The organism is Streptomyces sp. NPDC053673 (genome assembly GCF_055585225.1).
In genome coordinates this window covers 1-110,982 of record NZ_JBVJKN010000011.1, presented here as the reverse complement: position 1 = coordinate 110,982, position 110,982 = coordinate 1, and the positions used below count along the sequence as shown (strand labels likewise).

Below are 110,982 nucleotides of genomic sequence, written 5' to 3'. Positions count from 1 at the left end.
CTGGACGGACGTGTGGCGAGATGCGCGAGGAGCGCGTCGGTGACGACCTCGCCGACGGGCCGCCACCACCCCGACGGCAGTGTGACCGACGAGCTGTAGCGAATCGCCCCGTCACCGGCTGCAGACGAGGATGCCTCCCAGGCATGTGATCGCGTACGCGCCGTGGCGGGCGATGTGGTCGGCGACGAGGATGCGTGCCCGTTCGATCGTCGCGTCGAACGGGACATCGTGCTGATCCGCCCAGGCTCGATACGAAGCCATGTGTGCGATGACGGGGTCGGGGACGGGGACGGTGATGGTCCCTGGCAGCTCGACGACCTCCACGCGGCTGAACTCCTCACCGAGGAAGGTCGGGGCCTTCTCCAGAGAGAAGCGGGCACTGAGCGAGATCCGGGCCGGGCCTCGGTCGATGCCGAGGACATCGCCGGCGGCCCGCTGCCAGAGGTCGTCGAGTTCGGCCTTGTCGCGGTCGCTGTTGGTGGAGGCGACCACCAGCCCGCTGCGGGCGACGACCCGGGCCAGCTCCCTGACAGCCTGGGGAATGTCGGGCACGTGGTACAGCATGTGGAGCGCGAGAGCGGCGTCGACGCTGCCCGCCGCCAGCGGAAGCCGCGTGGCGTCCGCCACGGCAACCGGGCCAGGGACGCCGGCAAGGATGCCGGGAGCGATGTCGAGGCCGAGCAGGGACAGGTCCGGGCGGTCCTGACGGAGCCGTTGGATGAACTTGCCGTTGCCGCAGCCGATGTCGACAACGCGCCCGCGTACGTCGCCCAGCCGCTCGGCGACGAGGCCGGGCAGGTCGTACCGGGGCGTCTGCCACTGGTAGAGCGACTGCCGGGCGGCCAGGTCCCGGTCTCCGTTGTAGGCGCTGCCCGCCAGGCGGGTCCGGTCGGTGACAGCAGCGTCGTGGGCGGCGGACAGGTCGGTCACGTCGGCAACTCCGGTGGGTGGGCGGCGGGCAGGGATGCACGGACGACCGTGTGCTGGAGCCGGTCACGCAGGTGCACTGCCTGCGCGGCTCCACCGTACTGCGGCCCTTCCAGCTCCCGCCCGAGAACGGTGAGCCGGCGCACGATACTGGCCGACATGCGCTCCGGCGAGGACTGGAGCACGAAGCCGAGCATCTCCTCCGTGCCATCCAGGTCGCCCAGGAGCATGTGCCCGCGGGCGAGATCGAGGTGCGCGGCGAACAGGTCACCGACCGACTGATCATCTCCGTCCGCGCTGCGATAGAGACGAATCGCCGTCTCCGCGCTGACGATGGCCCGCTGGACGTGGTCCTGCCCGCCCACGGCCAAGAGGGTCGTTCCGGCGTACGCGAACTGCTTGGCCGCGGGGAAGTCGAAGACTCCCAGCACCTCGTCCCCACCCGAGATCGCCTCGCGCGATCGTTCGGCATCCGACAGGGCAGCGAGCGCACCTGTCGTGTCGCCGACTATCGCCAACGCCCGCGCCTCCAGACTCGCCAGCCGTGCACCGATGCTGCCGCTCGCCCTGTGCCGACGGCCGGCCTGCGCCAGCCGGGCCGCCTGCTCGTACCGCCCTGTCCAGTACGCGATCAACGACTCCACGGCCCGTACCCAGGCCAGCATCCCCTCGTGCCCCGCCGCCTCGGCACAGGCCCGTGCGGTGCGGGCGTGGGTGGCGGCGGAGTCGTAGTCACCGAGGTCGAGGCAGACGTGTGCGGACAGGCCACAAAGGCGAGAGGCGGAGAGGTAGAGGTCGGTGGTCTGCCGGGGATGCTGGCGCCCGCGCAGCAGCTCGAACACCCCGTCCCGTAACCGCTTGATCTCGACGTATTGCTCCATCAGCGGGTGGCTGACATACGTACGGGCGAGCCGGCCGACGTCGGCCTCCAGTTGCTCGACGACGAACTCGTCGGCGTTGCGCTGCGCGATGAAGCGGGCGAACTCGGCCGACCGCACCGCGTCCTCAGCAAGCGAGTCTCCACGGACGTGAGTGTCTTCGGGCGGCAGCACCGGCGGTGCGATCTCGACCTCGGCGGCGTCGGTGCCGTCCCGCTGCCCCTTGCTGATGGCAACGGCTTGGTCGAGGACGGCGCAATCGACACCGAAGACCTGCGCGAGGTGCTTCCGGGCGTAGGGAACGGGAACTCGCGCTTCGCGCTCGTACCGCCCGATCTCCTTGCCGGTCTTCGCAGAACGCCCCTCCAGGGCGTTGTACTCGTCGGCAACCCTCTGCTGGCTCCAGCCGCGCGCGGTACGCAGCCGGACGAGCAAGGCGCCGATCCCGGTGTCGCCCATGCCGTCCCCCAGGAACACGTGACCTCTGGCCCCCATAGTGGCCCCCGTCTTGGCCCCCGTGCTGGCTCCCGACCCAAATGAGTTAAGTCGCTTTGCTGTTGACCATGGCAAGCAGACTCACCAACGAGGCGACCGACGCCGCCCCAGATCTCCTTCCGGGCACGAGTCGGTACCGCACCACGCTGCTCCCCCGCCGCCGGACCACGCCGCGTACCGCTCGCGACTTCGTCGCCACCACGCTGACCGAATGGGGTGAGACGAGCCGCCTCGACGACATGCGACTGTGCACCTCGGAGCTCGTCACCAACGCCGTGCTGCACGGGGCGCCCGTGGGCCGACTGGTCCTGGTACGGGTCGAGTCCCTCGACGCGGAGCTGCGGATCGAAGTCCACGACAGCAGCGAGAACAGGCCGACACTGCGGATTCCCGAGGAATCCGCCGTCGACGGCCGCGGTCTGCTGATCGTCGCCGCGACCGCTGACAGCTGGGGCGTGCAGGAGCGGATGGGCCCCGGAAAGTGCGTCTGGGCCGCATTCGACCGCGCCAACAGCGGGGCCGCGCCCATGCCGCCCCACACCACCGGCCCCCAGGGAGACACCTCGTGACCACACACCCCGTCTCGCCGAACACCGTTCTCGCCAACGCCCTCCACCACGCCGAGGACGTCCTGACCCCGCGCATCCTGGCTACCCCGCCCGAGCGGATCGTGCTGGTCGTCGGCACCCAGATCAACGGCGCCCCGCACATCGGCACCTCGCTTGTGCAGTCCCTGGCCTTCGCCATGGCCGCCCGCCTGCGCGACCGCTTCGGTCTCCCCACCGAGGTGCTCTTCAGCGCCCTCGACAACGCCCCGTACGAGCTCGCCACCGCCCCGGCCAGCGGCAACCGCTACCAGCGCGCCTACGCCCAGGCCCTCGGCGAGCAGACCCTGCACGACCTCGTCACCGCCCTCTACCAGCCCCTCTTCACTGCCCTGTCCAGGCGCCTGGGCATCCCTCACCGCATCGAGACGTACACCCAGCAGCAGGCCGGCGAGCACTACCGCCGCACCTGGCTCCGCCTCCTCCCCCGCATCGACGCCGCCCGCTGGTGGCTCGCCCCCTCCACCGGCACCCCACACCTCCGCGTCCCCTGCCCACACCCCGACTGCGGCTGGGCGGAGAAGCACGCCGAGCGCACCCGGGTCCACCTCATCGACCCCGAATCGGCGAAAGTCTCCGCCATCTGCCTCCACCACGGCCCGTACGAGACCACCATCACGCCCACCGCCGGCGGCTACCTCGACCTGGCCACCCTCTACCGCAACCTGGTCAAGGAACTCGCCCTGACCAGCCCCCAGGGCACCCTGCACGTCATGGTCAAGGGCGGCGACTGGGTCTTCGGCTCCCACCTCGTCGACGAGGCCCTCCAGGCCGTGGGCCTCACCCGGGCCCAGCTCCCGGCCCGCCTGTTCTGCCCCCAGGTCGTCACCGACCCCGGCGCCAAGCTGTCGAAATCCCTCATACGAGAAGGCCGTGCCCCCTTGCCCGAGGGCGCCGCCCCCTGGATGCTCGACACCCGGCAGTGGCCCGGCACCGTCAGCGAGTACGCCGACCGGCTGCTCGCCATGACCGAGACCCTGCTCTCCGACCCCCGCCACTTCTTCCGCTCGTACTCGGCCGCCGAGATCGGCCGCATGATCACCGCACCGTCCCCCAGGAGCGTTCCCTTCCGATGACCGACCGCACCGCCCGCGTCCGCGAGCTCAACCTCTACCGCCAGTACTTCGAGCTCGTCGCTGCGGGCATCAAGACCATCGAGGTGCGGGTCAAGTACCCGCACCTCGCGAACCTCGCCGCCGGCGACACCATCCGCTTCCGCATCAAGGACACCGACGAGACCTGCGACGTCCAGGTCCTCCGCGTCACCGAATACCCCGACTTCGAGGCCCTCCTCGACGGCGAGGGCCCGTCCAACGTCAACCCGACCGCCACCCGCAACCAGCAACTCGCCAACATCCGCACCATCTACGGCCCGGAGAAGGAAGCCCTCGGAGCCCTCGCCATCGAGATGAAGCGCATGGCCTGACCGATTCCCGCTCTTACAAGATCGGACACCCGGAGCCATCCTCGACCGGAACGGCAGCAGCCCATCGAAGCCGCCCCGGCGGCACCACCCAGGAGGGGATGCGGTGACCAGTTCAGTTCGCTGGACGGATCGTCTGTCCACCGGCACGAAAGCGACTCAGGACGACGTGGTGCGCTGGTACCAGAGCACACGCGAAGGCAAGGCGTACGTGCCCACGATGATCTGGGGCACGCTCCAGACCGAGGCGTACGCCACCGTGATCCTCGGCCAGGTCGTCGACTTCCTCGGCATCCCGAACGACGTGCCGGCGGGCGTCGCCAAGCGCATGCAGCGACAGCAGGTGCTGTACGACGGCGAGCACCACTACGACGTCGTCCTCGGGGAGCAGGCTCTCTACACGAACATCGGTGGACCCGAAGTCATGCAAGAACAGATCGAGCGCCTCCTGCGAGAACTCGGCCTGGCCTCGCTCACCCTCGGGATCCTTCCCTCCACCGCACAGGTGGACCTGTTCCCCGTCCACGCGTTCAACATCTACGGCGATGGCGACCGGGCCCACGTCGAGCTCGTCTCCTCCTCCGTGGACATCACGGAACAGAGCGAACTCGACCTCTACAACAAAGCCTTCGCCGCGCTGAGCAGCGCGGCATCGTTCGGCGAAGCCGCCGAGGAGCTCCTGAAGAAGGCCCACTCCTTCTGGACCAACACCCCGCTCCGACAGTAGGCCCTTCAACACACCAGCGGCCGCAGCGCACCCGTTTCCAGACCGTCCCGCCCCTCACATGCCCGACAACCCGTCCGACGAAGGGAACCCGGTGACCCAGCAGGCCGACGGCCAACCGAAGGCTCTCAAGCCAGCGCTCGAATCCATGACGCTGCTGGTCGCTGCCGTCATCGTCCACGACAAGGTCACCAACCGGGTCGTTCTCCTCCAGCGTGGCCAGAACGCCAAGTTCGCCCAGGGCATGTGGGACCTCCCCGTCGGCAAGAGCGAGCCGGGCGAGCCCATCACCGAAACCGCCGTCCGCGAGCTCTACGAGGAGACCGGCCTCACCGTGAAGCCCGAGTCCCTCAAGGTCGCCCACATCATCCACGGCGCCTGGGGCGTCGAGGCCCCCAACGGCTTCCTCACCGTCGTCTTCGTCGCCCACGAGTGGGCAGGCGAGCCCGAGAACCGCGAACCGCTCAAGCACGCCCAAGTCGGCTGGGTCCCCACCGACGCCATCCCCGAGAACTTCGTGGACACCACGTCAAGCGCCCTCCACCGGTACCTCACCGGAGGCCCGGAGGTCTCCCTGTGCGGCTGGCGATAGAAGCGCCAGGTACGGACACGTCGTCGCCCTACGGCTTCGGGAGTACGGCAGGCGGGGGCAGGTCGAGGGCACGAGCGAGAGCCGTGCAAACAGGGCCGGCGTAGTCAGTCAAGTGCAGGGCTGCCCAGCCGACGGCAAGGTGATGGAAGGCGGCCAGGTCACATTCCGCATCGGCGAGCAGGCGACGCAGATCGGTGATGGGCAGCTCGATCACAGGGCTGTCCTGCTGCTCAGCGTCAATGGTCAGCCGCACCACGTCGCCTATCCGTTCGGCGAGCGGGGAGGGGTCATGACCGAAGGAGGCCCAGCCGTCGTCATCGATGACCCCAAGCCAGTCACGTCGTTCGTCCAGCCCGTTGCAGCAGCCCGGCGACAGGACGATGCCGGTTGCTGTATCAGTCACCCGCAGGCCGCCGGCGGCGAAAAGGTTGTCCATGGTGAGGAGCCCGTGCAGGAAGTTCCCTAGCGGATCGGTAGGCCGTTGTGGTCGCTCCTCACCCTCCAGGTCGACGTTGTTGCACTCGGCAATACGCATGACAGCCGTGCCGACTTCGGCAGGGCTGAGCGCACCGCCGAGCGGAAGGAAGCCGTAAGCCCCGCACTCGGCCACCGGCCAGAGGTCGAAGCCATCGGTGGCACAGGTCTCCAGAACGGGCTGCAGGACGATCACCCGGAGAGTGTGCGGCATCCCTGCGGGCCGGCGCATTCGAATACCGAAGAGTGCCCGCCCCAGTCCGCACACAGTCCGCAGGACACCCGATCAGGACCGTCGCACCCCATCGCCACCCATCAGCAAAAGGCCAGGTCAGCGACCTGCGGCACCCATCGCCGCAGGTCATCGACCCGGCCCATTACTAGGAGACCAAGAAGGCCTGACCTCGGCTTTCGGACAGCCCGACGCGCGCCTTCGCGGGTCGCGCATCGCCTGTCCGCCATCCGTCCGCACCCGGTCCTCCGCCCGCCGAGCACGGCGAACGTGAAGGGCCGGGTGCGGTCGTTCTCCATGGGTACGGCCCGTCCGGAGCACGTCGCTGTCACAGCGGGCGTGGCTAGTCTTGGTGACTCGCTGACGAGGGGAGAGCGAGTCGTGATCAAGGCGGTGCGCGGGATCGTGCTTCCGGAGCGGGAAGAGCGGACGTACGTGATCGACGGCGACCGTCTCCGCTGCGACGTCCCGCCCTCCGGCGCCGAACTCGTCGTCGACGGCGGCTTCCTGCTGCCCGGACTCGTCGACGTACACACGCATCCCGGTGCGGAGGCGACCGACTCGCCCTTCGACGACTCCGTGCTGCGCAAGCATCTGCTGCAGCACCGGGACGCCGGTGTGCTGCTGGTGCGTACGCCCGGGACCACGGCGCGGATGCCGGCGTGGGTGGACGGGGACGGGGAGCTGCCGCGGGTGCGGTCGGCGGGGCGGTGGCTGGCGACGCCGGGGCGGTTCTTCCCGGGGTTCGGGCGCGACATCCGTGAGGACGAACTGCCGGTCGCGGCAGTGGAGGAGGCCACGGCGTCGTCCGGCTGGTGCAAGGTCATCGGCGACTGGCGGTGGGACGAGCCGGCCGTACCGCTCGACATCCTCACGGCGGCCGTGGCGGCCGTGCACGCCGCCGGCGGCAAGGTCGCGGTGCACTGCCAGACCGCCGAGGGCGCGCGCAACGCCGTGCTCGCCGGGGCCGACAGCCTGGAGCACGGCATGCATCTCGATCCGGGCCTGCTCGACCGGATGGCCGTGCAGGGAACGGCATTTGTGCCCACGCTCGGTGCCTTCGGCTCGAAGGCCGACGCGTGGTACGCGCAGGAGCGCAGCGCCCGCCTCGACAACCTGATCACCGGCTGGGAGGGCCTCCTCGCGAACGTCCGCTCCGCGTACGAGGCCGGGGTCACCGTTCTCGCCGGCACCGACAGTTTCCCGTGCGGGACGGTCGCCGCGGAGGCGGCCTGGCTGGCCCGCGCCGGCATGCCGGCCGAGGCGGCACTGGGCGCGGCCTCGTGGGCGGCCCGCAGCTGGCTGGGTCTGCCGGGTCTGACGGACGGTGCGCCCGCCGATCTCGTCGCGTACGACTCCGACCCGGCTCTGAGCCCCGACGTGCTGGGCCGTCCCTCCCGGATCATCCTCCGTGGCCGGGTGGTGCGCTGACACCCCGCCGGCCGGGCTCGGATCGGCCGGGGTTCAGGCCGCCGGTGTGTGCAGCAGCGGGCTCTTGTTGCGCAGCAGCCACTGCCGGTAGGGCGCGGCGCGCAGCGCAGCCTCCCGGTACGCCGCCGCCAGATCCGCGTAGATCCGGTCGTACGTCTCCGCTCCCGCGCCAGGTCCGGGGCCGGGCACGGGCACCGGCACGGGTCCAAGTCCGGGAACGGGTACAGATCCGAGTCCGAAAACGGGTACGGGTCCGGGACGCCAATACAGCAGGAGCCGTACCGCCAGCGGGTCGTCCCGCAGCGGGCGTATCGCCATGTCCTCGCGCGGTCCCGCCGTCGGCTGGCAGGGCGCGACCGCCTCGCCGACCACGATCAGGGACGCGGCGGTGTGGTAGTCCGCGTGCAGCACCGGCGGGTCGATGCCGGCGGCGTCGAGCACCCGGCGCAGACCGTCCCACTCCCCGTCGACCGTCGGGTCGACCATCCACCGGTCTCCGGCCAGGTCCGCGAGATCGACGACGGGCGCCGCGGCGGCCGGGTGATCGCGGGCCATCGAGATGAACTGCGGTTCCCGCTCGACGAGTACGCGCCGCTCCAGACCTTCGGGTACGAGCAGCGGGCAGCCCTCCACCTCGTGGACGAACGCCACGTCGAGCTGACCGGCGGCGACCATCCGCAGCAGCGCGTTCGCCGAGACGTCCATGTGGAGCGAGAGGTCCGTTCCGTCGGGCAGCCGCCGGCGCAGCCGCCGCAGCCAGCCGGCGAGGGCGCGGCTCGCGGTGGAGCCGATCCGCAGGCACCGCCCGTCCGCGCGCGCGACGGCCGCTTTGGTCTCCGTGATCAGCGCGGACATCTCGGCGACGAGAGGGCGCGCCCGGCTCAGTACGGAACGGCCGAGCGGGGTGGGCCGGCAGCCGGTGCGTTCCCGCGAGAACAGCTCCGCGCCGAGGGCGTTCTCTATGCGTTGCAGCTGGGTCGTCAAGGAGGGCTGGCTCATTCCCAACTGCCGGGCGGCCTTGTGCAAACTGCCCGCGTCGGCGATCGCGCACAGCGCGCGCAGGTGCCTCACCTCCAGCTCCATGCTTCGAGCGTAGGACGGTACCTTGTGTCACACCAGACACCCGCGTCGCAGTAATTTCCTTGCATTCAAAGGCAGTTGGGGCTGGTCATTGGCGTGATGTTGTCGTGCTATCGACGGTTGGCATCATCCGCGGCGGGGATGGGCTCCCCGAAACTCTCCTCTACCGAACCCCACTCGGACGAGGAGAACCCCCCATGAGACACCCCGAGCGACGCCCCAAGGCGTTACTCTCCGCAGCCCTCGGTCTGGGCCTCGCCGCCGCACTGACCGCCGCCGTCCCCGCCGCCGCAAGCACCGCTGTCCCCGCCACCGCCACCGCCACCGCGAGCACTGCCGTCCCCACCGGCAAGGCAGCGTCGGCCGTCGCGTACGCCGGTTCGGCGCAGGACGCCAAGGCGACCAAGGCGTTCTTCGACGCCGTCATGAAGTCGGTCGCCGAGAAGCGCGCCAAGAACCCGGGCGCCCTGGCCGTCACCGTCGTCTACAGCGCGAGCAACGCGCCGAGCTTCCGCTCGCAGATATCCAGCAGCACGCAGATATGGAACAGCTCCGTCTCCAATGTGCGGCTGCAGGAGGGCAGCAACCCCGACTTCCGGTACTACGAGGGCAACGACCCGCGCGGCTCGTACGCCAGCACCGACGGGCATGGCCGCGGCTACATCTTCCTCGACTACCGGCAGAACCAGCAGTACAACTCCACACGCGTCACCGCCCACGAGACCGGCCATGTGCTCGGCCTCCCCGACCACTACTCCGGCCCCTGCAGCGAACTGATGTCGGGCGGCGGCCCCGGCACGTCCTGCCAGAACGCCTACCCCAACGCGGCCGAGCGTTCGCGCGTCAACCAGCTCTGGGCGAACGGCCTCGCCGCCGCAATCGCCAAGGTTTCCTGACCGCAGGCCCCCACGGCGCCCCGTGCCCGGGTACTCGTACCCGGGCACGGGGCGTTTCCGTCCGGCTTCGAACCGGCCACGGCCGTCAAGGAGTTCGATGCGGAGCTCGACGAGGAGCTCGACGAGGAGCTCGGTGAGGAGTTGGTTGCGGAGGATGACAATCCGGGCGTGGAAGCGGGCCGGCTGGGGTTGAATCCCCTGTGACCGTGCAACAGGCCGGAGTCATTACACCGGGAGGACCGGATGACCGAACGCCCAGAGACGCTGTACGAGGCCGTGGGTGGCGCCGAGGCCCTCCAGCGGCTGTCCACCACCTTCTACGAGGCCGTTCTCGCCGATCCCCTCCTCGCTCCGGTCTTCGCACACTTCACGCCCACGCATGTGGAGCACGTCGCCGTCTGGGTCGCCGAGGTCTTCGACGGCCCGGCCCGGTTCACCGGGGAGCTCGGCGGCCACCAGGCCCTGCTCCGTGCCCATCTCGGGCTGTCGATCACCGAGGAGCAGCGGCTGCGCTGGATGGAGCTGATGACCGCGGCGGTGGACAAGGAACTCCCGGACGACGAACTGCTGCGGCGCCGCGTCGTCGAGTACTTCGACTGGGGCACCAAGATCGCCCGCGAAGTCTCGGCCTCTCCGGTGGGCGAGGACCTCGGCGCCCCCGGCCCGACGCCCCGCTGGCGCTGGGAGGGCCACACGTGACGTCAGGGCGCCGGGCACTGCAGCCCCCGGACCACGGGGAGCCGCTCGCCCGGGTCCGTCGCGACCCTGGCGATCGCGCCGCGTACCGAGTGGGCGCACCGAGGCCGCGTGGTGAGACGCGAACTCGCCCGGCCAGGGCCGAGGTGCGGGTCAGGCGCTCTCCAGCAGCCTCCGCCCGAACTCCGCGCCCGCCGGCAACTGCCGCCGGATGCGCCCGAGCGCCTCGTCGAAGTCACCGCCGGCGATACCCGACTCGTACGCCGCGCCGCCGAAGTGCAGGGTGAGGTTCAGATCCACCCGCTCCGGCCGGCCGTCCGCCCCTCGCTCACCGAGTGCCAGCAGGCAGCTGAGCGTGGCTCGCTGCACCGTCCCGTCCAGCGCGACAGGCAGCGGCAGGTCCCATTCCAGTACGCAGCCGGAGAGGGCTTCGCCCGATCCCGCCGCGCTCAGGGCGGCGAAACCGGGACCCTCGTACTCAATTCCCCTGATGCGGGTGCGCACTTCCTGCCCACTCGCCGCAACCGCGATGGCTATCGCTTCCGCACCCCGGCGGTCCCGGTACCAGCCGGTCCACACATCCGTCGACTCCGATGACATGGCGCGGACTGTAGCGGTATGACTGGCTCCGCCGTACAGCCGGTCGCCCTTAGAGCTGTCCGGCCCGGATTACGCCCGGACAGGCCCTAGGCGGGTGAACCCGCGGCCGGCTCTCCGTCCGCGTCCTCGTGGTGCCCTGCGTGCCCCGCTCCCTCCGCGCTCTCGGCGCCTTCGGCGCTCAGCGCACAGCTGGGGTTGTGGCACGGCCCGGGCGCCCATTCGGGAACGAAAGCCCCGAGGACCTTGCGTCGTTTGATGACGGAACCGACAGGCTGTCCGCAGGCCGGGCAGACGAACTCGCCCTGCGGGCGGCGGACGGTCCGACGTCCTTCGCTGCCCATGTGTCAAGGATAAGTCGGCATGCCCAGGACGAACAGCGCTCGCGCCCGCCCGCTACCGCTTCCTGCCGTACTGCCGCACGACCACGCCGTTGCTGAAGCTTCGCACCCAGTCCAGCGCGAAGTCGGTGACAGCGAAGTCCGTGCCGAACATTGGCATGCCCGCGCCGTACACCTGCGGATACGTCTTGATCACGAGCTCGTCGATCTCGTCGAGCAGCTCACCGGCGATCTGCGAGCCACCGCACAGGTAGATGTCGAGCCCGCTGTCCTGTGCCTTGAGCGCACGGACCTTGCCGACCAGATCGTCGGAGATGATCTCGACGTTCGGATCGGGGGACTCTTCGAGGGTGCGCGACGCAACGTACTCGCGCAGCTGGGCGTACGGGCTGGTGATGTTGGCGTCCAGCGCGAGCTGGTAGCTGGCACGCCCCTGGATCAAGGTGTCGAAGCGCTTGTTCTCGGCATCCTGGATGCCCAGCGCCTCGCGGCCCAGCACCGAAACGGTCTCCGGGTACTCGGTCTTCAGGAACTCCAGGTATTCCGTGCCCACGAAGCTGAACATGGACGAGGCATCGCCGCTCGGGTCTCCGATGAAGCCGTCGATGGAGCAGCCGATGAAGTACGTGAGCTTGCGCAAACCGGTCCTCTGTTTCTTTCGGGGTCAGTTGTTTCTGTCGAGGTCAGTCGCCTCCGCGGTTCGGCCCGGCCGAACCACTGCATCTATAGTGCTCCATGTGTAGTGGTTAAGCAAGCGGCGCCTTTTTCGGAAGGCATGTTGAGAACACACGCCGAGGAGGAACGAGAGGACATGGCCAGGAACCCGGAGCGCAGGATCGCCCTCGTGGACGCCGCCATCGAGGTGCTCGCCCGTGAAGGGGCCCGTGGCCTCACCTTCCGCGCGGTCGACAGCCAGGCCGGCGTGCCCGCGGGAACGGCGTCCAACTACTTCGCGAGCCGCGACGACCTGTTCACCCAGGCCGGCGCCCGGATTCATGTACGGATGACACCGGAGCCGGCCCAGGTCGACGAGGCGATGCGGCCCGCGCCGACCCGTGCGCTCTACGTGGAGCTGATGCAGTGGCTGGTGCGGCGCATGACCGAGGAACGGACCGGCTACCTCGCCATGCTGGAGCTACGCCTGGAGGCCACCCGCCGCCCGGCGCTGCAGGCGGAGCTGAACCGGGCGATCCGCGCCGACCTGGACGCGAACCGGCGCTTCCATCTCGATTCCGGGCTCCCCGGCGACGCGGACACCTTCCTTGCCCTCTACCTGGCCATGACGGGCCTGCTGCTGGAGCACTTCACCCTGCCTGATGTGCTCGCCGACCAGGACGTGGACGCCCTGGTGGAGACCGTCGTCACGCGGATCGTCCCTGAGAAGTGACCCGTCCGGCGACGGGCTCCCGCCACATGGGCCACATGTGCGGGCCGCCGGGCAGCTCGACCGTACGGTCCGTGAAGGCGAAGCCGAGCCGCTCGTACAGCCTGCTGCTGCGGGGGTTGCTCGCCTCCAGATACGCGGGCACACCCTCGCGGTCGCAGCGCTCCAGCGCAGGTGCGAGAAGTGCGCTCCCGAGCCCCTGGCCCTGCCGCTCCGGGGAGACCGCGATCAGCAGCAGATACTCGTGCGCCCGGCCCTGCGGATGGGCCTCGCCGGTCAGCCGCCCGACGAGCTCGGCCCGCTCGTTGTCCGGGTCGGCGATCTCGCGCATCCGGGCCGGGGTGTCGTCCTCCTCCTCGGGCGGGTCGGCCGGCACCTGCAGCCAGAGCGCCGCGGCCGTGCCGTCCTCCGTCATGTCGACCCGGCCCTCCGTGAGCGCGGCATCGAGGAACACTCCGAGGAATGTGCCGTGCACCTTGCGGCGATGAGCCTCGTCGGGGAAGACCCAGCTGCTCACCGGGTCGTGCATGAACGCCTCGTCGAGCAGCCGTACCACCGATTCGCGGTCGCCCTCCCCCGCCTGCCGTATCCGTACGCCCACGCCCGGACCCCTTTCCGTGATCGTCAACTGGCCGCTGCGATCCTAGAGTTGGGTTCCGGGTTTCGCACGTGGCGCCGCGTCCGCTCTCAGCGGGTGCGGCGTGTGACGAACTCCGCCAGGGAGAGCAGATCCCCCGCCGCCCTGAGATCGGGGACGGCGCGGGACAACTGCTGGACGGCCCGCGCCATCCGGTCGGCCGCCTGGAGCTGCGCCCAGTCCCGGCCGCCGGCCCGGTCCGCCACCTCGGCGGCACGGCGGACCGCCTCGTCGTCCATCGCCCGCCCGTAGAGCTCGGCCAGCTCCGCCCCTGCCGCGGTGCCCGAGCTGAGCGCCGCCACCACCGGCAGCGACTTCTTGTGCGCGATCAGACCGGCTCCGGCCGGTCTGCCCGTACGGCCGGGGTCGCCCCAGATCCCGATCAGATCGTCGATGAGCTGGAAGGCCAGCCCCGCCTCCCGTCCGAAGGCGTCCATGGCCGCGACCTCTTCCTCGCCCGCGCCCGCGTACAGCGCGCCGAGGGCGCAGGCGCAGCCGAGCAGCGCACCGGTCTTCGCCGTCGCCATGGCGAGGCATTCGTCGAGCGAGACCTTGTACGGGCCGGACTGCTCGACGGCGCAGTCCGCCTGCCGGCCGGCGCAGAGCTCGATCACGCAGGCGGCGAGCCGGGCCGAGGCGACCGGGGACACGGGGTGCCTGTCCTCGGCGAGCAGCCGCAGCGCGAGGGCGAGCACGGCGTCGCCCGCGATGATGGCGTCCGGGGTGCCGAACACCGTCCAGGCGGTGGGCCGGTGCCTGCGGGTCCGGTCCACGTCGATGACGTCGTCGTGCAGCAGCGTGAAGTTGTGGACGAGTTCCACGGCGGCCGCGGCGCGCACGGCGTGCTGCGGATCCCCGCCGAGCGCCCGGGTGGCTGCGAGCACCAGGGCGGGCCGGATCGCCTTCCCCGCCGATCCCGCGGCCGGCGTGCCGTCTGCGTGCTCCCAGCCGAAGTGGTACATCGCGACACGGCGCAGGGAACCGGGCAGCGACTCCACGGTGTCGCGCAGCCGGGGATTGACGGCGATGCGGGTGCGCTCCAGGAGTGCCGCGGCCTCGTGCCCCTCGGTGGCGGCGGCGTCCGTGCTGGTCATGGTCACGGTCACGTCCTCTGTGAAGGGGGTGGGGCGGGGCGGCGCCGTGCCACCCCGGCCGGGTCAAGCGCGCCAGGGCCCGTCAGCGCCAGCGGCTGACTTCGACGTTCTCCAGCACGCCGAGTGCGTCGGGCACGAGGATCGCCGCCGAGTAGTAGGCCGTGACCAGGTAGGAGATGATCGCCTGCTCGTCGATGCCCATGAAGCGGACCGACAGGCTCGGCTCGATCTCATCGGGGATCCCTGTCTGCTGCAGGCCGATGACGCCCTGTTCGTCCTCGCCCGTACGCATGCACAGGATCGAGGTGGTCCTGGCGTCCGAGACCGGGATCTTGTTGCAGGGGAAGATCGGAACTCCGCGCCAGGCCGGGATCTTGTTCCCGCCGATGTCCACGCTCTCCGGGACGAGGCCGCGCTTGTTGCACTCGCGGCCGAACGCGGCGATGGCGCGCGGGTGGGCGAGGAAGAGCTTGGAGCCGCGCCGCCGGGACAGCAGCTCGTCCATGTCGTCGGGGCTGGGCACGCCGTCATGGGGCTGCAGCCGCTGCCCGTAGTCGCAGTTGGCCAGGAGCCCGAACTCCCGGTTGTTGACGAGCTCGTCCTCCTGGCGCTCGCGCAGCGCCTCGACCGTCAGCCGCAACTGCTGCTCGGTCTGGTTCATCGGCTGGTTGTAGAGGTCCGCGACGCGGCTGTGGACCTTCAGCACGGTCTGGGCGACGCTCAGTTCGTACTCGCGCGGGGCTGCTTCGTAGTCCACGTACGTGTGCGGCACGACGGCTTCGCCGACATGGCCCGCGGAGAGGTCGATGGCGGCCTCGCCGTATTGGTTGGTCCGCTGCTGGGGGATCGACAGCGCGGAGCGGAGATGGGCTCCGAGGGACTCCGCGCGGTCCGCGAGCGTGAGCACGTCCTGCCGGGAGAGCTCCAGCGCGATGCATGCGGTGGCGGCCCGGGCCGTGAACTCCCATACGGCGTCCCCGTCGGCCAGGGAGCGGTCGCCGAAGTAGGACCCGTCGGCGAGGACCCCGAGCACCGCCTCGTCGCCGTACGGGCCGGTGCCGATCTGCTCCACCCGGCCGTGCGCCAGAAGGAACACCCGGTCCGCCGTCTCGCCCTTCGTGGCCAGCACGTCGCCGGGCGCGAACCTCACCTGCCGGCATCGTTGGGCCAGTTCGCCGAGCACGGCCTCGTCGTCGAACCCCCGCAGCGGTGGCAGCTCGCCGAGTTCGGCCGGAATGACCTCGACCCGGCTCCCGGTCTGGATGAAGGTGACACGCCCGTCGCCCACGGAATAGCTGAGCCGACGGTTCACCCGGTACGTACCACCCTGCACCTGGGTCCAGGGCAGCATCCGCAGCAGCCACCTGGAGGTGATCTCCTGCATCTGGGGCGCCGACTTGGTGGTGGTCGCCAGGTTCCGCGCGGCTGCCGTGCCGAGACTCTGCTGCGGCGGCGCCTGCTCCTCGCGTACCTCGCCATCAACCGAACCAACCGACATGGGATCCCTCGCAATCATGGGTTGACCTGCGAGGAAAAGCCTTCCAGCACGGAGAGTCGCCACGCCATTACACAAATGAGTGGGACTAGTCGCGAACGTGCGGGGCATGACACGCGCTTTCCACCCGGCCGGCCCACCACCCTGAGCACCACGGCATCGACCACCGGGACCGCTGTCCGGATCGGCTCGCACACCGTACGAACGGATCGGCCGGGCAACGGTGTTGGGTACAAGGTCGGTACGAGCCATTCCGCTCGGCCACGGTCCAAGCACCACCACACCCCACGAAGGAGTCGTTCATGTCCCCACCCATGTCCGCGAGCAGTTTCCTCGACGCCCTGCGCGACGAGGGGCTCACGGTCGTCCAGGTCGGCGACTGGCGCACCCACAACCGCAATCACAAGGGCCCTTGGGGACCGGTGCACGGCGTGATGATCCACCACACCGTCACCGAGGGCACTGCCGACACCGTCCGCATCTGCCGCGACGGCTACCCGACCCTGCCCGGCCCGCTCTGTCACGGAGTCATCGCCAAGGACGGCAAGGTCCATCTGGTCGGCTACGGCAGAGCCAACCACGCAGGGCTCGGCGACGACGACGTACTGCGCGCCGTGATCGCGGAGAAGCTGCTGCCGCCGGACGACGAGGCGAACACCGACGGGAACCGGCACTTCTACGGTTTCGAGTGCGAGAACCTCGGTGACGGCAAGGACCCGTGGCCCGCCGCCCAGCTGGAGGCCATCGAGAAGGCCGCGGCGGCCGTCTGCCGCCGCCACGGCTGGACGGCACGGTCGGTCATCGGCCATCTGGAGTGGCAGCCGGGCAAGGTCGATCCGAGGGGCTTCACCATGAACGCGATGCGGACCCGCATCGCGGAACGGCTCAAGTGAGTGTGAGCAGGCGGGCGGGGAGGCCGGACTCTTCGCGGACCGCGTCCTCCCCGCACCGGACGACCCGGTGCAGGGCGGCGCCCGGCGTCCTCGTGACGACGTCGTCGAGGCGTCCGTCCACGAAGAGCGCGGCCGCGCCGTCGTCGAGCGCCCAGCCGTCCGGCAGCACGCCGCCGGCGACGGCCGAGAGGTACTCAGGCCTGCGCTCGGCCTCGCTGTCATAGTGCGGGCACATGCTGCCGGGCAGCAGCCCGAGCCCGTCGTGCAGCGGCCGGACGGCCCCGAAGGAGTCGGTCAGGCAGGCGTCGAACCAACAGGCGGCGCCTGCGCTGATCCCGCAGAGCAGAACACCTCGGCGGTATGCCTCGCGCAGGATGTCGTCCACACCGTGCAGCCGCCACACGGCCAGCATGTTGGCGGTGTTCCCGCCGCCGGTGTACACGACGTCCTGGCCGAGGAGGAAGGTCCGCAGATCCTCGCGGTCGCGCCGGAACAGCGGAAGATGGGTGGGCTCGCAGTCCTGCCGCTCGAAGGCGGCGCTGAAGCCCTGAATGTAGCCTTCCGCATCTCCGCTCGCGGTGGGCAGGAAGCAGACTTTCGGCCGGGCGCGCCGAGCGTGGGCGAGGACGAAGTCGTCGAGCAGCATGTCGGGGTCCTCGGAGAACCCGCCGCCGAGCAGCACGATCTTTCCGGTGGCAGTCATCAGCCCGCAGCGTAGTGCCGCCGCCCCGCGGCCGCGGGGCGGCGAGAGGCGGCAAGATGCGGCGAGTGGCGGCGAAGATGGTGGGATGAACGCGTTCGACCTCGCCACCCTGCGGCCCCGGCTCCCCTCCCCCTTGGAGGCGGTCGAGGACGAGCGCTTCGCACGGCACGGCGTCCGGCTGCTGCTCAAGCGGGACGATCTGATCCACCCGGATCTGCCGGGCAACAAATGGCGCAAGCTGGCGCCGAATCTGCTCGCCGCCGCCGGGCGTACGGTCCTGACCTTCGGCGGGGCCTACTCCAACCATCTGCGCGCCACCGCCGCCGCCGGCCGGCTGCTGGGCTTCCGCACCATCGGTGTCGTACGGGGTGACGAACTCGCCGGCCGGCCCCTCAACCCGTCACTCGCCGCATGCGCCGCCGACGGGATGCGGCTGCACTTCGTGGACCGCGGGACGTACCGCCGCAAGGCCGACCCGGAGGTACTGGCGGGCCTGCTCGACCGCTTCGCGGAGCACGAGGAGTGTTACGTCGTCCCGGAGGGCGGCAGCAACGCGCTTGCCGCCCGCGGTTGTACGGAGCTCGGACGCGAGCTGCGCGGCGTGGCCGATGTGGTGGCTGTGGCGTGCGGGACCGGCGGGACGCTCGCCGGGCTCGCAGCCGGGCTCGCACCGGGCCAGAGGGCGCTGGGCATGCCCGTGCTGAGGGGCGGCTTCCTGGGCGAGGAGATACGCGCCCTTCAGCAGGACGCCTTCGGCGGACCGGCGGGCGACTGGTGGCTCGACGAGCGTTTCCACTTCGGCGGCTACGCCCGTACCGGCCACGGGCTCGACGCCTTCGCCGACGATTTCGAGGCGCGGCACGGGCTGCCCGTCGAACGTCTCTATGTCGCCAAGATGCTGTACGGACTTGTCACCCTCACCGAGGAGGGCGCCTTCACACCCGGAACGGTCGTCGCGGCCGTGATCACGGGAAGCCCCGCAACCCCCGGAAACTTGGGTAGCCCGGAAAGTCCCGCCGGCCCGGGCAGCCCGGCACGCCCTCAGTCCGAGCCCTCCCGATAGGCCGCCGCCTCCTCCAGGTCGAGCCCGCGCAGCAGCGTCCGCATCATCTCGTCGTCGATGCGCCGCTCGTCGCGCAGCCGCACGAAGACCTCCCGCTCCGACTGGATCACTTCGCGGGCGAGCCGCCGGTAGGTGTGGTCCACGGACTCTCCGGTGATGGGGTTTCCCGCCCCCAGCCGCTCCCAGGGTGAGTTCCTTCGGCGTTCGAGGACCGTGCGCAGCCGGTCGGCGAGCGGTCCCGGCAGGGCGTTGCGCTCGTCGGCGAGCAGCTCCTCCAGGCGCTCCTCGGCCGCCCGGGACGCCTCGCTCTGAGCCTGTGCCTCCTCCAGAGTGAGGGCCTGGGGATCGCGCTGCGGCAGCTTCAGGACGCGGATCAGCAGCGGCAGGGTCAGCCCCTGCACCACCAGTGTCCCGATCACGGTGGTGAAGGTGAGGAAGAGCACCAGGTTACGGTCGGGGAAGGGCTCCCCGCCGGGCACGGTGAGGGGAATGGAGAAGGCGATCGCCAGGGAGACCACTCCGCGCATTCCGGCCCAGCCGACGATCATGGGTGCCTTCCAGGTCACGCCCGGCTCCCGTTCCCTGATCCGGCTCGACAGCGCCCGCGGCAGGAAGGTGGCGGGGAAGACCCAGATGTACCGCACCACGACGACGGCGACGAAGACGCCGACGGCGTACCCGGCGGCCTCCCAGACCCCGTACGCGCCGAGCCCTTGGACGACGAACGGGAGCTGCAGCCCGATCAGCGCGAAGACCGACGACTCCAGGAGGAAGGCGACCATCTTCCAGACGGCCGCCTCCTGAAGCCGGGTGGCGAAGTCGACCTGCCAGGCGCGGTGCCCGAGGAAGAGGGCGACGACCACGACGGCCAGCACGCCGGATGCCCCGACCTGCTCGGCGGCGGCGTAGGCGATGAAGGGGATGAGCAGGGAGAGGGTGTTCTGGAGCAGGGCTTCCTTCAGGTGCGTGCGCAGCCAGTGGATCGGCACCATCAGGACCAGCCCGACGCCGATGCCGCCGACCGCCGCGAGCAGGAACTCACGGATGCCTCCGGCCCAGCTCAGGCCCTCGCCGAGCGCCGCAGCCACGGCCACCCTGTACGCGGTGATGGCCGTGGCGTCGTTCACCAGGGACTCGCCCTGGAGGATCGTGGTGATGCGGTTCGGCAGACCGAGGCGGCGGGCGATCGCGGTGGCGGCCACGGCATCGGGCGGGGCCACGACCGCCCCGAGGACGAGTGCCGCAGTCAGCGGAAGGCCGGGCACCAGCAGATAGGCGAGCCAGCCGACGGCGACCGTCGCGAAGAGCACATAGCCGACGGAGAGGAGGGCGATCGGCCTGATGTTGGCCCTCAGATCGAGATACGAGCTCTCCACGGCGGCCGAGTGCAGCAGCGGGGGGAGGATCAGCGGCAGCACGATGTGCGGGTCGAGGGTGTAGTCCGGGACCCCGGGCACGTACGAGGCGATCAGCCCCATCGCGACGAGCAACAGCGGGGCCGGCACCGGCGTCCTGCGGGCCGCCGCTGCGATCACGGCGCTCGCCGCGATCAGCGCCACCAGTGGCAATGCGTCCATTTCCCCGACCTCACGTCCGTCGCCCGCGTCGTAATCTGGCAATCATGAGCGAGTGCCCACATGTTCTCGACCTGCCGCGCCCCGAGCCCGCACAGCTGAGCGACACATGTCTCGAGTGCGTGGCGGACGGGACGCATCCGGTTCAACTGCGCCTCTGCCTGACCTGCGGACATGTGGGGTGCTGCGACTCGTCGGTGAGCCGGCACGCGTTCCGGCACTCCGAGGGGGAGGAACATCCTGTCATGCGTACCCTGGAGCCCGGAGAGAGCTGGCGCTGGTGCTTCGTGGACGGTTCGATCGTCTGACGTGTGGGTACGTCAACCCTCCGCCGGCTCATCGCAATTGAGACCCGCAGACCTCTAGCCACTGTCCGTACTCATAGGCTTACCATGAGTGACAGAGTCGGGTAGGGGTCCCGGCGACACGGCACCATGGATCACGGTAGCGTCGCCAGTCCAGGTACTTGGCTGCGCACCGACGCGCGGCCCTCGGCTCCGGGAGCGTCCTCCCGGAGCCTCGATCGACCTTGTGCCACCTTGGAGGTGAGGGTGTCCCAGATCGCAGGCGAGCCCGGGACTCAGGACTTCGTGGAAGTCCGGCTGCCCGCTGCGGGTGCCTACCTGTCCGTGCTGCGTACGGCCACGGCCGGCCTCGCGGCGCGCTTGGACTTCACCCTCGACGAGATCGAGGACCTGCGCATCGCTGTCGACGAGGCCTGCGCGATCCTGCTGCAGCAGGCCGTCCCCGGATCCGTCCTCAGCTGCGTCTTCCGGCTCGTCGACGATTCCCTGGAGGTCACGGTCTCGGCTCCGACGACCGACGGCCGCGCCCCGGAGCGCGACACCTTCGCCTGGACGGTGCTCTCGGCACTGGCCGGCAAGGTCGACTCCTCCGTGGCGGACGACCGTACGGTCTCCATCAGCCTGTACAAACAGCGCGGCGCGGGACCCGGGCCGGCGTGAGGGACGGGGACGGTCCGGTGCGGGACGAGGAGCGCATTCCCGGAGTGCCGAACGGCGGGCGTGCGGCTCCGGCGGAGCCGGCGCGTGTGCCGGTGGGCATCCCGGAGCAGCAGGCCAGGCCGCACCCGGTGGACGAGCGCGACGGCCTTTCGGCCACGGTGGAGCAGGCGCAGGCAGAGCGGGCGGCCCATATGAGCGAGCACGAGCACGACTCCAAGGAACACGAGCACCACGATCCGAACGACCGGAGCGAGGCGCGGTCGATGTTCATCGCGTTGCGCAAACTTCCTGAAGGCTCCCCCGAGCGTGCCGAGCTCCGGAATCAGCTGGTGCGGATGCACCTGCCCCTGGTCGAGCACCTGGCCCGCCGCTTCCGCAACCGCGGCGAGCCGCTCGACGATCTGACCCAGGTCGCCACGATCGGCCTGATCAAGTCGGTGGACCGGTTCGATCCGGAGCGGGGCGTCGAGTTCTCGACGTACGCGACGCCCACGGTCGTCGGCGAGATCAAGCGCCACTTCCGCGACAAGGGCTGGGCGGTCCGGGTGCCGCGCCGTCTCCAGGAGCTGCGGCTCGCGCTGACGACGGCGACCGCGGAGCTCTCCCAGCAGCACGGCCGCTCGCCGACGGTCCATGAGCTGGCCGAGCGTCTCGGGATCTCCGAGGAGGAGGTCCTGGAGGGCCTGGAGTCGGCGAACGCGTACTCGACGCTGTCGCTGGACGTGCCCGACACCGACGACGAGTCCCCGGCGGTCGCGGACACGCTGGGCGCGGAGGACGAGGCGCTGGAGGGCGTCGAGTACCGCGAGTCGCTGAAGCCGCTGCTGGAGGACCTGCCGCCGCGGGAGAAGCGGATTCTGCTGCTTCGCTTCTTCGGCAACATGACGCAGTCGCAGATCGCCCAGGAGGTGGGCATCTCCCAGATGCACGTCTCCCGCCTGCTGGCCCGCACACTCGCACAGCTCCGCGAGAAGCTGCTGGTGGAGGAGTAGGGGCTGCGCGCCCCGAGCCCTTCCGGGGGTCCCTGACGCCGGCCCTGCGAAGCCGCACCCGGCGACCGGACCCCGGAGGGGCCGGCGTCTGTCTTCTGGATCAGGCCGGATCAGTGAGCGTGCGTGCCAGGGCACGCGAACCCAGCAAGATCCACCGGTCAGGGCCTAGGTCGTGTCTGACACATAGCGCCGTCCGCCCGCAGGGCGGGGCCCGCGGCGTCCGGTGCGTGCAATCGCAAGGCGGTGGGGGCACCTCCCAGACGCAGCTCTGGGGGAGATCATCCTCGTACTGGACGTACGTGGATGACTCCGACAACGCAGCGTGGGGGCACCTCCCGTGCCCGAAGGGCTACGGGGGAGGGCGTGCCGGACGCCGCGCGCCAGGCGGGATCTGTCGGACACGGCCTAGGCGTCCGCGCGTCCTCTGATCCCCAGCGCCTCCGTGGTCGTCGGGTTGATCAGCAGGACCAGCGAGGTGACGGCGACCACCGCGAGGACGATGCCCGCCGGGATCAGGGGGCCCGTGGTGCTCAGCAGGGTCCAGGCGACCGGCAGGGACAGGATCTGGGTGATGATCGCGGGGCCGCGGCTCCAGCTGCGGCGCAGCAGCAGCCCTCGCGCGGCCAGCAGCGGAATCAGGCCGAGGGCGATCAGCGTCGCTCCGCCCGTGGCGGCCTGCGTCGTGCTGTCGGGGTGGCTGGTGAAGCCCGACACCAGCATGTAGACGCCCCCGGCCACCAGGGCGAGGGCCTCCAGTCCGCAGAAGGCCGCGGCGGCGGTAAGGCGGGTGGGACGCGACTCGGGGGTCTGCTCAGCACTGCTCACCCTTGCAGGGTAGCCGTGCACCCCTGTACGTCCCCGCCGACCCGGGCTGGGCCGGGTACCGCCCGGTAGGTACCCTGGCGCCCATGCGCGCACTTCTCGTGGTCAACCCGGCAGCAACCACCACCAGTGCCCGCACCCGTGACGTTCTCATCCACGCCCTCGCCAGCGAGATGAAGCTGGAGGCCGTCACGACGGAGTACCGCGGCCATGCCCGGGACCTCGCCCGGCGGGCTGCCGAGTCCGGGGAGACCGACCTGGTCGTCGCGCTCGGCGGCGACGGCACCGTGAACGAGGTCGTGAACGGTCTGCTGCATTCCGGCCCGGAACCGGACACCCTCCCCCGCCTCGCGGTCGTGCCCGGTGGCTCCACCAATGTCTTCGCCCGCGCGCTGGGCCTGCCGAACGACGCCGTGGAGGCGACCGGCGCGATCCTGGACGCGCTCAGCCTCCAGAGCGAGCGGACGGTCGGGCTCGGTCTCGCGTCGGGTACGCCGGGCACGGAGGACGAGGCGATCCCGCCCCGCTGGTTCACCTTCTGCGCGGGCTTCGGCTTCGACGCCGGTGTGATCGGCCGGGTCGAACAGCAGCGAGAGCGCGGCAAGACATCGACGCACGCCCTGTATGTGCGCCAGGCGGTGCGCCAGTTCCTCGAGGAACCGCATCGCCGGCGTGGCGCGATCACGCTGGAGCGCCCCGGCGCGGACCCGGTGACGGACCTCGCGCTGTCCATAGTCTGCAACACCTCCCCCTGGACCTACCTGGGCAATCGTCCGGTGTACGCGTCTCCGAGGGCTTCCTTCGACACGGCCCTCGACGTGCTCGGACTGAACCGGCTCTCCACGCTCGCCGTGGCCAGATATGCGACCCAGCTCCTCACCTCGACCCCCGACCGCGGCCCGCGCGGCAAGCACGCCTTCTCCCTGCACGACCAGACGGACTTCACCTTGCATTCGAAGGCTCCGCTGCCCTTCCAGATGGACGGTGACCATCTCGGCCTGCGAACTAGCGTGACGTTCACAGGCGTACGCCGTGCACTGCGTGTGATTGTGTGAGTGGAAGAGCCCTAAGCCCTTTATCTCGAACGTATGGGCTGGGGTCCACCCCATGGAAGTACGGCTGTGACCTAGTCGACACCGAGGAATCAAAAAAAACTTTCCGGAAGGGGTTGTATCCGCCGCCGAGGTTTGCGAATCTCTACATGGCGATCGGGACGGCCCGCAGAACCGGCCTCTCAGAGCCAGAATCCCTCCTCATTCCAAGGACCACAACCAGTTTCATCTGGGCGTCGGCCCTTCCGCTGCGGGGGGATTCGTGAAAGCGTTCACATTCACAAGCAACCTGCACGTAATACCAAGAGAGGTAGCAGCCATGGACTGGCGTCACAACGCCGTTTGCCGCGAGGAAGACCCCGAGCTGTTCTTCCCCATCGGCAACACCGGTCCTGCGCTGCTGCAGATCGAGGAAGCCAAGGCCGTCTGCCGCCGCTGCCCCGTCATGGAGCAGTGTCTGCAGTGGGCGCTCGAGTCCGGCCAGGACTCCGGCGTCTGGGGTGGCCTCAGCGAGGACGAGCGCCGCGCTATGAAGCGCCGCGCCGCTCGCAACCGGGCGCGCAACGCCAGCGCCTGATTGCCACCGCTACGAGCCTGAGCCCGGCGGCGCGTACGGCGAGTACGCACTCACCGCCCCCGAGCCGCAGCGCGCAGCAGTAACTCACAAGCGTTCGAGCCCCGGACCGTGTCCATACGGTCCGGGGCTCGCTGCTGTTCCCGGCGGAATCGGCCCGGGAGCTTCCTGGCTCTGCACCGATCGGCCAGGGTGACCGGGCAGCACTTCCTGGCTCCGCACCGGCGGTCCGGGCCCTTCTGGCGCCGCCCCCGCCGCGGCCAGGGCTACTTCTGGCTTCGCACCGGGATGTCGAGCACGACGCGCGTGCCACGGCCGAGGGCGGGCTGCATGTCGAAGCTGCCGCCCAACTCCCCCTCGACCAGAGTCCTGACGATCTGCAGGCCGAGATTGCCGGCCCGCTGCGGATCAAAGCCTTCGGGCAGTCCGCGGCCGTCGTCCTGGACGGTGATCAGCAGCCGCTCGTCGGAGCGCGGGCCTCCGCGTACCGCCGAGACCTCGACCGTGCCGTGCTCTCCCGGGGCGAAGGCGTGCTCCAGGGCGTTCTGCAGGACTTCGGTGAGGACCATGGAGAGCGGAGTCGCGACCTCGGCGTCGAGGATTCCGCAGCGGCCGGTGCGGCGGCATTCGACCTTGCCCGGGGAGATCTCGGCGACCATCGCGAGCACCCGGTCGGCGATCTCGTCGAACTCGACCCGCTCGTCCAGATTATGAGACAGCGTCTCGTGGACGATCGCGATCGAGCCGACACGGCGGACCGCCTCGTTGAGCGCCTCCCTGCCGCGGACGGAGTCCATCCGGCGGGCCTGCAGCCGCAGTAGCGCGGCGACCGTCTGGAGGTTGTTCTTCACCCGGTGGTGGATCTCCCGGATGGTGGCGTCCTTGGTGATCAACTCCCGTTCGCGGCGGCGCAGTTCGGTGACGTCGCGGAGCAGTACGAGGGAGCCGATGCGGGGGCCCTTGGGCTTGAGCGGGATGGCGCGCAGCTGAATGACGCCGCCGCTGCTCTCGACCTCGGCCTCGCGGGGCGCGTATCCGCTGGCGAGTTTGACCAGGGCTTCGTCGACCGGGCCGCGGGACGGGGCGAGTTCGGCGGTGATCTGGCCGAGGTGCTGGCCGACGAGATCAGCGGCGAGGCCGAGGCGGTGATACGCGGAGAGGGCGTTCGGGGACGCGTACTGGACGACACCGTCGGCGTCGAGGCGGATCAGTCCGTCGCCGGCGCGCGGGGAGGCGTCCATCTCGACCTGTTGCCCGGGGAAGGGGAAGGCGCCCGCGGCGATCATCTGGGCAAGGTCCGAGGCGGACTGGAGGTAGGTGAGCTCCAGCCGGCTCGGGGTGCGGACGGTCAGCAGATTGGTGTTGCGGGCGATCACTCCGAGTACGCGGCCGTCACGGCGCACGGGGATGGACTCGACCCGTACCGGCACCTCCTCGCGCCACTCCGGGTCGCCCTCGCGCACGATCCGGCCCTCGTCGAGTGCCGCGTCGAGAAGAGGACGGCGGCCTCGTGGAACCAGGTGCCCGACCATGTCGTCCTGGTAGGAGGTGGGGCCGGTGTTGGGCCGCATCTGGGCGACGGAGACATAGCGGGTACCGTCGAGAGTGGGCACCCAGAGCACGAGGTCGGCAAAAGAGAGGTCGGAGAGCAGTTGCCACTCCGAGACCAGCAGGTGGAGCCACTCGAGGTCGGACTCACTCAGAGCGGTGTGCTGGCGTACGAGATCGTTCATGGAGGGCACGCTGTGAGCGTACCTTCGGTATGAACCTGACGGGATCGGGCTCCGTGGTGGAGGATGGGCCCGGAATCAGTCCGTGCGTATGGATGGACAGACCAGAATGGTCTAGTCCACAATGGTACGGATCGCACCACCCCCGGGTTCACCCGGGTCCCGAAATACCTCCGCCCTCCCCGCACAGGAGGGTGGACCGAGGTACCCGGCGCTCTCTGCCCTGACTGCGCCGAGACCTCCCACGGCCGCGTGGGACCGCACACCCCGCCGGCCGAGCAACTCCGGGCTGCGGTGCCGGACGGGTTGAGGGTCCCGTCCTGGCGCCGCGGCCCGCGGGTGTTTCCGGGGTCTTCACCGCGGGTCCGACTCCGATCCCGCCCCCGGCCACGCCCGCATCGCCACCTCCCCCGCGGCCTGCAGGGCCTCTTTCGTCGCACCGTCGCGGGCCTGGAGCGACAGACCCTGGAGTACAGCCGCACTGAAGCAGGCGAGGGCGGCCGGGTCGGTGCCGGGAGGAAGGGCACCCGAGGCGACATCCGCGCGGATACGGGTCTCGATGGCGGCGCGGGCGATGTCGCGCCGGTCCCGCAGGCCGGCCGCGACCTCCGGCGTCGCGCAGTTGACCGCCCCACCGATCACCAGGCAGCCCCACGGGTGTGCCGGGTCGGAGTACTCCGCCGCGCCCTCGCGCACCATCCGCTCGACGGCGGCCCGGGCGGTGGGCTCCTCGGCCAGGGCACGGCCGAGGAAGGCGCCGTACGTGTCCCCGTAAGCGCTCACGACCTCCTCGAAGAGGGCCTTCTTGTCGCCGAAGGCGGCGTACAGGCTCGGCGCGCCGATGCCCATGACGCGCGTGAGGTCCGCGACCGAGGTCGCCTCGTAGCCGCGCTCCCAGAAGATCATCGTGGCCTGCCGCAGGGCCGTCTCCCGGTCGAAGGAGCGGGGCCTGCCGCGCTGTTTCGTCGCCATGCCGAAAATTCTATAGCGATCGTTCGAGAATCTGTTACGGTCGTTTTCTGTAGCGATCACTAGGGAAATTGGGAGAGATTGCCATGAGCGCGCTCACAGGCAGGACGGCACTGGTCACCGGCGGCAGCAGGGGCATCGGACGGGCCATCGCGGAACGGCTCGGTCGGGACGGCGCGCGGGTGGCCGTGCACTACGGCAGCAACGAGGCCGCGGCGAAGGAGACGGTCGCGGCGATCGAGGATGCGGGCGGCGAGGCGTTCGCTATCGGGCAGGAGCTGGGCGTGCCGGGGGACGCGGCGGGACTGTGGGAGCAGTTCGACCGGGCCTCCGGAGGCGGCGGGCTGGACATCCTGGTCAACAACGCCGGCATCGCGGGTGGACGCGGGTTCGCGGACATCCGCGAGGAGGACTTCGAGCGGACCTTCGCGGTGAACACCAAGGCGCCGTTCTTCGTGACCCAGCTGGGCGCGGAGCGGCTGCGGGACGGCGGCCGGGTCATCAACATCTCCTCCGGGCTGTCCCGGGCCGCGGTGATGCCGGACCTGATCGCGTACTCGATGAGCAAGGCCGCACTGGACATGTTCACCCGGAATCTCTCCAAGATCCTCGGACCCCGTGGCATCACGGTGAACGCGGTCGCCCCCGGCATCATCGACACGGACATCAACGCGGACTGGCTGCGCACGAGCGACGAGGCGCAGGCGGGCGCGGCAGCGATGTCGGCGCTGGGGCGCGTGGGCGCCCCGTCCGACGTCGCCGATGTGGTGGCCTTCCTCGCCTCCGACGCGGGCCGCTGGATCACCGGCGAGTGGCTCGACACCTCGGGCGGCTCGCTGGCGTGACGGCGGGTGTGGGGGAACGCGTTTCCCCCACACCGTCACCGCGTTTCGGTGACCTTCGCGAGAGCCCGCGGCGCGTCCGGGTCCTGGCCGCGGGCGATGGTCACCTCGTACGCCAGAAGCTGGAGCGGAAGGATCTCCAGGATGGGCTGGACCTCCTCCGCCACTCCCTCCGTGGGCAGGACGAACCCCGCGGAGGCCGCCTCGACCTGAGGCTTCGGGCCGACGACGACCAGGTCCGCGCCGCGGCCGCGGAGGCGGTCGAGGACGGGCTGGAGGGCCTCGCCGCCGCGGCCGTCCGTCACCACCGCGATCACCGGGGAGATGTTGTCGACCATGGCCAGCGGCCCGTGCAGCAGGTCGGCGCCGGAGTACGAGAGTGCCGGGATGTAGCTCGTCTCCATCAGCTTGAGGGCCGCCTCCTTGGCCGTCGGATAGCCGTAGCCCCTGGACGTGATGACCATGCGCTCGGCGAAGCGGTAGCGCGAGGCCAGGGCCTTCACCTCGGCCCGGCGGGCCAGGATCTCCTCCGCGAGGCCGGGGAGGACGTGCGCCGCGGAGCCGTCGCCGCCGCGCAGCCCCTCGGCGAAGAGATAAAGAGACAGCAGTGACGCCGTGTAGGTCTTGGTCGCCGGGAGTGCCTTCTCCGGGCCGGCCAGGATGTCGATGTGGAACTCCGAGACCGCGGCCAGCGGCGAGTCCGGGTTGTTCGTCACGGCGAGGGTGACCGCACCCGCCTCCCGTGCGGCCCTGGTGGACGCCACCAGGTCCGGGGAGCCCCCCGACTGACTCACCGTGATCACCAGGACGTCGGTGAGATCGGGCTTCGCCCCGTACGCCGTCGTCGTGGACATCGAGGTCAGCCCGCACGGCAGCCCGAGGCGGATCTCCAGCAGGTACTTCGCGTAGAGCGCCGCGTTGTCGGACGTGCCGCGTGCGGTCAGCAGGACGAAGCGCGGCTTCCGCGCGGCGATCTCCGCGGCGACTTCACGGATCCTCGGCGCTCCCCGGTCGAGGATCCGGCGCAGCACGGCGGGCTGCTCGGCCATCTCGCCGGACATGATCGTGCCCGGCTGCTCGCGGTGCTCGGCTGACGTCGTGGCGGACATGCTGGGCCTCCAAAGGTGCCTGCGTACGGTCCGGACGCCGTCCGGCTCAGTCGACCACGGGGGCCCGCGCCCCCGCCAGCCGGCATTCACCGGGGCGTCACCCCATTCTGCTAGATTGGTCTATACCACAGTGACCTTTCAACCGATCGGCAGGCCCAGCGTGGAAGTTGTCATCGTCCAGGACGCCAAGGCAGGCGGAGAGCTCATCGCCCAGGGCATCGCGGACCTGCTCCGCCGCAAGCCCGACGCGCTGCTCGGGGTGGCCACCGGATCGACGCCGCTGCCCGTCTACGAGGCGCTGGCGGCGAAGGTACGGGCCGGGGATGTGGACGCGTCGCGGGCGCGGATAGCCCAGCTGGACGAGTACGTGGGCCTGCCGGCCGGGCACCCCGAGTCGTACCGCTCCGTCGTTCTGCGTGAGGTCGTCGAGCCGCTCGGACTGAGCGCGGACGCCTTCATCGGCCCGGACGGGTCGGCGCAGGACGTCCAGGCCGCCTGCGAGGCGTACGACGCGGCGCTGGCGGAGGCGGGGGGTGTCGACCTCCAGTTGCTCGGGATCGGCACGGACGGGCACATCGGGTTCAACGAGCCCTGCTCGTCGCTCACGTCGCGCACGCGGATCAAGACGCTGACCGAGCAGACGCGGGTGGACAACGCGCGGTTCTTCGACGGGGACATCGAGCAGGTGCCGCACCACGTGATCACGCAGGGGATCGGGACGATTCTGGAGGCGCGGCATCTGGTGCTGCTCGCGACGGGCGAGGGGAAGGCGGAGGCGGTCGCTCAGACCGTCGAGGGGCCGGTTGCCGCGGTCGTACCGGCCTCGGCGCTCCAGTTGCACCCACACGCGACCGTGGTCGTGGACGAGGCGGCCGCGTCCAGGCTGAAGCTCGCGGACTACTTCCGGCACACGTACGCGAACAAGCCGGCCTGGCAGGGGCTGTAGGCCCCTAGGGCCTGTACGGTGAGGCCCGGCCGCCCCCCGCTTGGGGCGGCCGGGCCTCGGTCTTCGAGGGCGCGCCGGATGCGCTACGCGCCCGTGATCGCCTCCGCCGCCGCACGGCCGCAGACCCTCGCCGCACCGAAGGTCGCCACGTGGAGGGCGCCGCGCGGCTCGGCCTGGTTGAGGCCCATTTCGACCACGATCGTCTCCGGGCGGGCCGCGAGGAGCGCGTCCAGGGACCGGAGCATCCACGCGTGGCGGTGCGCGTCGCGGACGACCGCGACGATCCGGCGGTCGCCCGCGGCCAGGAGGACGTCATCGACCGCGGAGTCCGCGTACGTGCCCGTCTCCGTGCCCGGAAGCAGCCGGGCCAGTTCCGCCGCGACGCCCCACGGAGTCTCGTCGCCGACCGCGATGTTGGCCACGGGCGTGAACGCGGCGACGTACGGCGGCGAGGTCAGGGGTTCGTGGGGCCGCTCCCCCGCCGTGACGCGTACCGCCCGCCGGGCCGCGGTCAGGCCGATGTCGGTGCCGGGCGCGGTCCCCTCCTGTGAAGCCGCGCCCGGCTCCGATGCCGCCCCCCTGGCCCCCCTGGTCCAGTCCGCGAGCGCGCGCACGCGCGCGGCCGCGTCGGCCAGTCGTTCCTCGGGCAGCTCGCCCTGGCGTACCGCGGTGACCAGCGCATCGCGCAGCCGCAGCACGGTGCCCTCGTCGGCCAGGCCGCCGCCGACACAGATCGCGTCGGCACCGGCGGCGATCGCGAGGACACTGCCGCGCTCGATTCCGTACGTTCCGGCGATGGCCTGCATCTCCATGCCGTCGGTGACGATCAGGCCGTCGTAGCCCAGCTCCTGGCGCAGCAGACCGGTGAGGATCTGCGGGCTCAGGGTCGCCGGGCGGTCCGGGTCGAGCGCGGGTAGCAGGATATGCGCGCTCATGACCGACTTGGAACCCGCTGTGATGGCCGCGTGGAAAGGCACCAGCTCACGGGCGTGCAACGTGGCCAACTCCACATCGATGCGGGGCATCGCATGGTGTGAATCGACGGCTGTGTCGCCGTGTCCGGGGAAGTGCTTGGTGCACGCAGCGACCCCGGCGGACTGGAGTCCTTCGACGTAGGCGGCGGTGTGCCGGGCGACCAGTTGCGGATCGGCCCCGAAGGAACGCACCCCGATGACGGGATTGTCTGGGTTTGAGTTGACGTCGGCGGACGGGGCCCAGTTGAGGTCGACCCCGCACTCCGCGAGCCGGCGGCCGAGCTCATGGGCCACCGCCCGGGTCAGCCCGATGTCGTCCACGGACCCGAGGGCGTAGTTGCCGGGGAAGGAGGAGCCGGTACGGACCTCCAGACGGGTGACGTCCCCGCCCTCCTCGTCGATCGCGACGAGGACGTCGTCACGCTCGGCCCGCAGCTGCGAGGTGAGCGCGGCCAGTTGGCCGGGCGAGGCGATGTTGCGGCCGAACAGGCCGACGGAGGAGAGCCCTTCACCGATCCGGCGCAGCAGCCAGTCGGGGGCGGTGGTGCCGAGGAAACCGGGCTGGAGGACGGCGAGAGCGTCACGCGTGAGCGTGTCGGAGCCGCGTACGAGAGTCGTCATGTCGACCGCGTCATCCCTTCACTGCGCCGGCCGTCAGACCCGCGGCCATCTTGCGCTGGACGAGGAGGAAGAGGACCACGATGGGAACGGCCATCATCGTGGCGCCGGCCATCATCGGCGCGTATTCCGTGCCGTGCTTGGTGGTGAAGTTGCCGAGCCAGACGGTGGCCGTCTGGTTCTGCTGGCTCATCAGCATCAGCGCGTACAGGTACTCGTTCCACGCCTGGATGAAGCCGTACACGGACGTGGCCACCATGCCCGGGGCGAGCAGCGGGAAGACCACGCGCATGAAGGCACCGGTGCGGGTGCAGCCGTCGACCATCGCCGCCTCCTCCAGCTCCTTCGGGATGTTGACGATGAATCCGCGCAGCGTCCACACCGTGAAGGGGAGGATGAAGGTGAGGTACGTGATGATCAGGCCGGTGAGCTTGTCGTACTGACCGAGGTCGTTGAGCAGCAGGAAGACCGGGATGATCATGGCGACCAACGGGACCATCTGGACCGCCAGGATCCCGACGATCACGATCTTCCGGCCGCGGAAGGCGAACCGGGAGATGGCGAGCGCGGCCAGCATGCCGACCACGATGCCGATGGCGACCACGACGAGCGAGACGATGAGGCTGCGTCCGACCGGGCCCCAGAAGTCGGCGACGTCGAAGGCCCGCGAGAAGTTCTCCAGGGTGAAGACCCTGGGGAAGAAGTGCGGGTTCGGGTCGATGGCGTCCTTGGCCGGCTTGAAGGCCGTGTTGAGCATCCAGTAGACGGGGAAGCCGGCCGTGATGAAGACCAGCAGGCCGAGCAGGTTCCAGCCGAGCTTGCTCTTTCCGGGGCGGCGGACCGCGGCAGGGGTCGATGCGCTCACTCGACTTCTCCGATCTTGAGCATCTGGCGCATGTAGACGGCGACCACGCCGAGCAGCAGGATCACCGTCACCAGGGCGATCGCCGAGCCGCCGCTGTAGTCGTTGACCACGAAGGCCTTGTCGTACGAGTACGTCGTGAGCAGCTGGAACTCGGCCTCGGGGTGACCGTTGCGCATCACGAAGACCTGCGGGAAGACACCCATGTCCCAGATGACCGAGAGCGTCGTGAGCATCACGATGATGGGCTTGAGGACCGGCAGCGTGACATAGCGGAAGACGCCCCACGAGCCGGCCCCGTCGAGGCGGGCCGCCTCTTCGAGCTCCTTGGGGACCTGGGTGAGTCCCGCGCTCAGCGTGATGACGACGAAGGGCACGGCGCCCCAGACGACCAGCAGCATGATGACGGCGAGGCCCTGCGGACCGGTGGCGAACCAGTTGTGCCCGATCATGTCGACCCCGGGCAACTGGCTGAGCACCCAGTTGAGGACGCCGTAGTCGGTGTCGAAGAGCCACTTGAAGATGGCGGTGGCGACGATGATGGGCATGCCCCAGCTCGCCACGAGCGCGATGTTGACCAGCGTCTTCACCCAGCCTGAGACACGCTGGAGCAGCAGGGCCGTCAGCATGCCCAGGACCATGGTCAGGACGACCGCGCCGCCGGCGAAGACCACGGTACGGACGACGACGGTCCAGAACTCACCGTCTCCCAGGATCTTGGTGAAGTTGGCGAAGCCGACCGATTCAGGCTCCTGGAAGCCCCACAGCTGCGCCTGACCGAACTTCTGGAAGGAGAGGGTGACCAGCCGGACCAGCGGATAGCCGAGGACCAGCAGCAGGACGAGCAGACAGGGCGCGAGCAGTGTCCACGGCACCGCGGCCCCACCGCCCGCGCGCCGCCGCTCACCCGGCTTTCCGGCTCCCCCGGCCCCGGCTGCGGCGCCCGGGGCTGTCGACGGCCGCTTCGGCGGCACCTTGGCAGTGGTTGTGTCAGCGGCACTCATCCGGCGCTCCTCAGCGGTCCCTCTCCTCGTACGGGAGCAGGGCCCCGTCGTCGCCCGACGGGGCCCTGCCGGAAGGTCACTTGGTGTTGATGACCTTGTCGATCGCGGCGTCCGCGGCCTTCGCTGCCTCCTCGACCGTCTTCTTGCCGGTGCCGATCTCGCGCAGCATCGTCTTGAGGGTCTGGGCCTTCTCGACCTGGCCCCAGCCCGGCGCCATCGGGACGAACCAGTTGGACTCGGCGGCGGTGGCCGGGACGAGCGTCTTCGGGTCGGCCTTCAGGGTCGCCAGGTCCGTCTTGTTGTTCGGCAGGTTGCCCTTGCCGATGAGACCCTTCTGGCCCTGGGCGCCGGTGAAGGCGTTGATCCACTCGGCGGCGACGTCCTGCGCCTTGGACTTGACCGGGATGGCCAGGTCCGAGCCGCCGAGGAAGACGGGGAGGTTCTTGCCGGACGGGCCGGGCATCACGAAGTTCTCGAGGTTGCCCTTGAGCTTGCCGGTCTTGTCGTTCTCCGGGGCCTCGGAGGTGGCGCCTTCCCAGGCGGCGCCGAAGATCATGCCGGCGTTGCCCTGGCCGTACACGATGTAACGGTCCGACTCGTCCTTGGTCTTGTCGGCCTTCATGTACTTGTCGAGCACGCTCTTGTACTCGTTGAGGCCCTTGATGGACTCGGGCGAGGAGAGGCCGGCCTTCCACTGGTCGCCCTCCTTCTTCGCGATGGCGCCGCCGGCGTCGTAGACGAAGGACATCGCGGCGTACCAGTCCGGCGAAGGCTGGTACCAGGCGCTGAACTTGTTGCCCTTCTTCGCCTGGATCTTGTCGAGGGCGGCAGTCAGCTCGGCGTACGTCTTGGGGGCCGCCTTCACACCGGCCTCGGCAGCGACGTCCTTGCGCCAGTTGCCCACACGGCCACCGGCGTAGTACGGCACGCCGTAGGTCTTTCCGTCGTACGAGACGGACTCCTTGAGGCCGTCCAGCCAGGCGTCGGACTGCTCGAACTTCGCCGGGTCGACCTCGGCGAAGGCGCCCTTGACCATGTAGCCGAGCATCTCGGTGTTGCCCATCTCGACCACGTCGGGGGCCTTGTCCGTGGCGAGGACGGCGTCGAGCTTGGCGTTCTTGTCCGGCCAGCCGTAGTACTCGTGCTTGATCTTGATGCCGGGGTGCTTCTTGACGACCGCGGCATCGGCCGCCTTGACCAGCTCGGGCCAGTTGTTCTGGGCGTCGACCGTCAGCCAGACGGTGATCTCCTTGACGTCCGCACCGGCCTTGTCCCCGCCCTTGTCGCTCTCGGAGCCGCACGCGGCAATGCCGACCATCATGCCCGCGACGCCGATCGCCGCGATGAGCTTGCGCTTCACGCCACCCTCCTCAGGGATGCTGCAACCCCCCGCCCACCGCGAAGACATACGGAGACATACGCCGAGTACTGCTCGTGGGGCTGGGACTTGGTCTTTAATGGTTTAGACCAGTACCGGGAGCTTGGCCTAGACCTTTAGGGGTGTCAAGGGTGTATAAGAAGGGCTGTCGCGTCCGTTATCGGACCGACACCTGAGGGAGGGCGACGACCCGCGACCGGACCGTGCCACCATGTGAGCCGCAACTAGACGGAGGAGCCGGTGACGGCAGCAGCACACGAGTCGGGAAGGCAGGCCATGGCCACGGACGGGGGCGGCACCGAGCCGGAGAACGGGACGGCGACCCGCAGCGCACGCGTGCCCAAGTACTACCGGCTCAAGAGGCACTTGCTCGACATGACGGAGACGATGCCGCCCGGCACGCCCGTACCGCCCGAGCGCACGCTCGCCGCCGAGTTCGACACCTCGCGCACGACCGTGCGGCAGGCTCTTCAGGAGCTGGTCGTCGAGGGCCGACTGGAACGCATCCAGGGCAAGGGCACGTTCGTCGCGAAGCCCAAGGTGTCGCAGGCCCTTCAGCTCACCTCGTACACCGAGGACATGAAGGCGCAGGGTCTGGAGCCCACGTCTCAGCTCCTGGACATCGGATACGTCACAGCCGACGACACCCTCGCCGGGCTGCTGGACATCTCGCCGGGCGGGCGGGTGCTGCGGATCGAGCGGCTCCGGCTGGCCAGCGGCGAGCCGATGGCGATCGAGACGACGCATCTGTCGGCCAAGCGCTTCCCCGCGCTGCGGCGCTCGCTGGTCAAGTACACGTCGCTGTACACGGCCCTGGCCGAGGTGTACGACGTCCATCTGGCGGAGGCCGAGGAGACGATCGAGACCTCGCTGGCCACCCCGCGCGAGGCGGGACTGCTGGGTACGGACGTGGGCCTGCCGATGCTGATGCTGTCCCGGCACTCGCTGGACAGGAACGGCGAACCGGTGGAGTGGGTGCGGTCGGTGTACCGGGGGGACCGGTACAAGTTCGTGGCGAGGCTGCAGCGGCCCGAGGCGGACTGACGGGCCGACGGGCCGACGGGCTGCCGGGCTGGGGGTCCGGCCCGCGGCGCAGCCGCAATCCGGTGCAGTGCCCCCCGGAACAACACAACGTGGCGCGGCCGCAGCGGCCGGAGGCAGGCCGACCCCGGGGCCCTGGGGCCCCCGGGGTGGCCCTGACCAGCGTTCTGGAGCAGCCTCGCAGCAGACCGCCGTACCAGTCGTTGCCGTACCGATATGCGGACTGGGGGTGACGCTGGTGAAACCGTCCCCTAGATTTCCTGCGCGTTACAGGTGATCACGACGGGACGGGAGCCACACCATGGCCGAGCCGGCACCATCGAACACTTCTCAGCGGAGGATGACTCCGCGATCGATCGCAGTCTGGGTATGCGTCGCCCTGGTGGGCGCGGTCGGCTGGAGCGTGCTCGCTCTCGCGCGCGGTGAGGAAGTCTCCGCGGTCTGGATGCTCGCGGCCGCTCTCGGCTCCTACGCCATCGCCTACCGGTTCTACGCGCGCTTCATCCAGTACCGCGTGCTCAAGGCCGACAAGACCCGCGCCACCCCTGCCGAGCGGCTCGACAACGGTGTCGACTTCCATCCGACCGACCGCCGGGTGCTCTTCGGCCACCACTTCGCGGCGATCGCCGGGGCCGGTCCGCTCGTCGGCCCGATCCTGGCCGCGCAGATGGGCTATCTGCCCGGAACCATATGGATCATCGTCGGTGTGATCTTCGCCGGTGCCGTCCAGGACATGGTCACGCTGTTCTTCTCCACGCGCCGCGACGGCCGCTCGCTCGGTCAGATGGCACGGGACGAGATCGGCCCGTTCGGCGGCGCCGCGGCCCTGATCGCGGTCTTCGCCATCATGATCATCCTCCTGGCCGTGCTGGCCCTGGTGATCGTCAACGCGCTGGCGCACTCGCCATGGGGTGTCTTCTCCATCGGCATGACGATCCCGATCGCGCTCTTCATGGGCTTCTACCTGCGGACACTGCGACCGGGCAAGGTCACCGAGGTCTCGCTCATCGGTGTGTCGCTCCTCCTGCTTGCCATCGTCGCGGGCGGCTGGGTCGCCGAGTCCTCGCTCGCCGACTTCTTCACCCTGGAGCCGAGCACCCTGGTCATCTGGATGGTGGCGTACGGCTTCGTCGCCTCCGTGCTCCCGGTCTGGATGCTGCTGGCGCCGCGCGACTACCTCTCCACCTTCATGAAGATCGGCACCATCGTGCTGCTCGCGCTGGGCGTGGTCGTCGCGATGCCGACACTGAAGATGCCGGCGGTCACCGAGTTCGCGGGCAACGGCCAGGGGCCGGTCTTCGCGGGCTCGCTGTTCCCGTTCGTCTTCATCACCATCGCCTGCGGCGCGCTCTCCGGCTTCCACTCCCTGGTCTCCTCGGGCACCACCCCGAAGATGATCCAGAAGGAGACCCAGATCCGGATGATCGGCTACGGCGCGATGCTGACCGAGTCCTTCGTCGCGGTCATGGCGATGATCTGCGCCTGCATCCTCGACCCCGGTCTCTACTTCGCGGTCAACTCACCCGCCGGTGTCCTCGGCACCACGGTGGACTCCGCCTCCCAGGCGGTCGCCAACCTCGGCTTCACCGTCACCCCCGAGCAGCTGACACAGGCCGCGAAGGACGTCGAGGAAGCGAGCCTGCTCTCGCGCACCGGCGGTGCGCCGACCTTCGCGCTGGGCATGTCGGACATCTTCTCCGCGGTGGTGGGCGGCGCCGGGATGAAGGCCTTCTGGTACCACTTCGCCATCATGTTCGAGGCGCTCTTCATCCTCACCACGGTCGACGCCGGCACCCGGGTGGGGCGCTTCATGCTCCAGGACACACTGGGCAACCTCTACAAGCCGATGAAGCAGGTCAGCTGGAAGCCGGGTGTCTGGTTCGCGAGCGCGGTCGTCGTCGGCGGCTGGGGCTACTTCCTCTGGGTCGGCGTGCACGACCCGCTCGGCGGCATCAACCAGCTCTTCCCGCTCTTCGGCATCGCCAACCAGCTGCTGGCGGCCGTCGCGCTCGCCGTCTGCACCACGCTGCTGGTCAAGTCCGGGCGTCTCAAGTGGGCCTGGGTGACGGCCGTTCCGCTGGCCTGGGACGCCTCGGTCACCCTCACCGCGAGCTGGCAGAAGATCTTCTCCGGCGACCCGAAGGTGGGCTTCTTCGCCCAGCGCGACAAGTACCAGGCGGGCATCGACGCCGACAAGGTGCTGCCGCCGGCGAAGTCGATGGACGACATGCACACCGTCGTCACCAACTCGACCGTCGACGGCTTCCTCGCGGCGCTCTTCGCCATCCTCATCGTGATCGTCCTCGCGGACGCGGCCAGGGTCTGCATCAAGGCGATCCGCAACCCTGCGGGCATCCGTCTCGCCGAGGTCCCGTACGTGGAGTCGAAGCTCGTCGCGCCCGCCGGACTGATCACGACCAAGGAGGAGAAGGCGGAGCTCGCGGCCGTCGGAGCCGCAGGCGCGGACCGCGAGGCTGCGGGAAGCGGCACGGCGTGAGTACCGTGGCAGGTATGACAGCGGTGAGCGGCCTGCGGCGCGCGGTGGACTGGGTCCGCTGGTACGTGCGAGAGGTGTCGGGCGAGTCGGTGTACGACCGCTACGTCGCCCACACCAGATCCCACGACCCGGGCGCGAAGGTGATGTCACGCCGCGAGTTCGAGCGCAGCCGCATGGACGCCAGGGAGGCCGACCCCCGCGAGGGGTTCCGCTGCTGCTGAGCGATGCGCCGACGGGCCGCCGTGTTCCCCTGCGGGAAGCGGCGGCCCGTTGGCGTTCCCGTGATCCACGCTGCGCCGGAGCGCGACCGGGAGCCGGTACCAGGCGTGAGCCCGCCGACGGACGTCCTGGAGCTCCAGGAGCCGCCGCGACACAACATGTGGGGGGTTCCGCAACCAGTCGCCCCCACATGTATGCTCATCTCGCTGTCGCCGCAGGGGAATCCGGTGCGAATCCGGAACTGTCCCGCAACGGTGAATCGGTGCTACCCACGTGCCCACGAGTCCGAGGACCTGCCGACAGCGCGCCCGGACCGTCCGGCCCGGGTGCCGACACGTCCGGGCCTCGCGGAACAGGCCGGTGGACGCGGCGCACCGGCTCTCAGACGTGTGCGCCCGTGCCCCTGCGCCCCGCCGGCCCCCAGCCGAGCGAGGGAGAGCACCCCGTGACCATCGCGCCGCCCGATCCTGCTTCAACGAAGCTCACCGACGGGCCAGGTACCGCGCTGCTGCGGACCCTTACCGACCTCACCGCCGATCTCCCCGACACCGACCCGGGCCGCGTCGCCGCCGCCGCGCTCCGGGGCCGTCATGCGGGCTCGGACGAGGCCGAACTGCGCGAGTTGGCCACCGAAGCGGCCGCCGGCCTGATCTCGGAGGACCCGGCCTACTCACGGCTCGCCGCCCGGCTGCTCACCCTCACCATCGCGGAGGAGGCAGCCTCACAGGGGGCGGCCGCCTTCTCCGGCTCCGTCGCCGTCGGCCACCGCGAGGGCCTGATCGCGGACCGCACAGCCGCGTTCGTGCAGACCCACGCCGGGCGCCTCGACTCGCTCGTCGACCCCGCCGGCGACGACCGCTTCGGCTACTTCGGCCTGCGCACCCTCTACAGCCGCTATCTCCTCCGGCACCCGATCACCCGCAAGGTCATCGAGACGCCGCAGCAGTTCATGCTGCGCGTGGCCGCCGGCCTGGCGGAGGACGACTCGGTCCGGGCCCTCGACGAAGTCGCCGCGCTGTACGGGATGATGAGCCGGCTGGACTACCTGCCGTCCTCCCCCACCCTCTTCAACTCCGGAACGCGCCACCCCCAGATGTCGTCCTGCTATCTGCTGGACTCCCCGCTGGACGAGCTGGACTCCATCTACGACCGCTACCACCAGGTCGCGAGGCTGTCGAAGCACGCGGGCGGCATCGGCCTCTCCTACTCCCGCATCCGCTCCCGCGGTTCGCTGATCCGCGGTACCAACGGCCACTCCAACGGCATCGTGCCGTTCCTGCGGACGCTGGACTCCTCGGTCGCCGCCGTGAACCAGGGCGGCCGCCGCAAGGGCGCGGCCTGCGTCTACCTGGAGACCTGGCACGCGGACATCGAGGAGTTCCTGGAGCTGCGCGACAACACGGGCGAGGAGGCGCGCCGTACGCACAACCTCAACCTGGCGCACTGGATCCCCGACGAGTTCATGCGCCGGGTGAACGCGGACGCCGAGTGGTCGCTGTTCTCACCGGCCGACGTGCCCGAACTGGTCGACCTGTGGGGCGACGACTTCGACGCCGCGTACCGCAAGGCGGAGGCCGCCGGGCTCGCGCGCAGGACGATCCCGGCCCGTGACCTCTACGGCCGCATGATGCGCACCCTCGCCCAGACCGGCAACGGCTGGATGACGTTCAAGGACGCCTCGAACCGGACCGCGAACCAGACCGCCGAGCCCGGCACGGTCGTCCACTCCTCCAACCTCTGCACCGAGATCATCGAGGTCACGAACGACGGCGAGACGGCGGTCTGCAACCTCGGTTCGGTCAACCTCGGCGCCTTCGTCGAAGAGGGAGCCGACGGCCCGGAGATCGCCTGGGAGCGGCTGGACGAGACCGTCCGTACCGCCGTGACCTTCCTCGACCGGGTCGTCGACATCAACTTCTACCCGACCGAGCAGGCCGGCCGCTCCAACGCCAAGTGGCGCCCGGTGGGCCTGGGCGCGATGGGTCTCCAGGACGTCTTCTTCAAGCTGCGGATGCCGTTCGACTCGGCCGAGGCCCGGGCCCTGTCGACGCGGATCGCCGAGCGGATCATGCTGGCGGCGTACGAGGCGTCCTGCGACCTCGCGGAGCGCAGCGGCCCGCTGCCCGCCTGGGAGCAGACCCGCGCGGCGCGCGGTGTGCTGCACCCCGATCACTACGGCGCTGCCGTGGAGCTCAACTGGCCCGAGCGCTGGGCAGCGCTGCGCGCCCGGATCGCCGGGACCGGGATGCGCAACTCGCTCCTCCTCGCCATCGCGCCGACCGCGACCATCGCCTCGATCGCGGGCGTGTACGAGTGCATCGAGCCGCAGGTCTCCAACCTCTTCAAGCGCGAGACCCTGTCCGGCGAGTTCCTGCAGGTCAACTCCTACCTGGTGGACGACCTGAAGAAGCTGGGCGTGTGGGACGCGCAGACCCGTGAGGCGCTGCGCGACTCCAGCGGCTCCGTGCAGGGCCTGAACTGGATCCCGGCGGATGTGCGCGAGCTGTACCGCACGGCGTGGGAGATCCCGCAGCGCGGCCTCATCGACATGGCCGCCGCCCGCACGCCGTTCCTGGACCAGTCGCAGTCGCTGAACCTCTTCATGGAGACGCCGACCATCGGCAAGCTCTCCTCGATGTACGCGTATGCCTGGAAGCAGGGCCTGAAGACGACGTACTACCTGCGCTCCCGCCCGGCGACCCGGATCGCCCGGGCCGCGTCCGGCACCGCGACCGCCGCCACCCCCATCCCCGTACAGCAGGCGGCCCCCGACGCCGACGCGATCGCCTGCTCCCTTGAGAACCCCGAGTCCTGCGAGGCTTGCCAGTAATGACCACCGCGAACGACAGCAAGGCCGAGAAGAATCTTCTCGACCCGGGCTTCGAACTGACCCTCCGCCCCATGCGCTACCCGGACTTCTACGAGCGCTACCGAGACGCGATCAAGAACACGTGGACCGTGGAGGAGGTCGACCTCCACTCCGACGTCGCCGACCTCGCCAAGCTCTCCGCCGGTGAGCAGCACCTGATCGGCCGTCTGGTCGCCTTCTTCGCGACCGGCGACTCGATCGTCGCGAACAACCTGGTGCTGACGCTCTACAAGCACATCAACTCCCCCGAGGCGCGGCTGTACCTGTCGCGGCAGCTCTTCGAGGAGGCCGTGCACGTCCAGTTCTATCTGACGCTGCTGGACACCTACCTCCCGAACCCGGAGGACCGCGCCGCCGCCTTCGACGCGGTCGAGAACATCCCGTCCATCCGCGAGAAGGCGCAGTTCTGCTTCAAGTGGATGGATTCGGTCGAGAAGATCGAGCGGCTGGAGACGAAGGCCGACCGCCGCCGCTTCCTGCTGAACCTGATCTGCTTCGCGGCCTGCATCGAGGGGCTGTTCTTCTACGGCGCCTTCGCGTACGTGTACTGGTTCCGCTCCCGGGGCCTGCTGCACGGCCTGGCGACCGGCACGAACTGGGTGTTCCGCGACGAGACGATGCACATGAACTTCGCCTTCGAGGTCGTGGACACGGTCCGCAAGGAGGAGCCGGAGCTCTTCGACGACGAACTCCAGCAGCAGGTCACCGACATGCTGCGGGAGGCCGTCGAGGCGGAGCTGCAGTTCGGCCGCGATCTGTGCGGTGACGGCCTGCCGGGCATGAACACCGAGTCGATGCGCGAGTACCTGGAGTGCGTCGCCGACCAGCGGCTCACCCGGCTGGGCTTCGCCCCGGTCTACGGCTCGCAGAATCCGTTCTCCTTCATGGAGCTCCAGGGCGTCCAGGAGCTGACGAACTTCTTCGAGCGTCGCCCGTCGGCGTATCAGGTGGCGGTCGAGGGCTCGGTCGACCTGGACGAGGACTTCTGACGGCTCGGCCGGACATGTGCGGGCGGGGGCCCGGGCCGGGTGACGGTCCGGGCCCCCGCCCGCTCCGCCTCACGCAGCCGGCGGTCGATGGCGCGGTCCCTTGCGTGCCCGATGAACGCGGGAAGGCCGACAACGAGGAGAACTCCCAGGATGACGAGGTAGTCGAGGAATGTGTTCATGTCCTCCACTGTCGTCGCCGGGCCCCGGAAACATCAGTGGCAGGACTGTCACCAACCATCGAATTACTGCCACACTGAATCCATGTTGAAGAACGTGGCGGCCGTCCTGCTCGACGGCGTACACCCCTTCGAACTCGGCGTCCTCTGCGAGGTCTTCGGCCTGGATCGCAGCGATGACGGACTCCCGGTCCACGACTTCGCGGTGGCCTCCGCGGAGGGGCCGCGGCTGCGCACCCACGCCGGGTTCGCGCTGGACGTCGAGCACGGACTCGAACGGCTGGCGGAGGCCGATCTGATCGCCGTGCCGACCGGGAGCGACTACGGGGAGCGCGAGTACCCCGAGGCGCTGCTGGAGTCGCTGCGCGCGGCCGTCGACCGGGGCGCGCGCGTGCTGTCCGTGTGCACCGGCGCGTTCGTGCTGGGGGCCGCGGGGCTGCTCGACGGGCGACGCTGCACCACCCACTGGCGCCATACGGCCGCGCTGGCCCGCCGCCACCCGCGGGCACTCGTCGACCCCGATGTGCTGTATGTCGACGAGGGGCCGGTCATCACGTCGGCCGGCACCGCGGCCGCGATCGACGCCTGTCTGCATCTCGTTCGCAGCGAGTTCGGTCCGGAGGTCGCCAACAAGATCGCCCGGAGGATGGTGGTGCCGCCGCACCGGGACGGGGGGCAGGCGCAGTACATCGACCGGCCGCTGCCGCGCACCCGCTGCGACACGGTGGGCGAGGTGCTCGCCTGGATGGAGCGGCATCTCGACCGCGAGATGACCGTGGAGCAGCTGGCGGTACGGGCGCACATGTCGCCGCGGACCTTCGCGCGCCGCTTCCAGCAGGAGACGGGGACGACGCCGTACCGCTGGCTCCTGCGCCAGCGGGTGCTGCTGGCACAGGAGTTGCTGGAGGCCACGGACGACACGGTGGACGCGATCGCGGGCCGCGCCGGCTTCGGCAACGCGGCCGCTCTGCGGCACCACTTCCTCCGTACGCTCGGGACGACGCCGAACGCGTACCGGCGCACCTTCCGCGGGCCGGTACGCGTGGCCTGAGTGGGCTCAGATCCCGCAGCTGGACGCGGACCAGAAGCGGCTCGCGCGGTGGTCGACGTGGGTGTGGTCGCCGTGGCCCGGGTAGCCGGGGCCGAGGATGCCGTTGAAGCCGTGGTTGCGGGCCTGCTGGGCGAGCTTGCACAGGGAGTGGGGTCCGGCGCCGAGGTCCGCCGCGTCGCCGTACAGGTGGCGGCTGTTGGAGGCCCCGCCGACCGCGCTGTTGCAGGCGTAGGAGCGGAAGCCGCTGGTCACGGTGATGGGCTGGTCGCCGAGGGCGTGCCGCATGGCCTCCAGCTTCCACATCGTGCGCAGCGCGTTGGACTTCGCGGTGGCCGCGCTCACCGCGCCGCCGGACCAGGTGGAGTTGCAGTCGTTGAGCTCGGCGTAGCTGAAGTGGATCGGGGTGCAGTCGTCGTCCTGGAGGGCGTAGAGCTTGTTGAAGGTCTGGGGTCCTGCGATGCCGTCGGCCGTGAGCCCGTACGCGGACTGGAAGCGCTTGACGGCGGCGGCGGTCGCCGGGCCGTAGTCGCCGTCGATGGCGAGGACGCCGCCGTAGCCGGGGTAGCCCCCGACCCGGATCTGCAGCTGGGTGACGTCGGCGCCGGAGGTCCCCTGGGAGAGGGTGCGGGACCAGGTGTAGCAGCCGTCGGCGTGTGCCGTGCCGGCCGTGGCCACGACCCCGCCCAGCGAGGCAGCCATGAGCATGACAAAGGACAGCAGGAGTCGTGCGGTGCGTCTGGGCATCGGCCCTCCATGACGAGTCCACCGGATATGGGAGCTGCACCCAGAGACTGGCGGGGCGGTCGACGCGCGTCAACAGGGCCACAGCAGCTGTCATTTGCCCGCCCATTGGCGGTAACGGCAGCGCCCCGCACCGGTCGACGGAGCGGGGCGCTGCCGCGAACGACGGCGACGGCGACGGCGACGGATCAGTCGTTGGGGACGACCTCGTAGCGCGGCGTGCCCTCGGCCATCTGCCGCAGCGCGTCCTTGCGGTCCCGCTTCGACAGCCGGTCGATGTACAGGTAGCCGTACAGGTGGTCCGTCTCGTGCTGCAGGCAGCGCGCGAAGTAGCCGGTGCCGCGCACCTTGATCGGCTTGCCCTCGGCGTCCTGGCCGTGCACCTCGGCGTAGTCGGGGCGGGCCAGCGAGGCGTACGCCGTCGGCACGGACAGGCAGCCCTCGTTCGAGTCGTCCAGGTTGCGGTGCTCCGGCGGCAGCTCCTGCAGCACCGGGTTGCAGACGACGCCGGTGTGACGCACACCCTCGTCGTCGGGGCAGTCGTAGACGAAGACCTTCAGGTCCACACCGATCTGGTTGGCGGCCAGGCCCACGCCCTCCGCCGCCCGCTGGCTGGCGAACATGTCGTCGATCAGCGCCGCGAGCTTGTCGTCGAACTCGGTGACGTCCTTGCACTCCTTGTGGAGCACCGGGTTGCCGACGACGGTGATCGGACGGGCCGTGCCACGCTCGCGGTACGCCCGCTCGCGCTCCTCACAGTCCTCCGTGTCCACGACGAAACCATCGTTGACCTGCTGGTCCGTGTGCTGGTCCGTCTCCTGCTGCGCCATTGTCCGCCGTACGCCTTCCTCGGGTGCCCGTCTGATTGCTCCATACAGACTACGGCCCGAAGTCAGCAGACTTCCTCAAGATCCCGCCACTCGCGGCTGTCCGGGCTGTCCGCGACCCAGCCGTCCAGCAGCCCGCGCACCAGAGCGGCGGGCGCAGCGATACCGCATTCACGCTCCGGCACCCACATGTCGCCGGCCGTGCGGTGGCCCAGCGGCCCCGGGTGCCCCGGCTCGCTGTGGTCGTGCGGGTCCAGGTGCTCACCGTCGCCCTCAGCACTCGGCATCACGCTCTCGGAACAGGCCCGGCAGAGCAGCCGCACCGACGACGACCAGTCCTCGGCGGCGAAACCGGCGTCGGCGGCGAGCTGCTCCAGGGCGTCCCGGTCGTCCTCGGTGGCGGCCTCCAGCAGCACCACCCAGGTGGGGACGGGCGAGGGCGCCCAGAGCTCGATCTCGTCGAAGACGGGGAAACTGTGGCCGGCGGCGGTGGTGCGCTCGCCGTGCGGTACGCCGTCGTGCAGTACGACCTCGCCCCAGCGGCGGCCGGACGACGGCAGGGGGATGGAGAGCACCTCTATCCGGGCCGGGTCGAGCCTGCGGCCCCACACCACCTCGGCCTCGCCCTCCGGCGACAGCCGTACGGCGGCGCTGCCCAGCTCCATCCCGACGGGCTCGCCACCCGCGGCCCCCGGTCCGCCGATTCCGGCGCGTGAGGGGCTTCCGGGCACCTTCAGCCCGTACGCCTGCCAGGCCCGGCGGGCCAGCGGCCAGTCCTGGAGAGCGGTGGCCGCGATCCCCACGTTCCACCAGTCGGGGGCGCCGGTCTCCTTGTCCAGCAGGGCGACGGCCCGCAGGCCCGCGGCGCGCGCCTGCTCCCAGTCGTGCCGGAACTTGTGCAACAGGGCCAGGTTGAACCAGGACTCGGAGAGCCAGGGCTCCAGATCCGCCGCACGGGTCAGCAGTGCGCCCGCGTCCTCGTACCGGCCGTCGCCGATCAGCGTGAACGCGCGGTCGGTGGCCTGCCGCCACGAGGCGGAGGGCCGATGCCGTACCTTCCCGAAGATCCTCACGATTCCCGCCTGCCGGTCGCTCGGGTCATTGCCCCCGGACACTTGTCTGAGTGTCTTTGTGTACGTCTCGCTCAGTGCTCCCTACTTTCGCATCCAACCATGCCCGGTCGGACGCCCGCTCATTACCCATGGGTTACCCGGACTGAGCGGGGCTGAGTCCCGCCAGTGCCCGCCACCACCCCTCAGCCGAGGCCCTCCGGGCCGCTCCCTCGACGGGTCAGGACGCGGGCGAGGGACTCGACGACTTCCGGCTGGTAGTCGTGCGCGGTCCCGAGACGGAGCTGCTCCAGAGCCGTGAGCGCGCCCGTGGCACTTTCACCGGTGAGATCGTCGTACGCGTTGACGGTGCGGACGATACGGGCGGCCAGGGGCTGCTCCCGGTACGGGTCGGCCTGTCGCTCGACGACCACCGCGACGGCCGCGGGGACGCCGGTCTGGCGGACGACGGCGCCGCCCAGCAGGGCGATCCTGCGCTGCTCGGCGAGCGGCAGCAGAGCGGTGGCGCCCTCCGGCACCGGGTCGACGAGGGAGAGCTGCCCGATGTCGTGCATCAGCGCCGCGTACTCCAGAACGGTCAGCTCGGGCCCCGAGAGCCCCAGCTCGCGGCCGACGGCGGTGCTCAGCGCGGCGACCCTGAGGGCATGCCCGTGGGGGGTGTAGCCCGCGATCTCGGTCGCCCGTGCGAGTGAGGAGATGGTCTGCCGGTAGGTGATCCGTACTGCCGCGTACCGCCGGAACGACATCTGGGTGAGCAGGAGCGGTACGGAGAAGACGGGCAGCGCCCAGAGCCCGGCGACAGCGGCGCCGAGCGCCATGACGGCGCCGGTCGCGCAGACGGCGGAGCCGATGCCGATCAGCGCGCGCAGTTCGTCGCGCAGCAGCGGACCGTACGGGACGGGGGTACCTCCCATGCGCTTGGCGCTGTGGGGGAGGGTGCGGGCGCGGAGCATCAGCGCGGCGAGCACGGCGTCGCAGAGCGCGGTCAGCAGCAGCAGAAGCAGCAGGTAGAGCACGTAGTACGGGCCCTTGCCGAGCCGCTCGGCCAGTGCGCCCGAGTTGTAGAGCGGCTGGAAGCAGACCGCGGCGAACGCGACGGTGAGCACGCGGCGCGTGACCTGGTCGAGCGCGGGCCCGCGGCCGCGCGCGATGTGCGGTACGGCCCCGGCGAGGGCGCCCGCCACGACGACCGCGACGACCTGGAGGACGCCGTGGGTGGTGGCCCGCCCGCCGCTCTCACCGAGCAGCGCGTACGCCAGTGCCCCGGCGGACGCGAGCGGCGCGGGCTCCCTGCCCCATGGCTTTTCGACCATGGGCGGGGCTCCCCCCGGCGGAGCCGGGGGGATCGCCCCCGTGCCGGGCGGCGCGCCCCGTCGGGTGGCCTCCCCGACGGCGATGAGCACGCCGAACGCGAGCGCGGTGCCCGGGTCCGCGACGCCGTTCCACAGGGTCCGGCAGAGCCCGGCTCCGGTCAGCGCGGCAGCGGCCCCGTACACGCCCAGAACGGTGACCGGGACCCTTGGTGTCATCCGCCCCGCCTGTGCCGTGCCGTCGGAGCTGAGACGGGCCCGGCCGGGACGGAGGGGCACTTCGGGGGCGGCTGGGCGGGCACGTGCGGCTCGTCGGCGGTGACCCCCGTCTGCCAGCCGTGACGGTCGAGGGCGCGGACGAGGGCGCGCACCATCCGGGGGTCGAACTGGGTTCCGGCGCACCGTTTCAGCTCTTTGACCGCGGTGGCGACGGGCCGCGCCCTACTGTACGAGCGGGTCGAGGTCATCGCGTCGAAGGCGTCGGCGACGGCGACCACACGGGCGAACTCGGGAATCTGGCGGCCGGCGAGTCCGTACGGGTAGCCGCTTCCGTCGAGCCGTTCGTGGTGGTGCAGGATCGCCGCGCGGGCCTCGCCGAGGAAGCCGATGCCCCGGACCATCTCGTGCCCGTACTCGGGGTGCAGTTCGATGACGCGGCGCTCCTCCGGGGTGAGCGGTCCGTCCTTGCGCAGCACGCGTGTGGGTACGCCCAGTTTGCCGACGTCGTGCAGGATCCCGGCAAAGCGGAGCACTTCGAGGCGCTCCTCGTCCATGCCGAGCTCACGCGCGATCAGTACGGACGCGCGGCCCACCCGCTCGCTGTGGCCGCGGGTGTACCTGTCCTTGATGTCGACGGCCTGCACCAGGGCGCGGATGGTGGACCGGTGAGCGCCCTGCTCGCGGTGGTACTGCGCGAAGACCCAGCAGGAGATGTACATCGGCAGCAGCACGAAGAGCGCGGACAGCGGACCGTACGGGCTGCGCCACAGCACGGCCATCATCAGCCCGGCCGGTCCGTGCACGGCGTGCGGCGCGAGGGAACGCAGCAGCAGTCCGCGCCACGCCGCGCGGACGGGGACGCGTTCCGCGGTGGCGAGGATGCCGCCGTCGAGCGCGGTCAGCACCAGGCAGTACGTGAATGCGGCGGCGAACGCGGGCAGCAGGGCGTACGGGAAGTCGGCGGCGCTCAGCGCGGCCGGGCCGCCGAGGAGGACGGCCACCCGGGACGCCGCCCAGGCGGCCAGGGCCAATTGGGCCGCCCGCCATACGCGGCGGACGCCCGCGGGGCGCTGTTCGACGTGGGCGAGCAGCGCGCCCGGTGCCGCGACCAGCGCCGCGGCCGCGGGCGGCAGGAGCAGCGCGGCGGCGAGGAGCACGGGAAAGAACGATCCGGCGCCGACCGGTACGGATCCGCCGACGGCCCGTCCCAGGACGGGGAACCGGGCGGGCATCTCGCACACCGCGTACAGCCCCGCGAGCAGCGCGACCGTGCTCCAGGCGGTACCGGCCCCGGGGCGCAGGGCGGGAAATGCGCACACTGCGGCAATCACGACGGCACACAGGATGTACACCCGCGCCGCTCCGGGAATGACTCCCACCCGCTTTCAGCCCTCCTCGGACGCCCCAAATCGAGCGCAAGGCTAGCGAGTTGGAGTGTCCACGGCGGACGAAAGCGACCGATTAGCACCATCGGGTGACACAGTGCGAGCGCGGACGGGCGCGTCCCCTGTGGGCACGCTGCCCGGATACGCGAAAGGGGGCGCACCGGACGGTGCGCCCCCTGTGTCCGGTCCGCAGGCGGAGCGCTACTGCTCCCCGGCTGTTCCGCGACTGCTACGCGCCTGCTCGGCGACTCTCAGCGCGTGGTTACTCCGCGCCCGCCGTCAGGTCGTGCTCGGGCACGGTCTCACCGGACCTGATCAGCTCGATCCGGCCCATGACCTTGGCCCGCAGGTCCACCGGCACGTCGTCATGGCCGCAGCAGCGCTTGACGAGCTTCTTCACCGCCTGCTCCAGGCCGTACTTCTCCAGGCACGGGGAGCACTCCTCGAAGTGCACCTCGAACTTGGTGCAGTCGCTGTCGGGCATCTCCCGGTCGAGGAACTCGTAAAGATGATCGAGTACCTCTGCGCAGTCAGTCTCGTGCGGCTCTCCGCAGCTCATGAGCCCGCGCCTTTCCGATCGTTCGTCGACTCCCCGGCGCCCGCGGGAACGAGCCCGCGATCACGGGCGTAGTCCTCGAGCATGCCGCGCAACTGGCGGCGGCCCCGGTGCAGTCGGGACATCACCGTACCGATGGGCGTTCCCATGATGTCCGCGATCTCCTTGTAGGCAAAGCCCTCTACATCCGCGAGATACACGGCGATGCGGAACTCCTCGGGGATCGCCTGCAGCGCTTCCTTGACATCGGAGTCCGGCAGGTGGTCGAGCGCCTGCGACTCGGCGGAGCGCAGACCGGTCGACATGTGCGACTCCGCGCGGGCGAGCTGCCAGTCCTCGATCTCCTCGGCGGCGCTGCGCTGCGGCTCGCGCTGCTTCTTGCGGTACGAGTTGATGAAGGTGTTCGTGAGAATCCGGTACAGCCAGGCCTTGAGGTTCGTGCCCTCACGGAACTGGTGGAAGGACCCGTAGGCCTTCGCATACGTCTCCTGTACGAGATCCTCGGCATCGGCCGGGTTGCGCGTCATACGCAGCGCGGCCGAGTACATCTGGTCGAGGTAGCCAAGTGCGTCCCGCTCGAAGCGTGCGTTGCGCTCGGCAGCCGTCTCGTCCATGCGGCTGTCGTCGGTCCCAGTGACCGGACCCACCTCCTCCTCCGCTGTGGCGAGACCGAAACCGGACCCGCTCGAATCGGAGGATAGACGACCAACCGCACCGCCCGCCGTCCGAATGGGGGTCGCCTTGGGTGCACGCAGCACTGTCCACTCCAGGTCAGCGGCCTGTGACCTGCTCGGGCAGATGGTCGAACCCATGCGACGGACTCCCTCTCCACGCTCCTGTACTGACGTGGGACACAACAGAGGGTCCGCCCTCCGCTATTCCCGGGCACAGGACGCAGTCAGGATCCGGCCGTCGGGATGCGGCCATCAGGACCCGGCGTCAGGTGCGGCCGTCAGGATCCGGGCAGGGCCGTGATCCACTTCCGTACGCCGTCGACGACGGTGGCCAGGGCCTCCTCCTGGGTCAGCGCCGCCCGCTTGGGCACGGCGAGCCCGTGGTCCGCGGAGTCCACCTCGATCAGCTCGTACTCCCCGTCGGGGAACTCCTCCGGCTTCCCGAACGAGTCGTTGCCGCCCTGGACGACAAGGACGGGAACTCCGGCGCCGAGCAGCTCATCGGCCCGGGACTTCTCCGGCCTGCCCGGCGGGTGCAGGGGGAAGCTGAGGGCGAGCACGGCGCGCGCGCCCAGCTCACGCGCCGTGCGGCAGGCGACCCGCGCCCCGGCGCTGCGCCCGCCCGCGACGATCGGCAGCCCCTGCTTCTCCAACGCAGGCCACAGTCCCCGCCAGCCGGTGTCCAGGGTCTTCGGCGCGGGCGCGACCTGCTTGCCCGCCACCCGCCACGGCTGCTCCACGAGGGCCACGGTCACCCCGGCGGCGGGCAGCTCGGCCGCGAGCGCCTGGAGGTCGCGGGCGCCGATGCCGCCGCCCGCGCCATGGCTGACGGCCAGCACGAGCCGGGCCTTGCCGGTGGCCGGGTGCCAGGTGATGCGGGCGTCCCCGGCGGGTGTCTCGACGATCTCGCTCTGTGTCACGTCAGAAGTGTCACACCACGAGCCCCGGAAACCTCAGGAAGCACGAGCACCGCTACCTCAGCCGTGACCTGAGCAGCCGGAAACCTCAGAAGAGCGTGCCGACCTCAGGGGCCGCCAGCTCCTCCAGCAGCTCGGGTCCGTTGTTGCGGACATTGGAGACGGCCGTGCCCACGGGGTACGCCCGCATCAGCCCGGGCGGCGGCGCCGCGAGCAGCGTGCGCAGCTCCTCCACGTCCGTGCGGCCCGGGTCGAGCCAGGCGTCCCAGCGGTCCTCCGTGAGCATCAGCGGCATCCGCGGGTGGATGTCGGACAGCGAGTGGGGGCCGTCGGCGGGCGCGACGGCCAGCGGGCTCGTCTCCGCCTCGGTCGTGATCACCGAGCAGGTCACCCACCAGGACTGCGGGTGGTCGTCCGGCAGGGTCCGGTCGCGCCAGAACTCGTACAGCCCCGCCATCGCGAAGACCGAGCCGTCGGCGGGGGTGACGAAGTACGGCTGCTTGCGGGGCCGCTTCTTCTTCCCCTCCACCTCCAGCTGCCGCTCGTCGGCGCCGGTGACCCACTCGTAGTAGCCGTCGGCGGGCAGGATGCAGCGCCGGGCGAGGAAGGGCCGGCGGAAGGAGGGCTTCTCATGGACGGTCTCCGCACGGGCATTGATCATCCGGGCTGCGCCCTCGGGGTTCTTGGCGAAGGACGGGACGAGTCCCCACTTGAGTTTCCGCAGCTGGCGAACCGGGCGGCGGTCGTCCGCGTCCTTCAGAGGACGTTCGAGCACCGCGTAGACCTCTTTTGTCGGAGCCACGTTCCAGTCGGGAGCCAGGGTCTCCGCCGGCTCCCACTTCTCGATCTGGAAGAGTCCCGTCAGGTCCTCGGGTTTGCGACTCGCTGCATACCGTCCGCACATAAGTGCCACACTGCCACGACCCCGAGCCTCCCGAGGAGCCACCCCGGAAATGGTCACACCCGAAGTCTTCGGCACCCAGCCCGCGCCCGAGCAGTGGCTCGTCATAGGCACGGCCGCGCTCGCTCTCGTCGCGGTCGTCCCGCACACGCTGTGGCGGCTGTCCCGCAACGCGATCACGATCGCCCACGAGGGCGGCCACGGCCTGATCGCCCTGGCCACCGGTCGCCGGCTGGACGGCATCCGGCTGCACTCCGACACCAGCGGCCTCACCGTCAGCCGCGGCAGGCCGACCGGCCCCGGCATGATCCTCACCGCGGCCGCGGGCTACACCGCCCCGCCGCTGCTCGGACTCGGCGGCGCCTGGCTGCTCGCCGCGCACCGCATCACGCTGCTCCTGTGGGTGGCGACCGCGCTGCTGATCGCGATGCTGGTGATGATCCGCAACGCGTACGGGGCGCTCACCGTGATCCTCACCGGGGCGGCGTTCCTGTTGGTGTCCTGGCTGACCGATCCGGCGGTGCAGGCGGCGTTCGCGTACGCCGCGGTGTGGTTCCTGCTGCTCGGCGGCGTACGGCCGGCCTTCGAACTGCAGGCGAAGCGGCGGCACGGCGGGGCGCCCGACTCGGACGCGGACCAGTTGGCCCGGCTGACGCATGCGCCGCCCGCGATGTGGCTGTTCCTCTTCCATGCCGTATCGCTGTGCTCGCTGATCGGTGGCGGTCGCTGGCTGCTCGGTCTGTGATCGTTCACGGAGCTCCGTGACCGGTCATGGAACGGCTGCGGCCGCTCGGGGCCATTAAAGTGATGGCCATGACCGAGAGCTCCGTGCACCCCGCCCTCTGGCCCGCCCCTCATGCAAGCGGGCCCGTCGATGCGACGGTCACCGTGCCCGGATCGAAATCGGTCACCAACCGCGCGCTGGTGCTGGCGGCACTGGCCGCCGAGCCCGGATGGCTGCGCCGGCCGCTGCGCTCCCGCGACACCCTGCTGATGGCGGAGGCCCTGCGGGCCATGGGCGTGGGCATCGAGGAGCAGGTCTCCTCCAGCTCCACCTCCACCGGCGGCCCCGACAGCGGCGAGGCCTGGCGGATAATCCCGGCCGGGCTGCACGGCCCCACGACGGTCGACGTCGGCAACGCCGGCACGGTGATGCGCTTCCTGCCGCCCGTCGCCGCCCTCGCCGACGGTCCGATCCGTTTCGACGGCGACCCGCGCTCCTACGAGCGTCCGCTGGGCGGCGTGATCAACGGTCTGCGCGCGCTGGGCGCCCGGATCGACGACGACGGCCGCGGCTCCCTCCCGATGACCGTCCACGACGGCGGAGCGCTGGACGGCGGCCCCGTGGAGATCGACGCCTCCTCGTCCTCGCAGTTCGTCTCCGCCCTGCTGCTCTCCGCGCCACGCTTCAACCAGGGCGTGGAGGTACGGCACATCGGCTCCCGGCTGCCGTCGATGCCGCACATCCGGATGACCGTCGACATGCTCCGTACGGTCGGGGCGCAGGTCGACGAGCCGGAGACCGGCGGCGAGCCCAACGTCTGGCGGGTGCGCAGCGGTGCGCTGCTCGGCCGGGATCTGACCGTGGAGCCGGATCTGTCCAACGCCCAGCCCTTCCTGGCGGCGGCGCTGGTGACGGGCGGCCGGGTCACCGTGCCCGACTGGCCCGAGCGCACCACCCAGCCAGGTGACGCGCTGCGCGAGATCTTCACCGAGATGGGCGGTTCCTGCGAGCTCACGGACGCGGGTCTGACCTTCACCGGCACCGGCCGGATCCATGGCATCGACGTCGATCTGAGCGAGGTCGGCGAGCTGACCCCGGGCATCGCCGCGGTCGCGGCCCTGGCCGACTCCCCCTCGACGCTGCGGGGTGTCGCGCATCTGCGGCTGCACGAGACGGACCGGCTGGCCGCGCTCACGAAGGAGATCAACGAGCTCGGCGGTGATGTCACCGAGACCGAGGACGGGCTGCACATCCGCCCGCGCCCGCTGCACGGCGGGGTGTTCCACACCTACGACGACCACCGGATGGCGACGGCCGGCTCGATCATCGGTCTCGCCGTCGACGGAGTGGAGATCGAGAACGTGGCGACGACGGCCAAAACCCTGCCCGATTTCCCGAGGATGTGGACCGACATGCTCGCGGGCAACTGAGCGGGGACGGCCGGAGATGCGCCGCTACGGCAAGCACACCGACGAGGACGACATCCGCCAGCGCCCCAACCCCAAGGGCAACCGTCCTCGTACGAACATCCGCCCCAAGCACGAGGACGCGGCGGAGGGCATGGTCCTGACCGTCGACCGGGGCCGGCTCACATGTCTCGTCGACGACCGCACGGTCATGGCGATGAAGGCCCGTGAGCTGGGCCGCAAGGCCGCCGTGGTCGGCGACCGGGTCGAGCTGGTCGGCGATCTGTCCGGCAAGAAGGACACCCTCGCCCGCATCGTCCGGATCGGCGAGCGCCGGTCCGTCCTGCGCCGCACCGCCGACGACGACGATCCGTACGAGCGCGTCGTCGTCGCCAACGCCGACCAACTGGCGATCGTGACGGCCCTCGCCGACCCGGAGCCGCGCCCACGGCTGATCGACCGGTGTCTGGTCGCGGCGTTCGCCGGCGGCCTGGAGCCGCTGCTGGTGCTGACCAAGTCGGATCTGGCCTCGCCGGACGAACTGCTGGAGATGTACGGCGCGCTCGGTGTCCCCCACATCGTCACCACCCGCGACGAGTTCGTGGGCGGCGTCGCGGCCGACCGGGTCTACGAGCACCTCAGGGGCCGGACCACCGCGTTCGTCGGCCACTCCGGCGTCGGCAAGACGACCCTGGTCAACGCCCTCGTCCCGAAGGACCGTTGGCGCAGCACGGGCGTGGTGAACGCGGTCACCGGCCGCGGCCGGCACACCACCACCTCGGCGCTCGCCCTCCCCCTCGCGGGCGAGGACAACGGCTGGGTGATCGACACCCCGGGTGTGCGCTCCTTCGGGCTGCACCATGTCGACCCGTCCCGCGTCATCCACGCCTTCCCGGATCTGGAGCCGGGCACTGAGGGGTGTCCGCGCGCCTGTTCGCACGACGAGCCGGACTGCGCGCTGGACGAGTGGGTGGCTCAGGGGAACGCCGATCCCGCGCGTCTCTACTCACTGAGGCGACTGCTGGCGACGCGCGAGCGACGCGAAGGCGACTGAGCCGAGGCCACGTGGAGGCGACCGACCCGCGGCGACGCGGAGGCCACCGACCCGCGCACGTTTGCGACCGCCCGCTGCTGGTAAGTGCATAATCGCACCAAGTGAGACGAAGCAGTCACCGACGCGTACGCGGGAGGCACTGACCATGGCGTGGCTGCTCGTAATCGTCGCCGGGCTCCTGGAAACGGGATTCGCGATCTGCCTCAAGCTGTCGCACGGCTTCACGCGTCTGTGGCCGACGATTGCGTTCGCCATCTTCGCCATGAGCAGTTTCGGGCTGCTGACGCTGTCGCTGCGCAAACTCGACGTCGGCCCGGCATACGCGGTGTGGACGGGCATCGGCGCGGCGGGCACCGCGATCTACGGGATGGTCTTCCTGGACGAGGTCGCGTCGACCCTCAAGATCGTCTCGATTTCGCTGGTGATCGCCGGGGTCATCGGCCTGCAACTCTCGGGTTCGAGCCACTGACGGCGTTTCCTGCGTTGCCCAGGCCGCCACTGCGGTTGACGGCGCTCACAGCGTCACGGACCAGCTGACCGACCCCTTCCGGGGCGGGCGCGACGACGTGCGCCAGCGCGAGCCGCACGGCCAGCTCGCAGCGGTGGGCGAGGTCGAGGCTCTCCTCCTTCGTGCGTCGGCGGCTGCCCGGCTCCCGGGCGGCCAGCGAGCGGTCCCGTACCGCGGCGACCAGTTCGGCGGGCGCCGGGTGCCCGGCATCCGCACGGCGCTGCGCCGGCAGTGCGGAGGCGGACCTGCTCGCGGGCCGAGGGGCGGGCAGCCGCTCTCCCCAGCAGCCGGTGAGCAGGGCGCGCAGCAGCGGCCTTGCGCGGGCCTCCCCGACGGTCCACTCCGCGAGCCGCACCAGCTGCTCGCCGCTCCCGGCCCGCTCCGCGAGGACCCGGTCCACCCCGTGGAGATACATGTCGGCCTCGCGCCGCACGAGCGCGCGGGCGAGGCCGTCCTTGCTGCCGAACTCGTTGTAGAGCGTCTGCCGCGAGACCCCGGCGGCCGAGGCGACGTCGACCATGCGGATCCCCGACCAGGGCAGGCCGGAGAGAGCGGTGAGAGCGGCGTTCAGCAGTGCTTCGCGCGCTGTGGGCATCATGGCCTCCCGGGCCCTGCGGCTCTGCGCTCAGAGTTGACGGGTGACCACCGACTGTCAAGAGCACGGGGCGCGCGGGGGCGGTCTTCGCGCCGGTGCGGACCGCGACTCCGCCCCCGGGATCCCGGGGATAGAGTGCCGGTCATGGCCGACTATCACGATGATCTGCGTCTCGCCCATGTCCTCGCGGACGCCGCCGACGCGGCGACCATGGACCGGTTCAAGGCGCTCGACCTCAAGGTCGAGACCAAGCCGGACATGACTCCCGTGAGCGAGGCCGACAAGGCGGCCGAGGAGCTGATCCGCTCCCAGCTCCAGCGCGCCAGGCCGCGCGACGCGATCCTCGGCGAGGAGTACGGCATCGAGGGCACCGGCCCGCGGCGCTGGGTGATCGACCCGATCGACGGCACGAAGAACTACGTCCGCGGGGTCCCTGTCTGGGCGACGCTGATCTCCCTGATGGAGGCCGGCGAGGGCGGTTTCCAGCCGGTCGTCGGTGTGGTGTCGGCGCCGGCACTGGGCCGCCGCTGGTGGGCGGCGAAGGGCGCGGGCGCCTACACGGGCCGCAGCCTGTCCTCGGCGACCCGGATGCGGGTGTCGAAGGTCGCGGACCTCTCGGACGCGTCGTTCGCGTACTCATCGCTGAGCGGCTGGGAGGAGCGGGGGCGGCTGGACGGGTTCCTGGACCTGACCCGCGAGGTCTGGCGCACGCGCGCGTACGGCGACTTCTGGCCGTACATGTTGGTCGCCGAGGGTTCGGTGGACATCTGCGCGGAGCCCGAGCTGTCGCTGTGGGACATGGCGGCGAACGCGATCATCGTGCAGGAGGCCGGCGGCACCTTCACCGGTCTGGACGGAACCCCCGGGCCGCACAGCGGCAACGCGGCGGCGTCGAACGGGCTGCTGCACGAGGAACTGCTGGGCTATCTCAATCAGCGCTACTGACTCGCGCGACCCTGTCGGCCGAGGGTCTCCACGGGGGTCGCGCCGGGGCGGGTCCACTGCGGCACCGGCCGGCTGGTCGGGCCCCAGGTGGCGACGCCGTCGGCGTCCGTGCGCCAGTACCAGCAGATCGGCGAGCCGTGCCCGCCGACCGGCGAGTCGGCCTGAGGGGCCTCGGGCCAGCCGTCGGGGTTGTCCTCCCACCCCTCGCGGCGGCCGTAGGGCGTCATGTCGAGCAGGCCGAGGGACCCGTTGACCGGCTCGTTGCCACGGCCTGTCGTGGAGTACGTGAGGAACACACGGTCGCCGTCACGCAGGAAACAGGCGATGTATCCCATTTCTCCGTCGACCGGCGCCTCCACGTCCCGCACCGAGTACCAGGGCTGGGTGTAGCCCATGAACTCGACGTAGGGAGCCACCTCGTCCCACGGGCCCGAGGTCAGGACGGCGAACGAGACGCCGCGGGCGTTGAGGTAGACGGCGTCCTTCACGTGCCAGGCCGTGGTGGTGCAGCCCTCGCACTGCCCCTGGTGCGGCGCGCCGTCGTACCACATGTGCTTGTAGACCACGAGCTCGTCGCGCCCCTGGAACAGGTCGAGGAACGGGACCGGCCCGTCAACGCCGGTGACCTCGACCGCGCCGTCGAGTTCGACCATCGGCAGCCGCCGCCGGACCGCGGCGATCGCGTCGCCCTCACGGGTGTGCGCCTTCTCGCGGACCAGCAGCTCCTCGCGCGCCGCCTGCCAGGTGGCCAGGTCGACGACCGGCGGCTTGCCGGGGAGGTTGCCGCTCGCGTTGCCGGGCGTGGTCGTCATGGTGTCCTCCGTGGTGTCTCGTGCCGGGCGGTGTCGTACGACGTCCTACGACGCCCACCGGAGGAGACTCGCGACCCGGCCGGAACTCATCGCGGCAGAGCCGTCTCGGCACGGGACTGCTGCCTCTTCCTCTGGCCGCTGGTGCCGGGAGGGGCACTAGGTCCGGTCCGGAGTCGTCAAAGGCAGGCGGGACGCGCCGTGTTCCGCCGTTCGCGGACACCGTTCCCGCTCAGAGAACGAAGCAGGGCCACCGTCCTCCCATGGCTTCCTCCGTGGACACAGTGCTGCGCGGACCGCGGCCTCGACGTGGGTCGCGATGTTGGCCTGGCCGGCGGCGTTGGGGTGCACGATCGTGGCCCGATTCCCGTCGGAGCACTCCATCGTGACGTGGACCAGCGTGATTTCCGTCGGCCAGTACAGGCCTGCCTGCCCGCAGAAGCCTTCCACCCACTTCGTCCCCCGGGGCCGGCACGCGTCGTGGCCGACGCTGGAGGTAGCGGTGTCGACATATGTGTCGCCGAAGCGCTCTGTCAGGGACCGGATGATCGCGTTGACCTGGGTGATCACATCATGCAGCCAGGCGATGTCCCCATGGGTGATCGAGACCCGTTCCCCGCCCGTGAGCCGGGCGGCCAGCTCGGTGGTGTCCTGGCGGTCACAACCGCTGGGGTCCGCAGGGAAGATCGTGGGATAGCCGACCGTGATGATCTTTGCGTTGGGCGCCTTCTGAGGCACGGCACGCAGCGTCGCGCCGTACTGCCGGATGATCCGGTCGTACTTGTCGTGGATCGACTCGGGGTCGAGGGACGGGCCGCCGTCTTCGTAGGCGTCCCGGCAGGGGGTGGCCTCGTCGGGTTGGCCGGCGCCCAGGAGCAGGCAGGCCTCCTCCATGTCGGCGAGGGGCAGGGTGTTGACGCCGATCCCGATCGTGACCACGTCAGTGCCCGCGCCCACGTGGGCCCGGTTCACCTGGGGGGCCACGCTGGGCCAGCCGTCAGGGGGCGGCTCCACGGGGTCGATAGGGGTCTGCCGGTCCACGGTGATCTCGTTGATGGTGGCGTTGCCGCAACTGACGTCGGTCAGTCCCACTGCCCGGCCCGCGGGCGGTTTGGCGGCGAGCATGCGCTCAACGAGATACGGATAGGCCCCTGTCGTGCGGGCACATCCGTCTCGATCCGCGCTGCCCAGCGGCGGGCTCGGATCGCCGACAAACACTCCGGCGGTGTAGGAGTCGCCGAGGGCCGCCCACTGCACGCGCTGTGGCGTCGCTGAAGCCGTCGCCGGGATCGCGGTCGCAAGCATCAGCACGGCCAGCGCGCCCAGCGCGCCCCTCCGGACGGCGGCTGTACACAGCAACGTCCGTCGTGCGGCTCTCCCCCGTCCGTGTGGCACGGGTCTGGACGCCTTGGTGTGGAACATGCATCTCTCCCAGGAGGTCGACCAGAAGGTTGATCACGGAGAGAATTGCAGCAGACACCGTCAGCAACACGTCAGAGGCGGGCCACTCATTCACTCCCCCGCGGCGGCCACCCCAGCAGCAACGGGCACACCTTCCCCCACCGCGCGCCGTCCGCACCCCCGGTCTGCCGCGCCCGCCCCCTTGTTGATACCGCGCATCACTGCAACCCTGAGAGTCCCCCCACTTGTGAACTTGTGAATCGGTTCTCGTTGAACGGTTCACCAAGGAGGTGGCTCCATTCATGCTCGTCCGTGACGCCATGAGCACGGTGGTCCTCACCATCGGCCCCGCACACACCCTCCGGCAGGCCGCCCGGCTGATGGCCGCACGCCGTGTCGGGGCGGCCGTCGTCCTCGACACCGATACCAGCGGCCTCGGCATCCTCACCGAGCGCGACATCCTGAACTCGCTCGGCGCGGGCCAGGACCCCGACCGCGAAACCTCCGGCACCCACACCACCACCGACGTCGTCTTCGCCGCACCCTCCTGGACCCTGGAGGAGGCCGCGGAGGCCATGACTCACGGCGGTTTCCGCCACCTCATCGTGCTCGACGCCCACGGACCCGTCGGCATCGTCTCCGTACGCGACATCATCCGCTGCTGGACCCCGGCCCGGCACCGGACCGAGGCGACGACGCTCGCGGGGTAGCGCCCGCGCGAGAGGGCCGGACCCCCGACGGGGATCCGGCCCTCTCTCAACGACAAGCGGTCCAGTACTGGTGTGTCAGCCGCGTAGGGCCTGGACCGCGGCCTCCAGCCGCTTGCCGAAGTCGTCGTCCGCCTGGCGGAAGTTGTTGATCGCGCGCTCGGCGATGTCGTCGCGCGACACCTTCGCGATGAACCCGGCGAGGTTCTCGATCAGACGGCCCTTCTCGTCCTCACACATCAGGCGGTACAGGTTGCCCGCCTGCACGAAGTCGTCGTCCTCGGCATGGCGCGGGGCCTCGTGGTTGCCGGTACCGGCGGTGAAGTCGGCGTTCGACACCCACAGCGGCCTGCCCGTCTGGAACGGGCCGCCGAAGCTGTTCGGCTCGTAGTTCTTGGCGCCCTTGTGGCGGCCGTCGTACAGGTGGCCGTCACGGCTGTTCGTCCGCGCCTCGGTGGCGTGCGGGCGGTTCACCGGCAGGTGGTCGGCGTTGATGCCGACGCGGTAGCGGTGGGCGTCGCCGTACGCGAAGAGACGGCCCTGGAGCATCTTGTCCGGGGAGGGACCGATGCCCGGCACGAAGTGGGCGGGGCTGAAGATGGACTGCTCGACCTCGGCGAAGATATTCGCCGGGTTGCGGTTGAGCTCCAGCGTGCCGATCTCGATGGGCGGGTAGTCCTCGTGCGGCCAGACCTTGGTGAGGTCGAACGGGTTGAAGCGGTAGTTCGCCGCCTCGGCCGCCGGCATGATCTGCACCTGCACGGTCCAGGACGGGAAGTCACCGCGCTCGATGGCCTCACGCAGGTCGCGCTGGTGCGAATCCGGGTCCTCACCGGCGAGCCTGTTGGCCTCGGCCTGGGTGAGGTTCTTGATCCCCTGGTCGGTCTTGAAGTGGTACTTGACCCAGAAGACCTCACCGGCCTCGTTGTTCCACTGGTACGTGTGCGAGCCGTACCCATTCATGTGACGCAGCGTCGCGGGGATGCCTCGGTCGCCGAAGAGCCAGGTCACCTGGTGGGTCGACTCGGGGCTCAGCCCCCAGAAGTCCCAGACGTTGTCGGCTTCCTGGCTGCCCGTGTACGGGTCGCGCTTCTGCGTGTGGATGAAGTCCGGGAACTTGATGGCGTCCTTGATGAAGAACACCGGCGTGTTGTTGCCGACGAGGTCGTAGTTGCCCTCTTCGGTGTAGAACTTCAGCGCGAAGCCCCGCGGGTCGCGGACGGCGTCCGCGGAACCGAGGCTGCCGGCGACCGTCGAGAAGCGCAGGAACGTCTCGGTCTGCTTGCCGACCTCGGAGAGGAACTTGGCACGCGTCCACTGCGAGACATCGCGGGTCAGCGTGAAGGTGCCGTAGGCGCCCGCGCCCCGCGCGTGCACGATGCGCTCCGGAATGCGCTCACGGTTGAAGTGCGCGAGTTTCTCGAGCAGCAGCTGGTCCTGGATCAGAACCGGACCGCCGGCGCCCGCGGTCTCGCTGTTCTGGTTGTCGGCGACCGGCGCGCCAGCCTCCGTGGTGAGCGGTCCCTGGGTCACGTACGCCTCCTGCGTGTCCTGCGTCATCGGCTGCAAGTCCTGTCCCTTGGCCAAATCCAGCCTCGATCCTACAATAGATTTAATCTAATTCAAGCAGACATCCAAAGTCACACCTGTTCGGGACACGGCTCCCCTGGCTGTTAGGCTGATACGTATGAGTGACCTGTTGGAACGACTGCGCGGACGCGGCTGGCGGATGACCGCGCAGCGGCGTGTCGTGGCCGAGGTCCTCGACGGGGACCACGTACATCTGACCGCCGACGAGGTACACGCACGCGCCGTCGAGCGGCTGCCCGAGATCTCCCGGGCGACCGTCTACAACACGCTGGGTGAGCTGGTCTCACTGGGCGAGGTTCTGGAGGTCTCCACGGACCGCCGCGCCAAGCGGTACGACCCGAACGCGCACCGGCCGCACCAGCACCTGGTCTGCGCCCGCTGCGGCGCGATCCGCGACGTCCACCCGGCGGGCAACCCGCTCGCGGACCTCCCGGACTCCGAGCGCTTCGGCTTCACCATCTCCGACGTGGAGGTCACCTACCGGGGCGTCTGCCCGAACTGCGCGACGGCGTAGCCGCACTCGCACGACTTCGAAGGCCCCGGCGCTGACGGCGCCGGGGCCTTTCCACGCTCCGCCCGCCGGCCAGAACCCCCAGCCCCGTCCCGTGAACCCCGGACATGCCGAAGGCCCGGATCCATAAGGATCCGGGCCTTCGGGCTTCAGTAGCGGGGACAGGATTTGAACCTGCGACCTCTGGGTTATGAGCCCAGCGAGCTACCGAGCTGCTCCACCCCGCGTCGGTGAACTCAACAGTACGTCACCGCGAGGACCGGAGCAAATCGATAACCGTTCGCCCGTTCGTCACACGTACGCTCGCCGCAGCAGCGGTGCGTCACGCCGTGAGCTCCTGGTGGAGGGCCTGGCGCAGCGCCTCGGCCCGCTCGGCGACCTCGGCCGGACCGAGCTCCACGGCGCGGGCGCACCAGCGCTGGCCCTCCACGAGCTCGCCCCTGCGGGCGGCGAGCAGGGCGAGGCGGAGCGCCGCGCGGCCGTGCCCGGCGCGGGCGGCCCGGGCCCACCAGAGCGCGGCCTCTCGCTCATTGCCGTCGCGGGCGAGCAGCAGCCCCAGGTTGAAAGCGCCGTTGCGGCTGCCCGCCTCGGCCGCCTCCCGGTACCACCGAGCGGCGTCGGAGATGTCACCACGGGCGGCGGCGAGCATGCCGACGCGCACCTGGGCGCGACGGTGGCCCTGCTCGGCGGCGCGCTCGTACCACTCCTCGCACTCGCTCTTCTCGTTCACCGGCTCACCGAGCGCGGGCGGGCCGGTCGGGGCCTGGCGGGTGTCGAGCAGCGTCGCGAGCCGGAAGGCCCCCTCGGCGCTGCCGCTGCCCGCGGCGCAGCGCAGATGCCGCTCGGCCTCCTGCTCCTCGCCGTCCCGCAGGCAGGCCATGCCCACCTGGAGCGCGGCCTCGGTGTGCCCGGCCGCGGCAGCACGCTCGTACCAGCGCAGAGCCGTACGGTCGTCGTCCCGGCCCGCGTAGAGAATGCCCAGGTTGAACGCGGCGTCCACGCTGCCTGCCTCGGCGGCCTTGGAGAACCAGGGCTCGGCGCCGGAGGCGTCGCCGGCCTGGAGGAGCAGCACGGCGAGCGCGTTGGCGGCCTCGCGGTGCCCGGCGTAGGCGGCGCGGCGGTACCACTGCTCGGCCTGGGCCGTGCGGTCCTGAGCCGCGCAGAGCAGGCCGAGGTTGTACGCGCCGTTGACGTCTCCCGCGTCCATGGCGGCCCGGTACCAGCGCTCGGCGGACTGCTGCTCACCGCGTGCAGCGTGCAGCGCACCGAGCGCATTGGCAGCGTTGCCATCGCCGTCCTGCGCGGCGCGCAGCCACCATACGGCGGCGCTCTCCTCGTCCCCGGCGTCCCGCAGCAGAAACCCCAGGGCACAAGCGGCTCGCGCCTCGCCGTCCTTCGCGGACGTGAGGTACCACCGCCCGGCCTCCTTGAGCTCGCCCCGCCGCTCGAGGATGCCCCCGAGATGCAGCGCGGCACGCCGATGTCCCCGCGCGGCGGCCTGCCGGTACCACTGCTCGGCCTCCCGCAGGGCGCCGCGCGCAACGGAGGTGTCGGCCGTGCCGGGCGTACCGGCGGCCCCGTCGGCTACGTCAGGTACGTCGGCTGCGTCGGGTACGTCGAGGGACAGCACACGGCGTTCCAGCGCGCGGGCCAGGCGGTAGGCCGCCTCACGGTGGCCCTGCTCCGCGGCGGCGCGCAGCCAGCGCTCCGCACCCGGCTCGCTGCGGTGCTCCAGCAGATCCGCCAGGGCGTAGGCCCCCAGCGCATGACCCTGCTCGGCGGACTGCCGCAGCCAGTACTCGGCGGCGGGCTCGTCGCCACGCTCCCGGAAGTGTCTGCCCAGCGCGTGCGCCGCGGCCGCGGAGCCGGCGACGGCGGCGATGCGCCACCAGCCGGCCGCCTCGTCGGCGTAGCCGCGCTGGTGCAGCAGCACACCCAGGTTGTTCGCGGCGGCGCGGTCACCCTCGGCGGTCGCCGCACGCAGATGCGGCTCCGCGCCGTCGAGGTCACCGCGGCGCAGCAGCAGCGCCCCGAGAACGCTCATCGACGCGGTGTCACCGGCGTCGGCGGCGCGACGGTGTCTCGCCTCGGTCTCCGCGTCGGAATCCACGGGGCCCAGGGGCTCTGCAGGGCCCACGGAGTCGAGCGCCTCCACGGCGTCGACGCCCATCGCATCGGCCACGCCCACCGCGCCTGTCGCGGTCCCGGCGTGCTGCTGCACAAACCGCCCTGTCTCCAACAGAGTTGCCCTGTCCCCCATAAATTCCATCGTCGCACCACCTGCAACCCGCGTACACCTGGTATACCGCAGCCAGTGAGGTCACTTCAGCGTTTTGTCGACATGCCCACAGAGAGATAAGTCAAACACGTCTCACCCCAACCGCTGTCCTCAACTCGCCGTCCTCAACTCGCCCCACCCGGCGCACACTTCGAGAGCGTCGGCTCACGACACACGTCGAGGGCCCGGATCCTGATGGATCCGGGCCCTTGACTTCAGTAGCGGGGACAGGATTTGAACCTGCGACCTCTGGGTTATGAGCCCAGCGAGCTACCGAGCTGCTCCACCCCGCGTCGTTGTGTACCAACCGTACCACGCTGCGGAGTGGGGCCTGCTCACAGGCCCCTCTCACAGGCCCAGCTCAGGCGGTCCGGCTGAGCTTGGCCGACTGAGCGGCCCGGCTGAACAGGGCCTGCTCACCGGCCCTGCTCAGCCGCTCTCGTTCAGCCGCTGGGCTTCTGCTGCGCCGCCGCCGCTCGCTCGAGCGCCGCCTGCAGATCCGCCTGGGCCTTGCCGTACGCCGTCCAGTCGTTCTTCTTGAGCGCCTCCTGGCCTTCCTCGTACGCCTTCTGCGCGTCCGCGATGGCCTGCCTCAGCGCCACGTCACCGGTGGCCGGCGGCTTCGTCGTGTCGTTCGATGGCGGTTGCACCGCCGGCGGCTGCTCCGCGCCCTCCACCCCGAAGACCGCGTTCAGCGCCTCCGCCAGGCTGTCCTTGAAGACCGGCTTGCCGCCGTACGACACGGCCACCTTCTTCAGCAGCGGATAGTTCGCGGCGCCACCGCGCGCGTACACCGGCTCGATGTACAGGAACCCGCCGTCCAGCGGCACGGTCAGCAGGTTGCCGTAGTCGATCTGCGAGTCGGTGCCCTTGAGGTCACGGACGAATGTCGCAACTTCCGGCACACTGTTCAGCTCACTCTGCACCTGTGAGGGACCCTGCACGGTCGAGGTCACTCTCAGCAGCCTGATCGAGCCGTAGCCCTTGCTGGCCGCATCGGCGTCGACCGCCATGAACGCACCGAGGTTGGGTCGTCCGGCGGGGGTGAACGTCGTCGTCAGCGAGAATTTCTGGTCGTTGTCCCCGGGCATCTTCAGGCTCAGGTAGTACGGCGGGACCGCGTTGGTGTCCGGGTTCGTCGGATCGTCCGGCACCTGCCAGGCGTCACTGCCGCTGTAGAACTGCTCGGGGTCCGTCACGTGGTACCGCGTGAGCAGCTCGCGCTGGACCTTGAACATGTCCTGCGGGTAGCGCAGATGGGCGAGCAGCTCCGGCTTGATGTCGCCCTTCGGCTTCACCGTGTCCGGGAACGCCTTCATCCAGGTCTTGAGGACCGGGTCCTCGGTGTCCCACTGGTACAGGTCGACCGTGCCGTCGTACGCATCGACGGTGGCCTTCACCGAGTTGCGGATGTAGTTGACCTGGTTCTGCTGCGCGACGACGGCCCGCTGGCTGTCGGTCAGCGCGTCGGCCGTGGTCTCCCCGAGCGTCGTACGGGATGCGTAGGGGTAGCCGTTCGTCGTGGTGTACGCGTCCACGATCCACTTGATGCGGCCGTCGACCACCGCCGGGTACGCGTCGCCGTCGATGGTGAGCCAGGGGGCCACCGCCTCGACGCGCTCCTTGGGCGTGCGGTTGTAGAGGATCCGCGAACCCTCACCGATCGCTCCCGAGTAGAGGATCTGCGGCTCGCTGAACGCGACCGCGTAGGCCGCGCGGTTGAAGGCGTTGGAGAGGTTGACCCCGCTCTTGCCCTTGTAGCTGGTGGTCTCCTCGCCGTTCTTCTCGTAGTCGAGCTCCTTCTGCGGGCCGCCCACGATCGAGTACTGCTCGGTCTTCTCGCCGTAGTAGATCCGCTGCTCGTACGTGCCGAGTTGGCCCTTCGTCGGCAGTCCGGACTCGGTGAAGTCGGGTGCGCCGACCGTCCCCTGGTCCTCGTTCGTGATCGTGTTGGTGCCCTTGGCCGCGATCGCGCCGTAACCGTGGGTGTAGGTGAAGTGGTCGTTGATCCAGTTGCGCTTGGGGATGCCCTTGATGTTGAGCTCGCGCAGACCGATGACCGTGTCCTGCGGCTTCCCGTCCGGACCGGTGTACCGGTCGACGTCCAGGGTCGCGGGGAACTGGTAGTACTTGCGCTCCTGCTGGAGCTGCTGGAAGGCGGGCGAGACGACGTTGGAGTCGACGAGCCGGTAGGCCGCGGCCGTGGAGGCCTGCTCGCGCTGCTGCGCCTTGCGTTTCGGGTCGCCCTTGCCCGAGTAGTTCTCGGCCTTGGTCGCGTCGATGCCGTACGCCTTGCGGGTCGCATCGATGTTCTTCTGGATGTACGGAGATTCCTTGGCCTGCTCGTTCGGCTGGACCTGGAACTTCTGGACGATGGCCGGGTACAGGCCACCGATCAGGATCGCCGACAGCACCATCAGGCCGAAGCCGATCACCGGCAGCTGCCAGGTGCGGCGCCACAGCGTCGCGAAGAACAGCACGGCGCAGATGACGGCAATGCAGAACAGGATCGTCTTGGCCGGAAGATACGCGTTGGCGTCGACGTACCGCAGGCCCGTCCAGTTGCCGGTCGCCTTGAAGTCACTGGACTTCACGGCCAGGCCGTACCGGTCCAGCCAGTACGCCACGGCCTTGAGCGCGACGAAGAGACCCAGCAGCACCGAGAGGTGGCCGGTGGCCGCGGCGGTCGCCCGCGCGCCCGGGCTGGTGACGCGCAGTCCGCCGTACAGGTAGTGGGTGAGCGCGGCCGCGATCAGCGAGAGCACGGCGGCGGCGAAGCCGAAGCCGAGCAGGAACCGGTACCAGGGCAGATCGAACGCGTAGAAGGACACGTCCATGTGGAACTGCGGGTCCTTCTGGCCGAACGGCACGCCATTGACCCACATCAGCCAGGTGCGCCACTGGGACGAGGCGGAGGCTCCGGCGATCAGCCCGACCAGCGCGGTGATCCCGAGGAGCACCCACTTCTTGTACGGGGCGATGCCCATCCGGTACCGGTCGAGGCTCTGCTGCTCCAGCGACATCGCGCTCAGCGGCGGCCGCAGCCGGTGCGCCAGCCAGATGTTCACTCCGACCGCGGCTGCCATCAGCAGGCCGAAGACCGCGAACAGGCCGACCTTGGTCCACAGGGTGGTGGTGAACACCGATGAGTACTGCACCGAGCGGTACCAGAGCCAGTCGGTCCAGAACCCGGCGAACATGACAAAGAGCATGGCCAGGACGGCCAGTACGCCCAGAGTCATGAGCAGGGTCCGGACACGCCGCGACGGGCGGCCGACTCTGATCCGTGGCCCGGTCGGGCCTCCGCCCCGGTCCGGCATCTGGAAAGCCAACGTGCGCCCCTCGAAAGTCGCTGTCGTGTAAAGCGTTGGGTAACTCGGGTGAAGCGTCGTGCACACGTCTCACGCGCGTGCAGTAGGCCCACGCGATCGTAGAGCCCACTCATGCAACTTACTGAAGCTTTACCTAGTTCCCGTCTCCGGGTCCGAAGGAGGCAGGATATTGACCATGTCCAACGTTTCCCCCAGCAGTCCAGAAGATCAGCCGCCTCCGGCCTCGACGCCGATGGCCGCGAGCCCGCTCACCCGAGCGGTGCTCGAGATCGACGAGTACGCGTCCGGCCTCGGCTGGGAGCAGCCCGCCCGGCTCTTCGCCCTCGTCGACACCGCGCAGCTGCGCTCCCAGGAGCCGGGCCTCGCCGCCCAGCTCGGTCTCGACGCCGGTGACACGGCCGCTCCGCTCACCCCGGTCGAGCAGGACGAGATCCCTTCCGACGCCGCGCTGGACGAGTTCCTCGCGACGATCGCCTGGCCCGACGCGGTGGCCGGCTGCGCCCTCACGGTGGAGCGGCTGATGCTCCCGCCGTCCGCGGAGGCGTCCGTCCCGGACGGCCTTGACGAGGCCGGGCTGGCGAAGTGGGTCGCGGGCCACCCGGATCGCCAGGAGGTCCGGATGACGGTCGCGGTGCTGCGCGACGGCGCCCGCGAGTCGGCACTGCGGCTGCGGGAGAAGGATTCCCCGACGGAGGTCCTCACGGGCGCGGACCTGGTCCCGGGCCTGGCCGAGGCGCTGTCGGCGACGTTCGAGGCGTAGCAAAGGCACAGGCCTGCCGACGATCTTCGCGTCGCGGCGACAGATCGGGGGTGCGCCCCGGGTAGGGGCGCGCCCCGGCGAGGGGCCGTCGGGGGTGCGCCGTCGGGGGACTCCCACGCCTGCCCGGGCGGGCGCCAGGCCCGTCAGCCCGTCAGCCCTTGGAGCAGCTGGGCAGGCCCGCCGTCTTCCCGCTGCGGATCTTCTCCAGCGACTTCACCGCATCGTCGATGGTCTTCACCCTGACCAGGGTGAGCCCGTCCGGGATGTCGGAGGCCGCGGCCTCGCAGTTGTCGCTGGGCGTCAGGAAGTACTCGGCTCCCGCGTTCCGCGCGCCGACCAGCTTCATCTCGATGCCGCCGATCGGGCCGACCGCGCCCTGCTCGTCGATCGTGCCGGTGCCGGCGACGAACTTGCCGCCCGTCAGGTCGGACGGCGTGAGCTTGTCGACGATGCCGAGCGCGAACATCAGTCCGGCGCTCGGTCCGCCCACGTCGGCGAGCTTGATGTCGACGGTGAACGGGAAGGTGTGGTCCGTACCGGCCGTGATTCCGACGATGCTCCGGTCGCCCTCCTCCGACTTCACGGTGCCGACCTGGACGTCCTGTACGGCGGACGGTTCCTTGCCCGCCTTCTCGGCGGCGGCTGCCTGCTTCGCGGGGACGATCGAGAAGGACACCTTCTCGCCGGGCTCGTGCTTGGTGACGGCCTTCGAGACATCGGCCGGCTGCTTGACCGGCGTACCGTCGACGGCCTTGATCACGTCGCCCGCGTGCAGCACGCCCTGCGCGGGGCTCTCCTTACGGATGGAGGAGACGACGACGCGGGACCTCACCGGGATGCCCAGCTCCCGCAGGGCCGCGACCTTGGCGCTTTCCTGGGACTGGCTGAACTCCTCGGCGTTCTCCTGGTTGGACTGCTCTTCCGTCTTGCCGTCCGGATAGAGCGTCTCGTGCGGCACCACGACGTTGTCATGGGCCAGCCAGCCGTAGACGACCTCCGCCAGGTTCATCCTGTAGTCCGCGCCGGTGACCCGAACCGTCGTCATGTTGAGGTTGCCGGTCGTCGGGTACGTCTTGCGGCCGGAGATCTGCAGTACGGGTGCGCCACCCGCCTCGCCCAGCGTGTTGACCGTCGGTCCCGGCGTCATCTCGGAGTAGGGCGGCGTCAGGAACACGCCCACACAGAGCAGCACGATGAGAACGAGGGTGGAGGCGAGCATCGTCGCTGTGCGGCGTGGCATGGAACGACAGTACGGGACTGGTCTGTCAGTCCACCTGTCGGGCCGGTCCGTACGGGCAGCCCGACAGCGGGTGGCGGCCGGAGCGATGGTGGGGGCGGCCGGGGAGTTGGCAGACGCGCACGGACACGGCCCCGTCAGAGTGCGTCTGTACCGGAGTGGGACTTCTCCATCGCGGCCCGGAACCGCGCGTAACCGTCCAACTCGGCAATGTCCCCGGTAGTGCGGTTCCGCGAGGCCCAGCTTCCCCATATCGCTGCACCGACGGCAGCGAAAAGCGGAATCAGCAACCAGGCAAGTGCCGCCATCCCGACCTCCCGACCCCATGCGCTGGAGCAACCGCTTCAGCAGCTAACTGATCAGCAGATTAACCAATCCGCCGCTTCAACGCTGGTGTCGGGGGGGCGGTTACGCAAATCGGACCAGCGACCTGCCATCCGGGTGCGCGGTCACACCTGCTCAGCAGGCTCCCACCCACTCCTCTGTGCCGTCCGAGAACCTCTGGTGCTTCCAGATCGGGACCTCGTGCTTCAGGTCGTCGATCAGCTGCCGGCAAGCCTCGAAGGCCTCGCCCCGGTGCGGGCACGAGACGGCGACGACCACGGCGAGGTCACCGACCTCCAGGTCGCCCACACGGTGGACGGCCACGAGGGCGCGCACAGGGTATTCCGCGACGACCTTTTCGGCGATGCGGCGCATTTCCGCCTCGGCGCTGGGGTGGCACGAATAGCCGAGTGTGTCGACGTCCGCGCCCCCGTCATGGTTGCGCACCGTGCCCACGAAGAGCGCCGTGCCGCCTGCCGCGTCGTCGCCGACGGCGCGGAAGACCTCGTCGACGGAGAGCGGGGTGTCGCGGATCTGTAGAAGGCGGATGGGGTCCGCTGCCGCCTGCTCACCGGGGTGGTCGTTCGTGCGTGCCATGGGCCCATCGTGCCGCACCGTGCTGACATCGCGGAATAGCGCTTTCGACCGGCAGGCCCACGCCCGGTGTGGAGCCTCCTACAGGCAGGCCGGCCAGGCCCGGCGGGGCAGGGCGACTGCGGGGCGGGCACCCGAGGACCGGGGCCGCCTACAGACCGCGGCGCTTGCGGGCGCGCCGTACCAGCGCGGCCGTACCGAGCAGCGCGACGGTCGCACCCGCCGCACCGGCGGCGGTGGCGTCCTTGCGCCCCAGCCGGCGGCCCGCGACGGTGTGCCGGCCCTCGACCTCCTCGAGCAGCGCGGCCAGCACCTCCTCGTTGGTCCACTGCGGCCGCCATCCGGCGTCGTGCAGCCTGCCGACGCTGACCACCCACGGGTGCATCGTGTACGCGAGGTCCCCTGCCGGGGACGGGGTGAGGCCGATCCGGTGCAGCCGGGCCGCAGCGCCGAGCGCGACCGCGGACGGCAATTCCATACGGCGGATGCCGCTGAGCTCCTCGACCTCCTCCTGTTCGAGCCAGCCGTCGCAGCCGACGGCGAACTCCCCGTCGGCCTTCTCCAGGGCGGCGTACTCCAGGGCGCTCACCAGGTCCTCGACATGGCAGAACTGCCAGGTGGGGCGGGATCCGGCGACGACGAGCAGGCGCGGTGACTCGAAGTAGCGGGTCAGCGCCGTGTCCGTACCGCCCACCAGGACGGCGGGCCGCACCACCGTGACATTGAGGCCGGGGTGGGCACGGGGCGCGCGGCGGCCGAGGCGCTCGATCTCCAGCAGGTCGCCGACGCCGGTGGCCTCGGCGGTCGCGCGCAGTTCCGCGTCCTCGGAGAGCGGGATGTCGTTGTCGGGCAGCGCTCCGTAGACCATCGCCGAGGTGCACAGCACGACCCGGTGGACTCCCGCGGCGGCTGCCGCGGTGAGCACGGTCTGGGTACCGCGCACGTTGTACGCGGTCCGCGCAGCCGGGTCGGTCTCCAGGTCCAGGTCGAGCGCCAGGTGGACGACGACGTCGGCACCGCGCAGCTTCTCGGCGATCGCCGGGTCGCGGACGTCCAGGATGTGCCAGTGCGCCTCTGCGACGTCGCCACGGCGCTCGTCGATGGCGACGACCTGCCTGATCTCGTCGGACTCGGCGAGGCGCCGGGTCAGCAGGGCACCGACGCCCGAGGCGGCGCCGGTGACCGCGACCACGGGGCCGCGCCCCGAGGCCGGGGCGGAGTGGTTTCGCCTGTGGCGAACGTCAGCATCGTGCGCTGCGGGAACCTGTGGATCTGGGGAACTCACCGGGCGTCTCCAGCGGTTGTCTTCAGTACGTACGTGAATGACGCGTACGTACCAGGTGGCGTCCATCCTGCCGCAGCCAGTGAGCCGGCGAAGCACTGAGCCCTTGTCGGGCCCGGATGTCTACGCTGGTGGTGTTGTCGGGCAGTCGCCGCCGGCAGAAAGCCGGCGGCCCTACGAGCCGAGGAAACCCGTGAGTGACACCCCATTCGGATTCGGCCTTCCGCCGGAGGAGCCGGAGAACGGCGACGAGGGCAAGAAGAAGGACCCTGCCGGAGGTGGGCAGGGTTCCGGCGGCGGCCAGGGCGACCCGGCCAACCCCTTCGGGTTCGGGTTCCCGGGCGCCGGAGCAGGCGGTCCGGGCGGCGCGGAGAACCCGTTCGCCGCGATGTTCGGTTCGCTGAACCCGACCGACCTCGGTGCGGCCTTCCAGCAGCTCGGCCAGATGCTGAGCTATGAGGGCGGCCCCGTGAACTGGGACATGGCGAAGCAGATCGCCCGCCAGACCGTCGCCCAGGGCACGCAGGACGGGACGAAGGACGCGAGCGTCGGCCCGGCCGAGCGCGCCGCCGTCGAGGAGGCCGTACGCCTCGCCGATCTGTGGCTGGACGGGGCGACGTCGTTGCCCTCCGGTGCGGGGACCGCCGTGGCATGGAGCCGCGCGGAGTGGGTCGAGGCGACCCTTCCGGCGTGGCAGCAGCTTGTCGACCCGGTCGCCGAGCGCGTAGGCATGGCCATGGGCGATGTGCTCCCCGAGGAGATGCAGGCGATGGCCGGCCCGCTGATCGGCATGATGCGCTCCATGGGCGGCGCCATGTTCGGCCAGCAGATCGGGCAGGCCGTGGGCACCCTCGCCGGTGAGGTCGTCGGCTCGACCGACATCGGTCTGCCGCTGGGCCCGGCCGGAAAGGCCGCGCTGCTCCCGCTCAACGTGGAGGCGTTCGGCAAGGACCTGGGCGTTCCCAAGGACGAGGTCCGGCTGTATCTGGCGCTGCGCGAGGCCGCCCACCAGCGGCTCTTCGCCCATGTGCCGTGGCTGCGCTCGCACCTGTTCGGCGCGGTCGAGGGGTACGCGCGCGGGATCAAGGTCGACACCACGAAGCTGGAGGACGTGGTCGGCCAGTTCGACCCGCAGAACCCCGAGGACCTGCAGAACGCGCTGCAGCAGGGCATGTTCCAGCCCGAGGACACTCCGGAGCAGAAGGCGGCGCTCGCCCGGCTGGAGACGGCGCTCGCGCTGGTCGAGGGCTGGGTCGACGCGGTGGTGCACGAGGCCGCGAAGACGCGTCTGACGTCGGCGGACGCGCTGCGCGAGATGCTGCGCCGACGCCGTGCGACGGGCGGTCCGGCCGAGCAGACGTTCGCCACGCTGATCGGTCTGCAGCTGCGTCCGCGCCGACTGCGCGACGCGTCCCGCCTGTGGGCGTCGCTCACGGACGCGCGGGGCGTGGACGGCCGTGACGGCCTGTGGGCACACCCGGACATGCTGCCGACGGCATCCGACCTGGACGACCCGGACGGCTTCGTCCACGGCGAGCACCTGGACTTCTCGGAGCTGGACAAGATGCTCGGCGAGGCGGCCAAGAGCCCGGACGAGGGCGGCAGGGGCGACAAGTCCGGCGGCGAGGACGACGGCAAGGACGACACCGACAAGTGAGCCTGCATGACGACGCCGTCCGTGTACTGAAGGAATACGAGGACAGGGAGCAGGACCAAGGGCAAGTCCGGGAGCAGGAACGGGGGCAGGGCAACGCGTACGACGACCAGGGGTCGCTGCGCCAGGTCTATCTGGACCATCTGGCGGTCCACCCGGACGGGATGTGGAAGGCGTGCCAGGCCGGGCATCTGACCGCCAGCGTCCTGGTCGTCGACCCCGCGCGCGGCCAGGTGCTGCTGACCCTCCACAAGAAGCTGGGCATGTGGCTGCAGATGGGCGGCCACTGCGAGCCCGGGGACGCGACGCTGACGGCCGCGGCCCTGCGCGAGGCGACGGAGGAGTCCGGGATTCCGGGGCTGACGCTGCTGGAGGGCGGCCCGGTGCGGCTGGACCGGCACGCGATTCCGGCGCCCTGCCACTGGCATCTCGATGTGCAGTACGCCGCGATCGCGCCGCCGGAGGCCGTCGAGGCGATCAGTGACGAGTCGCTGGATCTGCGCTGGTTCGCGTACGACGAGGTGGCGTCCGTGGCCGACACCTCGGTGGTGCGACTGCTGGACCGTACCCGGGCCAGGCTTTAGCACGCGCACACACGCACGCAACGACCGCAAGCACGCACCTGAGTGAGCACTGGCCTCGTGCGTAAGGGGCGGCCGCCATTGCGTACCGCCCCTTACCTGTCAGCTGTGCGATCAGTTCCAGACGTTGTTCTGGTTCTGGGCGTGGGAGCCCTGCTGGCCCATACCGAACTGGGCGCGCACGCCCTGGCCGATCTGGGCGTTCTGCGGCGGGAGGACCTCGCTGGGCTGGACGAGGGCGAAGCCCTGCCCGAGGAAGCTCAGTTCCCAGCCCTCGCCCGTGTTGCCGCGGCGGCGCCACACACCGGTGGAGTGCGTCTGGGCCTGCATCTGCACCCGTAGTGAGGACGACCAGGCGACGATCGCGTCGGCGTCCACGTTGACGTACTTGTCCGGGGTGACCTGCATCATCAGCGGCTGGCCGGACGTCATCAGCGCGACCTTGCCCCGCCCGGAGATGTTGAGCTGGTACTTGCCGGAGCCGGAGATGCCGTACTGGCTGTCCACAGCGATGACTTCGGTGTGCAGGGTGGAGTCCAGCGCCAGCACATAGGCGCTGTCCACGGTCATGCCCTCCTGATCGACATCCACTACGTGGATGTACTGGGCGAGGTTGGCGAAGTAGACCGTGCCCTGCCCTGAGCAGCGCATCAGCTCGAGGCCCTCGCCGGTGCGGGCGCGGGCACGCCGCTGGTTGCTCGTCTGGTACTCACCGTCGAAGTCGATCAGCCCCTGGTAGGCGACCATGGCGCCCTTGCGGGCGAGGATGTCGTCGTGTCCGGTGAGCGCCACCCGCAGGAGTTGCGGGTTCTGCACGACGTACCGCTCCTGGGACTGCTGTTCCGCGTAGCTGAAAAGCGGGCTCTGCATGGTGTGTTCTCGCTCCCCCTCAGCCCCGGATCCGCAGGCGGTCGGTGCTGTCCTCACTCGGCTGTACGACGACGATGCCCTGCCCGGAGAAGGCCATCTGGTACGCCTCTCCGCTGCCCCGCCCGATCAGGGAGGACGCCTTGAAGCTGCGTTTGCCCTTCACCTTCAGGTTCGGCGACCAGGCGACGAGGGCGTCGGGGTCGACGTACGTCTCGTCCTCCCCACGGCCGCAGTCGACCACGATCGGCGTGCCGCGGGAGGTCAGCGCCACCCAGCCGGTGCCGGCGACCTCGACGTTCCACAGGCCCTGCCCGGCGAACTTGGCGAGTCCCTTGACCCGCTCGACGCCCCACTGGAGGTGCGCGTCGAAGGCGAGGAGGTTGGTGCCGTTGACCGAGAGGGAGTCGTTGTTGAGGTTGATGACGACGACATCCGCGCCGTAGTCGGCGAGGTAGAGCAGCCCGTCACCGGAGCACTTCATGATGGGCGCGCCCTCGCCGGTCACCCACTGGGAGGCGACCTGCCGGACGGCCGGCGGATTCGGCTCGTACTGGACGAAGCCCTCGTAGGCGACCATCGAGCCGGCGCGTGCGTACAGATCCTGGCCGGACGCCATGGCGACCTTGAGCATCGTGCGGCCGTGGTTCTCCATCCGGGCCACGACCGGGGTCGGGGCGTAGCCCGCGAGTTGCTGGTTCATTCTCCGGGCTCCCTCAGACCTCGTACGGCTGGACGACGATGAAGTTGCCGGGGGCACCCCGGAACTGCAGATTGACGGTCTCTCCACTGTGGCCGGGATACGCGTTGCGGCGCAGCCGGACCTGGCTGGAGAGGATCACCTGGGAGGCGGACGACCAGGCCACGATGGCGTTGGAGTCGGCGAAGGTGGTGGGCGTGACCGGCAGGACCACCGGGATGCCGTGGGTCTTGACGACGACCGTGCCGGTGCCCTGGAACTGCATGGTGAACAGGGCGCCGCCGGGGATGCCGTGGCCCTCGATCCGGCGGACCTCGTGCTGAAGCGACTCGTCGAAGGCGAGCACGTTCTCCGCGGAGACGCAGATTCCGTCGCCCTGAAGTTCGATGGGGTGCAGATGCGCGCCGTCCTCGGCGAGGAAAACCTGGCCGCGGCCGGTGCAGCGCATGAGCTGCATCTCCTGGCCCGTGGCGTTGCCGACCACGCGGCCGGCGAAACCGGCACTCTTGTAGCTGAAGTCGACCTTGCCCTGGTACATGACCATGCTGCCCTGCCGGGCGAGGACGGGCGTGCCTCCCATGGCCATGTCGACCCGCATCAGCTGCTGGTTCTGCGGCGTCCAGCGCTGGCCGGTGGGCAGCTCCTTATACGGCTGGAGCGCCGCCTGAAGGCCTGCACCGCCCTGGGGGACGCCCTGCGGAACACCCTGGGGCACGCCCTGCGGGATGCCCGGCTGACCGTACGGGGCGGGCTGCTGGCCATAGGGGGCCGGTGCGCCCGGAACCTGACCGGGAGCCTGGCCCGGCATCTGGCCGAACTGCGGCTGCTGCGGCGGCTGTCCGTACGGGGACGGCGGAGCCTGCGGCGGAACCGTACTGCCGGGAGGGGTCATCGGGGCGGCGATCGTCGGCGCCGCGTGCATCTGCTGGTTGAACGGCGCGGGAGCTGGCGCGGGCGCGGGAGCCGGCGCCTGGGCGGCGGGCGCACCGAACACGGGGGCGGGCTGCGGAGCTTGAGGAGCCTGAGGGGCCTGAGGGGCGGCCGGGGCACCGAACACGGGGGCCGGAGCGGCCTGCGCCGGAGGGGCGAACCCGGGCACGCCGCCCGGCTGCGGCTGCTGCGCGGAGGGCTCCTCCTCGGCCACCTCACCGCCGAAGTTCTTCAGCAGCGCGTCCAGACCGCCGTCGAAGCCCTGACCGACCGCGGCGAACCGCCACACGTCCTTGAGGTAGAAGTCGCCCAGCATCACGGCACGTTCGGTGGTGAACTCCGAGCCGGTGAATGCGTATCGCACCACTTCTTCGCCGCCCGCGACGATCCTGATGTACCCGGGCCCGATCTGCGACATCTGGCCTGCGCCGTCGACGGTCGCGGTGAACGACAGCTTGTGGATGCCCGCCGGGATGCGGTCCAGCGTGACGCGGAACGACTCGGTGTCACCAGCCTGCGCGCCGAGCAGCTGAATGGACTCCTCGGGCGACTTCGGCTGGTTGAAGAAGATGAAATACCGGTCGTCCGAGAGCTGCTCATTGGCGTCGAGACCGAAACAGCTGATGTCGAAGGTGAGTCCGGGCGCAGCGATCTGCACACCTACGTACAGATCGGTCCCCGGTGTCAGATCACTGATCTTGGCCTTGTGGCCGCGTTGGAATTCCCTGGCCATGCGTAACGACCGTCCCCCATCCCGACGAAATGACTGCGTCGCGCCAGGCTAACGGCTGGGAACGACATTGAGCCAAGTCGGGACACTTTCGGTACAGGATCGCCGAATCTCACTCTCCGCGCGCAGCCGGCAGATGCGGCAGGCGCTCCGCCGCGACCACACCTTCGAGGTAGCCACGCGCACGCTCGGTACGCGGATAGGCCTCCAGCAGCCGCCAGAACCGCGGCCCGTGACCCGGCACGAGCAGATGGGCGAGCTCGTGGACGAGCACGTAGTCGACGACGTACTCGGGCATGCCCTGCAGCCGGTGCGACAGGCGGATGCTGCCCTCCGCCGGAGTGCAGGACCCCCAGCGGGTGTTCTGATTCGTCACCCATCGCACCGACGTCGCCCTGGCGCGCCCGTCGAAGTACTGCTCGGACAGACGCTCGGCGCGCTCGGCCAGTTCCGCATCCCCGAGGGTCCGCTTGCTCTCCTGCGCGGCAAGCTTGTCGAGCATCACCGTCACCCAGCGTCGCTCCTCCGCCTCGGACATCCGGGCCGGGATGAGCACGATCGTCCGGTCGCCCTCCCGGTACGCCGAGACCGTTCTGCTGCGCCGGGCGCTTCTGCGGACCTCGACCGCGCTTGTCGCGGAAGAGCGGGGAGGATGTCTGGTCACGCTGCGCTGCTGGCTTTCGGCGCTGTGCGGTCGGTCGGCGGACACGCCCCGACGTTACCCGCTGCCAGTGGGGGAAGTCCCGCCTCCGGGACGGTTCGAGCTTGATCCACCAAACGGCGTGCACCATTTGAACGACTAATACCCGATGCCTGTGGATAACTTTCGGCACCCGCCGTCGGACCTGTGCATTCTGGTGCCGGAGAGATCCGCCCGAAAGACCGACGGGCGGAACAGGGACGGACCACGGACGGAAGACGGACGGAACATCGTTCGAACGGGGGCGGATTTATGCATCCGATGGTGAAGCCTGCGCTGCGGCGTGCCTGGCGTGACCTTCGTTATGTGCAGTTCGGGGCGACACCGGCGCATGCGGTGGTGGTCGGTCCGGTGGACACGGCGACCGGGAGCCTGCTGTCGCTGTTCGACGGGACCCGGGGGCTGCCCCGGCTGCGCGAGGAGGCCCGGGCGATAGGACTCCCCGAAGGCCAGCTGGACGCACTGCTCGACCGGTTGACGCAGGCCGGTCTCGTCGACGACGCGACGGGCGGCGGCCCGGCGGCCGATCTGTTACGGGAGCGGGCAGGCGCGCTCGACCGGCTGCGCCCCGATCTCGCCTCGCTCTCCGTCGTCCATCCGGAACCGGGCGGCGGCATGGGGCGATTGGCGGCCAGGGGTGCCATGCGGGTCCAGGTCCGGGGCTCCGGCCGGGTCGGGGCAGCGCTCGCGGCCGTGCTGTCCGCCTCGGGGGTGGGCCAGGTCGATGTGCTGGACGGCGGGTGTACGGAGCCGTGGGACGTGGCGCCCGGCGGGCTGCCGTCGGAAGCGGTCGGTGGGCGCAGGGACGCGGCCGCCCGGCAGTTGGTGCGCCGGTCCGCCCCGGGCAGGATGCCCCGAGCAGCGCGGCGGCCGGCCGGAGGCCCGCCACTGGACGAGCCCGCACTGTCCCTGGTGGTCGTCGCCCCACGCGACGGACTCGCGGCGTACGCCCCCGATCCGGCGACGGCCGAGGATTGGCTCACCACCGGGACTCCTCATCTCTACGCGGGCGTTGTCGAAGCCACCGGTGTCGTGGGGCCGCTGGTGCTGCCCGGCGGCACGGCCTGCGCGGGATGCCTGGGGCTGGCCCGGGCGGACCGCGATCCCGCGTGGCCGCGGATGCTGGCCCAGTGGCGCTCCGGCCGCCGCGGCGCGGGGGCCGGGCCCTGTGATCTCGGACTGGCCACCACGGTCGCCGGGCTGGCGGCAGCCCATGCCCTGTCCTTTCTGGACGGTGAACTGCCCGCGAGCACAGGAGCCCGCTGGGAGGCTTCAATGCCGCTGCTGGAGTGGCGATCGCAGCAGATCAGGGCCCACCGCGACTGTTCCTGCGGAGCGGCTGGGCAGACTGGAGGGGAGCGCGCCTCGGGGTCCGGGACACCACACGACACAATGGCCGGGTAACCGCCGTCGACGAAGCAATGCCCTAAGGCACAAGCGGCACGGCAGTCTGGGATCTGGAGGGGCGCATGTCTGATCTTCCCCGGAAGGCGGTCACCCGTACCGCCAAGTTGGCCGCGCTGCCACTGGGCATCGCGGGCCGCGCCACTTGGGGCCTGGGCAAGCGGATCGGTGGCAAGTCGGCGGAGATAGTGGCCCGCGAGCTGCAACAGCGCACCGCGGAGCAGCTGTTCAAGGTGCTCGGTGAACTCAAGGGGGGTGCGATGAAGTTCGGGCAGGCCATGTCCGTCTTCGAGTCCGCCCTGCCCGAGGAGGTCGCCGGCCCCTACCGGGCCGCGCTGACCAAACTCCAGGACGCCGCTCCCCCGATGCCGACGCGCACGGTCCACGAGGTGCTCGCGGAACGGCTCGGCGAGGACTGGCGCGAGCTCTTCCTGGAGTTCGATGACAAACCCGCTGCGGCCGCGTCGATCGGTCAGGTCCACCGGGCGATCTGGCACGACGGGCGCGAAGTCGCGGTGAAGGTGCAGTACCCGGGGGCCGGAGACGCGCTGCTCTCCGATCTGTCCCAGCTGAGCCGGTTCGCCCGGCTGCTGGGCCCGCTGATCCCGGGCATGGACATCAAGCCGCTGATCACCGAGCTACGTGACCGGGTGTCGGAGGAGCTGGACTACGAGCTGGAGGCCGAGGCCCAGCGGGAGCATGCGGCGGAGTTCGCGGACGATCCGGATGTGGTGGTTCCCGATGTGGTGCACCAGTCCGACCAGGTGCTGGTGACCGAGTGGATCGACGGGATACCGCTCGCGGAGGTCATCAGCGACGGTACGCAGGAGCAGCGGGACCGTGCGGGACAGCTGCTGGCCCGCTTCCTCTTCTCCGGCCCCGCGCGGACAGGTCTGCTGCACGCGGATCCGCACCCGGGCAACTTCCGGCTGCTCCCCGCACGCGACGCGGATCCGGACGGGGGCACGGAGCTCGGCGGGAAGGATGCGGGCGAATGGCGGCTGGGCGTGCTGGACTTCGGCACCGTCGACCGGCTTTCCGGCGGACTGCCCAGGACCATCGGTGACTCGCTCCGGATGACGCTGGACGGCGAGGCCGAGGCGGTCTACGGACTGCTGTGCGAGGAGGGCTTCGTCAAAGAGTCGATCGACCTCGACCCGGACGCGGTGCTGGACTATCTGCTCCCGATCATCGAGCCGGCGGAGGTCGACGCCTTCACCTTCACCCGTGGCTGGATGCGGACCCAGGCGGCACGGATAGCCGACCCCCGCTCCCCCGCACACCAGTTGGGCAAGCAGCTCAATCTGCCGCCCGCGTACTTGCTCATCCATCGCGTGACGCTGAGCACGATAGGGGTGCTCTGTCAGCTGAACGCTACGGTCCGGCTCCGCGACGAACTGGAGTCCTGGGTGCCCGGCTTCCTTCCGGTCACCCAAGACCTCAACGAGATCCTCGAACACGACGAGCCTGCCGAGCCGGGGCAGGAGGAACCGGACGCGGACGGCGTGCCCGCGCAAGCCTGACCCGTCGGGAGGGTGTCCGCGTTCTGTCCCGTGTGCGGGAGGGGGCCGATTGCCCGTGGCCCCGTCACCACCAGGACGAGTCGAGCCGTCCCTCGATCGCCCTGATGTTGGCGCGGGCGCATGCCTCACAGAAGTAGTGGCGACGGCCGTTCTCCACGGAGCAGGTCCAGGTCGGCGGAGTGCCTTCGGCGACCGCGCCGCACCGGGAGCACACGACGTTCCCCGCACCCGGCTGGGCAGGGTGATGAGTCTGCTGGTCCACCTCGTGACGATAACTCCGTACGGGGCGGACCGCAGGACAACGCACCGCGGGGGCCGGTCCCTTCGGACCGGCCCCCGCGGGAGGCACTGTTCTGCGTGCGGCTCGGCTGTCGGCTAGTGCATGACAGCCATGGCCAGCGCGCGGCGGGCGCGCATCGACGCGCGCTCTGCGCGCCGCTGCATCCGCCGGGCGGCGAGCAGGCGCACGGCCTGGCGTTCCGCGTCGACTTCCCGCAGACGCTCATGCATATGCGCACGAGCCAGGGCTTCTGGGATGAGTTGCATCTCTCGGGTCCTGTTCTGACGCGATGCGTTCGCGCCGATGGTGGTGACGGCTGGGGTGGCGGAGCCGGACGGCTCGCTCGTGGAAGAGGTCATCGGGGCCTGCTTCTGGGGATCGTGCGTGAGGGGACGGTCGATGGTGCCGACGGCGTTCATGCCGCGACCGGGTTCTTGCGCGGGCGGCCACGCGGCCGCTTGCGGGCGACGACGACACCCTGGACGAAGAGCTCTCCGCCCCAGACACCCCACGGCTCACGCCGCTCCTTGGCGCCCGCGAGGCAGGCCTCGACGAGCGGGCAGGTCCGGCAGAGGGACTTGGCGTACTCGACATCGGCCGGCGACTCGGCGAAGAAGACCTCCGGGTCGTAGGAACGGCAGGGGACGGGTACGCCGAGGTTCTCGATGGCGTCGTCGAGCGCGGACAGCGCGGTGAGGGGGGTCAAGGTGGAGTCCTCCGTGAGGCCGGGCGGGGGGATCGTTTCGGAAGGCGGTACGGACGGGGCGTGCGCTTCGAGTTGCACGGTGGTGTTTTCCTCGTCTGGTCGTTCCGGTCTGTTGACCGGGCTTCGGCTGGTACCGGGTCTTGCTGGTCCCGAGGCCCCTTCGCTCCGTTTCCTCATCGGGGAAAACAGAAGGGCCGCGGATCCCGGGTGGGGTTCCGCGGCCCTGAAGGCGCCGGCCTGACTCTGAATCAGGCTGGATCACTCCAGGGTTCGAGCCCACGGAAGGCCCACATCGTGTGGTGCTGCGTCGTCTGCTGCTTCGCTTCGGCACTGGCCGCCGCAAAGGCATAGGCCTTGGCCTCGCCTGCTGCTACTGCTTCCAGTGCCTTGGTCGGTCGCTCATTGCGCTCCCGGACGGGCAGACCCGCAGGGAGGGACACCGGAAGAACGGCCGCGAAGCCGGACAGACCGGTGCCAATGAACGCCGAACCGGAGAGGCCGAGCGAGCAGGCGGAGACGACCGAGCGATCGGTCATTTTGGCGGTGCGGATGAAGCTGGTGTTGATGCTGATCACTGGAATCGCCTCCTCTCGGCGTCTCTGGGACCGGCCGGGGCCGATCGCGCGTATTCGGATAAGTACAGCACGAAAGCAGGGCTTCAGAGAAGCCGCTGTTCTCGTGGTTAAGAACCTATGGGGATGACTGGGGCAGGCGCAAACTATTTTTTCGACGAGTTTGCATCAGTCGTCCTCGGCACCCCCGCCAACCTCCTCACCTGCGCAGATGGCCAGGACATCGGCTCCGAAGCGCTCGAGCTTGCGCCCGCCGACGCCCGAGATCCCGGACAGCTCTCCCTCACTGCCGGGCACGGCCTCGGCGATCGCCATCAGGGTCTTGTCGGTGAAGACGCAGTACGCCGGCTGGCCCAGCTCCCTGGCCTGCTCGGAGCGCCACTCGCGGAGCCGCTCGTACAGCGCCTCGTCCATGTCGGAGGGGCAGTCCTCACAGCGCATCAGTTTCATCTCACCGGCGTCGGTGAGCGTTTTGCCGCAGACCCGGCACTGGACCGGTCCGCGCCGCTTGCGCCGGCTGCCGGGGCCGGTGCCGCGATCGATGCCCCCGCCGACGCCCGCGGTGCGGGCGCCCGGCGCCACGGAGCCCGGCCGCAGCCCGTTCAGGAACCGGGTGGGCCGGCGGGAAGCGCGGCCGCCGGGCGAGCGGGACAGGGCCCAGGAGAGCGAGAGATGGAGCCGGGCGCGGGTGACTCCGACATAGAGCAGCCGGCGCTCTTCCTCGACCTGTTCATCGGTCTTGGCGTAGGTGATCGGCATCATGCCCTCGGTGAGGCCGACCAGGAACACGGCGTCCCACTCCAGGCCCTTCGCGGAGTGGAGCGAGGCGAGGGTGACTCCCTGGACGGTCGGGGCGTGCTGGGCGGCGGCCCGCTCGTCGAGCTCGGCGACGAGATCTGCGAGGCTCGCCGCCGGCTTGACGCGGGCGAAGTCCTCGGCGAGGCGGACCAGCGCGGCGAGGGACTCCCAGCGGTCCCGGACGGCTCCGGAGCCGGCCGGGGGCTCGGTGGTCCAGCCCTTGGTGGAGAGCACCGCGCGGACCTGGGAGGGCAGGTCCTCCGCGTCGTCCAGCAGTGCGTCGTTCCCCCCGGCCCGGGCGGCGCCCCGCAGGGCGACCCCGGCCTCCCGTACCTCGGCGCGCTCGAAGAACCGCTCGGCGCCGCGCAGCTGGTACGGCACGCCGGCGTCGGCGAGGGCCTGTTCGTAGACCTCGGACTGGGCGTTGACCCGGTAGAGCACGGCGATCTCCCCGGCCGGGACGCCCGCGGCGATCAGGTCGCGGATGCGCCGGGCGGTGCCCTCGGCCTCGGAAGGCTCGTCGGCGTACTCCGCGTAGGCGGGCTCGGGCCCGGGGTCGCGTTGCGAGATCAGCTCGAGGCGGTGCTCGGCGGCACGGCCACTGGCCTGGCTCAGCAGACCGTTGGCGAGATGGACGACCTGGGGGGTGGAGCGGTAGTCGCGAACGAGCTTCACCACCGTCGCGTTGGGGTGGCGGGTGCGGAAGTTCAGCAGATGGTCCGGGGTGGCTCCGGTGAAGGAGTAGATCGTCTGGCTGGCGTCGCCGACGACGCAGAGGCTGTCCCGGTCACCGAGCCACAGCTCCAGCAGCCGCTGCTGGAGCGGCGACACGTCCTGGTACTCGTCCACGACGAAGTGCTGGTACTGGCGGCGGATCTGCTCGGCGATGTCGTGGCGGTCCTGGAGGATGCCGACGGCGAGCAGCAGGACGTCCTCGAAGTCGATCACCGAGCGGTCGCGCTTCAGCTGTTCGTACAACGCATAGATCTGGCCGATCTCGGCCGGGTCGCGGGGAGCGTCCCGGCGGGACTTGGCGACGGCGGCGGGATAGTCGGCGGGGACCGTCTGGGTGACCTTGGCCCACTCGATCTCGCTGGTCACATCCCTGAGCTCGTTGCGATCGAGGCGGATACGGCAGCGCGCCGCGGCCTCGGCGACCAACTGGATCTTGCGCTCGAGCAACCGGGGCAGCTCACCGCCGACGGCTTTCGGCCAGAAGTACTGGAGCTGGCGCAGGGCGGCCGAATGGAAGGTGCGGGCCTGCACGCCGCCCGCGCCGAGCTGTCGCAGCCGGCCGCGCATCTCTCCCGCGGCGCGGTTGGTGAACGTGACGGCCAGCACACTCGCGGGCTGGAGTATCCCGGCGCGGACGCCGTACGCGATGCGATGGGTGATCGCGCGGGTCTTGCCCGTGCCGGCGCCCGCCAGGACGCACACCGGGCCGGTCAGGGCGGTCGCGACCTCGCGCTGCTCGGGGTCGAGCCCGCCGAGCACCGCGTCCGCCGACTCGGGGACCTGCGGGAAGAGAGTGGAGTGCGTTGCTGCTGTCACCCCGCCATGCTGCCAGGTCCCGCGAGATCACCGGGACGGTTGTCCACAGGGAGGCCGGACCGGTCGTACTAATCGCCCTCCCTCCGCCTGATCGCCCTCCGCCCCGGCCTCCCCCGCCCAGGCGACTCCCCCGCCCGTACGGCCGTCCGTACCCCATCGGGAATGTCGCCCGGGGTCGCGTACGTTCGACTACCGGGAAACCCCACGAGCCGGAGGAGCGGGAGAAGAAGATGCAGGGATCTCTGACGATGTACAGCACGACCTGGTGCGGCTACTGCCGTCGGCTGAAGAGCCAGCTCGACCGGGAGGGCATCAGCTACGTCGAGGTCAACATCGAGGAGGACCCGCAGTCCGCGGCCTTCGTCGAGAAGGCGAACGGCGGCAACCAGACGGTTCCGACGGTTCTGGTAGTTCCCCCCAACGGTGGCGACGACATCGTCATGACGAACCCGAGCCTTGCCCAGGTGAAGCAGGCGCTCGGCGTCTGACGGCCCCTTCCCCGTCGCGCGTAGAGAGACCCCCGTCATCGAAGCTCGACGGGGGTCGGCTGCTGTCTTGCGCCGCCCTTCAACAGGGGGCGGGCCCGAGCAAGGGCACACCTCTCAATCAGGGAGGGTCGAGTACCGCTCAATGCTTGCGCGCCCCGTGGACCGGTCGAGTAGGCGCAGCTCCCATGGGCCCGTGTTCACGTCGAAGTCCTTGCCGAAGCCGACCCACTTGCCCGCCATGCGTCGGCCTGTCGGCTCGATGAGTAGCTGAATCGCACCGTGGTAGCGGGCGCCCTGGTAGTACCCGTCGGCTGCCGTCTGCTCGGTCCACGTACCGGTGACGACGTTCCGGGCCACGGTGAGATCCAGGGACAACGGGCTGTCCGGGTTGGTCGATGCTCCGGGCAGGCTCTGGGCTGTCAGCCGGTTGCCGTGCTGGACGATCACGACGTGATGCTTGCAGTCGAACGCCTCGTCACGGCTGGATGAGTAGAACTCGTACCGGGACAGCCAGATGCCCGCGTACTCGCTCTGCGGCTCTGGCTCCGGGCTTGTGACAGCGTCGGCCGTGCCGACTTCCCCAGCCTCCATGTCGTGGCCTCCTGCCCCGTCCGAGTGGACGCGTGCCATCGGGATCGCGAACCCCAGCGACTCAGGGGTACGGCCGGTGAACCGCTTCAGTGCCCGCGCGTACAGCGGGCGGCATGTCCTGGTCTCCCCGGACTCCCAGCGTTGCACGAGTCGCTTGGAGGCGTCGTTCGGTTCCCCCAGCTCCTCGCCTGCGCCGCGTAAGCCCCGGGCGAACTCGTCTTGGCTGAGGTTCATCGACTTGCGTACGGAGGTCAGCACGTCGTTGGGGATTCGCTCCCGCTCGGCCGGAGTCGTCATGATCTGAGGGTAGCCACGTCACGCCTCCAATGACACCGGTTTGACGCCCTCGGGGTGACACCGACATGACGCCCGAGGGGCACCTTGAACGTCGCCGCAATGGTCGTGATCGATCCGGAACATGGTCGTCATGTCCATCCGCATCAGCGCTTACACGGTGAGAGCCAACGGCACTCAGACCAAGCCACGAACCCTGTACGAGGGTGAGGGCGGGGAGCCTCTCGCTACTGGCCTCATGCCGCCGTGCCTGTGTCCCAAGTGCCCGGGTGGACGACGCAACCGGAGCACCACGGAACCCCAATTGCGTGGAGGCAAGCCAGCATGAGTACGGCAGTAGTGATCTGCGACCCGAAGGCGTACGTCACGCCGGACGTGTGGGAGAGAGAGGTGGTCCTCCTCCTCCGCAACCCGGAGAACACGCGCGAACTGGCAGAGGCCAAGTTCGGGCAGGCCATCGCCTACCTGGTCACGTGCGGTGAGAACCCGGACCTTCTCATGGGTCCGTCCAAGCAGGTGGACGAGGCATGGCACTCGTTCATGCTCGACTCGATCCCGTACCACCACTTCACCAGCCAGCACTTCGGCCGGTACATCCACCACGTTCCGGAGCTTCCGGGGACGGCGGTCGGAGTCCTGTGCGTCAGCGACGACAAGGCGACGCGGGACGGCCACGACTCCAAGACCGGCGGCCCGCTCGTACTGGAGCAGACGATCAAGGCCATCAAGGCGGCCGGGTTCGAGATCGACCCCGCCCTCTGGGGCATGGAGGACGCGGCCGACTGCAACCAGTGCCACGCCGGGTGCCACGACTCGCCCAAGTAGAAGTGGACAGCAGGTGAGTTGGGGCCTGTCCCCGTACGTTGGGGATGGGCCCCTCATGCCGGAAAGGATCACCGCATGTCATTGGCTGAGTCCTGGGACAGGTACGCGGTCGCGAGCAAGCCGCGCGGGACCGTAAACGCCAAGGGTGATACGACCTGGCTGAACTGGACTCAGTACGCCGATCACGGCCCGAACGAGAGCGTTCTGGGCCCCATGGCCGGACGCCGGGTGCTGGAACTCGGCTCGGGGAGCGGTAGTAACCTCGCGCACCTCGTGACGCTTGGCGCGACCGGTCTGGGGGTAGACATCGCCCCTGCCCGTGAGGCGGTCGCGCGGGAGCGCTGGGGCCATCTGCCGGGCCTTGAGTTCTGTACGGCGGAGGCGACGGCATTCCTGAACGAGACGGATCAGACATTCGATGTCGTGCTCTCGATCTTTGGTGCCGTGTGGTTCGTCGATCCGGACACCCTGCTCCCGCTGATCCGCTCCCGTATGGCACTGGGCGGCACCCTGGCCTTCTCGCATTTGCCTCCAGGCAGTCAGGGGCCCAAGCCTGCCAAAGCCGGACTGCGGCACGACCGCACCCCGGATCAGTGGGGGCGCATTCCGACGGGGCACGGCTTCTCCGACGTGTGTGTCTCTCTGATCGACCCGCCAGAGGGCAGGGTCGTGGGCACGATGCTTGTCCGCGCCCTGGCGGTCTGACCGCGCGGCTGTGCGCCTGCCTCAGGCGCTCTCGCCGAGGTGGCGGTACAGGGTGGCACGGGAGATCCCGAGAGCCTTGGCGATGGCGCTCACGCTCTCGCCCTTCGCCTTTCTGGCACGGGCCACCGTAAGCACGTCCTCATCGACGACGGACGGCCGTCCGCCCGTACGTCCCTGCGCCTTGGCTGCGTCCAGTCCGGCGCGGGTGCGCTCCTTGATGAGGCTGCGCTCGAACTCCGCCATGGCTCCGACCACCTGAAGCATGAGACGGCCGTCGGCCGTGCCGGGGTCAATGTTGGCCAGCGCACCCGTGAGCACCTTGAGCCCGATGCCGCGCTCCCGAAGCGTGTCGACCATGGTCACCAAGTCGATGAGGGACCGGGCGAAGCGGTCCAGCTTCCACACGCACAGGGTGTCGCCAGCGCGGGCGTAGTCGAGTGCGGCCGTCAGCTCCGGTCTGTTGGTGTTCCTGCCTGATGCCTTGTCCTCGAAGATCCGGGCGCAGCCTGCGGCCGTCAGTGCGTCGCGCTGCAACTGCGCTTCCTGGTCATCAGTGGAGACGCGGGTGTAACCGATGAGCTGACCAGTGATCGTGTTCGTCGTCACGGCCCGGACTGTCTCAGAACTCGTCTCAATACATCAAGCTTGGGGAGGAAGTTTCGAGACGGGTTTTGAACAGTGCTGCACTCCCTTCCGGGGCGCTTGCGGTCTCGTCTCACAAACCTTGGTTTTCAAGATGCCCGTTACTGGTCACTCTGCGCCACGGTCGGACCGCGCCGTCCGCCTTGTGTCGGCCAGCGCTGCGCCCTGTCCGCATCGGCAAGGGGTTGTGAGCCGGGTATGGGCCAGCCTGTCGAGGCGGGAAGACAAGGGCTCACGCCTGCCAGGTCGACAGCGAAGCGGATGGCCGAGACGACCCAGAGGCAACGGCGGAAGGGGGTGGGGTATGACCCCTTGAAGGGCCTTGCCCGACCGCCAGGTCTTACCGGCTCAAATCCTGCCACGGTTTCAGGGGCTTTTTGGCTGGGCCGCATTCTAGCCGGCTGCGGCGTAGCGCCTGATCACAGGCTTGCGCTGGCTGCTTGGCGACGGCGGGGAAGTGCACGGAGCGGCTCCCGACCGGGGCGACACAAGGTCGAGTCTCTTGGCGCGTGCGATCGCATTGTTCGTGCTCTGGTCAGACAGGGGCTTGCCGTCCTTGCCGAGTAGGGCGGCCAGCTTCCCAGGGGCGAAGGCTGCGTGCCCCTGACGGTCGGCCCATCCGATGGCGGCGAAGTGGACACGGTAGGCAAGCTGGTGTGCAGGGTCCTGCGCCTTGCGGCGGTACTCGATCTGGGAGACTCCGCCCCACGGGCGGTCATGACCGAAGCTGATGGCCACTGGTTTGCGGCTCCTTCCTGTGAGGCGCACACGGGTGCGCCAGCGACCCCCCGCCGGACGGCGGGACATGTGTCTCCCTTCATCGCTGGGGTGGCCGTACGGAAGGCACGGCGCTTCACAGGTGGACGCCCAAGGCTTCGGGCCTGGGCTCGGTCTCGTGCAGTCGGGAGCGACGGCGGCGACCTGGCCCGGCGTCGTACAACATGCTGAAACGGGAAAGGCCCCCGTCGTAGGGGGCCTTCCTCCGCTTGCTCGACTTACATCAGGCAGAAGCCGGGACCTTCTCGGCCCCCTCTGCTCGGTTGGCTTCCAGCTCGGCCTTCGCCCGTTCCGCTTCGAAGTCCTCCCAACGACTGACGATCTCCCATTCGGCACCTGTCAGCGTCGCAGGCTTCTCGTACGGCTTTCCGGACAGCGATACCGGCGTGATCGGTGCAAGCACTTGAGAAGCCTTGACTGGGGCGTCCCACCACGAGACGCCCTGGTGCTTGATGTTCTCGATGAGGTCGCCTGGATCGATGGCAAGGACATCGGGTCGGAAGTGCGCCTTCACCTTGTGCTTCTTCAGGAACTCCCGGCGCTCGTCGACACTCGACCGCTCCCACCACTCGCCGTAACTCTCGCCAGTGCCCGTCCACACGGTCACCGGCTTCGGCCCCTCCTGGTTGGTGACCTTCTCTCGGTCCTGGGCAAGGCCGGCCACTTGTGAGGCGTACGCGACGGCGCTGATCTCGTCTTGCTGGAGTTCCTTCAGGAGCTGGTTCATCTTGCCGTCGATCACGGCGAGCTTCGCCGCACGGCTGTCGTCGATGGTCGTCTTCGACTCCATCCGTTCCAGGTGGCCGATCTCGCCCAACAGGGCCGACTCCAGCCAGGGGTACAGGTCTTCAGCCCAGAACCTCTGCTTCGGGCATGCCTGGATGCCCTTGCTCTTGTTGCCGTGGCAGCGGTATCGCTCCCGCTTGCCTCTGGCCAGGTCACCCTTGACGAAGTAGAGGGAGCTTCCGCACAACAGGCAGAACGTCACGCCCACCGTCGGCGACGTGGAGCCCTTCTGCTTCTTGTACTTGACCGAGGCGACGGCGTCCGACAGCTTCGCCCACTCCTCCTCGTTCAGCACCGGCTCAGACCGCATGACGGGTGTGCCGTCGTCGTTGCGGACCACGGCGCCATTGGCACGTACGTACTCCCCGAGCAGCGAGCGGCTGGCCAGCACGGCTTGCACTGTGGTCGGCGTCCACCTGACGCCCCGAGGCTTCGGGTCGGCCAGCCGAGTCGTGCTCTCGCCTGCCGCTGCGCGGATACGGGCGATGTCCTGAGCCGTGGGCACGCCTTGCTCGTTCAGCCAGTCGGCGACGGCCGAGAAGCTCGGCTTCTCGATGAAGCGCCGGATCATCTCGATCAGCGTTGGGCCGTACTCGGGGTCGAGTTCCAGGGTGAACCCTTCCTCGCCCTTCACCGCCATACGGCCGAACGGGACAAGGCCACCCGGCCAGCGGCCGGTCTTCCGCATGGTCTCCCGGGAAGCCTTGTTGCGGACCTTGATGGCGTCCAGCTCAGCCTCAGCAACCACGGCCAGGATCTTTGCGATCGTCTTGCCCCACGGCTTCGAGAGGTCAAACCCCTCTTCGCAGGAGATCAGGCCCTTACCGTTCGCCTCGCACCACTCGATGATGTCCGAGAGGTGGCGGACCGACCGCGCGATGCGGTCGATCTTCAGGATGATGATGTGGTCGAACTGGTCTTTCTTGTTGTTGAGCCAGTCACCCAGGGACGGCCGCATCCACGGCGAGATGGACGCCGACACGTCGATGTCGACTGCGAAGTCGACCAGCTCCATTTCCTCCGCGTCCGCCCGCTTGCTGATGCGGGTCCGCTGCGTTTCCTCGCCGGTCTGGTTCTCGTTGCCTACAGACAGACGGACCACGCCAAGCGCCCTGGGCTTGTCGCTCACCCTTGCCCTCCCCAAGACATGGGCGGCCCTCCCTGGCCACCACAAGCACGAGGGAAGTCTACAGACCGTGCCGACCATTCTCTTCGCCGACGGTTCGACTCTGACCAACCCCTCGCTGGCTCAGGTCAAGCAGAAGATCGGCGTCTGACCGGCCCGGTGCCGTCAGACGGCGGAGCCCGGCTTTGGCAGGGGCTTGCCGTACCAGAGCTCGATGAGGCGGGCCGCAATCGAGATTCCGTAGGGAGGCAGTACCTCCCCGGACTCGAAGGCGGCCCGCAGGTCTTCCCGCGAGAACCAGCGGGCCTCGTGGATCTCCTCGCCGTCCACGGTGATCTCCGACGAGGTGGCGCGGGCCATGAAGCCCAGCATCAGGCTGTACGGGAAGGGCCACGGCTGGCTGGCGACGTACTCGACGTCGCCCACGGTGACGCCGGCCTCCTCGTACACCTCGCGGATCACGGACTGCTCGATCGACTCGCCGGGCTCGACGAAGCCGGCGAGCGTGGAGAAACGGCCTTCGGGCCAGTGGACCTGGCGGCCGAGGAGCGCGCGGTCCTCCTCGTCGGTGACGAGCATGATCACGGCGGGGTCGGTACGCGGGTAGTGCTCGGCTCCGCAGGCCGGGCAGCGGCGGATGTGGCCCGCGGCCGCGATGACGGTGCGCTCGCCGCAACGTGAGCAGAAGCGGTGCAGTCGCTGCCAGTTCTCGAGTGCGACCGCGTGCACCATCAGACCGGCGTCCCGCGGGGACAGGAGCAGTCCGGCCTCGCGCAGCCCGGCGGCGCGCGCGGACTGGTCCATCCGCCCGGGGAGGGCGTCCTTCTGCAGCGCGAAGTATCTGACGCCCTCCTCGTCGGTGCCCAGGAAGTAGCGGTGGGTCTCCGTGACGGGGGCCTCGAAGGCCGGGGTCATGACGAGTTCGGTGCGGCCGTCGGGGGTGTCGTCGATGAGCACCTGTCCGCCGGAGATGACGAACACCCGTGTCGTCGGGTGGCTCCATGCCGCCGCCAGCCAGGCCTCATCGAGTCGGTGGTGCGCCGCTCGGTCGATGCCGCTCGGCGCGGTGAGGCCGATGGCACGGCCGTCGGCGACGTCATTGAAGGTGCTCACAGGTACTTCCAACTCCCCCGGATGATTCGGTGGTCTGTCAGTGGAGGGCGCCGGCCAGATCGCCCCACAGGTGGGCGGTGGTCTCGACACCCTTGAGCAGCAGGTTCAGCTCGACCTTCTCGTTCGGTGCGTGCCATCCGTCGGATGGTACGGAGATACCCAGGAAGAGCACGGGGGCACCGAGCACGTCCTGGAGGTCGGCGGCAGGTCCGGAGCCGCCCTCGCGCGTGAAGCGGATCTTCTGCCCGTCGAACGCGCGCCCCATGGAGCGGGCGACGGCCTGGAGGGCGGGGTGGTCCAGCGGTGTGAGGCAGGGGCGGGTCGCGGCGCCGAAAGTGATCTTGTGGCGGATGCCGGCCGGAATCCGCGACGCGACCCAGGTGCGGATCGCTTCCTCGATCCGGTCCGGATCCTGTCCTGCGACCAGCCGGAACGAGAGCTTCAGCTGGGCGGAGGACGGGATGATCGTCTTTCCGCCGGGGCCCCGGTATCCGCCGCCGATGCCGTTGACCTCGGCGGTCGGCCGGGCCCAGATGCGCTCCAGTGTGGAGTAGCCGGCCTCGCCGAGCGTCCCGTACGACTTCGCCGTACGCAGCCACTCGGCCTCGTCGAAGGGCAGCTCCGCGAGGAGCTCGCGCTCGGTGTCGGTCAGCTCCGCGATGCCGTCGTAGAAGCCGGGGATCGTGACGCGCTCGTTCTCGTCGTGCAGCGCGGCGACGAGGCGGCCCGCGACCGTGGCCGGATTGGGCACTGCGCCGCCGAAGGAACCGGAGTGGATGTCCTGGTCGGGGCCGTACAGCTCGATCTCGCAGTCGGCGAGGCCACGCATGCCGGTGCAGACGGTGGGGGTGGTCTCGGACCACATGCCGGTGTCGGAGACGATCACGGCGTCGGTGGTGAGGCGGTCCCTGTGCTGCTCCACGAGGGCGCGGAAGTGCGGCGAGCCGGACTCCTCCTCACCCTCGACGAGGAGCTTCAGGTTGACGGCGGGGGTGGTGCGGCCGGTGGCGGCGAGGTGCGCACGCACTCCGAGGGTGTGGAAGAAGACCTGGCCCTTGTCGTCGGCGGCGCCGCGGCCGTACATCCGGCCGTCCTTGACGACCGGTTCGAAGGGGTCGGTGTGCCAGCCGTCCTCGCGGGCGGCGGGCTGGACGTCGTGGTGGCCGTAGACCAGCACGGTGGGGGCGTCCGGGTCGCCGGACGGCCACTCGGCGAAGACGGCGGGCGCGCCGGACCCAGTCCTTGAATCAGAAGGGGTCCAGATCTCGACGGTCGGGAAGCCGGTCTCCTTGAGCTTCGCCGCCAGCCAGTCCGCGCTGCGCCGTACGTCCCCGTCGTGCTCCGGCTGGGCGGAGACGGACGGGATGCGCAGCCAGTCGGCGAGGTCGTCGAGGAAGGCCGCGCGGTGCTGCTCCAGGTACGTACGGACGGCGGTGTCCGGGGTGTCGCTCATGGCCTTGAGCCTATCCGGCGTCCGGGGCGGGTTCGCCGGCCCGGTCGGGGACCGGTTGCGGCACGGGGTCCTGCCCTGGATCCTGCTCCGGGCCCCGCTCCGGATCCTCCAGGAGGATGCGCTCCAGGCCTGCCCTGCCGGGCAGGCCGCCGGGGTGGACGACCTCTCCTGTGCGTACGTAGACGAAGGCGGCCGCGACGGATTCGGGCGGGAGGCCGTGCTGCTCGGCCCAGGCGAGGCGGTAGACGGCGAGCTGGAGCGGGTCGGCATCGCGGGCCCGGCTGGTCTTCCAGTCCACGATCTCGAACGCACCGGTCGTCTCGTCGCGGTAGACGGCGTCGATACGGCCCCGGACGACGCGGCCCGCGAGGGTGAGCTGGATGGGCACTTCCACGCGGTAGGGGGTGCGGCGGGCGTACGGGGTGCGCTCGAACGCCTCCTTGAGCGCGGCGAGATCCCGTTCGTCGGCGATCTCGGCCTCCTCCGGGTCACCGCCGGGCAGCTCGTCCGGCCCGAGCATGGGCAGCGGCAGCTCCTCGAAGCGCGACTCCACCCAGGCGTGGAAGCGGGTGCCGCGGCGCGCGGCCCGCTGCGGGGGGCGCGGCATGGGGCGGGCCAGCTCCTGGGCGAAGCCGTCGGGGTCGGCGGCGAGCCGCAGCAGCTGGGACGCGGACAGCGACGGCGGTACGGGTACGTCGCGTACCGCGGCGCGGGCGCGGCGCAGCTCGCCGGTGAGCGCGTCGAGATCGCGGTCCCAGGAGGCGATGACCCGGGCGTCCTCGGGGGTGAGTGGCTCGCCGCGCTGGGCGGGGAGGCGCGGGGAGACCTCCCCCGCCCGGTTTCTCCCCGGAACCGGGGGCAAGCTCGCGCAGCCCCGGCCGCCCTCCGGGCGATCGCCGGCATGACCGGGCCGGCTGGACGGATCGGACGGGCCGAACGGGTCAGATGGGTCGGATGGGTCGGATGGGTCGGATGGGTCGGACGGGCTGCCTTCGGCCGGCGGACCCTCGCGCGACGGCCGGGGATCATCGACGCCCGGCGCGAGCTCGCCCTCCCAGGCCGGTTCGTCGTCCCAGGCCGGTTCGTCGCCCCAGGGCTCCTCGTCGCCCCAGGCCTGTGCGTCATCCGGCCAGAGGTCCTCCTGGGGCACCTCCGGCCCGTCCGGCTGTTCCCGCTCGCTCGGCTGATCCGACGCGTCCGGCTCGCCCGACGCATCCAGCGCATCCAACGCATTCGATGCATTCGATGCATTCGACGCATCCGCCGAGAGCGCGTCCAGGTGCGCCAGCACCAGGTCCGCGGCCGCGCGGCGGCGGACCATCGCCGCGGAGTCCAGGGGCAGGGGCCAGGCGTGCTCGGCCGCTCTCTCCTGGAGTGCGGGGTTCTCGGCGTCCTCCGGGGGCTCTTCGGCCCATGCCTCGATCTCGCCATGGCCGGCCGCGCAGTGGTCGTACAGGGCGTGCAGGAAGGAGGACGGGCCGCGGCGGCGCTTCTGGGTCGGGCCCCACCAGTGGGCCGAGCCGAGCAGCAGGGAGCGGGGGCGGGTGAAGGTCACATAGCCCAGGCGGAGTTCTTCCGTGTGCTGATGGTCCTTCATCTCGTCCTTGAAGGCCTTGAGGCCCTTCGCGTCCCAGGAGGTGATGTCCGGGAGCGTGTCGGCGTCACCGCGCAGCGCGTGCGGCAGGACCTTGGCCTGGGAGGTCCAGGATTCGCGGGCGCGGGTGCTCGGGAACTGGTCGGCGACCAGTCCCGGGACGGCGACGACGTCCCATTCGAGTCCCTTCGACTTGTGGGCGGTGAGTACCTTCACCGTGTTCTCCCCGCCGGGCAGGGCGTTGTCGAGGCCCTTCTCGAACTGTTCGGCGGTGCGCAGGAAGCCGAGGAAGGCGAGCAGGGTCGCTTCGCCGTCCAGTGAGGCGAAGGAGGCCGCTGTGTCCAGGAAGTTGGCGAGGGTTTCACGGCGGCGGGCGGCCAGGGCGTGCGGTGACGCGGAGAGCTCGACCTCCAGGCCGGTGGTGGCGAGGACGCGGTGCAGCACGTCCATCAGTGGGTCGGCGAGGGAGCGCCGGAGTTCACGCAGCTCGGTGGCGAGGCGGGCGAATCGGACGCGGGCCTCGGCGGAGAACGGCAGGCCGTCGTCCGTGTCGTTCGATTCGAGGAACGTGTCGAGCGCGTCGGCGAGGGAGATCACCTCGGCCGGATCGGTGCCTTCGACAGCCGCGGCGAGGCGCTGGTCGGGGTCGGCGTCGTCGTCCGCGCGGTGCACGAGGAGCCGGGCGCGGCGGCCCAGCAGTGCCAGGTCGCGGGGGCCGATGCGCCAGCGGGGGCCGGTGAGGATCCGTACCAGCGAGGCGTTGGCCCCCGGGTCCTGCAGGACCTCGCAGACGGCGACGAGGTCGGCGACCTCCGGCAGATGGAGCAGCCCGGACAGGCCGACCACTTCGACGGGGATGTCGCGGGCGACGAGGGCGCCCTGGATCTCGGCGAAGTCCCCCGCCGTGCGGCACAGGACGGCGATCTCGCCGGGCTCCTTGCCGGTGCGCACGAGGTGGGCGATCGCGTCGGCGAGCCAGGCGATCTCCTCCGCGTGGGTGTCCAGGAGGGCGATGCGGACGGCGCCGTCGCGCTCGGCGCCGGGGGCGGGGCGCAGTGCCTCGACGCCTTCGTGCCGGGCGCGCAGGGGCTCCGCGAGGCCGTTGGCGAGGTCGAGGAGGCGGCCTCCGCTGCGGCGGTTCTCGCTCAGCGAGAGGCGGGTGGCGGGGGTGCCGTCCGCGTACGGGAAATGCTCGGGGAAGTCGTCCAGGTTGGCGACGGACGCGCCGCGCCAGCCGTAGATCGCCTGACAGGGGTCACCGACGGCGGTGACGGGATGACCGGTGCCGGCGCCGAAGAGGCCGGAGAGCAGCAGCCGCTGGGCCACGGAGGTGTCCTGGTACTCGTCGAGCAGGACCACCCGGAATTCGTCGCGCAGGATCCGGCCGACCTCGGGGCGGGTGAGCGCGAGTTCCGCCGAGAGCGCGATCTGGTCACCGAAGTCGAGCAGGTCGCGGGCGCGCTTGGCCGCGCGGTAGCGCTCGGTCAGGTCCAGGAGTTCGCGGCGGGCCGCGGCGGCCTCGGGGACCTTGCGCAGCTCGGCGTTGGTGAGCTTGGCGGTCTCCAGGGTGTGCAGCAGTGCGGAGTCGTGGGCGCGCAGCTGCTCGGGGCGTACGAGATGCTCCGCGAGCTCGGCGTCGAGCGCGAGCAGTTCGCTGACCAGGGAGGGGAAGGACTTGGTCAGCGCGGGATACGGTCCCGGGGCTTCGCGCAGCACCCGCGCGGCGAGCTGGAAGCGGGTGGCGTCGGCGAGGAGCCGCGTCGTCGGCTCGAGGCCGATGCGCAGGCCGTGGTCGGTGAGGAGCTGTCCGGCGAAGGCGTGGTACGTGGAGATACGCGGCTCGCCCGGAGGGTTGTCCGGGTCGATGGTGTCGGGGTCGGTGACCCCGGCCCGTACGAGCGCCGTGCGCACGCGCTCGGCGAGCTCACCCGCCGCCTTGTTGGTGAAGGTCAGGCCGAGGACCTGTTCCGGGGCGACCCGGCCGGTGCCCACGAGCCACACCACCCGGGCCGCCATCACCGTCGTCTTTCCCGAACCTGCTCCGGCCACGACGACCTGCGGGGCGGGCGGTGCGGTGATGCAGGCCGTCTGCTCCGGGGTGAACGGGATACCGAGGAGCTCCTTGAGCTGCTCGGGGTCGGTGATGCGTGCGGACACCCGAGAGAGGCTAACGGGGACCACCGACAGTCAGTGGTCCCCGTCTGCCGGACGTCAGGCGCTTCCGGCGCCGCCCATCATCTTCTCCAGGTCGACCACCTCGCCGGCCGGCGGAGGAGTGGCCGCGACGGGCTTGTCGTAGTCGCTGAAGGTCATGGTGCCGGGCTCGTCGCCGCCCGTGGTGACGACCTTGAGGAAGTACGGCTTGCCCTCGGCGGCGACGTAGATGGTGTGCGTCTCCGCACCGTCCTTCTCCGTCAGCGTGATCGCCTTCTGGCCGTTGACCTCGGTGAGCTGCCCCTTGGTGACGTTGGCCGTGCTGCCGTCCTCCATCTCGTCGATGAGGCCGTCGAGGTCACAGGCACCGCCCATGTCCTTGGCCGCGTCCTCGTCGGCCGGGATCTTCATCCAGCGGCCCTTGAGCATCTCGGTCATGGCGGCGGTCTCCTCCGCGGAGGAGCCCTCCTCCTTGCCCATGGCCTTGTAGAACGCCTCGTCGCCCTTCATGTACATGACCTTGTTGAGCACGAGGAACTCGGCCTGACCGGAACCGGCGTAGCCCATCTTGCCCTTGCAGTTGCCCTGCTTGGTGAGGGCGAACTCGATCGCCAGCTGCTTGCCGTCGTCCTTGCCCGAGCCGGCGACCTTGAGGGACGAGGCGGCCTTGGTGGCCTCCACCGCCTTGTCGGCGATCTGCTGCCCGGTCAGACCGGCGAACGGCTCGGGCGCCTTCGGGGACTCGCTGACCGTCTGGTCCGACTTGCCCTTCGAGCCCGCGTCCTTGCCACCTCCGTCCTTGGAGCAGCCGACGAGGGTGGCGGTCAGGGCCGCACACGCAACCGCCGAGACCAGAAACTTCCGGTTGGCCATCATTTGTCTCTCCCAGCAGGAATCGCTAATCGCGTTGTTGTGCGACTGCTGTGAGCCGGCTTTGGATGCACGGAAACCGCGTGATTCACGCCACACCTTCCGGGGAGGTGCTATTCGACGACGTGCCGGCCCTCGGGACGGGCGCTGCACGACGCCCGGAAGGCGCAATGGCCGCAGTGGGTGCCCGTGTTCGGGGTGAAGCGTTCGTCGAGTACGCGTCCGGCGGCGGTGGCGAGCAGCTCGCCGACCCACTCCCCTGCGAGCGGCTCCTGTGCCTGGACCCTCGGCAGGGCGTCTCCCCCCTCCTTCTTGGGGGCGGGCTGGCGCAGCTGTACGAGTTCGGCGCCACCGGGTTCGGGGCGGCGGCCGTCGAAGACCTCGTCGACCGCGCCCTCGCGTACCGCCAGCTGATAGACGGCGAGCTGGGGATGGTGGGCGACCTCGTCCTTGGTGGGTGCCTGTTTTCCGGTCTTGAAGTCGACGACGTACGCCCGGCCGTGCTCGTCCTGCTCGACACGGTCCATGGAACCGCGGATCCGTACCTCGTACGCGCCTGCTTCGAGGGTCACGTCGAAGTCGTGCTCGGTGGCGGCGGAGGTGCGGCCGCCGCGGTCCGTGACGTGCCAGCGCAGGAAGCGTTCGAGCGCCACGCGCGCGTGCTCCTTCTCCTGCTGGGACTTCCAGGGGGCGTCGAAGACGAGCGCGTCCCAGACGGAGTCGAGGCGCTCCATGAGGACGGCGAGGTCGGCGGGGGTGCGGCCGGAGGCGACCTCGTCGGCGAGGACGTGGACGACGTTCCCGAATCCCTGGGCGGCGGTGGCGGGGACGTCCGCCTTGACCTCGCGGCCCAGGAACCACTGCAGCGCGCAGGTGTTGGCGAGCTGGTCGAGGGCACTGCCCGAGAGGGTGACGGGGTGGTTGCGGTCGCGGAGCGGAACGCCGCTGTGGGTCGGTTCGTTCAACCCCCACCACCGGTACGGATGGGCGGCGGGGACCAGGGGCTGGCCCTCGTCGTCCGTGAGCGCGGCGAGGCGGGCGAGGCGGCGGGCGGCGGCGTCGCGCAGCTCCGGGCTCGCTTCGGGGTCGACGGTGGTCGCGCGGAGTTCGGCGACGAGGGGAGCGACGGCGAGGGGGCGGCGGGGGCGGCCGGTGATGTCCTTCGGCTCCGCACCGAGTTCGGTGAGGAAGCGGGAGGGCTGATCACCGTCGTCGGCGGGTGCCTTGACGGCGGTGACGACGAGGCGGTCGCGGGCGCGGGTGGCGGCGACGTAGAAGAGGCGGCGCTCCTCGGCGAGGAGGGCGCCGGGAGTGAGGGGTTCGGCGAGGCCGTCGCGGCCGATCCGGTCGGCTTCGAGGAGGGAGCCACGGCGGCGCAGGTCGGGCCAGAGACCTTCCTGGACGCCGGCGACGACCACGAGACCCCATTCGAGGCCCTTGGAGCGGTGGGCGGTCATGAGGCGTACCGCGGCGGGGCGTTCCGGGCGCCGGGTGAGCGTGTCGGCGGCGATGTCCTGGGCCTCCAGCTCGGCCAGGAAGTTGAGGGCGCCGCGCCCGCCGCTGCGCTCTTCCGCGCGGGCGGCGGTTTCGAAGAGCGCGCAGACGGCGTCGAGGTCGCGGTCGGCGTTGCGGCCGGCCGCGCCGCCCCTGAGCGCCGCGCGCTCCAGTCGCTGCGGCCAGGGGGTGCCGGTCCAGAGCTCCCACAGGGCCTCTTCGGCAGTGCCACCGCCGTCGAGGAGCTCGCGGGCCTTGCGCAGCAGCGTGCCCAGGCGCTGGGCGCCGCGGGCGTAGGCGGGATCGTGCGCGGTGAGCCGCTCGGGCTCGGCGAGGGCGCGGGCGATGAGCAGGTCGGAGGGCGGCGGCACGCGATTGCCCGCGGCGCGCTCCTCGTCGCGGAGGGCGCGGCCGAGGCGGCGGAGGTCGGCGGTGTCCATGCCGCCGAGGGGTGAGGTGAGGAGCGTGCCGGCGGTTTCGGGGTCGAGCCAGGCGGGGTGCAGGGCGGTGGTGCTGGAGGCGGTTCCGCTCCCCTGCCCCTGCGCGGGGAGATCCCGGCCTTCCTGAAACCCGGGCCCCGGAGTGCCGGGCTCGTCACCCGGGCCATCACCCGGGGCAGGGGTGTCCGCGTCGGGCAGGTGTCCCGCGGGCTGCTGCGCCGGGACTTCCGCACCCGCCGGCCGGCCGGCGGGATCGGCGGGGGCCGGGGTGGTCGTCGCCGTCGCGGCGGTGTGGAGGGCCGTCAGGAGGGGGGCCACCGCGGGTTCGTGGCGCAGGGGGATGTCGTCGCCGTCCGTTTCGACCGGGACACCGGCGGCGGTGAGGGCGCGGCGGGCGGACGGGAGGGTGCGGGCGCCGGCGCGGACGAGGACGGCCATGTCGTTCCAGGGGACGCCCTCTTCCAGGTGGGCGCGGCGGAGGATGTCCGCGATGTTGTCGAGTTCCGTGGAGGCGGTGGGGTACGTGTACGCCTCGACGCGGCCGCCCGCGCGGACCGGGGTGAGCTCGCGGTGGGCGCGGACCTTGTCCGAGGGCAGCCGGGTGAGCGGCATGCGCTGGGTGACCAGACGGGTCGCGGACAGCAGCGTGGCCCCCGAGCGGCGGGACGTCGTGAGGACCGCGACCGGCGCCGGGCGCCCGTCCGCGCGGCGGAAGGTGCCGGGGAAGTCGAGGATGCCGTTCACGTCCGCACCCCGGAAGGCGTAGATCGACTGGTCGGGATCGCCGAAGGCGACCAGGGTGCGGCCGTGCCCGGCCAGTGCCCGCAGCAGCCGGACCTGCGCCGGATCGGTGTCCTGGTACTCGTCGACGAACACGGCGTCGTACCGCGCGGCGAGCCCGTCGCCGGTCCCGGGCCGTTCGGCGAGGAGCGATGCCCGGTGGACCAGTTCCGCGTAGTCGAGGACGCCCTGCAGGTCCAGGACGTCCAGATATTCGGCGAGGAACGCCGCGGCGGCCCCCCAGTCGGGCCGCCCCGTGCGCCGGGCGAAGGCCGCCAGCGCGTCCGGGCCGAGGCCCAGCTCCCGGCTCCGGGCGAGCACGGCCCGCACCTCGTCCGCGAAACCGCGCGTGGTGAGGCATGCCCTCAGCTCGGCGGGCCAGCGCGCCCCGGCCCGCCCCTCACGCTCCAGGTCGAGCTGCCCGGCCAGCAGGTCGCGTACCGCCACGTCCTGCTCCGGACCGGACAGCAGCCGCAACGGTTCGGCGAACAGATCGGCGTCCTGGTGCGCGCGGACGAGCGCGTAGCAGTACGAGTGGAAGGTGGTGGCCTGCGGCGCCCGCGCCCCCCCGAGCCGCAGGGCCATACGGTCGCGCAGTTCCACCGCCGCCTTGCGGCTGAAGGTGAGCACCAGGAGCCGCTCCGGATCCGCGCCCCGCGCGATCCGTGCCGCCACCGCCTCGACCAGGGTCGTCGTCTTCCCCGTCCCCGGTCCCGCCAGCACGAGCAGCGGACCCTGTTCATGGTCAACCACCGCCCGCTGTGCCGCGTCCAGGAGAGGGGGATCCACCGGGCCCGGCGTGGTACGCACCAGTCGGTACGCGCCCGGGGTCCTCCCTCTGCGCCCCTGCGGGCGTGGGGGGACCCCCTGCCGTGCCCGACGGTGCGGTGTACGCCCGTTGGAAGAGGAGGAGCTCACGTGGATCGCCGGTCCTGGTGGGTGTGCTGGTGGTGAGGGGGCCGGTGCGCAGGCGCGGGCCGCAGGGGTACGAGGGTGCCGGAGGCGGTTCTGACGACGCTACGCCAGACGGCGCCCGGGGCGCAGGGAGTCCGGTCCTGAGCGCGCCGGATACTCCGTACGGGAACCGGATGACTCATCGCACCGCCAAATGGCGGAAGCTGTCAGGTGTGAGCTCCTGTGTCCGACGTGTCCGCGCCACCGTCCCAGCGCGCCCGCCTCATGTCGAGGCGCGGCACATGGTCGTCCGCGCCGCGCGACGCCTCCCGCAGCGGGGTGCCCTCCGCGCGGTAGTGCTGCAGCGCGCTCAGCTCGTGGCCCGGCAGCAGGACGCCGTCCGCCCGCACCACACGCCACCACGGCACGGCCCCTCCGTAGAGCGCCATGACGCGGCCGACCTGGCGCGGCCCTCCCTCACCGAGCCACTCCGCGACATCGCCGTACGTCATGACACGGCCCGGCGGGATGTGCTCGGCGGCATCGAGCACCCGCTCCGCGTACTCCGGAAGTCCCGGCACCTCATCGCTCATCCGGCCCATCCTGCACCATGGGACCGACAATGGGGCCGGCCCGTAACGCAGCGTACGTACGCAGGCAAAGAGGCGTATCTGGTACAGCTCACGCCCTCGCATTGCACCCTGATGCCCCCCGCTGTCAGCCCGCCATGCCACCATCGTCCGGGCGGTGACTGGTGATACGAGATCAAGAAGAGACAGACACGACGAAGGAGCAGGACGTGCAGCCTCCTGCGGCGGCGAGCACCTCCGGCTCCGAGTCGCGCCCGGAATCCGCCGAAGCACGCGGGGGAGCCGCGGGACCGCGCAAGGACCGGGACGAGTCCGAGCCCGGAGCCGGACCGGGCGACGGAGCCGGACCGCGCCACGGACAGGCCGTATCGCACCCCGGAGATCCCGTGCAGCACTCGGGCACGTCCAGCCGCACGCACGGCCGTACGCCCGACCGCACCCACAGCCCTGACGCGCCGCCCTCCGGCCACAAGGACGTACCGGTGCGAGGCACCGACGCAGCCACCGCCGAGCGCGGCGACAGCGACGACAGCGACGACAGCGACGACGCAGCGCACATCGACCGGCTCTCCGGGGACGAGCCCCTCCTTCCGGCGCGCGTGCACCGCCCCTCCGATCTGACGCGACTGCTCACCGGCATCCTGGCGATCGCCGTCGTCCTCGGGCTCGCCGCCTTCGCCCACGGCACCACGTCCGGTCTGGAACAGGACATCTCCAAGGGCACCGGCCAGGCCCCCGACGTGCTGGTCAAGCTCGCCGGCCTGGTCTCCAGCATCGCCGTGCTGCTCGTCCCGGTCGCCTTCGCGATCGAGCGGCTGATCAAACGGGACGGCCTGCGGATCGCGGACGGCGTCCTCGCCGCCGTCCTCGCCCACGGAGTGACTCTCGCCACCGACCTCTGGGTCGCCGAGGCAGCGCCCGGCCAGATCCAGGACGCGCTGACCCAGCCGCAGACCGGCGGCGGTCTCACCGATCCCGTCCATGGCTATCTCGCGCCCGTCATCGCCTATATGACGGCGGTCGGTATGGCCAGACGGCCTCGCTGGCGGGTGGCGCTGTGGGGTGTGCTGCTGCTCGACGCCTTCGCGATGCTGGTGGCGGGCTACACCACCCCGTTCTCGATCATCCTCACCGTGCTGATCGGCTGGTCCGTCGCGTACGGCACGCTCTACGCCGTCGGCTCGCCGAACGTGCGGCCCACCGGCCAGACCCTGCTGGCCGGTCTGCGCCATGTCGGTTTCCGTCCGGTCACCGCGATGCGCGCCGAGGACGTACCGGACTCGGCGGACCAGGGCGACCGCGGCCGCCGCTATCTGGTCACTCTGGAGGACGGCCCGCCACTCGATGTCACCGTCGTCGACCGTGAGCAGCAGGCGCAGGGCTACTTCTACCGCGTGTGGCGCCGGCTGACGCTGCGCGGCATCACCACACGCCGTTCCATCCAGTCGCTGCGGCAGGCGCTGGAGCAGGAGGCGCTGCTCGCCTACGCCGCGATCGCCGCCGGGGCCAACGCACCCAAGCTGATCGCCACGTCCGAGCTCGGTCCGGACGCCGTGATCCTGGTGTACGAGCACCTCGGCGGGCACTCCCTGGACTCCATGGCGGACAAGGAGATCACCGACGACGTGGTGCGCGGCGCCTTCGAGCAGGTACGGGCGCTGCAGTCGCGGCGTATCGCGCACCGCAGGCTCACGGGCGACGCGATTCTGGTGGATCGTTCCGGCAAGGTCGTGCTGACCGATCTGCGCGGCGGTGAGATCGCGGCCGGCGACGTGGTGCTGCGCATGGACATCGCCCAGCTGCTGGCCACTCTGGGACTGCGGGTCGGCGCCGAGCGCGCGGTGGCCGCGGCGGTCGAGGTGCTCGGTCCGGACGCGGTCGCGGACTGTCTTCCGCTGCTGCAGCCGATCGCGCTCAGCCGCTCCACACGGTCGACACTGCGACGGCTCGCCCGGGAACGTTCGCAGCGCGAGCGCGAGGCGGTGCTGGCGGCGTCGGAGTCGGCCAGACAGGCCAGGGCCGAGGCAACCGTCGAAGGCGCCGAGAGCGTGGACAGGACCGACAAGGCGGGCAAGAAGGCCACCCGCAAGTCGCTGCGCGCCGAGAAGCAGGCCGAGAAGCGCGCCCTGGACGAGGCGCTGGACGAGGCCCGCGAGGAGGATCTGCTCGCCCAGATCCGCCACCAGGTGCTGTTGATCCGGCCGCAGGCGCCGGTCGAGCCGGCCCGGCTGGAGCGGATCAAGCCGCGCACGCTGGTCAGCCTGATCGCCGGAGCCATCGCCGCGTACTTCCTGCTGTCGCAGCTCGCCAGCGTCGAGCTCGGTGTGATCACCCGAGCCCACTGGGGCTGGGTCGCCGCCGCGGTCCTCTTCTCGGCACTGAGCTACATCGCGGCCGCGATGAGCCTGCTGGGCTTCGTCCCGGAGCGGGTGTCGTTCCTGCGAACGGTCGTGGCCCAGGTCGCCGGATCGTTCGTGAAGATCGTCGCCCCGGCGGCGGTCGGCGGTGTGGCGCTGAACACCCGCTTCCTGCAGCGTTCCGGCGTCCGTCCCGGGCTGGCCGTGGCGAGCGTCGGCGCCTCCCAGCTCTTCGGTCTCGGCGCGCACATTCTGCTGCTGCTGTCGTTCGGCTATCTGACGGGTACGGAGAAGACGTCGTCGCTCACACCGTCCAGGACGGTCATCGCGGGTCTGCTGACCGTGGCCGTGCTGGTCCTGGTGGTGACGGCCATCCCGTTCCTGCGGAAGTTCGTGGTGACCCGGCTGCGGTCGCTGTTCGCCGGCGTGGTGCCGCGCATGCTGGACGTGCTCCAGCGGCCGGGGAAGCTGGTCACCGGCATCGGCGGGATGCTGCTGCTGAGCGGCACGTTCGTGATGTGTCTGGACGCCTCGATCCGGGCCTTCGACAACGGGGATCAGCAGCTCAGCTACGCCAGCATCGCCGTGGTCTTCCTCGCGGGCAGCGCCCTCGGGTCGGCCGCGCCGACACCGGGCGGCATCGGGGCGGTCGAGGGTGCGCTGACGATCGGTCTGATCGCCGTGGGTCTGCCGCCCGAGGTCGCGGCTCCCGCCGTACTGCTGTACCGGCTGATGACGCTGTGGCTGCCGGTTCTGCCGGGGTGGGTGGCCTTCAACCAGCTCACCCGCAAGGGGTCGCTCTAGAGGGTGCCTAGGCCCTGTCCGGGCGATCTTGTCGGGGCCGCGACGCTCCCCCAGAGCTTCGCCTGGGTGGGGGTGCCCCCGGCGGAGCCAGGGGGAGTACCCCCAGCTGCGGCACCTCGCTGCGTTGTCGGAGTCGCCCAAGTACGTCCAGTACGAGGGCGATGTCCCCCAGCTGCCGCTGGGAGGTGCCCCCACCGCCTTGCGATGCGTCCCCTCGGCCCTCCGGGCCTGGGGAGACCCCATGCATCCGACGCCGCGGCCTGTTCCTCGAAGATCGCCCGGACAGGGCCCAGGCCGTGTTTGAGAACTCCCGCCTGGCTCGCGGCGTCTGGCACGCACACTCGCTGCGTTGTCGGAGTCATCCAAGTACGTCCAGTACGAGGATGATCCTCCGCCTTGCGATTGCACGCACCAGACGCCGCGAGCCCCGCCCTACGGGCGGACGGCGCTAGTTCTCAAACACGGCCTAGCGGATCGGACCGGATCTGCAGGGCGTCGCGAGCCCGGCAGGATCCGCCGGGCGGGCCCTGAAGTCACTCCGGAACGGGGCGCCCGAGGGGCCAGGGCATCGCCGTGCGCCCTGACGGCGATGCGCACCCTCACGGCGGCGTACTCCTTCACCGCTCCCTGCACCTCCGCGGCCCGCCGTCGACAGGCGGACCGCCGCGCCGCGCCGCAGGATGGGGTCATGCCGACCTCCCCCACCGGCTGTCCCGCCGACGGCTCCGGACCTGACGACAGCAGCCGACACACGGAGGCCGCCGACCCGGCGGCCATCGCTGACGCGGCCGCGCCTGCGGATCCGGCGGGCTCCGACGCCCACGGCTCCCAGGGAGACGCGATCGGGTCGGCCGACGTCCCCGACCCGGCCGACATCCCCGAACCGCCCGACGTCCCCGACCCGGCAGGCTTCGACTCCTGGGACGACACCGTCGGCCGGAGCCGCGCCGCGCGGCGCGCGTCCGCCGCCCGGCGGGCCGGGACCGTCCTCGCGGCCGCGACCGCCGCCGTACTCCTCGTCACCGCCGGGTGCTCGGGCGGCGGCGAAGGCACGGGCGAGGAGCAGAACCGGGACCTCGCGGCCCAGACGCTGGACTGGCAGCCGTGTCCGGCGCCCTCGGAGGCGGAGGGCGGCGGAACCGCGCCCTCCCCGCTGCCCGGCGGCACACCGTGGGAGTGCGCCTTCATGGATGCCCCGCGTGACTACGCCGATCCGCACGGCGAGACGATCGAGCTGGCCCTCATCCGTGCGAGGGCCCGTGACGAATCCCGGCGGATCGGCTCCCTGATCTTCAACTTCGGCGGTCCCGGCGGCTCCGGGGTCAGCACCCTGCCGGCCGCGGCGAGCGAGTTCGAGGGCCTGCGGTCCCGCTACGACCTGGTGAGCTTCGACCCGCGCGGGGTCGGTCGCAGCCAGGCCGTCGAATGCCTCGACGACAAACAGCTCGACGAGTACTACGCGCAGGACGCCACCCCGGACGACGCCGCCGAGGAGAAGGCGTTCACGGAGAATCTCCGTTCGTACGACCAGGGCTGCGAGAAGCGCTCGGGTGCGGACCTGCCGTACGTCGGCACCACCAACGCCGCTCGCGACATGGATCTGATGCGCCAGGTCCTCGGCGACGACAAGCTCCACTACTTCGGCATCTCGTACGGCACCGAGCTCGGCGGCGTCTACGCGCACCTCTTCCCGAAGAACGTCGGCCGGGCCGTCTTCGACGCCGTCGTCGACCCCACCGGCAACCCGGAAGAGGCCTCGCTCGGCCAGGCCCAGGGCTTCCAGCTGGCCCTCACCAACTTCGCCAAGGCCTGTGTCGCGCGCGGCGACGCATGCAAGCTCCCGGGCAGTACCCCTGAGGAGATCCAGCAGTTCATCGTCGATCTGCTGGCCCGGCTCGACAAGCAGCCGATCCCGGGACTCGGCGACCGCGAGCTCACCCAGACCCAGGCGACCAACGGCATCGCCCAGGCCCTGTACTCCAAGAAATTCTGGCCGCTGCTGGAACAGGGGCTCGACGAGGCGGACGGCGGCGACGGGGCACTGCTCCTCACCCTGTCCGACGTGATGAACGGCCGCAACGAGCAAGGGCAGTACAGCAACATCCAGGCGGCCAACGCGGCGATCAACTGCGTCGACTTCAAGGAGCGGTACTCGCTGGAGCAGACGAAGGCCAAGCTCCCCGAGTTCCACAAGGCCTCGCCCGTCTTCGGCGACTACCTCGGCTGGGGCCTGATGGGCTGCTCCCAGTGGCCGGTGCCCGGGCAGTGGGAGACGCCCGATGTCAGCTCGCCGGGGGCGGCCCCGATCCTCGTCATCGGCAACACCGGGGACCCGGCGACCCCCTACGCGGGCGCCAAGGCGATGGCCGAGGAGCTCGGGAAGGGCGTCGGCATCGACCTGACGTACGAGGGCGAAGGTCACGGGGCGTACAGCAGCGGAAGTGCCTGCGTGAAGACCGCCGTGGACCAGTACCTCCTGGACGGGAAGGTTCCGGCCGCGGGAACCGTCTGCAAATAGGCTCGGGGGTAGGGCTCTCGACGTCACTGTCAGTGGCGGCGCCTAGTGCCGCGACCGGCAATGTTTGCCCGCCGAGGAGCGTCGTCCGGTGCGTGCCATCGCAAGGCGGCCGGAAGTCCTTGTAGCGGAGCTACCAGGGCTTTTGGCCAACGCAGCAAGGGAGCGTGCCGGACGGCGCGACAGGGCAAAGCTTGCCGGGAGCGGCACTAGGATGGCGGATCAGTCGAATCAGTCGGGTGAATCCCCGGGGGGCCTGGAATGTCTTTCCGTACGAGGGCGCTGGCGGCGGCCGTCGCGCTGGCACTGGCCGGCGGGGCACTGACGGCCTGTGACACCGGCGGTGCCACCACGGGCGACAGGGCCGGGACGGGGAAGCCCGCCCCGGTGCAGGACGGCGACGCGGCACACGGCCTCCCCGACGCGCTCACGAAGCAGCGGCCCGACTGGAAGCCCTGCGAGAGCGAGGGCTGGAACTGCGCGAAGGTGAAGGTCCCGCTCGACTACGACGCCCCCGAGGGCGAGACACTGTCGATCGCGCTGATCCGCCGCGAGGCGCAGAACAAGGACAAGCGACTCGGTTCGCTGCTCTTCAACTTCGGCGGCCCCGGCGGCTCCGGCGTCGACATGCTGCCGCGCGCCGCAGTGGACTACCAGAAGCTCAACGCCCGCTACGACCTGGTGAGCTTCGACCCGCGCGGGGTCGCGGCCAGCTCCGGGGTGGTGTGCCGGGGCGACAAGGAGCAGGACGAGGCGGCGTCCCGCGTCGACCTCACGCCCGACACCGCTGCCGAGGAAGCGGCCTACCTCAAGGACGCCAAGGACTTCGGCGCAGGCTGCGCCGACCGCTCGGGCAAGGTCCTCGCGCACGTCAGCACGGCCGATGCCGCCCGCGACATGGATCTCATCCGCCATCTGCTGGGCGACCGCAAGCTCAACTACTTCGGTATCTCGTACGGTACGGAGCTCGGCGGCACCTACGCCCACCTGTTCCCCGGGAACGTGGGGCGCACGGTACTGGACGCGGTCGTCGACCCGACGGCCGACTCGATAGGCCACGCGCGCAACCAGACCACCGGCTTCCAGCGCGCCCTGGACAACTACCTCACGAGCACGGGGCAGGACCCCAAGGAGGGTTCGGCGCGGATAGCGGCGCTGCTGGAGCGGATCGACAAGAAGCCGCTGCCCACCGACAGCGACCGTGAGCTGACCGAGGGGCTCGCGCTCACGGGCATCGTCCTGTCGCTGTACGCGAAGAGCCTGTGGACCGATCTCACCCAGGGCCTCCAAGAGGCCGAGCAGAGCGGCCGTGGCACAAAGCTGCTGTCGCTCGCCGATATGTACAACGACCGTGACGCGAACGGCCGTTACGGGACGCAGAGCCACTCGCAGCGGGCGATCTCCTGTCTGGACACCAAGCAGCGCCCGACACCGGCACAGGCGAAGGGGCTGCTGCCGGAGTTCCGGAAGATATCCCCGGTGTTCGGCCCGTTCCTGGCGTGGGACACGGCGGGCTGGTGCGCGCAGTGGCCGGTGCCCGGTGAGCGGGTGACGCCCGAGACCAGCGCGAAGGGTGCGGGCCCGATCCTGGTCGTCGGCACGACCGGCGACCCGGCGACGCCGTACGAGGGCGCGCGGCGGATGGCGGACGAACTGGGCAAGGGCGTCGGTGTGCTGCTCACCAACAAGGGCGAGGGCCACGGCGGTTACAGCCCGGAGAACGGGTGCGTGACGGACATCGTGGACCGTTACCTGCTGGACGGCGCAGTGCCGGAGGACGGCGGGACCTGCGGGTAGTCGCCCGGGCGGCGCGCCCGGGGCGGGCGGGCAGACGGGCGCCCCCGCAGCTGCCGGCCGGGGTCCGCGCACGCGCAACAAGACCGCCGGCGGACACGGCAAGAGGCTGCCCACGCACGCGACATGCCCCCAGTGACCGTGAGGAGGGGCCGGCCCTCGCGGGCCGGCCCCTCCGTCTCAGCGCGGGTCTAGGGCGTGTTGCGAAAGTCCCGCCTGGCCCGCGACGCCTGGTACGCACTCCCCCGTAGCCCTTCGGGCACGGGAGGTGCCCCCACGCTGCGTTGTCGGAGTCATCCAAGTACGTCCAGTACGAGGATGATCTCCCCC

Annotated in this window: 99 protein-coding genes, 2 tRNA genes, 2 pseudogenes and 1 riboswitch (1 of these 104 only partly in view); of the genes and pseudogenes, 43 read left to right on the top strand and 60 right to left on the bottom strand. The window is 70.4% G+C overall.

Annotated elements, in window-relative coordinates:
• The 3 genes and pseudogenes from ACZ6ZQ_RS18260 to ACZ6ZQ_RS18250 form a co-directional block, all read right to left on the bottom strand.
• Positions 1-59: pseudogene (locus ACZ6ZQ_RS18260) on the bottom strand (tyrosine-type recombinase/integrase) (its annotated part extends 391 nt beyond the left edge of the window); the annotation flags it as partial.
• A 52-nt stretch (positions 60-111) separates the two neighbouring features.
• Positions 112-930, bottom strand: a complete 819-nt coding sequence (locus ACZ6ZQ_RS18255) for a class I SAM-dependent methyltransferase (protein WP_469769511.1) — start codon at positions 928-930, stop codon at positions 112-114.
• On the bottom strand, positions 927-2,300 hold the full coding sequence (locus ACZ6ZQ_RS18250) for a helix-turn-helix domain-containing protein (protein ID WP_469769510.1): 1,374 nt from the start codon (positions 2,298-2,300) through the stop codon (positions 927-929). Before ACZ6ZQ_RS18250 ends, ACZ6ZQ_RS18255 begins: the two co-directional genes overlap by 4 nt.
• 68 nt (positions 2,301-2,368) lie before the next feature.
• On the opposite strand from ACZ6ZQ_RS18250, the gene ACZ6ZQ_RS18245 reads away from it, so the two are divergent.
• The 5 genes from ACZ6ZQ_RS18245 (at position 2,369) to ACZ6ZQ_RS18225 (ending at position 5,644) form a co-directional block, all read left to right on the top strand.
• A complete protein-coding gene (locus ACZ6ZQ_RS18245; RefSeq protein ID WP_469769509.1) occupies positions 2,369-2,869 on the top strand; it encodes an ATP-binding protein in 501 nt (166 codons plus the stop codon).
• On the top strand, positions 2,866-3,981 hold the full coding sequence (locus tag ACZ6ZQ_RS18240) for a hypothetical protein (protein ID WP_469769508.1): 1,116 nt from the start codon (positions 2,866-2,868) through the stop codon (positions 3,979-3,981). Before ACZ6ZQ_RS18245 ends, ACZ6ZQ_RS18240 begins: the two co-directional genes overlap by 4 nt.
• The gene (locus ACZ6ZQ_RS18235; protein WP_469769507.1) at positions 3,978-4,331 is read left to right on the top strand and encodes an ASCH domain-containing protein; all 354 of its coding nucleotides are present in this window, start codon (positions 3,978-3,980) and stop codon (positions 4,329-4,331) included. The genes ACZ6ZQ_RS18240 and ACZ6ZQ_RS18235 overlap by 4 nt, the downstream gene beginning before the upstream one ends.
• A 103-nt stretch (positions 4,332-4,434) precedes the next feature.
• On the top strand, positions 4,435-5,055 hold the full coding sequence (locus tag ACZ6ZQ_RS18230) for a DUF5753 domain-containing protein (protein ID WP_469769506.1): 621 nt from the start codon (positions 4,435-4,437) through the stop codon (positions 5,053-5,055).
• Between the two features lie 58 nt (positions 5,056-5,113).
• A complete protein-coding gene (locus ACZ6ZQ_RS18225; RefSeq protein ID WP_469769505.1) occupies positions 5,114-5,644 on the top strand; it encodes an NUDIX domain-containing protein in 531 nt (176 codons plus the stop codon).
• Between the two features lie 28 nt (positions 5,645-5,672).
• Here ACZ6ZQ_RS18225 and ACZ6ZQ_RS18220 read toward each other — a convergent pair whose 3' ends face one another.
• Positions 5,673-6,314, bottom strand: a complete 642-nt coding sequence (locus ACZ6ZQ_RS18220) for a hypothetical protein (protein WP_469769504.1) — start codon at positions 6,312-6,314, stop codon at positions 5,673-5,675.
• A gap of 417 nt (positions 6,315-6,731) precedes the next feature.
• Here ACZ6ZQ_RS18220 and ACZ6ZQ_RS18215 point away from each other — a divergent pair, with 417 nt between their 5' ends.
• On the top strand, positions 6,732-7,781 hold the full coding sequence (locus tag ACZ6ZQ_RS18215) for an amidohydrolase family protein (RefSeq protein ID WP_469769503.1): 1,050 nt from the start codon (positions 6,732-6,734) through the stop codon (positions 7,779-7,781).
• A gap of 33 nt (positions 7,782-7,814) precedes the next feature.
• Here the strand turns inward: ACZ6ZQ_RS18215 and ACZ6ZQ_RS18210 are convergent, their stop codons facing one another.
• The gene (locus ACZ6ZQ_RS18210; RefSeq protein ID WP_469769502.1) at positions 7,815-8,864 is read right to left on the bottom strand and encodes a LysR family transcriptional regulator; all 1,050 of its coding nucleotides are present in this window, start codon (positions 8,862-8,864) and stop codon (positions 7,815-7,817) included.
• A gap of 194 nt (positions 8,865-9,058) precedes the next feature.
• On the opposite strand from ACZ6ZQ_RS18210, the gene snpA reads away from it, so the two are divergent.
• Together snpA and ACZ6ZQ_RS18200 are read left to right on the top strand one after the other, a co-directional pair.
• Positions 9,059-9,757 (top strand): snapalysin, encoded by a 699-nt coding sequence (gene snpA, locus ACZ6ZQ_RS18205; RefSeq protein WP_469769501.1) that lies wholly within the window; start codon positions 9,059-9,061, stop codon positions 9,755-9,757.
• 243 nt (positions 9,758-10,000) lie between these two features.
• Positions 10,001-10,456 carry a group II truncated hemoglobin gene (locus ACZ6ZQ_RS18200; RefSeq protein WP_469769500.1) on the top strand — a complete coding sequence of 152 codons (456 nt, stop codon included), beginning with the start codon at positions 10,001-10,003 and terminating at the stop codon, positions 10,454-10,456.
• Positions 10,457-10,606: 150 nt separating this feature from the next.
• Here the strand turns inward: ACZ6ZQ_RS18200 and ACZ6ZQ_RS18195 are convergent, their stop codons facing one another.
• The 3 genes from ACZ6ZQ_RS18195 to ACZ6ZQ_RS18185 all read right to left on the bottom strand — a co-directional run bounded on the left by ACZ6ZQ_RS18195 (position 10,607) and on the right by ACZ6ZQ_RS18185 (position 12,031).
• Positions 10,607-11,053, bottom strand: coding sequence for a DUF6304 family protein (locus ACZ6ZQ_RS18195; protein WP_469769499.1), 447 nt, complete (start codon positions 11,051-11,053; stop codon positions 10,607-10,609).
• A gap of 86 nt (positions 11,054-11,139) precedes the next feature.
• Positions 11,140-11,394, bottom strand: a complete 255-nt coding sequence (locus tag ACZ6ZQ_RS18190) for a hypothetical protein (RefSeq protein WP_469769498.1) — start codon at positions 11,392-11,394, stop codon at positions 11,140-11,142.
• Between the two features lie 52 nt (positions 11,395-11,446).
• Positions 11,447-12,031 (bottom strand): dihydrofolate reductase family protein, encoded by a 585-nt coding sequence (locus ACZ6ZQ_RS18185; protein ID WP_469769497.1) that lies wholly within the window; start codon positions 12,029-12,031, stop codon positions 11,447-11,449.
• A gap of 171 nt (positions 12,032-12,202) precedes the next feature.
• Here ACZ6ZQ_RS18185 and ACZ6ZQ_RS18180 point away from each other — a divergent pair, with 171 nt between their 5' ends.
• Positions 12,203-12,778 carry a TetR/AcrR family transcriptional regulator gene (locus ACZ6ZQ_RS18180; RefSeq protein WP_469769496.1) on the top strand — a complete coding sequence of 192 codons (576 nt, stop codon included), beginning with the start codon at positions 12,203-12,205 and terminating at the stop codon, positions 12,776-12,778.
• On the opposite strand, the gene ACZ6ZQ_RS18175 is transcribed toward ACZ6ZQ_RS18180, so the two are convergent.
• From ACZ6ZQ_RS18175 to ACZ6ZQ_RS18165, 3 genes are all read right to left on the bottom strand, one after another.
• Positions 12,753-13,376 carry a GNAT family N-acetyltransferase gene (locus ACZ6ZQ_RS18175; protein WP_469769495.1) on the bottom strand — a complete coding sequence of 208 codons (624 nt, stop codon included), beginning with the start codon at positions 13,374-13,376 and terminating at the stop codon, positions 12,753-12,755. The two genes, ACZ6ZQ_RS18180 and ACZ6ZQ_RS18175, sit on opposite strands and share 26 nt — an antisense overlap.
• 86 nt (positions 13,377-13,462) lie before the next feature.
• Positions 13,463-14,506, bottom strand: coding sequence for a family 2 encapsulin nanocompartment cargo protein polyprenyl transferase (locus tag ACZ6ZQ_RS18170; RefSeq protein ID WP_469769595.1), 1,044 nt, complete (start codon positions 14,504-14,506; stop codon positions 13,463-13,465).
• 82 nt (positions 14,507-14,588) lie between these two features.
• A complete protein-coding gene (locus tag ACZ6ZQ_RS18165) occupies positions 14,589-16,004 on the bottom strand; it encodes a family 2B encapsulin nanocompartment shell protein (protein WP_469769494.1) in 1,416 nt (471 codons plus the stop codon).
• A gap of 299 nt (positions 16,005-16,303) precedes the next feature.
• Between ACZ6ZQ_RS18165 and ACZ6ZQ_RS18160 the strand changes: the two genes are divergently transcribed.
• Entirely contained in the window at positions 16,304-16,894 is a 591-nt protein-coding gene (locus ACZ6ZQ_RS18160) for an N-acetylmuramoyl-L-alanine amidase (RefSeq protein WP_469769493.1), read from the top strand.
• Here the strand turns inward: ACZ6ZQ_RS18160 and ACZ6ZQ_RS18155 are convergent.
• Positions 16,887-17,597 carry a Type 1 glutamine amidotransferase-like domain-containing protein gene (locus ACZ6ZQ_RS18155; protein ID WP_469769492.1) on the bottom strand — a complete coding sequence of 237 codons (711 nt, stop codon included), beginning with the start codon at positions 17,595-17,597 and terminating at the stop codon, positions 16,887-16,889. The two genes, ACZ6ZQ_RS18160 and ACZ6ZQ_RS18155, sit on opposite strands and share 8 nt — an antisense overlap.
• Before the next feature lie 85 nt (positions 17,598-17,682).
• Between ACZ6ZQ_RS18155 and ACZ6ZQ_RS18150 the strand changes: the two genes are divergently transcribed.
• Positions 17,683-18,660 carry a 1-aminocyclopropane-1-carboxylate deaminase/D-cysteine desulfhydrase gene (locus ACZ6ZQ_RS18150; RefSeq protein ID WP_469769491.1) on the top strand — a complete coding sequence of 326 codons (978 nt, stop codon included), beginning with the start codon at positions 17,683-17,685 and terminating at the stop codon, positions 18,658-18,660.
• On the opposite strand, the gene ACZ6ZQ_RS18145 is transcribed toward ACZ6ZQ_RS18150, so the two are convergent.
• Entirely contained in the window at positions 18,639-20,237 is a 1,599-nt protein-coding gene (locus ACZ6ZQ_RS18145) for a Na+/H+ antiporter (protein WP_469769490.1), read from the bottom strand. The two genes, ACZ6ZQ_RS18150 and ACZ6ZQ_RS18145, sit on opposite strands and share 22 nt — an antisense overlap.
• Positions 20,238-20,281: 44 nt before the next feature.
• On the opposite strand from ACZ6ZQ_RS18145, the gene ACZ6ZQ_RS18140 reads away from it, so the two are divergent.
• The 3 genes from ACZ6ZQ_RS18140 to ACZ6ZQ_RS18130 all read left to right on the top strand — a co-directional run bounded on the left by ACZ6ZQ_RS18140 (position 20,282) and on the right by ACZ6ZQ_RS18130 (position 22,191).
• Positions 20,282-20,542, top strand: a complete 261-nt coding sequence (locus ACZ6ZQ_RS18140) for a UBP-type zinc finger domain-containing protein (RefSeq protein WP_469769489.1) — start codon at positions 20,282-20,284, stop codon at positions 20,540-20,542.
• Between the two features lie 243 nt (positions 20,543-20,785).
• Complete coding sequence (locus ACZ6ZQ_RS18135) at positions 20,786-21,199, top strand: ATP-binding protein (RefSeq protein WP_018845530.1); 414 nt, start codon at positions 20,786-20,788, stop codon at positions 21,197-21,199.
• Positions 21,196-22,191, top strand: a complete 996-nt coding sequence (locus ACZ6ZQ_RS18130) for an RNA polymerase sigma factor SigF (RefSeq protein WP_469769488.1) — start codon at positions 21,196-21,198, stop codon at positions 22,189-22,191. Before ACZ6ZQ_RS18135 ends, ACZ6ZQ_RS18130 begins: the two co-directional genes overlap by 4 nt.
• 405 nt (positions 22,192-22,596) lie before the next feature.
• Here ACZ6ZQ_RS18130 and ACZ6ZQ_RS18125 read toward each other — a convergent pair whose 3' ends face one another.
• Positions 22,597-23,016 carry a hypothetical protein gene (locus ACZ6ZQ_RS18125; protein ID WP_469769487.1) on the bottom strand — a complete coding sequence of 140 codons (420 nt, stop codon included), beginning with the start codon at positions 23,014-23,016 and terminating at the stop codon, positions 22,597-22,599.
• 83 nt (positions 23,017-23,099) lie between these two features.
• Between ACZ6ZQ_RS18125 and ACZ6ZQ_RS18120 the strand changes: the two genes are divergently transcribed.
• Positions 23,100-24,068, top strand: coding sequence for a diacylglycerol/lipid kinase family protein (locus ACZ6ZQ_RS18120; protein WP_469769486.1), 969 nt, complete (start codon positions 23,100-23,102; stop codon positions 24,066-24,068).
• Positions 24,069-24,384: 316 nt separating this feature from the next.
• Positions 24,385-24,642, top strand: a complete 258-nt coding sequence (locus tag ACZ6ZQ_RS18115; RefSeq protein ID WP_003953983.1) for a WhiB family transcriptional regulator — start codon at positions 24,385-24,387, stop codon at positions 24,640-24,642.
• Positions 24,643-24,905: 263 nt separating this feature from the next.
• Here the strand turns inward: ACZ6ZQ_RS18115 and ACZ6ZQ_RS18110 are convergent, their stop codons facing one another.
• Positions 24,906-26,372, bottom strand: coding sequence for a sensor histidine kinase (locus tag ACZ6ZQ_RS18110; RefSeq protein ID WP_469769594.1), 1,467 nt, complete (start codon positions 26,370-26,372; stop codon positions 24,906-24,908).
• 351 nt (positions 26,373-26,723) lie between these two features.
• On the bottom strand, positions 26,724-27,341 hold the full coding sequence (locus ACZ6ZQ_RS18105; protein WP_469769485.1) for a TetR/AcrR family transcriptional regulator: 618 nt from the start codon (positions 27,339-27,341) through the stop codon (positions 26,724-26,726).
• A gap of 83 nt (positions 27,342-27,424) precedes the next feature.
• Between ACZ6ZQ_RS18105 and ACZ6ZQ_RS18100 the strand changes: the two genes are divergently transcribed.
• Complete coding sequence (locus tag ACZ6ZQ_RS18100; RefSeq protein ID WP_469769484.1) at positions 27,425-28,183, top strand: SDR family oxidoreductase; 759 nt, start codon at positions 27,425-27,427, stop codon at positions 28,181-28,183.
• Between the two features lie 35 nt (positions 28,184-28,218).
• Here ACZ6ZQ_RS18100 and ACZ6ZQ_RS18095 read toward each other — a convergent pair whose 3' ends face one another.
• Entirely contained in the window at positions 28,219-29,289 is a 1,071-nt protein-coding gene (locus tag ACZ6ZQ_RS18095) for an SIS domain-containing protein (RefSeq protein ID WP_469769483.1), read from the bottom strand.
• A gap of 160 nt (positions 29,290-29,449) precedes the next feature.
• On the opposite strand from ACZ6ZQ_RS18095, the gene nagB reads away from it, so the two are divergent.
• Positions 29,450-30,235: a glucosamine-6-phosphate deaminase gene (gene nagB, locus ACZ6ZQ_RS18090; protein WP_469769482.1), complete on the top strand. Its 786-nt coding sequence runs from the start codon at positions 29,450-29,452 to the stop codon at positions 30,233-30,235.
• Positions 30,236-30,318: 83 nt separating this feature from the next.
• On the opposite strand, the gene ACZ6ZQ_RS18085 is transcribed toward nagB, so the two are convergent.
• The 4 genes from ACZ6ZQ_RS18085 to ACZ6ZQ_RS18070 all read right to left on the bottom strand — a co-directional run bounded on the left by ACZ6ZQ_RS18085 (position 30,319) and on the right by ACZ6ZQ_RS18070 (position 35,053).
• Positions 30,319-31,830: a glycoside hydrolase family 3 protein gene (locus ACZ6ZQ_RS18085; RefSeq protein ID WP_469769481.1), complete on the bottom strand. Its 1,512-nt coding sequence runs from the start codon at positions 31,828-31,830 to the stop codon at positions 30,319-30,321.
• 10 nt (positions 31,831-31,840) lie between these two features.
• Complete coding sequence (locus ACZ6ZQ_RS18080; RefSeq protein ID WP_469769480.1) at positions 31,841-32,692, bottom strand: carbohydrate ABC transporter permease; 852 nt, start codon at positions 32,690-32,692, stop codon at positions 31,841-31,843.
• Positions 32,689-33,693: a carbohydrate ABC transporter permease gene (locus ACZ6ZQ_RS18075; RefSeq protein ID WP_469769479.1), complete on the bottom strand. Its 1,005-nt coding sequence runs from the start codon at positions 33,691-33,693 to the stop codon at positions 32,689-32,691. Before ACZ6ZQ_RS18075 ends, ACZ6ZQ_RS18080 begins: the two co-directional genes overlap by 4 nt.
• Positions 33,694-33,769: 76 nt before the next feature.
• Positions 33,770-35,053 carry an extracellular solute-binding protein gene (locus ACZ6ZQ_RS18070; RefSeq protein ID WP_469769478.1) on the bottom strand — a complete coding sequence of 428 codons (1,284 nt, stop codon included), beginning with the start codon at positions 35,051-35,053 and terminating at the stop codon, positions 33,770-33,772.
• Positions 35,054-35,347: 294 nt separating this feature from the next.
• Between ACZ6ZQ_RS18070 and ACZ6ZQ_RS18065 the strand changes: the two genes are divergently transcribed.
• From ACZ6ZQ_RS18065 to ACZ6ZQ_RS18045, 5 genes are all read left to right on the top strand, one after another.
• Positions 35,348-36,115, top strand: a complete 768-nt coding sequence (locus tag ACZ6ZQ_RS18065) for a GntR family transcriptional regulator (protein WP_469769593.1) — start codon at positions 35,348-35,350, stop codon at positions 36,113-36,115.
• Positions 36,116-36,413: 298 nt separating this feature from the next.
• Entirely contained in the window at positions 36,414-38,609 is a 2,196-nt protein-coding gene (locus ACZ6ZQ_RS18060) for a carbon starvation CstA family protein (RefSeq protein WP_469769477.1), read from the top strand.
• A gap of 14 nt (positions 38,610-38,623) precedes the next feature.
• The gene (locus ACZ6ZQ_RS18055) at positions 38,624-38,830 is read left to right on the top strand and encodes a YbdD/YjiX family protein (protein ID WP_469769476.1); all 207 of its coding nucleotides are present in this window, start codon (positions 38,624-38,626) and stop codon (positions 38,828-38,830) included.
• A 191-nt stretch (positions 38,831-39,021) separates the two neighbouring features.
• A riboswitch (cobalamin riboswitch) is annotated at positions 39,022-39,143 on the top strand.
• A 130-nt stretch (positions 39,144-39,273) separates the two neighbouring features.
• A complete protein-coding gene (locus tag ACZ6ZQ_RS18050; protein WP_469769475.1) occupies positions 39,274-41,658 on the top strand; it encodes a ribonucleoside-diphosphate reductase subunit alpha in 2,385 nt (794 codons plus the stop codon).
• Positions 41,658-42,686 carry a ribonucleotide-diphosphate reductase subunit beta gene (locus ACZ6ZQ_RS18045; protein ID WP_469769474.1) on the top strand — a complete coding sequence of 343 codons (1,029 nt, stop codon included), beginning with the start codon at positions 41,658-41,660 and terminating at the stop codon, positions 42,684-42,686. Before ACZ6ZQ_RS18050 ends, ACZ6ZQ_RS18045 begins: the two co-directional genes overlap by 1 nt.
• Here the strand turns inward: ACZ6ZQ_RS18045 and ACZ6ZQ_RS18040 are convergent.
• Positions 42,641-42,865, bottom strand: coding sequence for a hypothetical protein (locus ACZ6ZQ_RS18040; RefSeq protein WP_469769473.1), 225 nt, complete (start codon positions 42,863-42,865; stop codon positions 42,641-42,643). The genes ACZ6ZQ_RS18045 and ACZ6ZQ_RS18040 overlap by 46 nt on opposite strands.
• A gap of 82 nt (positions 42,866-42,947) precedes the next feature.
• On the opposite strand from ACZ6ZQ_RS18040, the gene ACZ6ZQ_RS18035 reads away from it, so the two are divergent.
• Entirely contained in the window at positions 42,948-43,913 is a 966-nt protein-coding gene (locus tag ACZ6ZQ_RS18035; RefSeq protein WP_469769472.1) for a helix-turn-helix domain-containing protein, read from the top strand.
• Between the two features lie 6 nt (positions 43,914-43,919).
• Here ACZ6ZQ_RS18035 and ACZ6ZQ_RS18030 read toward each other — a convergent pair whose 3' ends face one another.
• The 9 genes from ACZ6ZQ_RS18030 to ACZ6ZQ_RS17990 form a co-directional block, all read right to left on the bottom strand.
• Positions 43,920-44,657, bottom strand: coding sequence for a D-Ala-D-Ala carboxypeptidase family metallohydrolase (locus ACZ6ZQ_RS18030; RefSeq protein WP_469769471.1), 738 nt, complete (start codon positions 44,655-44,657; stop codon positions 43,920-43,922).
• Positions 44,658-44,842: 185 nt separating this feature from the next.
• Positions 44,843-45,484, bottom strand: coding sequence for a peptide deformylase (gene def, locus ACZ6ZQ_RS18025; RefSeq protein ID WP_469769470.1), 642 nt, complete (start codon positions 45,482-45,484; stop codon positions 44,843-44,845).
• A 62-nt stretch (positions 45,485-45,546) separates the two neighbouring features.
• Complete coding sequence (locus ACZ6ZQ_RS18020; RefSeq protein ID WP_469769592.1) at positions 45,547-46,554, bottom strand: tetratricopeptide repeat protein; 1,008 nt, start codon at positions 46,552-46,554, stop codon at positions 45,547-45,549.
• A 182-nt stretch (positions 46,555-46,736) separates the two neighbouring features.
• The gene (locus tag ACZ6ZQ_RS18015) at positions 46,737-48,080 is read right to left on the bottom strand and encodes an HD-GYP domain-containing protein (RefSeq protein ID WP_469769469.1); all 1,344 of its coding nucleotides are present in this window, start codon (positions 48,078-48,080) and stop codon (positions 46,737-46,739) included.
• A complete protein-coding gene (locus ACZ6ZQ_RS18010; protein ID WP_469769468.1) occupies positions 48,077-49,459 on the bottom strand; it encodes an HD-GYP domain-containing protein in 1,383 nt (460 codons plus the stop codon). Before ACZ6ZQ_RS18010 ends, ACZ6ZQ_RS18015 begins: the two co-directional genes overlap by 4 nt.
• Before the next feature lie 268 nt (positions 49,460-49,727).
• Positions 49,728-50,024, bottom strand: coding sequence for a mycothiol system anti-sigma-R factor (gene rsrA, locus ACZ6ZQ_RS18005; RefSeq protein ID WP_453665096.1), 297 nt, complete (start codon positions 50,022-50,024; stop codon positions 49,728-49,730).
• Positions 50,021-50,668 (bottom strand): sigma-70 family RNA polymerase sigma factor, encoded by a 648-nt coding sequence (locus ACZ6ZQ_RS18000; RefSeq protein WP_453665098.1) that lies wholly within the window; start codon positions 50,666-50,668, stop codon positions 50,021-50,023. Before ACZ6ZQ_RS18000 ends, rsrA begins: the two co-directional genes overlap by 4 nt.
• Positions 50,669-50,973: 305 nt before the next feature.
• Entirely contained in the window at positions 50,974-51,615 is a 642-nt protein-coding gene (locus ACZ6ZQ_RS17995) for an alpha/beta hydrolase family protein (protein ID WP_469769467.1), read from the bottom strand.
• A gap of 85 nt (positions 51,616-51,700) precedes the next feature.
• Entirely contained in the window at positions 51,701-52,516 is an 816-nt protein-coding gene (locus ACZ6ZQ_RS17990) for an SOS response-associated peptidase (protein ID WP_469769466.1), read from the bottom strand.
• Between the two features lie 49 nt (positions 52,517-52,565).
• On the opposite strand from ACZ6ZQ_RS17990, the gene ACZ6ZQ_RS17985 reads away from it, so the two are divergent.
• The 4 genes from ACZ6ZQ_RS17985 (at position 52,566) to ACZ6ZQ_RS17970 (ending at position 56,166) form a co-directional block, all read left to right on the top strand.
• On the top strand, positions 52,566-53,258 hold the full coding sequence (locus tag ACZ6ZQ_RS17985) for a M50 family metallopeptidase (RefSeq protein WP_469769465.1): 693 nt from the start codon (positions 52,566-52,568) through the stop codon (positions 53,256-53,258).
• 68 nt (positions 53,259-53,326) lie between these two features.
• Entirely contained in the window at positions 53,327-54,667 is a 1,341-nt protein-coding gene (gene aroA / locus ACZ6ZQ_RS17980; protein WP_469769464.1) for a 3-phosphoshikimate 1-carboxyvinyltransferase, read from the top strand.
• A gap of 16 nt (positions 54,668-54,683) precedes the next feature.
• Complete coding sequence (rsgA, locus tag ACZ6ZQ_RS17975) at positions 54,684-55,697, top strand: ribosome small subunit-dependent GTPase A (RefSeq protein WP_469769463.1); 1,014 nt, start codon at positions 54,684-54,686, stop codon at positions 55,695-55,697.
• Positions 55,698-55,842: 145 nt separating this feature from the next.
• Positions 55,843-56,166, top strand: a complete 324-nt coding sequence (locus ACZ6ZQ_RS17970; RefSeq protein WP_453665110.1) for a DMT family transporter — start codon at positions 55,843-55,845, stop codon at positions 56,164-56,166.
• On the opposite strand, the gene ACZ6ZQ_RS17965 is transcribed toward ACZ6ZQ_RS17970, so the two are convergent.
• Positions 56,132-56,800, bottom strand: coding sequence for a TetR/AcrR family transcriptional regulator (locus ACZ6ZQ_RS17965; RefSeq protein WP_469769591.1), 669 nt, complete (start codon positions 56,798-56,800; stop codon positions 56,132-56,134). The two genes, ACZ6ZQ_RS17970 and ACZ6ZQ_RS17965, sit on opposite strands and share 35 nt — an antisense overlap.
• A 144-nt stretch (positions 56,801-56,944) precedes the next feature.
• Here ACZ6ZQ_RS17965 and hisN point away from each other — a divergent pair, with 144 nt between their 5' ends.
• Positions 56,945-57,745: a histidinol-phosphatase gene (gene hisN, locus ACZ6ZQ_RS17960; RefSeq protein WP_469769462.1), complete on the top strand. Its 801-nt coding sequence runs from the start codon at positions 56,945-56,947 to the stop codon at positions 57,743-57,745.
• Here hisN and ACZ6ZQ_RS17955 read toward each other — a convergent pair.
• Together ACZ6ZQ_RS17955 and ACZ6ZQ_RS17950 are read right to left on the bottom strand one after the other, a co-directional pair.
• Positions 57,739-58,557 carry a DUF899 domain-containing protein gene (locus ACZ6ZQ_RS17955; RefSeq protein ID WP_469769461.1) on the bottom strand — a complete coding sequence of 273 codons (819 nt, stop codon included), beginning with the start codon at positions 58,555-58,557 and terminating at the stop codon, positions 57,739-57,741. The genes hisN and ACZ6ZQ_RS17955 overlap by 7 nt on opposite strands.
• A 156-nt stretch (positions 58,558-58,713) precedes the next feature.
• Positions 58,714-59,811: an SGNH/GDSL hydrolase family protein gene (locus ACZ6ZQ_RS17950; RefSeq protein ID WP_469769460.1), complete on the bottom strand. Its 1,098-nt coding sequence runs from the start codon at positions 59,809-59,811 to the stop codon at positions 58,714-58,716.
• 446 nt (positions 59,812-60,257) lie between these two features.
• Here ACZ6ZQ_RS17950 and ACZ6ZQ_RS17945 point away from each other — a divergent pair, with 446 nt between their 5' ends.
• Positions 60,258-60,665, top strand: coding sequence for a CBS domain-containing protein (locus ACZ6ZQ_RS17945; protein WP_453668408.1), 408 nt, complete (start codon positions 60,258-60,260; stop codon positions 60,663-60,665).
• 75 nt (positions 60,666-60,740) lie between these two features.
• Here the strand turns inward: ACZ6ZQ_RS17945 and ACZ6ZQ_RS17940 are convergent, their stop codons facing one another.
• Positions 60,741-62,222, bottom strand: coding sequence for a catalase (locus tag ACZ6ZQ_RS17940; protein WP_469769459.1), 1,482 nt, complete (start codon positions 62,220-62,222; stop codon positions 60,741-60,743).
• 127 nt (positions 62,223-62,349) lie between these two features.
• On the opposite strand from ACZ6ZQ_RS17940, the gene ACZ6ZQ_RS17935 reads away from it, so the two are divergent.
• The gene (locus ACZ6ZQ_RS17935) at positions 62,350-62,766 is read left to right on the top strand and encodes a Fur family transcriptional regulator (RefSeq protein WP_453668410.1); all 417 of its coding nucleotides are present in this window, start codon (positions 62,350-62,352) and stop codon (positions 62,764-62,766) included.
• Positions 62,767-62,916: 150 nt separating this feature from the next.
• Here the strand turns inward: ACZ6ZQ_RS17935 and ACZ6ZQ_RS17930 are convergent.
• From ACZ6ZQ_RS17930 to ACZ6ZQ_RS17915, 4 genes are all read right to left on the bottom strand, one after another.
• Positions 62,917-62,990 (bottom strand) — tRNA-Met (locus ACZ6ZQ_RS17930).
• A gap of 95 nt (positions 62,991-63,085) precedes the next feature.
• On the bottom strand, positions 63,086-65,032 hold the full coding sequence (locus tag ACZ6ZQ_RS17925; RefSeq protein ID WP_469769458.1) for a tetratricopeptide repeat protein: 1,947 nt from the start codon (positions 65,030-65,032) through the stop codon (positions 63,086-63,088).
• Positions 65,033-65,260: 228 nt separating this feature from the next.
• Positions 65,261-65,334: transfer RNA gene (locus ACZ6ZQ_RS17920), tRNA-Met, on the bottom strand.
• A 150-nt stretch (positions 65,335-65,484) separates the two neighbouring features.
• A complete protein-coding gene (locus ACZ6ZQ_RS17915) occupies positions 65,485-68,361 on the bottom strand; it encodes a UPF0182 family membrane protein (RefSeq protein ID WP_469769590.1) in 2,877 nt (958 codons plus the stop codon).
• A 187-nt stretch (positions 68,362-68,548) separates the two neighbouring features.
• On the opposite strand from ACZ6ZQ_RS17915, the gene ACZ6ZQ_RS17910 reads away from it, so the two are divergent.
• The gene (locus ACZ6ZQ_RS17910; protein WP_469769457.1) at positions 68,549-69,133 is read left to right on the top strand and encodes a PPA1309 family protein; all 585 of its coding nucleotides are present in this window, start codon (positions 68,549-68,551) and stop codon (positions 69,131-69,133) included.
• A 151-nt stretch (positions 69,134-69,284) separates the two neighbouring features.
• Here the strand turns inward: ACZ6ZQ_RS17910 and ACZ6ZQ_RS17905 are convergent, their stop codons facing one another.
• From ACZ6ZQ_RS17905 to ACZ6ZQ_RS17895, 3 genes are all read right to left on the bottom strand, one after another.
• Positions 69,285-70,373 carry a YlbL family protein gene (locus ACZ6ZQ_RS17905; RefSeq protein WP_469769456.1) on the bottom strand — a complete coding sequence of 363 codons (1,089 nt, stop codon included), beginning with the start codon at positions 70,371-70,373 and terminating at the stop codon, positions 69,285-69,287.
• Positions 70,374-70,829: 456 nt separating this feature from the next.
• Positions 70,830-71,291, bottom strand: a complete 462-nt coding sequence (locus ACZ6ZQ_RS17900) for a molybdenum cofactor biosynthesis protein MoaE (RefSeq protein WP_453663197.1) — start codon at positions 71,289-71,291, stop codon at positions 70,830-70,832.
• 148 nt (positions 71,292-71,439) lie between these two features.
• The gene (locus ACZ6ZQ_RS17895) at positions 71,440-72,573 is read right to left on the bottom strand and encodes an SDR family oxidoreductase (protein ID WP_453663198.1); all 1,134 of its coding nucleotides are present in this window, start codon (positions 72,571-72,573) and stop codon (positions 71,440-71,442) included.
• A 190-nt stretch (positions 72,574-72,763) separates the two neighbouring features.
• On the opposite strand from ACZ6ZQ_RS17895, the gene ACZ6ZQ_RS17890 reads away from it, so the two are divergent.
• Complete coding sequence (locus ACZ6ZQ_RS17890; RefSeq protein ID WP_469769455.1) at positions 72,764-74,227, top strand: zinc-dependent metalloprotease; 1,464 nt, start codon at positions 72,764-72,766, stop codon at positions 74,225-74,227.
• Entirely contained in the window at positions 74,224-74,808 is a 585-nt protein-coding gene (locus ACZ6ZQ_RS17885) for an NUDIX hydrolase (RefSeq protein WP_469769454.1), read from the top strand. Before ACZ6ZQ_RS17890 ends, ACZ6ZQ_RS17885 begins: the two co-directional genes overlap by 4 nt.
• A gap of 111 nt (positions 74,809-74,919) precedes the next feature.
• On the opposite strand, the gene ACZ6ZQ_RS17880 is transcribed toward ACZ6ZQ_RS17885, so the two are convergent.
• The 4 genes from ACZ6ZQ_RS17880 to ACZ6ZQ_RS17865 form a co-directional block, all read right to left on the bottom strand.
• A complete protein-coding gene (locus ACZ6ZQ_RS17880; protein WP_469769453.1) occupies positions 74,920-75,675 on the bottom strand; it encodes an AIM24 family protein in 756 nt (251 codons plus the stop codon).
• A gap of 19 nt (positions 75,676-75,694) precedes the next feature.
• A complete protein-coding gene (locus tag ACZ6ZQ_RS17875; protein WP_469769452.1) occupies positions 75,695-76,375 on the bottom strand; it encodes an AIM24 family protein in 681 nt (226 codons plus the stop codon).
• A 13-nt stretch (positions 76,376-76,388) separates the two neighbouring features.
• Positions 76,389-78,035 carry a TerD family protein gene (locus ACZ6ZQ_RS17870; protein ID WP_469769451.1) on the bottom strand — a complete coding sequence of 549 codons (1,647 nt, stop codon included), beginning with the start codon at positions 78,033-78,035 and terminating at the stop codon, positions 76,389-76,391.
• Between the two features lie 109 nt (positions 78,036-78,144).
• Positions 78,145-78,741, bottom strand: a complete 597-nt coding sequence (locus ACZ6ZQ_RS17865; RefSeq protein ID WP_453663208.1) for a M48 metallopeptidase family protein — start codon at positions 78,739-78,741, stop codon at positions 78,145-78,147.
• 243 nt (positions 78,742-78,984) lie between these two features.
• Between ACZ6ZQ_RS17865 and ACZ6ZQ_RS17860 the strand changes: the two genes are divergently transcribed.
• On the top strand, positions 78,985-80,136 hold the full coding sequence (locus ACZ6ZQ_RS17860) for a ThiF family adenylyltransferase (RefSeq protein ID WP_469769450.1): 1,152 nt from the start codon (positions 78,985-78,987) through the stop codon (positions 80,134-80,136).
• 65 nt (positions 80,137-80,201) lie between these two features.
• On the top strand, positions 80,202-81,659 hold the full coding sequence (locus ACZ6ZQ_RS17855) for an ABC1 kinase family protein (RefSeq protein WP_469769449.1): 1,458 nt from the start codon (positions 80,202-80,204) through the stop codon (positions 81,657-81,659).
• A gap of 64 nt (positions 81,660-81,723) precedes the next feature.
• Here ACZ6ZQ_RS17855 and ACZ6ZQ_RS17850 read toward each other — a convergent pair whose 3' ends face one another.
• The 5 genes from ACZ6ZQ_RS17850 to ACZ6ZQ_RS17830 all read right to left on the bottom strand — a co-directional run bounded on the left by ACZ6ZQ_RS17850 (position 81,724) and on the right by ACZ6ZQ_RS17830 (position 85,566).
• The gene (locus ACZ6ZQ_RS17850) at positions 81,724-81,921 is read right to left on the bottom strand and encodes a hypothetical protein (protein ID WP_469769448.1); all 198 of its coding nucleotides are present in this window, start codon (positions 81,919-81,921) and stop codon (positions 81,724-81,726) included.
• Between the two features lie 113 nt (positions 81,922-82,034).
• Positions 82,035-82,358 (bottom strand): hypothetical protein, encoded by a 324-nt coding sequence (locus ACZ6ZQ_RS17845; RefSeq protein ID WP_469769447.1) that lies wholly within the window; start codon positions 82,356-82,358, stop codon positions 82,035-82,037.
• A complete protein-coding gene (locus ACZ6ZQ_RS17840; protein WP_469769446.1) occupies positions 82,355-82,723 on the bottom strand; it encodes a WhiB family transcriptional regulator in 369 nt (122 codons plus the stop codon). Before ACZ6ZQ_RS17840 ends, ACZ6ZQ_RS17845 begins: the two co-directional genes overlap by 4 nt.
• Before the next feature lie 170 nt (positions 82,724-82,893).
• The gene (locus ACZ6ZQ_RS17835; protein ID WP_469769445.1) at positions 82,894-83,220 is read right to left on the bottom strand and encodes a hypothetical protein; all 327 of its coding nucleotides are present in this window, start codon (positions 83,218-83,220) and stop codon (positions 82,894-82,896) included.
• A gap of 165 nt (positions 83,221-83,385) precedes the next feature.
• Positions 83,386-85,566, bottom strand: coding sequence for an ATP-dependent DNA helicase UvrD2 (locus ACZ6ZQ_RS17830; protein ID WP_469769444.1), 2,181 nt, complete (start codon positions 85,564-85,566; stop codon positions 83,386-83,388).
• Between the two features lie 230 nt (positions 85,567-85,796).
• Between ACZ6ZQ_RS17830 and ACZ6ZQ_RS17825 the strand changes: the two genes are divergently transcribed.
• On the top strand, positions 85,797-86,054 hold the full coding sequence (locus ACZ6ZQ_RS17825) for a glutaredoxin domain-containing protein (protein ID WP_469769443.1): 258 nt from the start codon (positions 85,797-85,799) through the stop codon (positions 86,052-86,054).
• 114 nt (positions 86,055-86,168) lie between these two features.
• Here ACZ6ZQ_RS17825 and ACZ6ZQ_RS17820 read toward each other — a convergent pair whose 3' ends face one another.
• Positions 86,169-86,942: a helix-turn-helix domain-containing protein gene (locus ACZ6ZQ_RS17820; RefSeq protein ID WP_469769442.1), complete on the bottom strand. Its 774-nt coding sequence runs from the start codon at positions 86,940-86,942 to the stop codon at positions 86,169-86,171.
• Positions 86,943-87,263: 321 nt separating this feature from the next.
• Here ACZ6ZQ_RS17820 and ACZ6ZQ_RS17815 point away from each other — a divergent pair, with 321 nt between their 5' ends.
• Positions 87,264-87,764 carry a glycine-rich domain-containing protein gene (locus tag ACZ6ZQ_RS17815; protein ID WP_469769441.1) on the top strand — a complete coding sequence of 167 codons (501 nt, stop codon included), beginning with the start codon at positions 87,264-87,266 and terminating at the stop codon, positions 87,762-87,764.
• Between the two features lie 75 nt (positions 87,765-87,839).
• Positions 87,840-88,469 carry a class I SAM-dependent methyltransferase gene (locus ACZ6ZQ_RS17810; protein WP_469769440.1) on the top strand — a complete coding sequence of 210 codons (630 nt, stop codon included), beginning with the start codon at positions 87,840-87,842 and terminating at the stop codon, positions 88,467-88,469.
• 21 nt (positions 88,470-88,490) lie between these two features.
• Here ACZ6ZQ_RS17810 and ACZ6ZQ_RS17805 read toward each other — a convergent pair whose 3' ends face one another.
• Entirely contained in the window at positions 88,491-89,075 is a 585-nt protein-coding gene (locus ACZ6ZQ_RS17805) for a recombinase family protein (RefSeq protein ID WP_469769439.1), read from the bottom strand.
• 1,036 nt (positions 89,076-90,111) lie between these two features.
• Positions 90,112-91,881: a recombinase family protein gene (locus ACZ6ZQ_RS17800; RefSeq protein WP_469769438.1), complete on the bottom strand. Its 1,770-nt coding sequence runs from the start codon at positions 91,879-91,881 to the stop codon at positions 90,112-90,114.
• Between ACZ6ZQ_RS17800 and ACZ6ZQ_RS17795 the strand changes: the two are divergent.
• A pseudogene (locus tag ACZ6ZQ_RS17795) lies at positions 91,847-91,951 on the top strand (NrdH-redoxin); the annotation flags it as partial. The gene ACZ6ZQ_RS17800 and the pseudogene ACZ6ZQ_RS17795 sit on opposite strands and share 35 nt — an antisense overlap.
• 14 nt (positions 91,952-91,965) lie before the next feature.
• Here ACZ6ZQ_RS17795 and nudC read toward each other — a convergent pair.
• From nudC to ACZ6ZQ_RS17765, 6 genes are all read right to left on the bottom strand, one after another.
• Complete coding sequence (gene nudC, locus ACZ6ZQ_RS17790) at positions 91,966-92,913, bottom strand: NAD(+) diphosphatase (RefSeq protein WP_469769437.1); 948 nt, start codon at positions 92,911-92,913, stop codon at positions 91,966-91,968.
• A gap of 37 nt (positions 92,914-92,950) precedes the next feature.
• Positions 92,951-94,366, bottom strand: coding sequence for a dipeptidase (locus ACZ6ZQ_RS17785; RefSeq protein WP_469769436.1), 1,416 nt, complete (start codon positions 94,364-94,366; stop codon positions 92,951-92,953).
• Positions 94,367-94,376: 10 nt separating this feature from the next.
• Entirely contained in the window at positions 94,377-98,117 is a 3,741-nt protein-coding gene (locus ACZ6ZQ_RS17780) for a UvrD-helicase domain-containing protein (RefSeq protein WP_469769435.1), read from the bottom strand.
• A gap of 54 nt (positions 98,118-98,171) precedes the next feature.
• A complete protein-coding gene (locus tag ACZ6ZQ_RS17775) occupies positions 98,172-98,990 on the bottom strand; it encodes a hypothetical protein (protein WP_469769434.1) in 819 nt (272 codons plus the stop codon).
• A gap of 107 nt (positions 98,991-99,097) precedes the next feature.
• Positions 99,098-102,616 (bottom strand): ATP-dependent helicase, encoded by a 3,519-nt coding sequence (locus ACZ6ZQ_RS17770; protein WP_469769433.1) that lies wholly within the window; start codon positions 102,614-102,616, stop codon positions 99,098-99,100.
• A gap of 203 nt (positions 102,617-102,819) precedes the next feature.
• Complete coding sequence (locus tag ACZ6ZQ_RS17765) at positions 102,820-103,185, bottom strand: MGMT family protein (protein WP_469769432.1); 366 nt, start codon at positions 103,183-103,185, stop codon at positions 102,820-102,822.
• Positions 103,186-103,391: 206 nt separating this feature from the next.
• On the opposite strand from ACZ6ZQ_RS17765, the gene ACZ6ZQ_RS17760 reads away from it, so the two are divergent.
• The 3 genes from ACZ6ZQ_RS17760 (at position 103,392) to ACZ6ZQ_RS17750 (ending at position 110,655) form a co-directional block, all read left to right on the top strand.
• Entirely contained in the window at positions 103,392-106,343 is a 2,952-nt protein-coding gene (locus ACZ6ZQ_RS17760; protein ID WP_469769431.1) for a lysylphosphatidylglycerol synthase domain-containing protein, read from the top strand.
• Positions 106,344-107,031: 688 nt separating this feature from the next.
• The gene (locus ACZ6ZQ_RS17755; RefSeq protein WP_469769430.1) at positions 107,032-108,861 is read left to right on the top strand and encodes an alpha/beta hydrolase; all 1,830 of its coding nucleotides are present in this window, start codon (positions 107,032-107,034) and stop codon (positions 108,859-108,861) included.
• Positions 108,862-109,119: 258 nt separating this feature from the next.
• Positions 109,120-110,655 carry an alpha/beta hydrolase gene (locus ACZ6ZQ_RS17750; RefSeq protein ID WP_469769429.1) on the top strand — a complete coding sequence of 512 codons (1,536 nt, stop codon included), beginning with the start codon at positions 109,120-109,122 and terminating at the stop codon, positions 110,653-110,655.
• The last annotated feature ends 327 nt before the right edge of the window (positions 110,656-110,982 follow it).

What these genes read in the sequence shown, in the direction of transcription:
- rsrA (WP_453665096.1), bottom strand. Translation starts at nt 50,024, where the DNA reads ATGAGCTGCGGAGAGCCGCACGAGACTGACTGCGCAGAGGTACTCGAT.
- ACZ6ZQ_RS18160 (WP_469769493.1), top strand. Translation starts at nt 16,304, where the DNA reads ATGTCCCCACCCATGTCCGCGAGCAGTTTCCTCGACGCCCTGCGCGAC.
- ACZ6ZQ_RS17875 (WP_469769452.1), bottom strand. Translation starts at nt 76,375, where the DNA reads ATGAACCAGCAACTCGCGGGCTACGCCCCGACCCCGGTCGTGGCCCGG.
- ACZ6ZQ_RS17925 (WP_469769458.1), bottom strand. Translation starts at nt 65,032, where the DNA reads ATGGAATTTATGGGGGACAGGGCAACTCTGTTGGAGACAGGGCGGTTT.
- ACZ6ZQ_RS17810 (WP_469769440.1), top strand. Translation starts at nt 87,840, where the DNA reads ATGTCATTGGCTGAGTCCTGGGACAGGTACGCGGTCGCGAGCAAGCCG.
- ACZ6ZQ_RS18245 (WP_469769509.1), top strand. Translation starts at nt 2,369, where the DNA reads ATGGCAAGCAGACTCACCAACGAGGCGACCGACGCCGCCCCAGATCTC.
- ACZ6ZQ_RS18115 (WP_003953983.1), top strand. Translation starts at nt 24,385, where the DNA reads ATGGACTGGCGTCACAACGCCGTTTGCCGCGAGGAAGACCCCGAGCTG.
- ACZ6ZQ_RS18120 (WP_469769486.1), top strand. Translation starts at nt 23,100, where the DNA reads ATGCGCGCACTTCTCGTGGTCAACCCGGCAGCAACCACCACCAGTGCC.
- ACZ6ZQ_RS17860 (WP_469769450.1), top strand. Translation starts at nt 78,985, where the DNA reads ATGCATCCGATGGTGAAGCCTGCGCTGCGGCGTGCCTGGCGTGACCTT.
- snpA (WP_469769501.1), top strand. Translation starts at nt 9,059, where the DNA reads ATGAGACACCCCGAGCGACGCCCCAAGGCGTTACTCTCCGCAGCCCTC.
- ACZ6ZQ_RS18105 (WP_469769485.1), bottom strand. Translation starts at nt 27,341, where the DNA reads ATGGCGACGAAACAGCGCGGCAGGCCCCGCTCCTTCGACCGGGAGACG.
- ACZ6ZQ_RS17915 (WP_469769590.1), bottom strand. Translation starts at nt 68,361, where the DNA reads ATGCCGGACCGGGGCGGAGGCCCGACCGGGCCACGGATCAGAGTCGGC.
- ACZ6ZQ_RS18145 (WP_469769490.1), bottom strand. Translation starts at nt 20,237, where the DNA reads ATGGACGCATTGCCACTGGTGGCGCTGATCGCGGCGAGCGCCGTGATC.
- ACZ6ZQ_RS18030 (WP_469769471.1), bottom strand. Translation starts at nt 44,657, where the DNA reads ATGCCCAGACGCACCGCACGACTCCTGCTGTCCTTTGTCATGCTCATG.
- ACZ6ZQ_RS18045 (WP_469769474.1), top strand. Translation starts at nt 41,658, where the DNA reads ATGACCACCGCGAACGACAGCAAGGCCGAGAAGAATCTTCTCGACCCG.
- ACZ6ZQ_RS17750 (WP_469769429.1), top strand. Translation starts at nt 109,120, where the DNA reads ATGTCTTTCCGTACGAGGGCGCTGGCGGCGGCCGTCGCGCTGGCACTG.
- ACZ6ZQ_RS17900 (WP_453663197.1), bottom strand. Translation starts at nt 71,291, where the DNA reads ATGGCACGCACGAACGACCACCCCGGTGAGCAGGCGGCAGCGGACCCC.
- rsgA (WP_469769463.1), top strand. Translation starts at nt 54,684, where the DNA reads ATGCGCCGCTACGGCAAGCACACCGACGAGGACGACATCCGCCAGCGC.
- ACZ6ZQ_RS18085 (WP_469769481.1), bottom strand. Translation starts at nt 31,830, where the DNA reads ATGACGACTCTCGTACGCGGCTCCGACACGCTCACGCGTGACGCTCTC.
- ACZ6ZQ_RS18250 (WP_469769510.1), bottom strand. Translation starts at nt 2,300, where the DNA reads ATGGGGGCCAGAGGTCACGTGTTCCTGGGGGACGGCATGGGCGACACC.
- ACZ6ZQ_RS18235 (WP_469769507.1), top strand. Translation starts at nt 3,978, where the DNA reads ATGACCGACCGCACCGCCCGCGTCCGCGAGCTCAACCTCTACCGCCAG.
- ACZ6ZQ_RS17985 (WP_469769465.1), top strand. Translation starts at nt 52,566, where the DNA reads ATGGTCACACCCGAAGTCTTCGGCACCCAGCCCGCGCCCGAGCAGTGG.
- ACZ6ZQ_RS17965 (WP_469769591.1), bottom strand. Translation starts at nt 56,800, where the DNA reads ATGCCCACAGCGCGCGAAGCACTGCTGAACGCCGCTCTCACCGCTCTC.
- ACZ6ZQ_RS17970 (WP_453665110.1), top strand. Translation starts at nt 55,843, where the DNA reads ATGGCGTGGCTGCTCGTAATCGTCGCCGGGCTCCTGGAAACGGGATTC.
- ACZ6ZQ_RS18200 (WP_469769500.1), top strand. Translation starts at nt 10,001, where the DNA reads ATGACCGAACGCCCAGAGACGCTGTACGAGGCCGTGGGTGGCGCCGAG.
- ACZ6ZQ_RS17820 (WP_469769442.1), bottom strand. Translation starts at nt 86,942, where the DNA reads ATGACGACTCCGGCCGAGCGGGAGCGAATCCCCAACGACGTGCTGACC.
- ACZ6ZQ_RS18060 (WP_469769477.1), top strand. Translation starts at nt 36,414, where the DNA reads ATGGCCGAGCCGGCACCATCGAACACTTCTCAGCGGAGGATGACTCCG.
- ACZ6ZQ_RS17785 (WP_469769436.1), bottom strand. Translation starts at nt 94,366, where the DNA reads ATGAGCGACACCCCGGACACCGCCGTCCGTACGTACCTGGAGCAGCAC.
- ACZ6ZQ_RS17845 (WP_469769447.1), bottom strand. Translation starts at nt 82,358, where the DNA reads ATGAACGCCGTCGGCACCATCGACCGTCCCCTCACGCACGATCCCCAG.
- ACZ6ZQ_RS18195 (WP_469769499.1), bottom strand. Translation starts at nt 11,053, where the DNA reads ATGTCATCGGAGTCGACGGATGTGTGGACCGGCTGGTACCGGGACCGC.
- ACZ6ZQ_RS18040 (WP_469769473.1), bottom strand. Translation starts at nt 42,865, where the DNA reads ATGAACACATTCCTCGACTACCTCGTCATCCTGGGAGTTCTCCTCGTT.
- ACZ6ZQ_RS18225 (WP_469769505.1), top strand. Translation starts at nt 5,114, where the DNA reads ATGCCCGACAACCCGTCCGACGAAGGGAACCCGGTGACCCAGCAGGCC.
- ACZ6ZQ_RS18110 (WP_469769594.1), bottom strand. Translation starts at nt 26,372, where the DNA reads ATGAACGATCTCGTACGCCAGCACACCGCTCTGAGTGAGTCCGACCTC.
- ACZ6ZQ_RS18155 (WP_469769492.1), bottom strand. Translation starts at nt 17,597, where the DNA reads ATGACTGCCACCGGAAAGATCGTGCTGCTCGGCGGCGGGTTCTCCGAG.
- ACZ6ZQ_RS18170 (WP_469769595.1), bottom strand. Translation starts at nt 14,506, where the DNA reads ATGACCAGCACGGACGCCGCCGCCACCGAGGGGCACGAGGCCGCGGCA.
- ACZ6ZQ_RS18055 (WP_469769476.1), top strand. Translation starts at nt 38,624, where the DNA reads ATGACAGCGGTGAGCGGCCTGCGGCGCGCGGTGGACTGGGTCCGCTGG.
- ACZ6ZQ_RS17905 (WP_469769456.1), bottom strand. Translation starts at nt 70,373, where the DNA reads ATGCCACGCCGCACAGCGACGATGCTCGCCTCCACCCTCGTTCTCATC.
- ACZ6ZQ_RS18165 (WP_469769494.1), bottom strand. Translation starts at nt 16,004, where the DNA reads ATGTCGGTTGGTTCGGTTGATGGCGAGGTACGCGAGGAGCAGGCGCCG.
- aroA (WP_469769464.1), top strand. Translation starts at nt 53,327, where the DNA reads ATGACCGAGAGCTCCGTGCACCCCGCCCTCTGGCCCGCCCCTCATGCA.
- ACZ6ZQ_RS17825 (WP_469769443.1), top strand. Translation starts at nt 85,797, where the DNA reads ATGCAGGGATCTCTGACGATGTACAGCACGACCTGGTGCGGCTACTGC.
- ACZ6ZQ_RS17940 (WP_469769459.1), bottom strand. Translation starts at nt 62,222, where the DNA reads ATGACGCAGGACACGCAGGAGGCGTACGTGACCCAGGGACCGCTCACC.
- ACZ6ZQ_RS18095 (WP_469769483.1), bottom strand. Translation starts at nt 29,289, where the DNA reads ATGTCCGCCACGACGTCAGCCGAGCACCGCGAGCAGCCGGGCACGATC.
- ACZ6ZQ_RS18210 (WP_469769502.1), bottom strand. Translation starts at nt 8,864, where the DNA reads ATGGAGCTGGAGGTGAGGCACCTGCGCGCGCTGTGCGCGATCGCCGAC.
- ACZ6ZQ_RS17775 (WP_469769434.1), bottom strand. Translation starts at nt 98,990, where the DNA reads ATGATGGCCAACCGGAAGTTTCTGGTCTCGGCGGTTGCGTGTGCGGCC.
- ACZ6ZQ_RS17910 (WP_469769457.1), top strand. Translation starts at nt 68,549, where the DNA reads ATGTCCAACGTTTCCCCCAGCAGTCCAGAAGATCAGCCGCCTCCGGCC.
- ACZ6ZQ_RS18100 (WP_469769484.1), top strand. Translation starts at nt 27,425, where the DNA reads ATGAGCGCGCTCACAGGCAGGACGGCACTGGTCACCGGCGGCAGCAGG.
- def (WP_469769470.1), bottom strand. Translation starts at nt 45,484, where the DNA reads ATGGCGCAGCAGGAGACGGACCAGCACACGGACCAGCAGGTCAACGAT.
- ACZ6ZQ_RS18150 (WP_469769491.1), top strand. Translation starts at nt 17,683, where the DNA reads ATGAACGCGTTCGACCTCGCCACCCTGCGGCCCCGGCTCCCCTCCCCC.
- ACZ6ZQ_RS17755 (WP_469769430.1), top strand. Translation starts at nt 107,032, where the DNA reads ATGCCGACCTCCCCCACCGGCTGTCCCGCCGACGGCTCCGGACCTGAC.
- ACZ6ZQ_RS18075 (WP_469769479.1), bottom strand. Translation starts at nt 33,693, where the DNA reads ATGAGTGCCGCTGACACAACCACTGCCAAGGTGCCGCCGAAGCGGCCG.
- ACZ6ZQ_RS18190 (WP_469769498.1), bottom strand. Translation starts at nt 11,394, where the DNA reads ATGGGCAGCGAAGGACGTCGGACCGTCCGCCGCCCGCAGGGCGAGTTC.
- ACZ6ZQ_RS17880 (WP_469769453.1), bottom strand. Translation starts at nt 75,675, where the DNA reads ATGCAGAGCCCGCTTTTCAGCTACGCGGAACAGCAGTCCCAGGAGCGG.
- ACZ6ZQ_RS17855 (WP_469769449.1), top strand. Translation starts at nt 80,202, where the DNA reads ATGTCTGATCTTCCCCGGAAGGCGGTCACCCGTACCGCCAAGTTGGCC.
- ACZ6ZQ_RS17945 (WP_453668408.1), top strand. Translation starts at nt 60,258, where the DNA reads ATGCTCGTCCGTGACGCCATGAGCACGGTGGTCCTCACCATCGGCCCC.
- hisN (WP_469769462.1), top strand. Translation starts at nt 56,945, where the DNA reads ATGGCCGACTATCACGATGATCTGCGTCTCGCCCATGTCCTCGCGGAC.
- ACZ6ZQ_RS18015 (WP_469769469.1), bottom strand. Translation starts at nt 48,080, where the DNA reads ATGACACCAAGGGTCCCGGTCACCGTTCTGGGCGTGTACGGGGCCGCT.
- ACZ6ZQ_RS17870 (WP_469769451.1), bottom strand. Translation starts at nt 78,035, where the DNA reads ATGGCCAGGGAATTCCAACGCGGCCACAAGGCCAAGATCAGTGATCTG.
- ACZ6ZQ_RS17800 (WP_469769438.1), bottom strand. Translation starts at nt 91,881, where the DNA reads ATGGTCGGCACGGTCTGTAGACTTCCCTCGTGCTTGTGGTGGCCAGGG.
- ACZ6ZQ_RS17955 (WP_469769461.1), bottom strand. Translation starts at nt 58,557, where the DNA reads ATGACGACCACGCCCGGCAACGCGAGCGGCAACCTCCCCGGCAAGCCG.
- ACZ6ZQ_RS18180 (WP_469769496.1), top strand. Translation starts at nt 12,203, where the DNA reads ATGGCCAGGAACCCGGAGCGCAGGATCGCCCTCGTGGACGCCGCCATC.
- ACZ6ZQ_RS17815 (WP_469769441.1), top strand. Translation starts at nt 87,264, where the DNA reads ATGAGTACGGCAGTAGTGATCTGCGACCCGAAGGCGTACGTCACGCCG.
- ACZ6ZQ_RS18035 (WP_469769472.1), top strand. Translation starts at nt 42,948, where the DNA reads ATGTTGAAGAACGTGGCGGCCGTCCTGCTCGACGGCGTACACCCCTTC.
- ACZ6ZQ_RS17990 (WP_469769466.1), bottom strand. Translation starts at nt 52,516, where the DNA reads ATGTGCGGACGGTATGCAGCGAGTCGCAAACCCGAGGACCTGACGGGA.
- ACZ6ZQ_RS17765 (WP_469769432.1), bottom strand. Translation starts at nt 103,185, where the DNA reads ATGAGCGATGAGGTGCCGGGACTTCCGGAGTACGCGGAGCGGGTGCTC.
- ACZ6ZQ_RS17935 (WP_453668410.1), top strand. Translation starts at nt 62,350, where the DNA reads ATGAGTGACCTGTTGGAACGACTGCGCGGACGCGGCTGGCGGATGACC.
- ACZ6ZQ_RS18065 (WP_469769593.1), top strand. Translation starts at nt 35,348, where the DNA reads ATGGCCACGGACGGGGGCGGCACCGAGCCGGAGAACGGGACGGCGACC.
- ACZ6ZQ_RS18140 (WP_469769489.1), top strand. Translation starts at nt 20,282, where the DNA reads ATGAGCGAGTGCCCACATGTTCTCGACCTGCCGCGCCCCGAGCCCGCA.